At 61.4% G+C, this 113,405-nt stretch carries 111 protein-coding genes, 4 tRNA genes, 1 pseudogene and 1 riboswitch (1 of these 117 running past the window's edge); of the genes and pseudogenes, 52 read left to right on the forward strand and 64 right to left on the reverse strand.

Annotated features, from left to right (window positions below):
• Positions 1-83: 83 nt before the first annotated feature.
• On the forward strand, positions 84-275 hold the full coding sequence (locus NRB16_RS10430) for a hypothetical protein (protein WP_144403173.1): 192 nt from the start codon (positions 84-86) through the stop codon (positions 273-275).
• On the opposite strand, the gene rplS is transcribed toward NRB16_RS10430, so the two are convergent.
• The 5 genes from rplS to ffh form a co-directional block, all read right to left on the reverse strand.
• The gene (rplS, locus tag NRB16_RS10435) at positions 256-606 is read right to left on the reverse strand and encodes a 50S ribosomal protein L19 (protein ID WP_045481342.1); all 351 of its coding nucleotides are present in this window, start codon (positions 604-606) and stop codon (positions 256-258) included. The two genes, NRB16_RS10430 and rplS, sit on opposite strands and share 20 nt — an antisense overlap.
• Before the next feature lie 30 nt (positions 607-636).
• Entirely contained in the window at positions 637-1,404 is a 768-nt protein-coding gene (trmD, locus tag NRB16_RS10440; protein WP_045481346.1) for a tRNA (guanosine(37)-N1)-methyltransferase TrmD, read from the reverse strand.
• Positions 1,405-1,409: 5 nt separating this feature from the next.
• A complete protein-coding gene (gene rimM, locus NRB16_RS10445) occupies positions 1,410-1,949 on the reverse strand; it encodes a ribosome maturation factor RimM (RefSeq protein ID WP_045481349.1) in 540 nt (179 codons plus the stop codon).
• Positions 1,950-1,954: 5 nt separating this feature from the next.
• On the reverse strand, positions 1,955-2,212 hold the full coding sequence (rpsP, locus tag NRB16_RS10450; protein WP_045481354.1) for a 30S ribosomal protein S16: 258 nt from the start codon (positions 2,210-2,212) through the stop codon (positions 1,955-1,957).
• 256 nt (positions 2,213-2,468) lie between these two features.
• Positions 2,469-3,848 (reverse strand): signal recognition particle protein, encoded by a 1,380-nt coding sequence (gene ffh, locus NRB16_RS10455; RefSeq protein WP_045481357.1) that lies wholly within the window; start codon positions 3,846-3,848, stop codon positions 2,469-2,471.
• A gap of 248 nt (positions 3,849-4,096) precedes the next feature.
• Here ffh and NRB16_RS10460 point away from each other — a divergent pair, with 248 nt between their 5' ends.
• From NRB16_RS10460 to NRB16_RS10470, 3 genes and pseudogenes are all read left to right on the forward strand, one after another.
• On the forward strand, positions 4,097-4,909 hold the full coding sequence (locus NRB16_RS10460) for an inner membrane protein YpjD (RefSeq protein WP_045481361.1): 813 nt from the start codon (positions 4,097-4,099) through the stop codon (positions 4,907-4,909).
• Between the two features lie 26 nt (positions 4,910-4,935).
• Positions 4,936-6,137: pseudogene (locus NRB16_RS10465) on the forward strand (transporter associated domain-containing protein).
• Positions 6,138-6,424: 287 nt separating this feature from the next.
• Positions 6,425-7,732 (forward strand): MFS transporter, encoded by a 1,308-nt coding sequence (locus tag NRB16_RS10470; protein ID WP_045481368.1) that lies wholly within the window; start codon positions 6,425-6,427, stop codon positions 7,730-7,732.
• 74 nt (positions 7,733-7,806) lie between these two features.
• Here the strand turns inward: NRB16_RS10470 and purT are convergent, their stop codons facing one another.
• The 8 genes from purT to ppc form a co-directional block, all read right to left on the reverse strand.
• The gene (gene purT, locus NRB16_RS10475; protein ID WP_257106119.1) at positions 7,807-8,988 is read right to left on the reverse strand and encodes a formate-dependent phosphoribosylglycinamide formyltransferase; all 1,182 of its coding nucleotides are present in this window, start codon (positions 8,986-8,988) and stop codon (positions 7,807-7,809) included.
• 104 nt (positions 8,989-9,092) lie between these two features.
• Positions 9,093-9,560, reverse strand: coding sequence for a VUT family protein (locus NRB16_RS10480; RefSeq protein WP_045481376.1), 468 nt, complete (start codon positions 9,558-9,560; stop codon positions 9,093-9,095).
• 97 nt (positions 9,561-9,657) lie between these two features.
• Positions 9,658-10,347: an extensin family protein gene (locus NRB16_RS10485; RefSeq protein WP_045481379.1), complete on the reverse strand. Its 690-nt coding sequence runs from the start codon at positions 10,345-10,347 to the stop codon at positions 9,658-9,660.
• A gap of 39 nt (positions 10,348-10,386) precedes the next feature.
• A complete protein-coding gene (locus NRB16_RS10490) occupies positions 10,387-11,250 on the reverse strand; it encodes a DUF72 domain-containing protein (protein ID WP_257106120.1) in 864 nt (287 codons plus the stop codon).
• A gap of 2 nt (positions 11,251-11,252) precedes the next feature.
• Positions 11,253-11,564: a hypothetical protein gene (locus tag NRB16_RS10495; RefSeq protein ID WP_045481385.1), complete on the reverse strand. Its 312-nt coding sequence runs from the start codon at positions 11,562-11,564 to the stop codon at positions 11,253-11,255.
• 406 nt (positions 11,565-11,970) lie between these two features.
• Entirely contained in the window at positions 11,971-12,645 is a 675-nt protein-coding gene (gene tsaB / locus NRB16_RS10500) for a tRNA (adenosine(37)-N6)-threonylcarbamoyltransferase complex dimerization subunit type 1 TsaB (protein ID WP_253142750.1), read from the reverse strand.
• A gap of 88 nt (positions 12,646-12,733) precedes the next feature.
• Positions 12,734-13,381 carry an adenylate kinase gene (gene adk, locus NRB16_RS10505; protein WP_045481392.1) on the reverse strand — a complete coding sequence of 216 codons (648 nt, stop codon included), beginning with the start codon at positions 13,379-13,381 and terminating at the stop codon, positions 12,734-12,736.
• A 241-nt stretch (positions 13,382-13,622) separates the two neighbouring features.
• Positions 13,623-16,259, reverse strand: coding sequence for a phosphoenolpyruvate carboxylase (gene ppc, locus NRB16_RS10510; RefSeq protein WP_257106122.1), 2,637 nt, complete (start codon positions 16,257-16,259; stop codon positions 13,623-13,625).
• A gap of 130 nt (positions 16,260-16,389) precedes the next feature.
• On the opposite strand from ppc, the gene NRB16_RS10515 reads away from it, so the two are divergent.
• The 4 genes from NRB16_RS10515 to NRB16_RS10530 all read left to right on the forward strand — a co-directional run bounded on the left by NRB16_RS10515 (position 16,390) and on the right by NRB16_RS10530 (position 20,356).
• Complete coding sequence (locus NRB16_RS10515) at positions 16,390-16,698, forward strand: hypothetical protein (RefSeq protein ID WP_045481399.1); 309 nt, start codon at positions 16,390-16,392, stop codon at positions 16,696-16,698.
• 249 nt (positions 16,699-16,947) lie between these two features.
• Positions 16,948-17,361 carry a DUF4398 domain-containing protein gene (locus NRB16_RS10520; protein ID WP_045481402.1) on the forward strand — a complete coding sequence of 138 codons (414 nt, stop codon included), beginning with the start codon at positions 16,948-16,950 and terminating at the stop codon, positions 17,359-17,361.
• 55 nt (positions 17,362-17,416) lie between these two features.
• A complete protein-coding gene (locus NRB16_RS10525) occupies positions 17,417-18,199 on the forward strand; it encodes an OmpA family protein (protein ID WP_045481406.1) in 783 nt (260 codons plus the stop codon).
• 186 nt (positions 18,200-18,385) lie between these two features.
• Complete coding sequence (locus NRB16_RS10530) at positions 18,386-20,356, forward strand: choline BCCT transporter BetT (protein ID WP_045481409.1); 1,971 nt, start codon at positions 18,386-18,388, stop codon at positions 20,354-20,356.
• Between the two features lie 41 nt (positions 20,357-20,397).
• On the opposite strand, the gene NRB16_RS10535 is transcribed toward NRB16_RS10530, so the two are convergent.
• Positions 20,398-21,303, reverse strand: coding sequence for a LysR family transcriptional regulator (locus NRB16_RS10535; RefSeq protein ID WP_045481413.1), 906 nt, complete (start codon positions 21,301-21,303; stop codon positions 20,398-20,400).
• 136 nt (positions 21,304-21,439) lie between these two features.
• Here NRB16_RS10535 and NRB16_RS10540 point away from each other — a divergent pair, with 136 nt between their 5' ends.
• The 3 genes from NRB16_RS10540 to NRB16_RS10550 all read left to right on the forward strand — a co-directional run bounded on the left by NRB16_RS10540 (position 21,440) and on the right by NRB16_RS10550 (position 24,652).
• Positions 21,440-22,114 (forward strand): RraA family protein, encoded by a 675-nt coding sequence (locus NRB16_RS10540; protein WP_045481417.1) that lies wholly within the window; start codon positions 21,440-21,442, stop codon positions 22,112-22,114.
• Positions 22,111-23,319 carry an aminotransferase class I/II-fold pyridoxal phosphate-dependent enzyme gene (locus NRB16_RS10545; RefSeq protein ID WP_257106123.1) on the forward strand — a complete coding sequence of 403 codons (1,209 nt, stop codon included), beginning with the start codon at positions 22,111-22,113 and terminating at the stop codon, positions 23,317-23,319. The genes NRB16_RS10540 and NRB16_RS10545 overlap by 4 nt, the downstream gene beginning before the upstream one ends.
• 67 nt (positions 23,320-23,386) lie before the next feature.
• Positions 23,387-24,652 (forward strand): cation:dicarboxylate symporter family transporter, encoded by a 1,266-nt coding sequence (locus tag NRB16_RS10550; RefSeq protein ID WP_253116847.1) that lies wholly within the window; start codon positions 23,387-23,389, stop codon positions 24,650-24,652.
• Between the two features lie 62 nt (positions 24,653-24,714).
• Here the strand turns inward: NRB16_RS10550 and NRB16_RS10555 are convergent, their stop codons facing one another.
• From NRB16_RS10555 to NRB16_RS10565, 3 genes are all read right to left on the reverse strand, one after another.
• The gene (locus tag NRB16_RS10555; RefSeq protein WP_257106190.1) at positions 24,715-27,168 is read right to left on the reverse strand and encodes an alpha/beta hydrolase; all 2,454 of its coding nucleotides are present in this window, start codon (positions 27,166-27,168) and stop codon (positions 24,715-24,717) included.
• Between the two features lie 11 nt (positions 27,169-27,179).
• A complete protein-coding gene (locus tag NRB16_RS10560; RefSeq protein WP_257106124.1) occupies positions 27,180-27,629 on the reverse strand; it encodes a cell division protein in 450 nt (149 codons plus the stop codon).
• 119 nt (positions 27,630-27,748) lie between these two features.
• On the reverse strand, positions 27,749-28,696 hold the full coding sequence (locus tag NRB16_RS10565; RefSeq protein ID WP_253116843.1) for an aldo/keto reductase: 948 nt from the start codon (positions 28,694-28,696) through the stop codon (positions 27,749-27,751).
• Positions 28,697-28,873: 177 nt separating this feature from the next.
• Here NRB16_RS10565 and NRB16_RS10570 point away from each other — a divergent pair, with 177 nt between their 5' ends.
• Complete coding sequence (locus tag NRB16_RS10570; protein ID WP_373568450.1) at positions 28,874-31,318, forward strand: TonB-dependent siderophore receptor; 2,445 nt, start codon at positions 28,874-28,876, stop codon at positions 31,316-31,318.
• Between the two features lie 125 nt (positions 31,319-31,443).
• Here NRB16_RS10570 and NRB16_RS10575 read toward each other — a convergent pair whose 3' ends face one another.
• Both NRB16_RS10575 and NRB16_RS10580 read right to left on the reverse strand, forming a co-directional pair.
• On the reverse strand, positions 31,444-32,619 hold the full coding sequence (locus NRB16_RS10575) for a patatin-like phospholipase family protein (RefSeq protein WP_253142757.1): 1,176 nt from the start codon (positions 32,617-32,619) through the stop codon (positions 31,444-31,446).
• A 26-nt stretch (positions 32,620-32,645) separates the two neighbouring features.
• Positions 32,646-33,575, reverse strand: a complete 930-nt coding sequence (locus tag NRB16_RS10580) for a lipid A biosynthesis lauroyl acyltransferase (RefSeq protein ID WP_253116839.1) — start codon at positions 33,573-33,575, stop codon at positions 32,646-32,648.
• Positions 33,576-33,696: 121 nt separating this feature from the next.
• On the opposite strand from NRB16_RS10580, the gene minC reads away from it, so the two are divergent.
• From minC to NRB16_RS10605, 5 genes are all read left to right on the forward strand, one after another.
• Positions 33,697-34,440 (forward strand): septum site-determining protein MinC, encoded by a 744-nt coding sequence (gene minC / locus NRB16_RS10585; protein ID WP_045493656.1) that lies wholly within the window; start codon positions 33,697-33,699, stop codon positions 34,438-34,440.
• 221 nt (positions 34,441-34,661) lie between these two features.
• Positions 34,662-35,471 (forward strand): septum site-determining protein MinD, encoded by an 810-nt coding sequence (gene minD / locus NRB16_RS10590; RefSeq protein ID WP_045481444.1) that lies wholly within the window; start codon positions 34,662-34,664, stop codon positions 35,469-35,471.
• Between the two features lie 3 nt (positions 35,472-35,474).
• Positions 35,475-35,735, forward strand: coding sequence for a cell division topological specificity factor MinE (gene minE, locus NRB16_RS10595; RefSeq protein ID WP_045481448.1), 261 nt, complete (start codon positions 35,475-35,477; stop codon positions 35,733-35,735).
• A 100-nt stretch (positions 35,736-35,835) separates the two neighbouring features.
• Complete coding sequence (locus tag NRB16_RS10600) at positions 35,836-36,471, forward strand: RluA family pseudouridine synthase (protein ID WP_045481451.1); 636 nt, start codon at positions 35,836-35,838, stop codon at positions 36,469-36,471.
• Between the two features lie 131 nt (positions 36,472-36,602).
• Entirely contained in the window at positions 36,603-37,892 is a 1,290-nt protein-coding gene (locus NRB16_RS10605) for a M18 family aminopeptidase (protein ID WP_045481454.1), read from the forward strand.
• Between the two features lie 268 nt (positions 37,893-38,160).
• Here NRB16_RS10605 and NRB16_RS10610 read toward each other — a convergent pair whose 3' ends face one another.
• A complete protein-coding gene (locus NRB16_RS10610) occupies positions 38,161-38,880 on the reverse strand; it encodes a UTRA domain-containing protein (protein WP_257106125.1) in 720 nt (239 codons plus the stop codon).
• A 332-nt stretch (positions 38,881-39,212) separates the two neighbouring features.
• On the opposite strand from NRB16_RS10610, the gene NRB16_RS10615 reads away from it, so the two are divergent.
• From NRB16_RS10615 to NRB16_RS10635, 5 genes are all read left to right on the forward strand, one after another.
• The gene (locus tag NRB16_RS10615) at positions 39,213-40,277 is read left to right on the forward strand and encodes an ABC transporter substrate-binding protein (RefSeq protein WP_045481458.1); all 1,065 of its coding nucleotides are present in this window, start codon (positions 39,213-39,215) and stop codon (positions 40,275-40,277) included.
• A 143-nt stretch (positions 40,278-40,420) separates the two neighbouring features.
• Positions 40,421-41,263, forward strand: coding sequence for an ABC transporter permease subunit (locus tag NRB16_RS10620; RefSeq protein ID WP_045481460.1), 843 nt, complete (start codon positions 40,421-40,423; stop codon positions 41,261-41,263).
• Positions 41,250-42,059, forward strand: coding sequence for an ABC transporter permease (locus tag NRB16_RS10625; RefSeq protein WP_253142760.1), 810 nt, complete (start codon positions 41,250-41,252; stop codon positions 42,057-42,059). Before NRB16_RS10620 ends, NRB16_RS10625 begins: the two co-directional genes overlap by 14 nt.
• A 1-nt stretch (position 42,060) precedes the next feature.
• On the forward strand, positions 42,061-43,050 hold the full coding sequence (locus NRB16_RS10630) for an ABC transporter ATP-binding protein (protein WP_257106126.1): 990 nt from the start codon (positions 42,061-42,063) through the stop codon (positions 43,048-43,050).
• 128 nt (positions 43,051-43,178) lie between these two features.
• Positions 43,179-43,832, forward strand: a complete 654-nt coding sequence (locus tag NRB16_RS10635; RefSeq protein ID WP_045481470.1) for an HAD family phosphatase — start codon at positions 43,179-43,181, stop codon at positions 43,830-43,832.
• Between the two features lie 17 nt (positions 43,833-43,849).
• Here the strand turns inward: NRB16_RS10635 and NRB16_RS10640 are convergent, their stop codons facing one another.
• Positions 43,850-44,815 (reverse strand): NAD(P)H-quinone oxidoreductase, encoded by a 966-nt coding sequence (locus NRB16_RS10640; protein WP_045481473.1) that lies wholly within the window; start codon positions 44,813-44,815, stop codon positions 43,850-43,852.
• A 103-nt stretch (positions 44,816-44,918) separates the two neighbouring features.
• Between NRB16_RS10640 and NRB16_RS10645 the strand changes: the two genes are divergently transcribed.
• Both NRB16_RS10645 and NRB16_RS10650 read left to right on the forward strand, forming a co-directional pair.
• Positions 44,919-47,048 carry a carboxy terminal-processing peptidase gene (locus NRB16_RS10645; protein WP_373568451.1) on the forward strand — a complete coding sequence of 710 codons (2,130 nt, stop codon included), beginning with the start codon at positions 44,919-44,921 and terminating at the stop codon, positions 47,046-47,048.
• A 128-nt stretch (positions 47,049-47,176) separates the two neighbouring features.
• The gene (locus NRB16_RS10650) at positions 47,177-48,949 is read left to right on the forward strand and encodes a bifunctional diguanylate cyclase/phosphodiesterase (RefSeq protein WP_045481479.1); all 1,773 of its coding nucleotides are present in this window, start codon (positions 47,177-47,179) and stop codon (positions 48,947-48,949) included.
• Positions 48,950-49,081: 132 nt separating this feature from the next.
• Here NRB16_RS10650 and NRB16_RS10655 read toward each other — a convergent pair whose 3' ends face one another.
• Complete coding sequence (locus NRB16_RS10655; RefSeq protein ID WP_045481482.1) at positions 49,082-50,002, reverse strand: LysR substrate-binding domain-containing protein; 921 nt, start codon at positions 50,000-50,002, stop codon at positions 49,082-49,084.
• A 122-nt stretch (positions 50,003-50,124) separates the two neighbouring features.
• On the opposite strand from NRB16_RS10655, the gene NRB16_RS10660 reads away from it, so the two are divergent.
• The gene (locus NRB16_RS10660; protein ID WP_253116820.1) at positions 50,125-51,501 is read left to right on the forward strand and encodes an L-serine ammonia-lyase; all 1,377 of its coding nucleotides are present in this window, start codon (positions 50,125-50,127) and stop codon (positions 51,499-51,501) included.
• 144 nt (positions 51,502-51,645) lie between these two features.
• On the opposite strand, the gene NRB16_RS10665 is transcribed toward NRB16_RS10660, so the two are convergent.
• From NRB16_RS10665 to NRB16_RS10700, 7 genes are all read right to left on the reverse strand, one after another.
• A complete protein-coding gene (locus tag NRB16_RS10665; protein WP_257106128.1) occupies positions 51,646-51,906 on the reverse strand; it encodes a DUF1652 domain-containing protein in 261 nt (86 codons plus the stop codon).
• 119 nt (positions 51,907-52,025) lie between these two features.
• Positions 52,026-52,721 (reverse strand): tRNA (adenine(22)-N(1))-methyltransferase TrmK, encoded by a 696-nt coding sequence (locus tag NRB16_RS10670; RefSeq protein WP_373568452.1) that lies wholly within the window; start codon positions 52,719-52,721, stop codon positions 52,026-52,028.
• 114 nt (positions 52,722-52,835) lie between these two features.
• Positions 52,836-53,096: a DUF1652 domain-containing protein gene (locus NRB16_RS10675; RefSeq protein WP_045481494.1), complete on the reverse strand. Its 261-nt coding sequence runs from the start codon at positions 53,094-53,096 to the stop codon at positions 52,836-52,838.
• A gap of 155 nt (positions 53,097-53,251) precedes the next feature.
• Positions 53,252-54,259, reverse strand: coding sequence for a transposase (locus NRB16_RS10680; RefSeq protein WP_257106129.1), 1,008 nt, complete (start codon positions 54,257-54,259; stop codon positions 53,252-53,254).
• A 258-nt stretch (positions 54,260-54,517) separates the two neighbouring features.
• Positions 54,518-54,958: a hypothetical protein gene (locus tag NRB16_RS10690; protein WP_257106130.1), complete on the reverse strand. Its 441-nt coding sequence runs from the start codon at positions 54,956-54,958 to the stop codon at positions 54,518-54,520.
• Positions 54,959-55,342: 384 nt separating this feature from the next.
• Entirely contained in the window at positions 55,343-55,954 is a 612-nt protein-coding gene (locus NRB16_RS10695; protein WP_257106131.1) for a hypothetical protein, read from the reverse strand.
• A 223-nt stretch (positions 55,955-56,177) separates the two neighbouring features.
• Positions 56,178-56,249 (reverse strand) — tRNA-Arg (locus tag NRB16_RS10700).
• Positions 56,250-56,608: 359 nt separating this feature from the next.
• On the opposite strand from NRB16_RS10700, the gene NRB16_RS10705 reads away from it, so the two are divergent.
• The 3 genes from NRB16_RS10705 to NRB16_RS10715 all read left to right on the forward strand — a co-directional run bounded on the left by NRB16_RS10705 (position 56,609) and on the right by NRB16_RS10715 (position 57,888).
• Entirely contained in the window at positions 56,609-56,845 is a 237-nt protein-coding gene (locus tag NRB16_RS10705) for a hypothetical protein (RefSeq protein ID WP_257106132.1), read from the forward strand.
• A 52-nt stretch (positions 56,846-56,897) separates the two neighbouring features.
• Entirely contained in the window at positions 56,898-57,083 is a 186-nt protein-coding gene (locus NRB16_RS10710) for a PA3371 family protein (protein WP_045481506.1), read from the forward strand.
• 478 nt (positions 57,084-57,561) lie between these two features.
• Positions 57,562-57,888, forward strand: coding sequence for an Arc family DNA-binding protein (locus tag NRB16_RS10715; protein WP_045481509.1), 327 nt, complete (start codon positions 57,562-57,564; stop codon positions 57,886-57,888).
• 134 nt (positions 57,889-58,022) lie between these two features.
• On the opposite strand, the gene mgtE is transcribed toward NRB16_RS10715, so the two are convergent.
• Positions 58,023-59,465, reverse strand: a complete 1,443-nt coding sequence (gene mgtE / locus NRB16_RS10720; RefSeq protein WP_257106133.1) for a magnesium transporter — start codon at positions 59,463-59,465, stop codon at positions 58,023-58,025.
• Positions 59,466-59,789: 324 nt separating this feature from the next.
• On the opposite strand from mgtE, the gene NRB16_RS10725 reads away from it, so the two are divergent.
• Positions 59,790-60,275: a DUF4124 domain-containing protein gene (locus tag NRB16_RS10725; protein WP_257106134.1), complete on the forward strand. Its 486-nt coding sequence runs from the start codon at positions 59,790-59,792 to the stop codon at positions 60,273-60,275.
• A 64-nt stretch (positions 60,276-60,339) separates the two neighbouring features.
• On the opposite strand, the gene NRB16_RS10730 is transcribed toward NRB16_RS10725, so the two are convergent.
• From NRB16_RS10730 to alaS, 6 genes are all read right to left on the reverse strand, one after another.
• A tRNA-Arg gene (locus NRB16_RS10730) sits at positions 60,340-60,416 on the reverse strand.
• A 94-nt stretch (positions 60,417-60,510) separates the two neighbouring features.
• A tRNA-Arg gene (locus tag NRB16_RS10735) sits at positions 60,511-60,587 on the reverse strand.
• An 88-nt stretch (positions 60,588-60,675) separates the two neighbouring features.
• Positions 60,676-60,766, reverse strand: a tRNA-Ser gene (locus tag NRB16_RS10740).
• 61 nt (positions 60,767-60,827) lie between these two features.
• Positions 60,828-61,016, reverse strand: coding sequence for a carbon storage regulator CsrA (gene csrA / locus NRB16_RS10745; protein WP_045481518.1), 189 nt, complete (start codon positions 61,014-61,016; stop codon positions 60,828-60,830).
• A 177-nt stretch (positions 61,017-61,193) separates the two neighbouring features.
• Positions 61,194-62,426, reverse strand: coding sequence for an aspartate kinase (locus tag NRB16_RS10750; RefSeq protein WP_045481521.1), 1,233 nt, complete (start codon positions 62,424-62,426; stop codon positions 61,194-61,196).
• A 90-nt stretch (positions 62,427-62,516) separates the two neighbouring features.
• Complete coding sequence (gene alaS, locus NRB16_RS10755; RefSeq protein ID WP_253116808.1) at positions 62,517-65,141, reverse strand: alanine--tRNA ligase; 2,625 nt, start codon at positions 65,139-65,141, stop codon at positions 62,517-62,519.
• A 437-nt stretch (positions 65,142-65,578) separates the two neighbouring features.
• Positions 65,579-65,727, forward strand: a riboswitch (FMN riboswitch).
• 122 nt (positions 65,728-65,849) lie between these two features.
• Here alaS and NRB16_RS10760 point away from each other — a divergent pair.
• A complete protein-coding gene (locus tag NRB16_RS10760; protein WP_045481526.1) occupies positions 65,850-66,356 on the forward strand; it encodes a 6,7-dimethyl-8-ribityllumazine synthase in 507 nt (168 codons plus the stop codon).
• 382 nt (positions 66,357-66,738) lie between these two features.
• Here NRB16_RS10760 and astE read toward each other — a convergent pair whose 3' ends face one another.
• The 14 genes from astE to acs all read right to left on the reverse strand — a co-directional run bounded on the left by astE (position 66,739) and on the right by acs (position 82,399).
• Entirely contained in the window at positions 66,739-67,749 is a 1,011-nt protein-coding gene (gene astE, locus NRB16_RS10765; protein WP_045481529.1) for a succinylglutamate desuccinylase, read from the reverse strand.
• 15 nt (positions 67,750-67,764) lie between these two features.
• Positions 67,765-68,049 carry a topoisomerase II gene (locus NRB16_RS10770; RefSeq protein ID WP_045481533.1) on the reverse strand — a complete coding sequence of 95 codons (285 nt, stop codon included), beginning with the start codon at positions 68,047-68,049 and terminating at the stop codon, positions 67,765-67,767.
• 34 nt (positions 68,050-68,083) lie between these two features.
• Positions 68,084-69,430 carry an N-succinylarginine dihydrolase gene (gene astB / locus NRB16_RS10775; RefSeq protein ID WP_045481535.1) on the reverse strand — a complete coding sequence of 449 codons (1,347 nt, stop codon included), beginning with the start codon at positions 69,428-69,430 and terminating at the stop codon, positions 68,084-68,086.
• A gap of 46 nt (positions 69,431-69,476) precedes the next feature.
• Positions 69,477-70,946 carry a succinylglutamate-semialdehyde dehydrogenase gene (gene astD / locus NRB16_RS10780; protein ID WP_257106192.1) on the reverse strand — a complete coding sequence of 490 codons (1,470 nt, stop codon included), beginning with the start codon at positions 70,944-70,946 and terminating at the stop codon, positions 69,477-69,479.
• Positions 70,943-71,959: an arginine N-succinyltransferase gene (astA, locus tag NRB16_RS10785; protein WP_045481541.1), complete on the reverse strand. Its 1,017-nt coding sequence runs from the start codon at positions 71,957-71,959 to the stop codon at positions 70,943-70,945. Before astA ends, astD begins: the two co-directional genes overlap by 4 nt.
• A 52-nt stretch (positions 71,960-72,011) precedes the next feature.
• A complete protein-coding gene (aruF, locus tag NRB16_RS10790) occupies positions 72,012-73,043 on the reverse strand; it encodes an arginine/ornithine succinyltransferase subunit alpha (RefSeq protein ID WP_045481544.1) in 1,032 nt (343 codons plus the stop codon).
• A gap of 103 nt (positions 73,044-73,146) precedes the next feature.
• Entirely contained in the window at positions 73,147-74,364 is a 1,218-nt protein-coding gene (locus NRB16_RS10795) for an aspartate aminotransferase family protein (protein ID WP_253116799.1), read from the reverse strand.
• A gap of 362 nt (positions 74,365-74,726) precedes the next feature.
• Positions 74,727-75,734, reverse strand: coding sequence for a GlxA family transcriptional regulator (locus NRB16_RS10800; RefSeq protein ID WP_257106135.1), 1,008 nt, complete (start codon positions 75,732-75,734; stop codon positions 74,727-74,729).
• Between the two features lie 140 nt (positions 75,735-75,874).
• Complete coding sequence (locus tag NRB16_RS10805) at positions 75,875-76,639, reverse strand: ABC transporter ATP-binding protein (RefSeq protein ID WP_045481554.1); 765 nt, start codon at positions 76,637-76,639, stop codon at positions 75,875-75,877.
• Positions 76,640-76,663: 24 nt separating this feature from the next.
• Positions 76,664-77,776 carry a M14 family metallopeptidase gene (locus NRB16_RS10810; RefSeq protein ID WP_257106136.1) on the reverse strand — a complete coding sequence of 371 codons (1,113 nt, stop codon included), beginning with the start codon at positions 77,774-77,776 and terminating at the stop codon, positions 76,664-76,666.
• A 1-nt stretch (position 77,777) separates the two neighbouring features.
• Positions 77,778-78,476, reverse strand: coding sequence for an ABC transporter permease (locus tag NRB16_RS10815; protein ID WP_257106137.1), 699 nt, complete (start codon positions 78,474-78,476; stop codon positions 77,778-77,780).
• Positions 78,473-79,162, reverse strand: coding sequence for an ABC transporter permease (locus NRB16_RS10820; RefSeq protein WP_045481566.1), 690 nt, complete (start codon positions 79,160-79,162; stop codon positions 78,473-78,475). The genes NRB16_RS10815 and NRB16_RS10820 overlap by 4 nt, the downstream gene beginning before the upstream one ends.
• A 75-nt stretch (positions 79,163-79,237) precedes the next feature.
• On the reverse strand, positions 79,238-80,014 hold the full coding sequence (locus NRB16_RS10825) for an ABC transporter substrate-binding protein (RefSeq protein WP_257106138.1): 777 nt from the start codon (positions 80,012-80,014) through the stop codon (positions 79,238-79,240).
• Between the two features lie 429 nt (positions 80,015-80,443).
• Positions 80,444-82,399, reverse strand: a complete 1,956-nt coding sequence (acs, locus tag NRB16_RS10830) for an acetate--CoA ligase (RefSeq protein ID WP_045481573.1) — start codon at positions 82,397-82,399, stop codon at positions 80,444-80,446.
• Positions 82,400-82,722: 323 nt separating this feature from the next.
• Between acs and NRB16_RS10835 the strand changes: the two genes are divergently transcribed.
• The 5 genes from NRB16_RS10835 (at position 82,723) to NRB16_RS10855 (ending at position 85,434) form a co-directional block, all read left to right on the forward strand.
• Positions 82,723-83,001, forward strand: a complete 279-nt coding sequence (locus tag NRB16_RS10835; protein ID WP_253141208.1) for a DUF2790 domain-containing protein — start codon at positions 82,723-82,725, stop codon at positions 82,999-83,001.
• 162 nt (positions 83,002-83,163) lie between these two features.
• Positions 83,164-83,520 (forward strand): 4a-hydroxytetrahydrobiopterin dehydratase, encoded by a 357-nt coding sequence (locus NRB16_RS10840; protein ID WP_257106139.1) that lies wholly within the window; start codon positions 83,164-83,166, stop codon positions 83,518-83,520.
• A 153-nt stretch (positions 83,521-83,673) separates the two neighbouring features.
• Positions 83,674-83,811, forward strand: a complete 138-nt coding sequence (locus tag NRB16_RS10845) for a hypothetical protein (protein WP_158497578.1) — start codon at positions 83,674-83,676, stop codon at positions 83,809-83,811.
• A gap of 88 nt (positions 83,812-83,899) precedes the next feature.
• The gene (locus NRB16_RS10850; protein ID WP_045481581.1) at positions 83,900-84,079 is read left to right on the forward strand and encodes a hypothetical protein; all 180 of its coding nucleotides are present in this window, start codon (positions 83,900-83,902) and stop codon (positions 84,077-84,079) included.
• Positions 84,080-84,240: 161 nt separating this feature from the next.
• Positions 84,241-85,434, forward strand: coding sequence for an MFS transporter (locus NRB16_RS10855; RefSeq protein WP_253141206.1), 1,194 nt, complete (start codon positions 84,241-84,243; stop codon positions 85,432-85,434).
• Here NRB16_RS10855 and arfB read toward each other — a convergent pair.
• The 8 genes from arfB to NRB16_RS10895 all read right to left on the reverse strand — a co-directional run bounded on the left by arfB (position 85,428) and on the right by NRB16_RS10895 (position 92,115).
• Positions 85,428-85,841, reverse strand: coding sequence for an alternative ribosome rescue aminoacyl-tRNA hydrolase ArfB (gene arfB, locus NRB16_RS10860; protein WP_257106140.1), 414 nt, complete (start codon positions 85,839-85,841; stop codon positions 85,428-85,430). The two genes, NRB16_RS10855 and arfB, sit on opposite strands and share 7 nt — an antisense overlap.
• 43 nt (positions 85,842-85,884) lie before the next feature.
• Positions 85,885-87,279, reverse strand: a complete 1,395-nt coding sequence (locus NRB16_RS10865) for an amino acid permease (RefSeq protein ID WP_257106141.1) — start codon at positions 87,277-87,279, stop codon at positions 85,885-85,887.
• Positions 87,280-87,358: 79 nt separating this feature from the next.
• Entirely contained in the window at positions 87,359-88,489 is a 1,131-nt protein-coding gene (rluB, locus tag NRB16_RS10870; RefSeq protein WP_045481592.1) for a 23S rRNA pseudouridine(2605) synthase RluB, read from the reverse strand.
• A gap of 197 nt (positions 88,490-88,686) precedes the next feature.
• Complete coding sequence (locus NRB16_RS10875; protein WP_045481595.1) at positions 88,687-88,878, reverse strand: DUF1289 domain-containing protein; 192 nt, start codon at positions 88,876-88,878, stop codon at positions 88,687-88,689.
• A 116-nt stretch (positions 88,879-88,994) separates the two neighbouring features.
• Complete coding sequence (gene scpB / locus NRB16_RS10880; RefSeq protein ID WP_045481598.1) at positions 88,995-89,792, reverse strand: SMC-Scp complex subunit ScpB; 798 nt, start codon at positions 89,790-89,792, stop codon at positions 88,995-88,997.
• Between the two features lie 12 nt (positions 89,793-89,804).
• Positions 89,805-90,503 (reverse strand): ScpA family protein, encoded by a 699-nt coding sequence (locus tag NRB16_RS10885; RefSeq protein WP_162484340.1) that lies wholly within the window; start codon positions 90,501-90,503, stop codon positions 89,805-89,807.
• Positions 90,504-90,607: 104 nt separating this feature from the next.
• Complete coding sequence (locus NRB16_RS10890; RefSeq protein ID WP_253116773.1) at positions 90,608-91,237, reverse strand: L-threonylcarbamoyladenylate synthase; 630 nt, start codon at positions 91,235-91,237, stop codon at positions 90,608-90,610.
• Between the two features lie 14 nt (positions 91,238-91,251).
• On the reverse strand, positions 91,252-92,115 hold the full coding sequence (locus NRB16_RS10895) for a PHP domain-containing protein (RefSeq protein WP_045481605.1): 864 nt from the start codon (positions 92,113-92,115) through the stop codon (positions 91,252-91,254).
• Positions 92,116-92,180: 65 nt separating this feature from the next.
• Between NRB16_RS10895 and NRB16_RS10900 the strand changes: the two genes are divergently transcribed.
• The 5 genes from NRB16_RS10900 (at position 92,181) to NRB16_RS10920 (ending at position 95,863) form a co-directional block, all read left to right on the forward strand.
• Positions 92,181-92,780, forward strand: coding sequence for a septation protein A (locus NRB16_RS10900; protein WP_045481607.1), 600 nt, complete (start codon positions 92,181-92,183; stop codon positions 92,778-92,780).
• A gap of 1 nt (position 92,781) precedes the next feature.
• Positions 92,782-93,081: a YciI family protein gene (locus NRB16_RS10905; RefSeq protein WP_045481609.1), complete on the forward strand. Its 300-nt coding sequence runs from the start codon at positions 92,782-92,784 to the stop codon at positions 93,079-93,081.
• 35 nt (positions 93,082-93,116) lie between these two features.
• Positions 93,117-93,794, forward strand: a complete 678-nt coding sequence (locus NRB16_RS10910) for a response regulator transcription factor (protein ID WP_045481611.1) — start codon at positions 93,117-93,119, stop codon at positions 93,792-93,794.
• A 206-nt stretch (positions 93,795-94,000) separates the two neighbouring features.
• Positions 94,001-94,447 carry a Spy/CpxP family protein refolding chaperone gene (locus NRB16_RS10915; RefSeq protein WP_045481613.1) on the forward strand — a complete coding sequence of 149 codons (447 nt, stop codon included), beginning with the start codon at positions 94,001-94,003 and terminating at the stop codon, positions 94,445-94,447.
• A 75-nt stretch (positions 94,448-94,522) separates the two neighbouring features.
• On the forward strand, positions 94,523-95,863 hold the full coding sequence (locus NRB16_RS10920; protein ID WP_045481616.1) for a HAMP domain-containing sensor histidine kinase: 1,341 nt from the start codon (positions 94,523-94,525) through the stop codon (positions 95,861-95,863).
• 229 nt (positions 95,864-96,092) lie between these two features.
• Here the strand turns inward: NRB16_RS10920 and NRB16_RS10925 are convergent, their stop codons facing one another.
• Entirely contained in the window at positions 96,093-96,653 is a 561-nt protein-coding gene (locus NRB16_RS10925) for a nitroreductase family protein (RefSeq protein ID WP_253116766.1), read from the reverse strand.
• 157 nt (positions 96,654-96,810) lie between these two features.
• Here NRB16_RS10925 and NRB16_RS10930 point away from each other — a divergent pair, with 157 nt between their 5' ends.
• Together NRB16_RS10930 and NRB16_RS10935 are read left to right on the forward strand one after the other, a co-directional pair.
• Positions 96,811-98,265, forward strand: a complete 1,455-nt coding sequence (locus NRB16_RS10930) for a TrkH family potassium uptake protein (RefSeq protein WP_045481621.1) — start codon at positions 96,811-96,813, stop codon at positions 98,263-98,265.
• A 58-nt stretch (positions 98,266-98,323) separates the two neighbouring features.
• On the forward strand, positions 98,324-98,635 hold the full coding sequence (locus tag NRB16_RS10935) for a DUF962 domain-containing protein (protein WP_045481624.1): 312 nt from the start codon (positions 98,324-98,326) through the stop codon (positions 98,633-98,635).
• 144 nt (positions 98,636-98,779) lie between these two features.
• Here the strand turns inward: NRB16_RS10935 and NRB16_RS10940 are convergent, their stop codons facing one another.
• Both NRB16_RS10940 and NRB16_RS10945 read right to left on the reverse strand, forming a co-directional pair.
• Entirely contained in the window at positions 98,780-99,592 is an 813-nt protein-coding gene (locus NRB16_RS10940) for a UDP-2,3-diacylglucosamine diphosphatase (RefSeq protein WP_253116762.1), read from the reverse strand.
• Between the two features lie 105 nt (positions 99,593-99,697).
• Positions 99,698-99,988, reverse strand: a complete 291-nt coding sequence (locus tag NRB16_RS10945; protein WP_045481630.1) for a SelT/SelW/SelH family protein — start codon at positions 99,986-99,988, stop codon at positions 99,698-99,700.
• Positions 99,989-100,148: 160 nt separating this feature from the next.
• Between NRB16_RS10945 and NRB16_RS10950 the strand changes: the two genes are divergently transcribed.
• The 3 genes from NRB16_RS10950 to NRB16_RS10960 are packed head-to-tail and all read left to right on the forward strand — an operon-like array spanning position 100,149 to position 103,230.
• Positions 100,149-100,292, forward strand: coding sequence for a hypothetical protein (locus tag NRB16_RS10950; RefSeq protein ID WP_257106142.1), 144 nt, complete (start codon positions 100,149-100,151; stop codon positions 100,290-100,292).
• Between the two features lie 53 nt (positions 100,293-100,345).
• On the forward strand, positions 100,346-102,373 hold the full coding sequence (tssI, locus tag NRB16_RS10955) for a type VI secretion system tip protein TssI/VgrG (protein ID WP_253116760.1): 2,028 nt from the start codon (positions 100,346-100,348) through the stop codon (positions 102,371-102,373).
• The gene (locus NRB16_RS10960; protein ID WP_257106143.1) at positions 102,370-103,230 is read left to right on the forward strand and encodes a DUF4123 domain-containing protein; all 861 of its coding nucleotides are present in this window, start codon (positions 102,370-102,372) and stop codon (positions 103,228-103,230) included. Before tssI ends, NRB16_RS10960 begins: the two co-directional genes overlap by 4 nt.
• Here the strand turns inward: NRB16_RS10960 and NRB16_RS10965 are convergent.
• The 3 genes from NRB16_RS10965 to NRB16_RS10975 form a co-directional block, all read right to left on the reverse strand.
• Positions 103,217-104,032, reverse strand: coding sequence for an ABC transporter ATP-binding protein (locus tag NRB16_RS10965; protein WP_253116756.1), 816 nt, complete (start codon positions 104,030-104,032; stop codon positions 103,217-103,219). The genes NRB16_RS10960 and NRB16_RS10965 overlap by 14 nt on opposite strands.
• 2 nt (positions 104,033-104,034) lie before the next feature.
• Positions 104,035-104,895, reverse strand: a complete 861-nt coding sequence (locus NRB16_RS10970) for an ABC transporter permease (RefSeq protein WP_045481641.1) — start codon at positions 104,893-104,895, stop codon at positions 104,035-104,037.
• Positions 104,896-105,060: 165 nt separating this feature from the next.
• A complete protein-coding gene (locus NRB16_RS10975) occupies positions 105,061-105,966 on the reverse strand; it encodes a LysR family transcriptional regulator (RefSeq protein WP_045481645.1) in 906 nt (301 codons plus the stop codon).
• Between the two features lie 252 nt (positions 105,967-106,218).
• Here NRB16_RS10975 and NRB16_RS10980 point away from each other — a divergent pair, with 252 nt between their 5' ends.
• The 7 genes from NRB16_RS10980 to NRB16_RS11010 all read left to right on the forward strand — a co-directional run.
• Positions 106,219-106,830, forward strand: coding sequence for a cysteine dioxygenase (locus NRB16_RS10980; RefSeq protein ID WP_045481648.1), 612 nt, complete (start codon positions 106,219-106,221; stop codon positions 106,828-106,830).
• Positions 106,827-108,410, forward strand: coding sequence for a rhodanese homology domain-containing protein (locus NRB16_RS10985; protein ID WP_257106144.1), 1,584 nt, complete (start codon positions 106,827-106,829; stop codon positions 108,408-108,410). Before NRB16_RS10980 ends, NRB16_RS10985 begins: the two co-directional genes overlap by 4 nt.
• A gap of 79 nt (positions 108,411-108,489) precedes the next feature.
• On the forward strand, positions 108,490-109,845 hold the full coding sequence (locus NRB16_RS10990) for an LLM class flavin-dependent oxidoreductase (protein WP_257106145.1): 1,356 nt from the start codon (positions 108,490-108,492) through the stop codon (positions 109,843-109,845).
• Positions 109,842-110,513 (forward strand): peroxiredoxin-like family protein, encoded by a 672-nt coding sequence (locus tag NRB16_RS10995; RefSeq protein WP_257106146.1) that lies wholly within the window; start codon positions 109,842-109,844, stop codon positions 110,511-110,513. Before NRB16_RS10990 ends, NRB16_RS10995 begins: the two co-directional genes overlap by 4 nt.
• A gap of 42 nt (positions 110,514-110,555) precedes the next feature.
• Entirely contained in the window at positions 110,556-111,734 is a 1,179-nt protein-coding gene (locus NRB16_RS11000) for an acyl-CoA dehydrogenase family protein (protein ID WP_253141197.1), read from the forward strand.
• An 832-nt stretch (positions 111,735-112,566) separates the two neighbouring features.
• Positions 112,567-113,250 (forward strand): methyl-accepting chemotaxis protein, encoded by a 684-nt coding sequence (locus NRB16_RS29645; RefSeq protein ID WP_373568456.1) that lies wholly within the window; start codon positions 112,567-112,569, stop codon positions 113,248-113,250.
• A gap of 73 nt (positions 113,251-113,323) precedes the next feature.
• Positions 113,324-113,405 carry the start of a response regulator gene (locus tag NRB16_RS11010; protein ID WP_045481668.1) on the forward strand. The gene runs 284 nt beyond the window's last position, so 82 of the gene's 366 nt are visible here — the first part of the coding sequence; the start codon lies at positions 113,324-113,326; its stop codon lies off the right edge, out of view.

Consider the following 113,405-nt stretch of genomic DNA (forward strand, 5'->3'; position numbering starts at 1 on the left):
CACGCCCGGTTAGCCTGTGAAGTGAGCGCAGAGGTCATGGCGCCAGCAGCAGGAACCCACCGAAGCGACTCAGGGGCAGCTCGATGCCGCGCCTGAGCGCCGCAGGAATCTCCGGCCTTCAGGCCGGGGAGGATGTCAACGAACTCGCAGACTCCAGCTCAGAAAAAAGCTTCGCGACCCAGGTCGCTGCCACCGTACAGCAGACGAAAAAAAAGCAGCCCGAAGGCTGCTTTTTTCATGCATCGAAAAACTGTATCAGGACAGTTTTTCCTTGATGCGTGCTGCTTTACCGGACAGGTCGCGCAGGTAGTACAGCTTGGCCTTGCGAACGTCGCCGCGACGCTTGACAGCCAGGCTGTCGATTTGCGGGCTGTAGGTCTGGAAAGTACGCTCAACGCCAACGCCGCTGGAGATCTTGCGAACAGTGAAAGCACTGTTCACGCCGCGGTTACGCTTGGCGATGACAACGCCTTCGAACGCCTGCAGACGGCTACGATCGCCTTCCTTCACTTTCACCTGAACGACAACAGTGTCGCCCGGGGCGAAGGCCGGGATTTCTTTCTGCATCTGCTCGGCTTCGAGGGCCAGAATGATTTTGTTGGTCATGCTTGTGCTCCTAAGGGTGATCCTCCCGGATCAGCCATCGATACGTTTACTATCGTCCCGCTCACGGATGTATTCCGTCAGCAGCTTCTGCTCTTCTCCAGAAAGTGAGCGACTTTCCAGAAGATCAGCGCGTCGCTCAAAGGTCCGCCCAAGGGACTGCTTCAAACGCCAACGCCGGATATGTGCATGATTGCCACTTAGCAATACGTCGGGAACACGCTGATCCGCATACACCTCAGGTCGGGTGTAGTGCGGGCAATCAAGCAGACCGTCCGTGAAGGAGTCTTCCTCCGCGGAGTCTACATGCCCTAAAGCTCCAGGCAGCAGTCGTGTAACCGCATCGATCAGTACCATCGCCGGCAGCTCACCGCCAGACAGGACATAGTCGCCAATCGACCACTCTTCATCCACGTGCGCTTCAATGAAACGCTCATCGATGCCTTCATAACGACCGGCGATGAGAATGAGAGCACTCTCTTGCGCCAGTTCGCGCACCGCTGGCTGACTCAGCCTGCGGCCTTGCGGCGAAAGGTAAATCACCTTTGCCTTGTCTCCGGCTGCCAGCCTGGCCTCGGCCAGCGCATCTTCCAGAGGCTTGATCTTCATCACCATGCCGGGGCCGCCTCCGAAGGGGCGATCGTCCACAGTGTGATGGCGATCCGTGGTGTAGTCCCGCGGATTCCAACAGGTCAGCTGCAACAGCTCCTGTTTCACCGCACGGCTGGTTATGCCGTATTCGCTGATGGCGGAAAACATCTCGGGAAACAGCGTGATAACGTCTATGCGCAGGCTAGCCATGGCACTTAGAAATCCGCATCCCAATCCACCTTCATCTCGCCGGCTTCCAGGTCGACAGCCAACACGCAATGCTCCGTATAGGGCAACAGGCGTTCGCGATCATCCAGGCTACCCGCGCAGGGCTTTACCACCATTACATCGTTCGAGCCGGTTTCAAGCAGGTGATCGATCTTGCCGAGCAATTGCCCGAGCGTGTCGATAACCTTGAGTCCTTCCAGTTGATACCAGTAGTACTCGCCATCATCCAGATCAGGGAACAGGCTACGCGGCACACAGACTTCGCAACCGGCCAGAAGCTGGGCTTCATCACGATCATCGAGGCCTTTGAGCTTTGTGACCAGAAACTTGCTCTGCAAGCGTCCACTGACCAGCTCGACCTGTTTTTCCACACGGCCTTCGCGCCGCAGCGTCCAGGTCTTGTAGTCCAGCAGGTTGTCAATCGGATCCGTGAAGGAGTACACCTTCACTTCGCCGCGAACGCCATGAACCGAGAAAATCTTGCCAATGACGATCAGATCGTCGGCAGATGCAGGCGTCGCGTTCATAAGACTCAGGCCGCAGCCTTGGTCTTGTTGCTCTCTTTGATCAACTGGGCAACGCGCTCGGAAGTCTGAGCGCCAACGCTCAGCCAGTAGTTCAGGCGTTCTTCGTTGATGGACAGGCGAACTTCCTGACCACGAGCGATCGGGTTGAAGAAACCGATCTGCTCTTTGTGAGAGCCGTCACGGGCGTTGCGGCTGTCAGTGACAGTCACGTGGTAGAACGGGCGCTTTTTGGAGCCGCCAAGGGCAAGACGAATGGTTAGCATTGAACATCGTTCCTGTTTAGTCGGTGCTGCAAATCTTTGTTGCACAAATGGGCACGGGTGCCCAAAAGGCCGCATATTCTCAAGGAATATACGGACATTTGCAAACGACTTTTTCCGACGACTGAGCGCCTGCCGTAAAGACCTGCATGGGTCGGCCACCGCGGCGACCGGGTAAATCCCCTCCTTATTGAGGGGCGCACAGGGTCAGCCCCTGTACGACGAGCGGGCACGGCCTGGGCCGCACCCGGTTGTCTGGTTACATCTTGGGCATGCCGCCACCGCCCGGGAACATACCGCCCAGACCGCGCATCATTTTCGACATGCCACCTTTGGTGGAGAACTTCTTCATCATCTTCTGCATCTGCTTGTGCTGCTTGATCAGCCGCCCGATGTCCTGCACCTGGGTACCGGAACCCAGCGCGATGCGGCGCTTGCGCGAGCCGCTGATCAGGTCAGGGTCGCGGCGCTCGGCCGGCGTCATCGAGTTGATGATCGCTTCCATCTGCTTGAACTGCTTCTCGGCCGCGCCCTGGGCGTTGCCCATCTGCGACAGGTTCATGCCGCCGATGCTCGGCAGCTTGTCCATCAGCCCGCCCAGGCCGCCCATGTTTTTCATTTGTTGCAATTGGTCGCGGAAATCTTCGAGGTCGAAGCCCTTGCCCTTCTTGAGCTTTTTGGTGAGCTTCTCGGCCTTCTCGCGGTCCAGCGTCTGCTCGGCCTGCTCGATGAGGCTGAGCACGTCACCCATGCCCAGGATCCGCGAAGCGATACGATCCGGATGGAATGGCTCAAGGGCGTCGCTTTTCTCGCCCATACCGATGAACTTGATCGGCTTGCCGGTGATCGAGCGCACCGACAGTGCAGCACCACCACGTGCGTCGCCGTCGACCTTGGTCAGGATCACACCGGTCAACGGCAGCGCATCACCAAAGGCCTTGGCGGTGTTGGCCGCGTCCTGACCGGTCATGGCGTCGACCACGAACAGGGTTTCGACCGGCTTGACCGCTGCATGCAGCGCCTGGATCTCGGCCATCATCTCGGAATCGATATGCAGACGGCCGGCGGTGTCGACGATCACCACATCGATGAATTTGAGCTTTGCTTCGCGGATCGCCGCCTGGGCAATGTCCACCGGCTTCTGGCTGGTATCGGACGGGAAGAAGGTGACCCCCAGATCATTGGCCAGGGTTTCGAGCTGCTTGATCGCTGCCGGACGGTAGATGTCGGCCGACACCACCATCACGCTCTTCTTCTTGCGCTCTTTGAGGAACTTGGCCAGCTTGCCGGCGGTGGTGGTCTTGCCCGCACCCTGCAGACCGGCCATCAGCACCACGGCAGGTGGCGCAGCATTGAGCGCCAGGTCTTCGTTGGCCGCCCCCATGATGCTTTCGAGTTCGGCCTGGACGATCTTCACGAACGCCTGGCCCGGCGTCAGGCTGCGCGACACCTCAGTGCCGACCGCCCGCTCTTTGATATTGTTGACGAAGTCCTTGACCACTGGCAGCGCGACGTCAGCTTCGAGCAACGCCATGCGCACTTCGCGCAAGGTGTCCTTGATGTTCTCTTCGGTCAGCTTGGCCTTGCCGGTGACATGGCGCAGCGTCTGGGAAAGGCGTTCCGTTAGATTTTCAAACATGCGCGTTCCTAGTAAGGCTCCGGTCGCCCCTGATGGGTGCGGCACGGCCCGCAATGGAGATAAATGGCGCGCGGCGAGTCGGCGGCCTGAACAGGGCGCAGATTATAGCCGAGAGTCCGGCACACGGACAGAGAGCGTCCAGCCACACGACATGCATCAAGGCCAATGGCGTTCACAACGCCTCGCACTTTCTTGCAGAGCCGGGGTATGCCAAACTCAGCCCCTTTCAGGGCCCGCCCGTCAGGATCATGTTCCCTTTGCCAGCCAGCCTGTTCCCCAGCCTCATCGCCGCCAGCCTGTATGCCGCCGCGACCGTCTATCAAGGCATCCGCCTGCGCCGCGCCACCAGACCCGACAAGCGTCTGCTGTGGCTGCTCGGCTCCCTGGCGATCATCGCCCATGCCATCGGCCTGTGCTCGCAACTGATTCGCCCGGCAGGCCTGGGCCTGGATTTTTTCAACGCCGCCAGCCTCATCGCCCTCGCGGTCATCTTCCTGATTCTGCTCGGGACCGTGCGCATTCCAGTGGAAAACCTGCTGGCGCTGCTGTTTCCGCTCGGCATGATAACCGTCTTGCTCGCGCAGTTCGTGCCCAGCGGGACGGCGCAACCGATCGTCGAGTCGCCAGGCATCCTCAGCCATGTACTGCTGTCGATATTGTCGTACGGCATGTTCACGATCGCCGTGTTCCAGGCGCTGCTCCTGCTCTTGCAGGACTACCAGCTCAAGCACAAACACCCGTCCGGGCTGATTCGCAATTTTCCGCCACTGCAAACCATGGAAAGCCTGCTGTTCGGCTTCTTGTGGGCTGGCTGGACCCTGTTGTCGCTGTCGCTGATCTCAGGCTGGATCTTCGTCGAGAATCTGTTCGCCCAGCATCTGGTCCACAAGACCCTGCTGTCTTGCCTGGCCTGGGTGGTGTTCGGGGTCCTGCTCTGGGGTCGCACGCGGCTGGGCTGGCGTGGCCACAAGGCAATCCGCTGGACACTGGGCGGCTTCTGCCTGCTGATGCTGGCCTACTTCGGCAGCAAGCTGGTACGCGAATTCATCCTGCATATCTGACTACACCCATCTAAAGAGCCGCACTCATGAATAGTCTGCCCATCGCTCCCCTGCTCGGTGTGCTGGCCCTGCTGACGCTCTGGTCAGGACTGTTTACGGCGGCCGAAGCGGTGTATTACCTGGCAGGCCCGCGGGCCAGAAACGAGGCCGATCTGCACAGCCTGATACTGGGCAATACCCTGCTCAAGACCCTGCTGGTGGTCATCACGCTGCTGGTCTGCTTGCGTTACTGGGTTTATCAGGGGCCATTACTGGCCTGGCTGGGCAGCTCAGCCGCGCTGCTACTACTCACCGAATACCTGCCGCGGCGTCTGGCCAGTCGCTATCCACAGCCCACCCTGAAACTGGTCAACAGCCTGCTGCGCGGGCCTTTACGCCTGCTGCAGCCACTGGCCTGGCTGCTTGAGCGTACCGCGGGCCTGCTGCTACAGCCGCTTGCCCGGCGCCCAGGCCCCGGCGGCGAGCTGCAGCATGACCAGGTGCAGCCATACCACGCGCACCAAGCGCAAGCCGACAGCAGCCCAAGCAGCGTACTGGCCGGCATTCGCGCCCTGGACCGCATGACGGTCAACGACATCCTGATTCCGCGCAGCGAAGTGGACGGATCAATCTGGATGAACCGATCGGCCAGATCATCGAGAACCTGATCATCTCGCGCCACACCCGCCTGCCGGTCTATCACAACGACATCAATCAGGTGCAGGGGGTTCTCAACACCCGCCAGATCAGCCATCTGCTGCCCAAGGCCGAACTGACCAAGGACCACCTCCTGAGCGCCTGCTACGAGCCTTACTTCGTCCCGGAAAGCACGCCATTGCAGCTGCAGTTGCTGAATTTTCACAAGCAGCAACGCCGCCTGGGCGTGGTGGTTGATGAGTACGGCGAGGTGCTGGGCATCATCAGCCTGGAAGATATTCTCGAAGAGATTGTCGGCGAGTTCGAAAACGAGCACCTGGATAACCCGCACATCACTCAACTGCCTGACGGCCAGATGGCAGTCGACGGCGCGGCGTCGATTCGCGAACTGAACAAGAGCCTGGGCTGGCATCTGCCTGCCGATGGCCCCAAGACCCTTAACGGCCTGGTCACCGAAGCGCTGGAAACCATTCCCGAAGGCCCGGTTTGCCTGAAGGTTGGTCCCTACCGGCTGGAAATCCTCGAAACCGAGGATAACCGCGTGACCCGGGTACTGATGTGGCGGCATGCACCGTTGCGCCCCCGTCTCTGACCGAGCGCGCCCGCGCCTGTTACCACTTGTTTCAAAAGCCGCAGCATTCCTATAATCGGTCAGCTTATCCAGCCCGGCCGATCGACGTGCTACCCGCACGCGGTACGATCCGCCCAACAACAGCCTGAACGACCCGCATACCCTCAGGCCTGGCTCACCATCCCTCGGGCCATTCCCCTGCCTTGCCGCCCAACCGGGCCGACCAGCTCAGCGCTGCCCGCACCTATAACAAATGAATGCCTGCCGCCACTTTGGTCGCCGCAGCTGACATGACAGGGATAATCCGCATGACCACAACGACCCTCGCTGATACCGAGAGCACCCAACCGCCGCCGGCCAACTCTGCCACGCGGGTGGCCACCGCCAGCTTTATCGGCACCGCCATTGAGTTCTACGATTTTTATGTATACGCCACCGCTGCTGCGCTGGTGATCGGCCCGGTGTTCTTCCCGCAAACCTCAGGCACCGCGCAGATGCTCGGCGCTTTTCTGAGCTTCGGCATTGCGTTTCTCGCCCGCCCACTGGGCTCGGCGCTGTTCGGCCACTTTGGTGACCGGATCGGCCGCAAATCGACACTGGTCGCTTCGCTGCTGCTGATGGGCGTCTGCACCACCCTGATTGGCGTGCTGCCCGGTTATGCCAGTATCGGCGTTTGGGCACCGATCCTGCTGTGCCTGCTGCGCTTTGGCCAGGGCCTTGGACTGGGTGGTGAATGGGGCGGCGCTGCGCTGCTGGCCACCGAAAACGCACCCAAAGGCAAACGTGCCTGGTTCGGCATGTTTCCGCAACTGGGCCCCTCCATTGGCTTTCTGGCCGCCAACGGCCTGTTTCTGACCCTGGCCGTGGTCCTTGATGACCAGCAGTTTCGCGAATGGGGCTGGCGCATTCCGTTTCTGCTCAGCGCAGCGCTGGTGATTGTCGGCCTGTATGTGCGCCTGAAACTGGAAGAAACCCCGGCGTTCGCCAAGGTCGTGGCCAAGCACGAACAACTGCGCCTGCCGATCGTCGAAACCTTCAGCAAACACTGGCAGCCCATGCTGCTCGGGGCTGCAGCGATGGTGGTGTGCTACGCACTGTTCTACATCTCGACTGTATTTTCGCTGAGCTACGGCGTCTCGACCCTGGGCTACACCCGTGAGACCTTTCTGGGCCTGCTGTGTTTTGCCGTGCTGTTCATGGCCCTGGCAACGCCGATATCAGCCTGGGCCAGCGACCGGTTTGGCCGTAAACCGGTGCTGTTGACCGGTGGCGTGCTGGCGATTGCTTCGGGCTTTGCCATGGAGCCGCTACTGACTCACGGTTCGACCTGGAGCGTGGCGCTGTTTTTGAGCATCGAGTTGTTTTTGATGGGCGTGACCTTCGCGCCGATGGGCGCGCTGCTGCCCGAGCTGTTTCCGACCAAGGTGCGTTACACCGGAGCCTCGGCGGCCTACAACCTGGGTGGCATCGTCGGCGCCTCGATGGCACCGTTCTTTGCCCAGAAGCTGGTGACCATGGGCGGTTTGAGCTGGGTCGGCGGCTATGTATCGGCCGCCGCCCTGCTCAGTGTCCTGGCCGTACTGGCCCTTAAAGAGACCCGCGATACAGAACTGTAGGACATGTCGCAGGAGCCGCTTTAGCGGCGAAGACCATTCGCCGCTAAAGCGGCTCCTACGGCTTGCATCTGCCGTTACAGCTTGACGTCAACCGCCTGCGAGGCGCGGTTGGCCTTGGCGCGGGCGGCTTCGATCGACTCGTCACGCGCCAGGGCCACGCCCAAGCGGCGCTGGCCGTTGACCTCTGGCTTGCCGAACAGGCGCAGGGCGGTGTCAGGCTCAGCCAGTGCTGCGCCGAGGTTGGCGAACGCAGTCTGAGTCGACTGGCCTTCAACCAGAATCACCGACGATGCCGACGGACCGAACTGACGAATCAGTGGCACTGGCAGGCCGAGAATGGCCCGGGCGTGCAGGGCGAACTGCGACAGGTCCTGGGAAATCAGGGTCACCAGACCGGTGTCGTGCGGGCGCGGCGACACTTCGCTGAACCACACCTGATCCCCCTTGATGAACAGCTCCACGCCGAACATGCCACGACCGCCCAACGCCTCGGTAACCGCCTTGGCCACACGCTCGGACTCGGCCAGCGCCACCGGACTCATTGCCTGCGGCTGCCAGGATTCCTGGTAATCGCCCTTCTCCTGACGATGGCCAACCGGCGCACAGAACGTGGTACCGCCAGCATGGCGCACGGTCAGCAGGGTGATTTCATAATCGAAGTCGATAAAGCCTTCAATGATCACCCGGCCCTTGCCAGCGCGACCGCCCTCCTGAGCGTAGTCCCAGGCTTTCTGGATGTCGGCAGTGCTCTTGAGCAGGCTCTGGCCTTTGCCCGAAGAACTCATCACCGGCTTGACCACACACGGGAAGCCCAGGCTTTCGACAGCCTTGCTGTAGTCTTCGAACGTGTCGGCAAAAAAGTACGGCGAAGTCGGCAGGCCCAGCTCTTCAGCGGCCAGACGGCGGATGCCTTCGCGGTTCATGGTCAACTGCGCAGCGCGAGCGGTCGGCACCACGGTAAAGCCTTCGGCCTCCAGCTCCACCAGGGTCGCGGTGGCGATGGCTTCGATTTCCGGCACGATGTAGTGCGGCTTCTCGGCCTCGATCACGGCGCGCAGGGCGGCGCCGTCGAGCATGTTGATCACGTGGCTGCGATGGGCAACTTGCATGGCCGGAGCGTTGGCGTAGCGATCGACAGCGATCACTTCGACACCCAGGCGTTGCAGTTCGATGACCACTTCTTTACCCAGTTCGCCGCTGCCGCACAGCAAAACACGGGTCGCGGTGGGCGACAGTGGAGTTCCGATTTGAGTCATCTCAGGTCCTCGAAGAGCAGATGTCGAGGGCAGCCCGCCAGTAAACGGGCAACCACGGTGGAGAAAGGCGCGCAATTTACCATGAAGCCCTGTGCGATGCAGGGTTATCCCGGACAGGCGTGTCGACGCTGCCGCCAGGCCATGATCAGCCACACCGCCGTGACCCCGGCGAATTTCGAGGCCAGGGCAGTAATCAGTACCGGTGCGCTGAGTGCGTCGATCATGCCGAAGAAGATAAAGGTGTCCAGCGGAATACTCAGCGCCGAGCTGATCCACAGGCGATCATGCAGCGGGCGTTTGGTAATGGTGAACACCAGCCAGTCGATCAGTTCAGAGACGGCAAAGGCCGTGGCGCTGGCCAGGGCAATGGTCGGATCGCTGGTGATGTAAGACAACAGCAGCGCGGCCAGCATGGCGATAATCGCGCCATGACCAAAGCGGGTCTGGACCATGTCGCGCAGTACAAACACCAGGCCGCCCCAGCATGACCAGATGATGTCCAGATGCGGAGCCGCCGAAAAAGCGAAGTTGATCAATACGACGCTGGCGATGTAGGCGATAAGAAAGAGCATGGCAACTGGCGGGTAAACAAGGACAGGCGCGCATGGTAGCAGATTCACTTTTTACCCGAGTGCCTTTGTATGGCATTGCCCGCAGGCAAACCCGGGCTTATCGGCAGACCCGCCACATACCCATATCCAGGTGAAAGTGATTGCGATGCGCGGCGTTGTAGTCAGGCCCCAGCACCGTGTTGAAGTGCTCACAGGCCGCTTGCTGGACGCTGCGCAGAAACTGCCCCTTGGCGCCGCTGTCGTTCCAGTCACGCAGCAGGTCGATGCGCTCGCCGTTGGCCAGGCGAAACCCGGCAATGTCCAGCGCGTTGGCGCTGGCGTGCTGGCTGAGCCGGCCTTCGCTGCGGTTGTAGATGTTGCGGCAGGCAAAGCTGCCCAAGTGGTCGATACGCGCAACCCGCTGGCCCAATGTGGCTTGAGCAACAGGCTGCAGGCTGTGGTGCTCGAACAGCGCATAAGCCACCGCCAGCGGGCAACTGGCCAGAAAGCTGCTACTGAGCGCCACCTCGCCGCCCTGAATCCGCAGGGTATTGCTCAACGGGCAATTGGCCGAAGGCGGGCTGTCAGCCTGGCGGCTGAAGCGCAGGGTCGATGATGCCAATGCCTGATCGCACAACTGCGCATTATCCTGCAAGCGCCAGAGCTTGAATGAAGTCAGCAGATTGGGTTCGGCACGAATGTCCAGCGGTGCCCAAGGGTTCCAGCGCGGCGGCACCTCAACCCAGCTACGCCACACCGCCAGTGAGGCCAGGGCACACAACAGCAATACCACGATAACCAAGCGCATGGTGGGACTCTTAAACCAATGGGTTCACCCTCATGGACCTCAAAGAAGCCCCAACTGCTCCACCTCGGGCCCACGATCAATCTGCACCAGCGGCGCCAGGCCCGGCAAACGCGCCATCAATTGCTCATGAAAGCGCTGCGCCAAGGCGGGTGCACGATGGTTGTCGGGGGTATGCAGGTACACGTAAGGCGTGCGCCCTTCTTCGATCCAGGCGGCGACTTTCTCGACCCAGGGCGCCATGTATGGATCATTGGCAGCCAGTTCCGGGCGACCGATAAACCGCACCTGCGGTGCCTGGGTCAGCGCGGCAGGCCGCACGGGGACCTTGGGCTTTTTCGACTGGGCGTGCAGAACGGCCGGATCGCTGGAGATGCAGCTGAACAGTGCCCGCGAATCCAGGCATATCCGCTCGATGCCGTTATCGAGCAGCAGCCGGTTGAGCGCACGCTCTTCGTCGCCCTTGAGAAAAAATGCCTGGTTACGGACTTCAACGGCCAACGGCACCTTGATCTCGGCGATGAACATTGCCAGTTCAGCGAGACGTTGTGGGCCGAAGCTGGCCGGCAACTGCAGCCAGAACGGCGTGACCCGCTCACCCAACGGCGCCAGCATGTCAACAAATGCCTGGGCCGCGTCGAGCTGCAGGCGCAGATCGCCCTCATGGCTGATGTCGCGATGAAACTTGGCGGTAAAGCGAAAGTGCGCCGGCATGGTCTGCGCCCAGCGCTGCACCGTAGCGGCGTTAGGCCGGGCGTAAAGCGTGGTGTTGCCTTCAACGGTGTTGAAGACCTGGCAGTAAAGGCCGAGAAAATCTGTGCTGCGGGCATCTTCCGGGTAGAAAAATTCGCGCCAGGTGTTATCAGCCCAGGACGGGCAACCGAGAAAATAAGGCAGATTGTTCACAGTCAGACGTGCAGGTCGAGCTCCGCCACTTCCATTTCCCAATCGCCGAAGCTGGCGGTGGTCAGGTAGCTGGCCAGGGCGGTGGCCACTCGCGAACTCATGGAGCGCGGGAAGATCATGTCTTGCGGACGTGCCGGAACGTTGGGGGTGGGGACGTGTACGTCAGCAGACTCACGACGCGCACTGCGGGCTGGCTGCGCAGGTTGTTCGATATCGCTGTCGACTTCCTCGAAGGCACCCTCAATCGTCGCAGGGCCTTTGCGGGGCTTGCGCTTGATGGGGTACGAGCGTTGTGAGGGACCGTCTATGCGCATCGATGATTACTCGGCGTCTGTAGTGGCAATTTAACGTCACGGATAGGCGCTTTGGCAAACATCCGAATGATAACTAGACCACACAAATTGCACGTTATTCGGGCCGCAGGGCATTTCCATAGACTGAGGCGATGAGCGGTAGATGGCCGATTGATGCCATTCATGATGAATGGCGGTGTCTGCCAATATCGTTTTCAGTCGTAATGGGTATCGTCTGGGACGGGGTTTTCTTGAGAGGCTCGGGGTCTTGCGCGGGGCGATGACTCCTACTTTCGGCGTAGGAGCGGCTTTAGCCGCGAAGGCTTTGCCATTGTCCAAAGGTCATTGCCGCGGTTGCCTGAACTGCCGGTTCTGCTCCGATGGGCGGGTTCCTTTGAAACACCAAAGGAACCAAAGCGCCTGTTCTTCAAGCGCCTTTTGGCGTCGCCACCTTGTCGCGCAGGTAGACCGGTTGGGCTTGATCGGCTGGCATGGCGGCACCGCGCTGCCAGGCGAAGGTGGCGAGGCTGAGCAGGTCTTCGGCATGGGGCAGCATGCCGGCGTCGCAGCCACTCAGTTGCACGGGCAGGCGTGGGGCGTAGCCCCAGCCGGTGCCGGCGCCAAACCAGTCGCCGCTGGCGTCGGCTGGCAGGCTGACCTGTTCGGGCGGCAGCACGGCTTCCTCACCGATCAGGCACATTTCACCGGCGCTGGCGCGGTAGCAGCCCCAGTAGACTTCATCCATGCGCGCATCGATGGCCGCCGCGACCTGGCTGGCGCCATGTTCGCGCAAGGCGCGCTGGGCCAGCACCGCGAGGTTCGAAACGGGTAATACCGGGCGATCCAGGGCAAAAGCCAGGCCCTGAACCACGCCAATGGCAATCCGCACGCCGGTGAAGGCACCCGGGCCACGGCCAAAGGCGATGGCGTCCACCGCCGACTTGGGCAAGCCCGCCTGGGCAAGCAGGTCCTGAATCATCGGCAACAGCTTCTGGGCATGCAGACGTGGCGCCACCTCATAGTGGCTCAGCACCTTGCCATCGTGCAGCAAGGCGACCGAGCAGGCTTCAGTGGCAGTGTCCAGGGCCAGCAGGGTGGTCATCGAGGTATCCGTCGCAAATGAAAAGTGGCGCAGTATAAATGACAAATGGCCCGCAAGCGGGCCATTTGTCATTGTCGGGTGGTGCGGATCAGCTCAGCGCTGCCAACACCTTGGCAGTGATCTGCTCGACACTGCCAACACCCGGGATGTGGCTGCACTTGGGCGTGCCCTTCTCGGCGCCCAGCTTGCTGTAGAACTCAACCAGCGGCTTGGTCTGCGAATGATAGACCGACAGGCGATGACGCACGGTCTCTTCAGTGTCGTCCTTGCGCTGTACCAGCGGCTCGCCGGTCACATCGTCCTGACCCTCGACCTTCGGCGGGTTGTGCTCAACGTGGTAAACACGGCCAGAGGCCTCGTGTACGCGGCGCCCGGCAATACGCTTGACGATTTCTTCGTCGTCCACGGCGATTTCAACCACATGGTCGATGCCTACGTTAGCCTCGACCAGGGCTTCGGCCTGGGCGATGGTACGTGGGAAACCGTCGAACAGCACGCCATTGGCGCAGTCTGGCTGAGCCAGACGATCTTTGATCAAGCCGATGATCAGGTCATCGGATACCAGGCCGCCGGCGTCCATGACGCTCTTGGCTTTAAGGCCCAGCTCGGTGCCAGCCTTGACTGCAGCGCGCAGCATGTCACCGGTCGAAACCTGGGGAATGCCGAACTTTTCAGTGATGAACTTTGCCTGAGTACCTTTTCCGGCGCCCGGAGCTCCCAGCAGAATCACGCGCATCGTCATGCTCCTCAAAATTTTTATATGCAATCGTCGGATTCGCCTCTTGGGCCAATCGAAAAACTCAAATACGGCCAAAGGCCAAAAGGTTGATCAAGATACACAGCCGACTCTGGCCGCACAAGCCGCCCAAGGTCGCAGCCACAGCCGCATCGCCAGGCCTTACAGTAGTCGGCTAAATAGCCTGGCGGTGCCAGCGGCGCACGCCGCGCCACTGACCTGCCAAGCCCGGGTCAATCCGTTAACCGGTGTTGCGCAGCCCGGCCGCAATACCCGCCACTGAAACCAGCAGGGCCAGCTCCAGCGGGCTGTCCAGACGCGCTTCGCGGTTGCGCGAGCGGGCCAGCAGTTCGGCCTGCAACAGGTGCAACGGGTCCAGATAGGTATTGCGCAGGCTGATGAATTCCAGCGTCTCGGGGCTGTGCGCCAGCAGCCGCTGCTGGCCGGTCAGGCCCAGCACCACCGCGCACGCCTGCGACAATAGGTCGCGTAAATGCGCCCCAAGGTGCTGCAGTGGCGCAGCGACCAGACGCTCATCGTAGAGCTGGGCGATATCACTGTCGGCCTTGGCCAGGACCATTTCCAGCATGTCGATCCGGGTACGGAAGAACGGCCAGTGCTCGCGCATCTGCGCCAGCAGCTCGCCTTCACCGCGCTGCAGTGCATTGCCCAGCGCCGCCTCCCAGCCCAGCCAGGCCGGCAGCATCAGGCGGGTCTGGGTCCAGGCGAAGATCCATGGGATCGCCCGCAAGCTCTCCACCCCGCCTTCACGTCGCTTGGCCGGACGGCTGCCCAATGGCAGGCGCCCCAACTCCTGCTCCGGCGTAGCCTGACGGAAATACTCGACAAATTCAGGATGCTCCCGCACCACCGCGCGGTAGGCCTTAACGCCGTCATCGGCCAGGCGATCCATCAGGGCCCGCCAACCAGGCTCGGGCAGTGGTGGCGGCAACAACGTCGCCTCCAGCACCGCTGCCAGATACAGATTGAGGTTCTGCTCGGCGATGCCCGGCAGGCCAAACTTGAAGCGGATCATTTCGCCCTGTTCGGTGGTCCGGAACCGCCCCGCCACCGAGCCCGGCGGTTGCGACAGGATCGCCGCATGAGCCGGACCGCCGCCACGTCCGACCGTACCGCCGCGGCCATGGAACAACAGCAACTCGACCTGTTGTTCGCGGCAGATATTCACCAGGGTTTCCTGGGCCCGGTACTGCGCCCAGGCCGCCGCTGTGGTGCCGGCGTCCTTGGCCGAATCGGAATAGCCGATCATCACTTCCTGCGGGCCGTGCAAGCGTGCGCGGTAACCCGGCAGCCCCAGCAGCCGCTCGAGCACAGGTCCTGCGTTATCCAGGTCGGCCAGGGTCTCGAACAACGGCACCACGCGCATTGGCCGCAGCACGCCGGCCTCTTTGAGTAGCAGTTGTACCGCCAGCACGTCCGAAGCCGCACCGGCCATGGAGATCACATAGGAGCCCAGCGATGCAGCCGGCGCTGCCGCCACTTCCCGGCAGGTGGCCAACACCTCGGCGGTCTCGGCAGCCGGCTTGAAATGGGCGGGCAACAACGGACGCCGGCTGCTCAATTCCTGAGTGAGAAATTCAATGCGGGCGTCTTCGCTCCAGTCTTCATAACGGCCCAGCCCCAGGTAATCAGTGATCTCACTCATCGCCGCGCTATGCCGGCTGGAGTCCTGGCGCACGTCGAGCCTGACCAGGAACAAGCCGAAGGTCACCGCCCGACGCAGGCAATCAAGCAGCGGGCCATCGGCAATCACGCCCATGCCGCAGTCATGCAGCGACTGATAACACCGTTGCAGGGGTTCGAGCAGGTCGCGGTTGTCATGCAGCACCGCCTCTGGCGCGGGCTGGGGGACACTCAAGCAAGCATGCGCCCAATTGCGCGTGGCCCGCAGTCGCTCACGCAAGTGTTTGAGTTCGGCGCGGTAGGGTTCGGCGCTGTCGCCGACTCTGGCGCGCAGTTCGGCGCTGGCCTCTTGCATCGACAGGTCGGCGGCCAGGCTGTCGACGTCGCGCAGGTACAGATCGGCCGCCATCCAGCGCGCCAGCAGCAACACCTCCCGGGTCACACTGGCGGTGACGTTGGGGTTACCGTCACGGTCGCCGCCCATCCACGACGCAAAGCGGATCGGCGCGGCGTCCAGCGGCAGCCGAAACCCGGTGGCGGCGTGCAGCGCCTGATCAGCCTTGCGCAGGTAACTGGGGATGGCTTGCCACAACGAATGCTCGATGACTGCGAAGCCCCATTTGGCTTCATCCACTGGCGTGGGCCGGGTACGGCGGATTTCTTCGGTGTGCCAGGCCTCAGCGATCAGCCGCTGCAGGCGGGTGACAATCTGTTCGTATTCCTGACTATTAAGGTCGCGGTGATCGAGCGCGGCCAGTTGATCGGCAATCGCATCGTACTTCTGGATCAGGGTGCGCCGCGCCACCTCTGTAGGGTGGGCGGTGAGGACCAGTTCGATGTCCAGCTTGCCCAACTGGCGGGCCAGCGCCTCGCTACTGTGCCCGGCCTGGGTGAGGCGTTCGAGCAATTCAGGCAATACCGTGCTTTCGAACGGCGCAGCCTGGCTGTCGTCGCGGCGGCGCAACAACTGGTACTGCTCGGCGATATTGGCCAGGTTGAGAAACTGGTTGAAAGCCCTCGCCATCGGCAGCAGCTCATCTTCCTCCAGACTGGCGACACTGGCAGTGAGCTGTTCGGCACCCTGTGCTGAACCACGGCGGCCGGCCTTGGCGGCCTTGCGAATGCGCTCGATGGTGTCGAGAAAGTCGGCACCGCGCTGCTCGCGGATCGTGTTGCCCAACAGTTCGCCCAGCAAGTGGACGTCTTCGCGCAAACGGGCATCTATATCGGCCATCCTCAGTCCTCCTTACTGTTGTTGTGAGACCGACAGTGCCGCAAAAAACCGCTGCTGCCAAACCCTTTGCGAACCCCCGGCACATCGCAAGGGTCCAAAGGCAGTACCCGACACTCGTGGAGGCATCTTGATGAACAGTTTTCAGACCCTGCTCAGCGAATGGGAAGCCAAGGCCCGGCAACAGCACGAACGCAGTGAAGTGACCCTGAGCCTGTACCGTCACGACCTGGTGAAAATCAAGGCGCTGGCCGAAGCCTACGGCCTGGATGAAGCGACCATCACCGAAGGCCTGCTGCATGCGGCGCTTCAAGAAGCCGAAGCGGCCATTCCTTACGTGCAAGGTTCAGAGGTGATCCGCGTCGAAGAAGGCGAGCCGGTGTACGCCGATGCCGGCAAAACCCCGGCGTTCGTAGCCGCCGAGCAACGAATTCTCAGGTAACCCCCCGCGTCTTTCCCGAGCCCTCTGCCTGGAGGGCTTTTGGCGTTCACGGCACGCCACACCGGTGGTTTCCTGCCCCGAAAAAGCTGACCGGGCAGCCTGGAAAAATCTCTGAACTATTTAAAAAAGCCACAGGTCCGACCCATTAGCCATTACAGGAACAGACCGCAGGTAACAGGCGCCCAAGCGTCGCTTGCCTCACTTCCCGGCCGCCACTGTCATGGATAACCAAGCACTTGGAGTTAAACAATGGAGTTGATGACCATGAACAACCTCACTGCCAAAACCCCGTTCGCACGTCTGCGTGGGCTGAAACTGGCTGCGTTGGCACTGGGTAGCTCTCTGGTACTGGCCGGCTGTGCCGGCAACCCGCCGTCGGAACAGTACGCAGTCACCCAGTCTGCGGTGAACAGCGCAGTCAGCGCCGGTGGCACCGAGTTCGCTGCAGTGGAAATGAAATCCGCGCAAGACAAGCTGCGCCAGGCCGATGTGGCCATGCAGGATCACAAGTATGACGAAGCACGCCGTCTGGCCGAGCAGGCCGAGTGGGACGCGCGCGTTGCCGAACGCAAAGCCCAGGCCGCCAAGGCCCAGAAAGCCGTGCAGGACGCTCGCCAAGGTGTGAACGAACTGCGTGAAGAAAGCCAGCGTCAGATCCAGTAAGCCGCTCCCTTTCGCATTTTCACGTATTCGCCATTGATTTAAGGACGACCAAACCATGCGCAAACAACTGATGATCCCTGCCCTGCTGGCCGTGAGCGTTGCCCTGGGGGCCTGCGCTACCAAGCCGAACCCAAGCCTGGAGCAAGCGCGTACCAACTTCTCTGCGCTGCAAAGCAACCCTGAAGCGACCAAGGTTGCGGCCCTGGAAACCAAGGACGCCAACGACTGGCTGACCAAGGCCGACAAAGCCTTCCGTGACGGCGAAGACGCCAAGAAGGTCGATCAGCTCTCGTACCTGACCATTCAGCGTATCGAAGTGGCCAAGCAGACCATCGCCTTGCGTACCGCTGAAGCCGATCTGCAGAAAGCCGGCGCCGAACGCGCCAAGGCTCGTCTGGATGCGCGCGACGCGCAGATCGCCAAACTCAAGGAAAGCCTCAACGCCAAGCAGACCGAGCGCGGTACGCTGGTGACCTTCGGTGACGTGTTGTTCGACTACAACAAGGCCGAACTCAAGCCGGGCGCACAGGGTAACATTGCCAAGCTGGCCGGCTTCCTGCAGGAAAACCCTGACCGCAAAGTGATCGTCGAAGGCTACACCGACAGCACCGGCTCCGCTGGCTACAACCAGGAACTGTCCGAGCGCCGTGCCAATTCGGTGCGCGCAGCACTGGTGCGTGCCGGTGTAGACCCGCTGCGCATCGTCGCTCAGGGCTATGGCAAGGAATATCCGGTGGCCGACAACACCAGCAATTCCGGCCGCGCCATGAACCGTCGTGTGGAAGTCACCATCTCCAACGACAACCAGCCAGTCGCGCCACGTTCGACCCTGCGCTGATCGTTTGAGGTGAGTTAACCAAAGCCCCGCCAGCCCTGGCTTGCGGGGCTTTTTTGTGGATGTCATGTCGAGCACAGGTACGCGACGGTCGCAATCGCGCTGGACTTCATGGCCCCTGCTTAAGCACCGTGTTTCAACCCGCGCCACGGCGTGTGCAATTCGCTTGATCGGAGATCGCAATCAGCTATGGCCCAGAAGAACGAGCCAACCCCAAAATCCGCCCTCAACCCACCGGTGTTCTGGATTTCGGCAGTCCTGCTTCTGCTGCTGGTGCTGTTCACCAGCGCCTTTCAGAGCACCGCGCAGACCATGTTCAGCCTGATCCAGAACTGGATCATCACCAATGTCAGCTGGTTCTACATCCTCGCGGTCGCAATCATCCTCTGCACCGTGGTGTTTCTCGGCATCAGCCGCTATGGCGATATCAAGCTCGGTCCGGACCACAGCACCCCCGACTACAGCAGCACCACCTGGTTTGCCATGCTGTTCTCGGCCGGCATGGGCATCGGTCTGATGTTTTTCGGCGTCGCCGAGCCGGTGATGCACTTCATCAACCCACCCTACGGTGACGGCTACAGCGTGGCGGCGGCGCGCGAGTCGATGGAGATCACGTTCTTCCACTGGGGTCTGCACGCCTGGGCGATCTACGCCATCGTGGCGCTGATTCTGGCCTACTTCAGTTACCGTCATGGCCTGCCGTTGACCCTGCGCTCAGCGCTCTACCCGCTGATCGGCGAACGCATCAACGGCCCGATCGGCCATGCCGTGGATATCTTCGCGATCATCGGTACGGTGCTGGGGGTGGCCACTTCGCTGGGCTTCGGCGTCGCGCAGATCAATACCGGCCTGAACGCCATGTTCGGCTTACCGGTGAGTACCGGCGTGCAGATTGTGCTGATCATCGGTACGACGGCACTGGCCACCCTGTCGGTGGTTTCAGGCCTGGACAAGGGCATCCGCCGCCTCTCGGAACTGAACCTGGGGCTGGCCGTGTTGCTGTTGCTGATGGTGGTGCTGCTAGGCCCCACGGTGTTGATCCTGCAAACCTTCGTACAGAACACCGGCGGTTACCTCAGCGACATCGTCAGCCGCACCCTGAACCTGTATGCCTATGAGCCGTCCGACTGGATCGGCGGCTGGACCCTGTTCTACTGGGGCTGGTGGCTGGCCTGGTCGCCGTTTGTGGGCCTGTTCATCGCGCGCATTTCCCGCGGCCGGACGATCCGCGAGTTCGTCACCGGCGTGCTGCTGGTGCCGACCGCCTTCACCCTGTTGTGGATGACCGTGTTTGGCAACACCGCGATTCACCTGATCCTCGATGAGGGCATGGCCGACCTGGCCGCTGCCATCGACAAAGACACCGCGCTGGCGTTGTTTGCCTTCTTGCAGCACTTCCCGTTCGCCAGCTTCATTTCGGTATTGGCGATCATCATGGTGGTGGTGTTCTTCGTCACCTCGGCTGACTCCGGGGCCATGGTGGTCGATATGCTGGCCTCGGGCGGCAATGACCACACCCCGGTGTGGCAACGGATCTTCTGGGCGGCGAGCATGGGCCTGGTGGCCATCGCCCTGTTGCTGGCCGATGGCTTGAAGGCGTTGCAGACAGCGACTATCGCCAGTGCCTTGCCTTTCACCATTGCCCTGCTGTTCAGCATGCGCGGCCTGCTCAAAGCGCTGAAGCTCGACGCGACCAAACGCGGCCTGCGCCACTACAGTATCTCGGCGTCCACCGCCCGTACCCCCGGCAGTTGGCAGCGGCGCTTGCGCAACATGGCGATGTTCCCGCGTCGCGCCCACGTGGTGCGCTTTATCAGCGAAGTGGCCAAACCGGCCTGTGTATCGGTGGCCGAAGAGTGGCGTCGCCAGGGCTATGCCTGCCAGGTGGACGACGGTGAGGATGGCAGTGTAAGGCTGACCGTCGGCCCGCTGGACAACCCTGAATACCTGTATGCGGTGATTCCCAAAGCCTATGCGATGCCCAGTTTCGTGATGGGTGATACCCAGAGCGAAGAGCGCAAGTACTTCCGCGCCGAAGTGCACCTGCGCGAAGGCGGCCAGGACCATGATGTGATGGGCTGGTCACGCGAAGACGTGATCGGCGACATCCTCGACCAGTACGAGCGGCACATGCACTTCTTGCATCTGGTCGGTGACTGAACCGAATCAGGGCGCGGCCTGGGCCTGGTAAATAACCTCGCTCAGCCCATCGCCATCAACAACCGCGCAAAATCACAATGCTGGCTGGCCAGTTCGACGATGTGCGGGTTGATGCCATGGCGGCGATCTGCACGGTAGATCGCGGCGTATTGAATGGGGGGCAGTTCAGGCAGGGTGCGCACCACTTGCAGCACCCCGCGTCCGGTCAGGTGTGACAAGCAGTTCTGCGGCAGATAACTCACACCGATACCAGAGATGGTCAGGCCGACCTGCACCAGCAGATTGTGGCTGGTCAGCGTACGTGGCAACTGAATGTCGTGCAGGGCCAGCCAGCGCTCATAGATCAGCCCGGTGCCGGAGCTTGCCCCCTGGGTCAGCACGGTCACCTGCGCCAGTTCGGTCAGGTCCACCGTGCGGTCAGCCGGCAGCATGCCCGGTGCGCACATCCAGGTGTTGTCGACGCTCTGCAGCGGGACCGAGACAAAGCGTACATCGTCGAGCACATCTGGCATCACGATCACGTCCAGTTGATCGCCCTCCAGCTTGCGCAACAGCTCGCTGCTCAGTTCGACAGTAGGCTCGATCTGCACCTTGGGATAAGCCTGGCGAATCGCGTCGATGAACGCCGGCAGCCAGGTCAATGCAGTCAGCTCGGTCACCCCCAGGCGCAGGCGGCGCACCAGCACGTTCTGCGAGCTGATGCGCTCAAGCAGCACGTCGCGGCGCTCCAGCAACTCGCGGGTACAGTCGAGCAGTTCGGCACCCTTTTCTGTCAGCCGGGCGTTGCGTTTGCTGCGGTCGAACAGTTGAACCTCAAAGGTGTCTTCCAGCTCCTGAATGCGTTTGGAAATGGCTGACTGCGACATGTTCAGATGATTGGCGGCAGCTTCGAAACTGCCGGTTTCGGCAATCCAGAACAGCGCTTCCATCTGCTTGAAAGTGACCACCCGGTGCGCTCCTGGACGTCTTTACATTCATTTTAGTGATGGTTAATCAGCGAAAAATATCGCTAAAAGTATTTATACGCCAGCCCTACCATCCGGACCACAGCCTTGATCGGCGCTCACCCAACCGGAGGTTCTCATGTCATTACCCGGCACCCGCATCCTGCCTTCGCCACCGCTGGCCTCCAGCGCGGTGGTTCAAGCCCTGCACAATGTGGTCACCCCGCACATCAGCGACAATCTGGGCCGGCACATTGGTGCCCGTGGCCTGACCCGCTACAACCGCTCCGGCAAGCTGGTGGGTACCGCACTGACGGTCAAGACCCGCCCCGGCGACAACCTGTACATCTACAAGGCGCTGACCCTGCTGCAGCCCGGCCATGTGCTGGTGGTGGACGGCCAGGCCGATACCACCAACGCCATGATCGGCGAGCTGATCAAGCTGTATGCGCTGCAGCGCGGCTGCGTGGGCTTCGTTATCGACGGTGCGATCCGCGATGTCGCCAGCTTCGAAGACGTGCCCTGCTATGCCCGTGACGTGGTGCACTGCGGCCCGTACAAGACCGGCCCTGGCGAAATCAACGTACCGGTGTCGATTGGCGGCATGATCATCGAACCGGGCGACCTGATCGTCGGCGACGAAGACGGCCTGGTGGCCTTCCCGCAGGCACTGGCCGACGACGTCCTGCGCGCAGCGGCCCGGCATGCCGAGTTCGAAGAAGCAGTTAAAGCCGAGATCGCCACCGGCAACCCCAGTCAATCGTGGATCGAAGCCCCACTGAAGAAATTCGGCCTGCTGGAGAACGACCTGTGAGCCACGCTTTTCTCTCCCAGCGCCTGCTGGACATCCAGCCCTCGCCGAGCATCGCCGCCAACGCGCTGGTCAGCCAGTTGCGCGCCGAAGGTCGCGATATCGTCAATTTAACCGTAGGCGAACCAGACCTCGACACCCCGGAGCACATCCTCATAGCGGCCGAAGCGGCCCTGCGCGGCGGAGACACTCACTACACCGCCACCACCGGCACCCTGGCGCTGCGCCAGGCCATCGTCACCAAACTGGCACGCGACAACGACCTGCCTTATACGGTTGATGAAGTGGTCGCCGGCTGCGGCGGCAAGCACATCATCTACCACGCCCTGGCCGCGACCCTGAACCCCGGCGATGAAGTGATCGTGCACACGCCGTATTGGGTCTCATACCCGGACATTGCCCGCCTTAACAGCGCCAACCCGGTGATCATCCCCGGCAGCGAGGCCCAGGGCTTCAAGCTCAGCCCGCAGGAGCTGGCACAAGCCATCACTCCACACACCAAGTGGGTGATCCTCAACAGCCCCAACAACCCCAGCGGTGCGGTGTACAGCGAGGCCGAGCTGTCGGGGCTGGCCAACGTCTTGCGTCGCCACCCACAGGTGCTGGTGATGTCCGACGAAATCTACGAGCACTTCGTGTTCGGCGAGGCGCGGCATGTATCACTGCTCAATGTCGCCCCAGACCTGAAGCAGCGCACCCTGATCATCAACGGTGCGTCCAAGGGCTACGCCATGACTGGCTGGCGCCTGGGGTTCGGTGCCGGCCCCGCGTTTCTGATCGCGGCGGTTGCCAAGCTGCTGTCGCAGACCACCACCTGCCCCAGCTCGATCAGCCAGGCCGCAGCCGTCGCAGCATTTGCCGGTGACCAGCAGCCCATCGCGGCGATGCGCGAGATCTACCAGCAGCGTCGGGCACGGATGCTGGATCTGCTGGCAGAGATTCCCGGCCTGAGCTGCACGCCGCCGGCGGGTGCGTTCTATGCCTTCGTCAATGTCTCGGGCCTGCTCGGCAAACGTACGCCGGAAGGTGCCGTGCTGCACAGCGACACCGACGTGGTGACCTGGTTGCTCAACGAGGCCGGTGTGGCCACGGTAGGCGGCGCGGCTTACGGCATGTCGCCGTATATTCGCCTGTCGTTTGCCAGCGCCATTGAGGTCATCGAACAAGGATGCCGCCGCTTCAAGGACGCCGCAGAGCGCCTGAGCTGATTAATGGATACTGCGGCCAGGGATGGCCAGACGCTGCCTATAACAACAACGCATTTAGGGTGTCTCTATGCAACCTCGTATCCCCCTGGTCTGGCAAATCCTCATCGGTCTGGTGGCCGGCATCGCCCTTGGCGCGCTGCTGCATGAATTCCCGGACTCGAAACAATGGCTGGTGGCCAACGTCCTGCAACCGGCCGGCGACATCTTCATCAAGCTGATGAAAATGATCGTGGTGCCCATCGTCTTCTCGTGCATGGTGGTCGGCATCGCCGGTCATGGTGACGGCAAGGCACTGGGGCGCATCGGCGTGCGGGCGCTGCTGTATTTCTTCGCAGTGACCACTACGGCGATCATCATCGGCCTGCTGATCGGCAACCTGCTGCAACCTGGTGCGGGCACTGAACTGGGCAGTCTCAAAGCCGCTGCCATCACAGTACCGGGCGCCGATGCCCATCGCGGCCTGGGCCAGATCATCGTCGGCATCATCCCGGACAACATCATCAACGCCATGGCCCAGGGCAGCCTGCTGTCGGTGCTGTTTTTCGCGGTGATGTTCGGTCTGGCAGTCGGGCAACTCGATGAAGCCCGCAAGGCACCGCTGATCGACACCCTGCGCGCAGTCTCGGATGCGATGTTTCGGGTGACCTCAATGATCATGGCCTACTCACCAATCGGGGTGTTTGGCATGATCGCCGTCACGGTATCGAACTTCGGCTTCAGCTCCTTGCTGCCGCTGGGCAAGCTGATTCTGGTCAGTTACGTGGCGATCCTGTTCTTTACACTGGTAGTGCTGGGCAGTATTGCGCGTTACAACGGCATCAGCCTGTTCGGACTGATGCGCCACATCAAGGATGAACTGTTGCTGGCCTTCTCCAGCGCCAGCTCCGCCGCGGTGATGCCACAACTGATGAAGAAGCTGGAGAGCTACGGCGCGCCACGTTCGCTGGTGAGCTTCGTGGTGCCGGTGGGCTATTCGTTCAACCTGGACGGTGCTTCGCTGTTTCTCGGTATCGGCACCCTGTTTGTCGCGCAGCTATACGGTATCGAACTGTCGCTCACCCAGCAGGCACTGCTGGTGGTGACCATGGTGCTGACCTCCAAGGGCGCAGCAGGCGTGCCGGGGTTCATGTTTGTGATCCTGTCCGCCACCCTGGCCAGTGCCGGTCTGCCGCTCGAAGGCGTGGCTTTCATCGCCGGCGTCTACCGCCTGATGGAGATGCCCACCACCGCCCTCAATGTGCTGGGCAATGCTCTTGCGCCGCTGGTGATAGCACGATGGGAACAGCGCGATGGTGTACAACTACAGCAAGCAGAAGATCTGAACGCACGCTAAGACAGGGTTGTCGGCAGAACTGCCTCGGTAAACGTGAAGGCAGTTCTGCTGGCGCCAATCTTTCAAGACCGCGGCTGTTCTGGACCCGGCGGATTTTGCTCCGCCCGCCGCAAGACCCCATCGCAGTAAATCACTTCCTGACCCAGCCAGGCCGGGTCAACCTGCGGCAGCACGGCCGATGGCTTGCGCAGTTCACGCAACAGCGTCGAGCCGTGCGACAACCGTCCGCCCATTCGCGCAATCACCGCTTTGGCGGCCTGGTAATGCGCATGACGGCCAGGATCGAGGGTGTCTTCCAGCAAAATGTCCTGGCCCAGAATGCCGCGCACCTGCCCCGGATAAATCATGAACCCGGCCGCCTGCTCGCGACCTTCACGGCCGTCCTGCCAGAAGCTGCCATCGCGGTTGCGCACGTCAGGATGCGGCGCGAACCAATGCCCGCGCTCGGCCTCGGGCATGGCGTGATGCAGACGAAAGAAAATGCGCATCAGGTTGTCGCGATACCACTCGCGCACTTGCAGGTAGTAGCCACGCAGTCCTGGCAAGCCGACTTTGTGCGCCAGGCCGATTGCCAGCGGCCATTGCGGGAAAGCCTGTAGCGGCAAGGCGGTCAGTGCCGGTCGTGGCGTGCCAGGGTCAGTTTCCCAGGGCAGCCGGTGCGGGCAGTTTTGCAGGTTGTCGTATGCCGTCGGTGGCCGGCCCAGCGCCGCCCCACCACTGCTGGCCAACGCAGTGGCAATGCACAGGTTGCCCTGCACCACGAACACGTAGAAGCGGCTGAACCAGTCGGCCAGTTGCTGGCCGTTGGCGCCCTGCTCGACCTGTTGCGCAAGTTCGGCGTCGAAGCGCTGCAACTGTTGCTCAAGGGTCAACAGGTGCCTACGCGCAATACGCTGCATGCGCAGCAACACCGGCAATGAGCGCAATAGCCGCCAGGGTCGCATCGGCAGGTGAGGCGTGGCGCCGCCGACTTCACCGGCATAGTGGCTGGAGGGAATGCCCCAATCGGCCAGACGCGCCAGGAACAGGTCATTGTTGATATACGACGCGCCGCCAAACACGGCGGTGAAGGGTTCGTTATCCTGCAACACCCGCGCATCCCAACCCGCCATGATCGCCGGAATACTCGCAGCAGCACGGCGCTGGCCATACTCGACAAACCGGCTCGGCTGCGGCGGCAGGATCTCGGCGATGTTCGCTGCCGTCAAATGCCGACGCCAGCCGTAATCGCTGATCGGCCGGTACTGCAACAGCCATAACTGCTGGCCGTCCCAGGCCCATTCCACATCGCCAGGCACGTAGTGAAAAACCCGCAATACGCCTTGCAGAAAGTCCCAGAGCATCGTTTGGGTCAACCCGTGACAAGGCTTGAATGATCCGCTGCTCCACGCCTCGCCCAATCGGGAAATCGTCGCCCGCTGTGGGCTGACCTGGCCGTCGGCCAGCGACTCCAGGTGCCCCTCGACCCACTCCAGCTCGACCGCCAGATGGCGCACGAAACCAATACCGGAAATCACTGGTTTGATGAAGCGCTGCACCACCACTTGCTCGACACCCGCACCAAGCAGCTCATCAACCCGTGCGCTCAGCTCTTGGGGCGTAACACGCAGGAAGGTGGTGCTCAACCCGGCATTGGCAGCATCGGCCTGATCCTCGCTAAAACTGGATGAGCGCACCGCCCAAAGCGTATCGGCCGCCGCGCCCAGTAACTCTGGCAGGCGCGAGTCGCTGCTGCTCTGCACAACCAGCGCCGCCGGCACCGGTTGCCCGGCCATTTGCGCCAGCTGCAGGCGGCCGCCCTTGGTGTGGGCGACAAAGCCCTGCTCGCCCGACTCCAGCCAGCCAACGAAACCGGCCGGATCATCGATCCATGGGTAATGCCCCCAGCCCGCTTTGAGGCTGATGCGCAAATCGGCCCGCGCCAGAATCGCCGACCAGGCCGCCGCCTGTTCGATGCCGAGCACGCCATCCTGATCGCCCCATACCAGCTCGACCGGGTCCTGGACCCATTCCAGCAATGGCAGCGCGGTGCTGGCGCGCAGCAGATCCCAATACGGCACAAACGCCCGGCAGCGCGCATACCCCTCGCCCATGCGCTGGTACTGCGCCGGGGTCCAGCTGCGACGGGAAAACTTGCTGGCGAACAAGGTCGGCCGATTGGCCAGCAGCCAATGGATGGTCTTGCGAATCGGCAGCGGCGACATCAGCGCCGGAAGCCGCCGCTGCCAAAGAAAGGCGCCCACCGGCGCCAGCAATACACTGCGAGAAAAGTGCCCCGGCTGACGCTGCAAGGCATGCAACACCAGCAAGGCATTGACACCCACGGCCATGATCGCATTGCCGGGCCGGGTGGCGGCGATCAGCGCACTGACGTAACCATCAAGGTCACTGCAGGGTGGCTCGGGGTTGTTCCCAAAGCCCGGCAACTCCAGCGCCTGAACCCGGTAGTGGTGAAAGTGTGGCAGCGCATCATCCCACCAGCGGGCGGTGCTGCCGTTGCCGGCCAACAGGTACATCAAGGGCTTGCTCACGCTGCACTCCGGTCATGACGGTACAGCCACAGCAACGGCGGTACCAGCGCGAGCAGCGCCAGGCTGTCGATCAGCAGATGCGACCAGACGCCGGCCTGCAAGGAAATCACAATATCCTGCGGCGCCCACAGCAGCAGCCCGGCCATCAGCCAGCCCCAGACCATCGGCTGGCGCACGCGGCTGCCGATATGAATCAACGCCAGCATGTACAGCGAATAACTCTGCAAGGTCGCACCAAACAGCGCCAGCCACCAGGTCTGCTGCTCACGCGCCGCGAGCGGTGCAACGGCTCCCCAGAACGCCTGTTCCAGCGACGCCAGATACTGATCGAACAGCCCGCTGGGCGCCGCCCAACTGAGCAGCAACCCGCCCAGCAGGTGCCCACCGGCAACCAGATAAAGCCAGCGGATCAGGTGTTTGCGCTGCTGCGAGGATGAAGGTGGCATTCCAGGTCCCGGGAAAATCCTTGAAAGCTGGCGAGTGTAGCGAGTTGTGCACAAGCGGGTAAGCATCCCGCTATACCCTTCGACTTGACGCTCGGGTCGACCTATTCAGTAGCGATCAATCAAAGCCTGCTCAAGCGCAGCACCTCTTCATCACTCAATTGCAAGGTCGCCGCACGGGCCAGGCTTTCGACCTGGGCCACGCTGGTTGCGCTGACAATCGGCGCCGTGACGCCGGGCTGGCGTAGCAGCCAGGCCAGTGCCACTTCCGAGGGGCTGGCACTGTGGGTCATCGCCACGTCGTCCAGCGCATCGAGAATCGCCAGGCCACGGCGATTGAGGTATTTGCCGATGCTGCCGCCGCGCTGGCTCTTGTGCAGGTCAGCCTCGGAGCGGTATTTGCCGGACAGAAAGCCCGACGCCAGGCTGTAGTAGGTCACCACACCGATATCGGCATGGATGCACAGTTGCTGCAGGTCGCCGGCAAAGCCTTCACGGTCGTACAGGTTGAACTCCGGTTGCAGCACCTGATAGGACGGCAGGCCCGGTTGCTGGGCGACAGTCAGGGCCTCGACCAGTTGCTCATAATTGAGATTGGACGCGCCGATGCTGCGGATCTTGCCTTCTCCGAGCAGCTTGCCGTAAGCCGCCAGGGTTTCCTGATAAGCGACCTCAGGATCGGGCCAGTGAGAGAAGTACAGGTCGATGTAATCGGTCTGCAGCCGCGCCAGTGACGCTTCCACGGCCTGATCGATCCAGCGCTGCGACAAGCCTTTGCACTCTTCGCTGCCCATCTGCGAACCGACCTTGGTAAACAACCGGATCTTGTCGCGCAGCCCCGGCCGGGCCTGCAGCCAGTTGCCGATGATGGTTTCCGACTCTCCGCCCTGATTGCCTTCAGCCCAGGCCGAGTAGACGTCAGCGGTGTCGATGGCATCGAAACCGTGGTCGATAAAGGCGTCCAGCACCGCAAAGCTGGTTTTCTCATCGATGGTCCAGCCCAATACATTGCCGCCGAATACCAGCGGCGAAATGTCGAAACCGGTCGCGCCCAGAGTGCGTCGTTGCATGATGGTCTCCCCCCTCGATTGCATTAAATAGCTGAGTATCGGAACCCCGCAGAGCCCCGTCGGTTCGATGACATCGGGATTAAATCGCTCTGCGGGCAGATTTTTTTGGCCGGCCTGTCCCCTTTTCCTGTCTCGCGTGTCATGAGTGTTATCAGTACTCAAAAAGAGAGCACCTCAATGCCCGCACTGCCACGCCGCCGTTCGCTTCTGGCGTCCTCGATTTCCCGCTCAACGTTGTGCCTGAATCTGGGCATGGGCCTGGCTTTGGGCGTACCCGCGCTGCTGCCGCAAATGGCCGTTGCGCAGACCCAGCAGCAAAGCTATGACATCCCGGCCGGCGATCTCGGCTCGGCGCTGACCCGTTTCGCCGGGCTGGCCGGGGTCAGCCTGTCGGTAGAACCAGGACTGGTCCAGGGTCGGCAAAGCACCGGCCTGTCGGGCAGCTACAGTGTCGAAGACGGCTTTGCCCGACTGCTGCAAGGCAGCGGCCTGCAACTGCAAAGCGTGGGCAGCAGCAGCTACACCCTGGTTCCGGCCCCTCAGGCGTCCGGCGCAGGCACGCTGGAACTGGGCAGCACCGCGATCGTCAGCACCAGTATTCTGTCGTTCAACGGTGACGGTGAGCGCTACGCCGGTAATCAGGTGGCGCGGCGCGGTTCGCTGGGCCTGCTCGGCTCGCGGGACTTCATGGACACGCCGCTGAGCAGTACCACCTATACCAGCGAAACCGCCAAGAACCTGCAGGCCCGGACCCTCAGCGACCTGGTGGCCAGTGACCCGTCGGTGCGCGCCACCAACCCGGCCGGCGGGCGCTTCGAGCAGTTCACCATTCGTGGCTTCAGCCTGTTCAACACCGATGTGTCGTACAACGGCCTGTACGGCGTGTTGCCGACCTACTCCATCGACATGGAAATGGCCGACCGGGTTGACGTGTTCAAAGGCACCAACCAATTGCTCAACGGTATTTCGCCACGCGGCAGCATCGGCGGCGGCGTCAACGTGGTCGCCAAGCGCGCCACCGATAAACCCATTACCGAGTTCACCGGCAGCGTCGCCTCCGACAGCCAGGTTGGCGGTGCCGTGGATCTGGGCCGGCGTTTTGGTGACAACAATGAATACGGCATCCGCTTCAACAGCGTGAAGCAGTCCGGTGATACTGAGTGGGATCACCAGCACGTTGACCGCGAACTGTCGGTGCTGGGCCTGGATTTCCGTGGCGAGCGGCTGCGCGTCTCGGCGGATATCGGCCGCACCGAACGCGATACCGATGCGCCACAGGAGCGTATCCAGGTCGGCGCCAACGCCCGGGTCCCCAGTGCCGGCGCCATCGACAAGAACTACGCCCAGGCCTGGAGCTGGGCCAGTACCAACGACACCTTCGGCGATCTGAACGCCGAATACGACATCAGCGACTCGTTCATGGTCTACGGCGCGGTCGGCGCCCGCGAGAGCAACCACGAGTTCATGCGTCATGCAGTGTCGGTCAGCAACAACGCCGGCGACTTCACTGTCTCGCCACGCTTCTTCACCCGTGACGAGAGCGTACGCACCGCCACCGTGGGGGCGCGCAAATGGCTGCAGACCGGCCCGGTCAGCCACGAGCTGAACATCTCGGCCACGCATTTTTACATGGACTTCACCAACGGCGGCGCGCGTTATGCCACCGCAGCGGGCAATATCTACAACCCGGTGCAACGCGCTCTGCCGAACACCCCGACCCGCCTGGACTCAAAGGACTACACCGAGAACCGCTTCGACAGTATCGGCCTGGCCGACACCCTGGGGTTCTTTGATGACCGTCTGCTGGTCACCCTGGGCGGACGCTTCCAGCGGGTGCAGGTCGAAGACTGGAGCGATGGTGTGCGTGGCGAGACGGCCTACGACGAGAAGAAGTTCTCGCCCTCCGGCGGCGTGGTGTACAAGGTCACCGATCAGTGGTCGCTGTACGCCAACTACATGGAAGGCCTGAGTCTGGGCAAAATCGCCCCGTCGACCTCGATCAACGAAAACCAGATCTTCGCGCCGTTCATCAGCCGTCAGGTCGAGATCGGCAGCAAATACGACCTGGGGTCGATGGCCTTCACCGCCAGCGTGTTCCGGGTCAAGCAGCCGGCCTACGAGACCAACGCCACCACACGGGTATTCGGCCCCAGCGGCAAGCGTGAAAACACCGGCCTGGAGTTGAACGTGTTCGGTGAACCGCTGCAAGGCGTGCGCCTGCTGGGCGGGGTGATGTACATCCACAGCGAACTGACCGACACGGTCAATGGTGTCTATGACGGCAACCGCGCACCGGCCACGCCCAAGTACAACGTCAATCTCGGCGCCGAATGGGATGTGCCAGGCGTACAGGGCGTGACCCTGACCGCCCGCGGCATCCACTCCAGCTCGCAATATCTGGACCAGGCCAACAGCAAGTCCATCGATAGCTGGCAACGGGTGGACCTCGGCGCGCGCTACGCCTTCAAGGTCAACAGCACCGACGTCACCCTGCGCGCCAATGTCGAGAACGTTCTGGACAAAGCCTACTGGGCCTCGGCCGGTGCCTCCGACGACAGCGAACCAGGCCTGACCCTGTCGACCCCGCGTACCTACCTGCTGTCGGCGACTGTCGGGTTCTGATATCGGCGCTATGACCCGCCGTAGGAGCGGCTTCAGCCGCGAAGGCTCCGCCGCTAGCCTTCGCCGCTGAAGCGGCTCCTACGGCGGGTCATGTGTTTGCTGCGCGATAGGCCCCACAGGTTCAATCAGGCAATACGCAGAAACCGCTTGAGCTCTTCGCCCTGCACCTTGGCGTCGTGCCGGCCCAGTTCGATCAGTTCGCTGCAATAGCCTGCTTCGAACAACAGGTAGCTCAAAACACTGGCGCCGCTGGTCTTGGTCGCGCCCGGGCCGCGCAGAAAGGTGCGCAAGGCTGGCGGCAGCTCGTGGCGATGGCGTGCGGCGATTTCGTCCAGCGGGCGACTCGGCGAGATCACCAGCACCTCGACTGGCGCCATGCCCGGCTGACGGCGCGCCTGTTCGTCGGGCAGCAGTGCACTGAGCGTATTGAGCCGCTCCAGCAACTCGATGTCGCCTTCCAGACTGTCAATAAACGTACTGTTGAGCAGGTGACCGCTGATCTGCGCCATGCTCGGCTGATTACCCGTGGTAACCCGGTGCACCTGAGGCTGGGCTTGCACCCCGCGCGGGTTGCCGCTGACCCCGATGACCAACACCCGGTTGGCCCCCAAATGCAGCGCCGGGCTGATCGGCGCCGACTGACGCACCGCGCCGTCACCGAAATATTCCTGCTCGACCTTGACCGGCGCAAACAACAACGGGATCGCCGAGCTGGCCAGCAGGTGATCCACGGTCAAGCGCGAAGGCAGGCCCACACGTCGATGACGCAACCAGGGTTCGATACTGCCTTTGCCCTGGTAAAAGGTCACCGCCTGCCCAGACTCATAACCAAACGCCGTCACCGCCACCGCGCGCAAGTGTTGCGCCTCGATGGCCTGCTCGATGCCTGACAGGTCCATGCGTTCGGTGAGCAGATCACGTAGTGGCGAGCTGTTGAGCAGCGCCACGGGGGCTTGGGAACCAAGGCCCAGCAGGCTCTTGCCGACGAAGCGGCTGGCCTGGTGAATCACCCCCGGCCAGTCGCTGCGCAGCACTTGATGGCTGCGAAAGTTTTGCCAGAACAGGGTCAGTTGATGGACCGCCACGCGAAAGCGCATGGCGTCGCTGGCCAGTTTCACCGCATTGATCGCGCCGGCCGAGGTACCGACGATCACCGGAAACGGATTCATTGCGCCATACGGCAGCAGGTCGGCGATACCGGCCAGAACCCCGACCTGATAGGCGGCACGCGCACCGCCACCGGAAAGAATCAGGCCTGTCACGGCCTGATCTGAAGATCCAACTACTGCGGGTTCAACCATCAAAACGAACCTCAGTCATCCATTTTTTATTTTTTTGCGTACAGCCTCGGCTCACCTTCTGGCCGACTTTTGAAGCGCCGGTGCGCCCACAGGTATTGCGTAGGGCACTCGGTAATGGCCTTTTCTACCCATTGATTGATACGCAGGCAATCGGCTTCGTCGTTTTCACCGGGAAAGTGCTCCAGCGGCGGATGAATCACCAGCCGATAACCACGGCCATCGGCCAGACGCTGCTGGGTAAACGGCACCACGCGAGCCTTGCCCAGCTTGGCAAATTTGCTGGTTGCGGTCACGGTCGCGGCCTGGATGCCGAACAGCGGCACAAAGACACTCTGTTTGGCGCCATAGTCCTGATCCGGGGCATACCAGATAGCCCGGCCCTTGCGCAGCAGTTTAAGCATGCCACGCACGTCCTCGCGCTCGACCGCCAGCGAGTCGAGGTTGTGCCGCTCACGGCCCCGGCGCTGGATGAAGTCAAACAGCGGGTTCTTGTGCTCGCGGTACATGCCATCGATGGTGTGTTGCTGGCCGAGCAGCGCCGCGCCGACCTCCAGGGTGGTGAAATGCAGGGCCATGAGGATCACGCCCTCGCCAGCCTGCTGCGCCTCACGCAGGTGTTGCAAACCCTCGATGTGCGCCAGTCTGGCCAGCCGCTGTCGTGGCCACCACCAGCTCATGGCCATTTCGAAGAAGGCAATGCCGGTGGAGGCGAAGTTTTCCTTGAGCAGGCGTTTGCGCTCGGCCGCCGACAACTGAGGGAAACACAGCTCCAGGTTGCGTGCGGCAATGTATTTTCGATCAGCGGCAAACCCGTACATCACCAGCCCCAGCCAGCGGCCAAGCACCAGCAGCAGCCGGTACGGCAACTGCACGATCAGCCACAGCAGCCCCAGGCCCAGCCACAGGGCCCAGAAACGCGGGTGCAAAAAATACGGTCGAAAATGCGGGCGGTCCATTTAGGCTTCCGTCAGGACAATGGCCGCGCATTCTACATCGGTTCGCCATGGCTTGCGGCTGACGGATGTTCTCGTTATAAGTCTCGGCACTTTTAGCGACAAGCTGTTGTCTATGCCGACCATGAGTCAGACCGAATCGCAAAACCTCGACCCCGTGTTTCAGCTCAAGGGCAGCATGCTGGCCATCACCGTTATGGAACTGGCACGCACTGACCTTGAGGCTCTGGACAGACAACTGGCAGCCAAGGTCGCCCTGGCCCCGAATTTCTTCAGCAATACGCCGCTGATTCTGGCTCTGGACAAGATTGCGCCCCAGCAAGGCACGGTCGACCTGCCGGGTCTGGTGCGTATCTGCCGTCAGCATGGCCTGCGGACCCTGGCGATCCGCGCCAGCCGCATCGAAGACATCGCCGCAGCGATTGCCATCGACTTGCCGGTGCTGCCGCCCTCCGGTGCCCGCGAGCGGCCGCTGGAGCCGATAGAAGCCGCGCCGCCAGCGCCGAAAGCCCCGGAAAAGCCACCCGAGCCGACCGTCCGGCCAACCCGCGTCATTACCTCGCCGGTGCGCGGTGGGCAACAGATCTATGCTCAGGGCGGCGACCTGGTCGTGGTAGCGCCAGTGAGCCCCGGTGCGGAACTTCTGGCCGATGGCAACATCCATGTGTATGGCCCGTTGCGCGGCAGGGCACTGGCCGGCATCAAAGGAGACACCAAGGCCCGGATTTTTTGCCAGCAGATGGGCGCCGAACTGGTCTCGATCGCCGGTCAGTACAAGGTTTCGGAAGACCTGCGCAGGGACCCGTTATGGGGCACCGGCGTGCAGGTCAGCCTGTCCGGGGACGTGTTGAACATCATTCGGCTTTAACGGATACTGCCGCTATTTACCTAAGCATCTCTGACTCGTCGCGAAAACGTAGCAAAGGTTGTAGGAAATTCAGAAACACGTGTGTTTTATCCAGCGCCACCCGACGGGACGCTATAAAAGGCCGATGATTTGATGATTTCCGGCATTGCTCTACTGACGCCGCTTCAAGGGACGCTCTTCAGGGACTTTCAATAGTCCGTATCCTCTAGGGGTGAAACACCTTGGCCAAGATTCTCGTAGTTACATCCGGCAAGGGTGGTGTGGGCAAGACCACCACCAGCGCCGCCATCGGTACCGGCCTCGCACTGCGCGGCCACAAGACCGTGATCGTCGACTTCGACGTCGGTCTGCGTAACCTCGACCTGATCATGGGCTGCGAACGCCGCGTGGTTTACGACTTCGTCAACGTCGTCAACAACGAAGCCAACCTGCAGCAGGCGCTGATCAAGGACAAGAAGATCGAAAACCTGTACGTGCTGGCAGCCAGCCAGACCCGCGACAAGGAAGCCCTGACCAAAGACGGCGTCGAACGCGTGCTCAACGAGTTGCGCCAGTCCTTCGAATACATCGTCTGCGACTCGCCGGCCGGCATCGAAACCGGTGCCCACCTGGCCATGTACTTCGCCGACGAAGCCATTGTGGTCACCAACCCTGAAGTGTCTTCGGTCCGTGACTCCGACCGCATGCTGGGGCTGCTGGCCAGCAAATCGCGCCGCGCCGAAAACGGCGAAGACCCGATCAAGGAACACCTGCTGCTGACCCGCTACAATCCGGAGCGCGTCAGCAAGGGCGAAATGCTCGGCGTGGATGACGTCAAGGAAATTCTGGCAGTGACCCTGCTGGGCGTGATTCCTGAATCCCAGGCCGTGCTCAAAGCGTCCAACCAGGGTGTTCCCGTGATCCTCGATGAACAGAGCGACGCCGGCCAGGCTTACAGTGATGCCGTCGACCGCCTGCTTGGCAAGGACCGGGAACATCGCTTCCTGGATGAGAAAAAGAAAGGATTCTTTGAACGTCTGTTCGGGGGTTAACGCATGAATATTTTTGACTTCTTTCGTGACCGCAAGAAAGCCAGCAGCGCTTCGGTTGCGAAGGAGCGTCTGCAGATCATCGTGGCGCACGAGCGCGGCCAACGCGGTAACAGCACCCCCGACTACCTGCCTGCGTTGCAGAAGGAACTCGTGGAAGTGATCCGCAAATACGTCAACATCGAGTCCGATCAAGTGCAGGTCGCTCTGGAAAACCAGGGTAGCTGCTCGATTCTGGAACTCAACGTCACCCTGCCCGATCGCTGATCCGGCAGTCGCCAGCGGCGCAACCGGCAACCCTCATCCGTCGAGGGTCGCTGCTTGCGCCGCTGGCGTTTTTCATAGCGTACCGAGGCCGTCTACCCGCATGCCGTTGTCGAATATCCGCATCCTCCATCAGGACAGTGCCGTCCTGGTAATCGATAAGCCCACGCTTCTGTTGTCGGTTCCTGGCCGCGCCGAAGACAACAAGGACTGCCTGATTACCCGCCTGCAGGAAAACGGTTACCCCGAGGCGCGCATCGTGCATCGCCTGGACTGGGAAACCTCCGGCATCATCCTGCTGGCCCGTGATGCCGACAGCCACCGCGAACTGTCGCGGCAGTTTCACGACCGCGAAACCGAGAAAGCCTACACCGCGCTGTGCTGGGGCCAGCCGACGCTGGACAGCGGCAGCATTGACCTGCCGCTGCGCTACGACCCGCCGACCAAACCGCGCCATGTGGTGGACCACGAGCATGGCAAACACGCCCTGACGTTCTGGAAAGTCCTCGAACGGGCCGCTGACCATTGCCGCGTCGAACTGACCCCGATCACCGGACGCTCGCACCAGTTGCGTGTGCACATGCTGTCGATCGGTCATCCACTGCTCGGTGACGGCCTGTATGCCCACCCGCAAGCACTGGCGGCGTATCCGCGCCTGTGCCTGCATGCCAGCATGCTGAGCTTCACCCACCCGGTCAGCGGCGAGCGGTTACGCTTCGAGTGCCCGGCACCGTTCTGAGATTTTGTCACGTACCCGCAGGAGCCGCTTTAGCGGCGAAGGCTACCGCCTTCGCGAGCACACTCGTTCCTACAAGCGCCATATTGCCAGCCAATGCGTTAAACTCGCGCCATTGCTGTCTGGAGTGACTTATGCGTGAAGAGTTGAACAAGGGCCTGATCGACTTCCTCAAGGCCTCGCCTACCCCGTTCCATGCCACCGCGACCCTGGTGCAACATCTGGAGGCCGGTGGCTTCCAGCGCCTGGACGAGCGTGACACCTGGGCCGTCGAGGCTGGCGGCCGCTATTACGTGACCCGCAATGACTCATCCGTCGTCGCCTGGCGCATGGGCCGCCACTCACCGCTGATCAGCGGCATCCGCATGGTCGGCGCGCACACCGACAGCCCGTGCCTGCGGGTCAAGCCACAGCCGGAGCTGCAACGTCAGGGCTTCTGGCAACTGGGTGTGGAAGTCTACGGCGGCGCGTTGCTTGCCCCCTGGTTCGACCGCGACCTGTCGCTGGCCGGGCGTGTGACCTTCCGCCGTGACGGCAAGGTCGAGAGTCAGCTGGTCAATTTCAAACAGCCGATTGCGGTGATCCCCAACCTGGCGATTCACCTCAACCGTACCGCCAACGAAGGCTGGCAGATCAACCCGCAGATCGAGCTGCCACCGATTCTCGCCCAGGTGGCCGGTGATGAACGCCCGGACTTCCGCGCCTTGCTCACCGATCAACTGGCCCGTGAGCACGATCTCAATGCCGACGTGGTGCTCGACTACGAGCTGAGCTTCTACGACACCCAGAGCGCCGCGGTGATTGGCCTCAATGGCGACTTCATCGCCGGTGCGCGGCTGGACAACCTGCTGTCGTGCTACGCCGGCCTGCAGGCGCTGCTGGGCAGCGACAGCGAGGAAACCTGCCTGTTGGTCTGTACCGATCACGAGGAAATCGGTTCGGCTTCAGCCTGTGGCGCCGACGGGCCGATGCTGGAGCAGATCGTTCAGCGGCTGGTCAGTGATCATGAAGATTACGTGCGCACGATCCAGCGCTCGCTGTTGATCTCTGCCGACAATGCCCATGGCGTGCACCCTAACTATGCCGACAAGCATGATGGCAATCATGGTCCCAAGCTCAATGCCGGCCCGGTAATCAAGGTCAACAATAACCAGCGCTACGCGACCAATAGTGAAACAGCCGGTTTTTTCCGTCATCTGTGCATGGCGGTGGAAGTGCCGGTGCAGAGTTTCGTGGTACGCAGTGATATGGGCTGTGGTTCGACCATCGGGCCGATCACTGCCAGTCATCTGGGTATTCGCACGGTAGATATTGGCTTGCCGACCTTTGCGATGCATTCGATTCGCGAGCTGGCGGGCAGTCATGATCTGGCGCACCTGGTCAAAGTCCTGGGCGCGTTCTACACCAGTAACGAATTGCCTTGACCATTGACGGCCTTCGCCCGCAGGAGCGGGCTAGCCGCGAAAAGGCGTGATCTGCGCAGCGATGGAAAATCCTTTTTCGCGGTTTCTGGACTGCAGGTTTCGCCCTGCTGGGCGAGTTACTTTGGGGGTCAGTTCAGCGCTTGCCACGGCTAGTCCCGCTTCAAGCGGGATTCCCTCACTCCGGCGCCGACTTGGCGGTCGGCGTCGTCTATGCCATCCCGGTTCGAAGAGCAAAAGCAGAAGCTTAACGCCAGTGGCAGCAGTTCCTTCAGCCCCCACCCATCACGGCACTGACCCGTATCGCATCATGCCGCCAGTATTCCAGGTCGCAGTCGATCAGTCGTCCGTTGCGGTCATGATTGACTCTGGCGATGCACAGCCCAGGCGTGCCGATCGAGACTTTCAGTGCAGCGGCGGCTTCAGCGTGCAGGGCGGTGGGTGACAGTTCGAAGTTGACCCGCCCGTATTGCAACCCATAGCGCTCGGTATAAAGCTCGGTCAGTGATTGGCTCAGGTCACAGTCGAGGATGCCGGGGAAGCACTCGGGGCGCAGGTAGTGCTCCACATACAGCACCAGACGTTGATCGATGCGCCGGGCGCGGCAGATCTGAATCACACTGGACAACGCCGGCAGTTGCAGCCGCTGGCAGATGACAGCCGAAGCCGGTTGCAGGCGGGCCAAGAGCAGTTGGGTATGCGCCTGCCGTCCCTGGGCGCTGACCATGGCATGAAAGTGGCTGCGGCTGTTGAGGTCATAGGCCAGGCGTGGCGGCGAGATGAACCAGCCGCGGCGTTCTTCCCGGTAGATCAATCCTTGAGCTTCCAGCTGCAACAAGGCCTCGCGCAGGGTAATGCGCGTGGTGGCGAATACTTCGCTGAGTCGTCGCTCTGCCGGCAGCTTGCTGCCCGGCGGCAGCAGGCCGCTCTCAATCTGCTCCTGCAAGGCTTTGCCGATAGTGACAACGGCTCGTGGTTCATCGTCGCGCATTGAGCGTCCTGAATGGTCTAGTCCAGCGCCATAAGTGAGCACCAGAGCCTTCTGGCATCTGGCTCGATAGCCTAGTTCGCACAGATGACTGTCCTGTGACAATTGCTCGTCGAGGTCAGCCAAGACTAGATCACAATCTGTTGCAACACCTTGCCGATCAAGGGTTCAAGCTTGGTCTACGCTGTACACCCAGAGCGACCTGAGCAACGGATTTTTCCATTGCACACCCCATGCCGACACGAAAATGTCATGCAAGGCGCCTAATTTGGCTCAGGTATTGCTGATCTAGACCAAGACCACCCTCTTGCCGCATGTGCATCAAGGAGCTTCGAATGAAACACCTTTTGTTGGCATCACTGCTGGGTTCGGCCATTGCCCTGAGCAACACGGCCTTCGCGAACACTGATCTGAAATCCCTGGAAGACGCCGCCCGTGCCGAAGGCGCGGTCAACAGCGTCGGCATGCCTGATGACTGGGCCAACTGGAAAGGCACCTGGGCTGACCTGACCGCCAAGTACGGCCTCAAGCACAGCGATACCGACATGAGTTCGGCCCAGGAAGTGGCCAAGTTCGATGCCGAGAAAGACAACGCCAGCGCCGACATCGGTGACGTGGGCGCCGCCTTCGGCCCGATCGCCACGGCCAAGGGCGTGACCCAGCCTTACAAGCCGAGCACCTGGGAGCAGGTACCGGACTGGGCCAAGGACAAGGACGGCCACTGGGCGCTGGCCTACACCGGCACCATCGCGTTTATCGTCAACAAGAACCTGCTGCACGGATCGGAAATTCCAAAAAGCTGGGCCGATCTGAAAACCGGCAAGTACAAGGTGTCCATCGGTGACGTCAGCACCGCCGCGCAAGCCGCCAATGGTGTGCTGGCCGCCTCGTTTGCCTTCAAGGGCGACGAAACCAACATCGAGCCGGGCCTGCAACTGTTCACCGAACTGGCGAAGCAGAAGCGCCTGTCGCTGGCCAACCCGACCATCCAGACCATCGAGAAAGGTGAAATCGAAGTCGGAGTGGTCTGGGACTTCAACGGCCTGAGCTACAAAGCCAAGATGGCCAAACCCGATGACTACGTGGTGCTGATTCCGTCCGATGGCTCGGTGATTTCCGGTTACACCACGATCATCAACAAATACGCCAAGCACCCCAATGCAGCCAAGCTGACCCGTGAGTACATCTTCAGTGATGCCGGGCAGATCAACCTGGCCAAGGGCAACGCCCGGCCAATCCGCGCCGAGCACATCACCCTGCCGGACGAGGTCAAGGCCAAGCTGCTGCCCAACGAGCAGTACAAGCACGTGACACCGATCAAGAACCCCGATGCCTGGGAAAAAACCTCCAAGGCCTTGCCGCAAAAGTGGAACGAGCAAGTCATCATCGAGATGAATTGACCGACCCACGGTAGGAGCGGCCGGGCGGCGATCCGCTTTAGCCGCGAATGGGCCGAGACAGACGCTGCATCTTAAGCGCCTGGAATATTGCCTTCGCGAGCAAGCTCGCTCCTACCCTATTTCACCCTCTGGGAGCGTCTGACTTGAAGTCTCTTTCCCGCGGGCAATGGCTGGCGCTGTTATGCCTGCTACCCTTCGCCCTGTTTTTCATCGTGTTCCAGATCGCGCCGCTGGCCTGGGTTGCGATCCATAGCCTGCAGTCGGACAACGGCTGGGGGCTGGATAATTTCGCCAAGGTGTTCAACTCACGGTTTTACCGTCAGGCGATCCAGTTCAGCCTGGAGATCAGCTTCTGGTCGAGCCTGTTCGGCATCGTCATTGCGCTGATTGGCGCCTGGTCGCTGCGTCAGGTCGACTCAAGGCTGCGCGACTTCGTCAGCGCCTTTGCCAACATGACCAGCAATTTCACCGGCGTGCCGCTGGCCTTCGCGTTCATTATCCTGCTGGGTTTCAACGGTGCCGTGACCCTGATGCTCAAACAGGCCGGGATCATCGATGACTTCAGCCTGTACTCCAAGACCGGGCTGATCATTGTCTACACCTATTTCCAGATTCCTCTGGGCGTGCTGCTGCTCTACCCGGCCTTCGATGCGCTGCGCGAAGACTGGGCCGAGTCGGCGGCGCTGCTCGGTGCCAGCCCCTGGCAGTTCTGGCGGCATATCGGCCTGCCGGTGCTGACCCCGGCGCTGCTGGGCACCTTCGTGATTCTGCTGGCCAACGCGCTGGGCGCCTACGCCACGGTGTATGCCCTGACCACGGGCAACTTCAACGTGCTGCCGATCCGCATCGCCGCGCTGGTGGCCGGTGACATCACCCTCGACCCCAATACCGCCAGCGCCCTGGCGATGATCCTGGTCGGGCTCATGACCCTGGTGACCGTAGTGCATCAATGGCTGCTGAGAAGGAGCTACCATGTCGCTCGCTGAGAAAGGCTCTTCACAACAACAGGCCAGCCTGTATCACCGTGCGGTGGTGTGGTTGCTGTTTTTGATCCTGCTGCTGCCGCTGGCCGGCACGTTCCTGTACTCCATCTCAACCAGCTGGTCGGCCACCGTGCTGCCCAGCGGCCTGACCTTCAAGTGGTACCTGGCCTTGTGGAGCGACGCGCGGTTTCTGACCGCCTTCGCCCAGTCGCTGCTGGTCTGCGTCGGCGCCCTGCTGCTGTCGGTGCTGTTGATTCTGCCGCTGCTGTTCGTGGTGCATTACCACTTCCCGCGGCTGGACGGGCTGATGAACATCCTGATCCTGCTGCCCTTTGCCGTGCCACCGGTGGTGTCGTCGGTGGGGCTGCTACAGCTGTATGGCTCCGGGCCAATGGCTATGGTCGGTACGCCGTGGATTCTGATCGGTTGTTACTTCACCATCGCCCTGCCGTTCATGTACCGGGCCATCACCAACAACCTGCAGGCGATCAACCTCATCGACCTGATGGACGCCGCCCGGCTGTTGGGCGCCAATACCTGGCAGGCGGCGTTTCTGGTGGTGTTGCCCAACCTGCGCAAGGGCCTGATGGTCGCCCTGCTGCTGTCGTTCTCTTTTCTGTTCGGCGAATTCGTGTTTGCCAACCTGCTGGTCGGCACCCGCTATGAAACCTTGCAGGTGTACCTGAACAACATGCGCAACAGCAGCGGCCACTTCAACAGTGCCTTGGTGGTTTCCTATTTTGTCTTCGTGCTGGCACTGACCTGGGTCGCCAACCGACTGAACAAGGACAAGAGCTGACATGAGTTTTATCAGTATCGAAAAGCTGCAAAAGAGCTACACCGGCACGCCTGTGTTCAGCGACATCAACCTGCACATCGACCAAGGGGAGTTCATTACCCTGCTCGGCCCGTCCGGGTGTGGCAAGTCGACGCTGCTGCGCTGCATTGCCGGGCTGACACCGGTGGACAGCGGGCGCATCCTGCTCGACGGCCAGGACCTGGTGCCGCAAACCCCGCAAAAGCGCAACATCGGCATGGTGTTCCAGAGCTACGCGCTGTTCCCCAACATGAGCGTGGAGCAGAACGTCGCCTTCGGCCTGCGCATGCAGAAGGTCAGCGCTGACGACAGCCAACGCCGGGTCAGTGAAATTTTGCAGTTGGTCGAACTGCAGGATTTTGCCAAACGCTACCCACACCAGTTGTCCGGCGGCCAATGCCAGCGGGTGGCCCTGGCCCGTTCGCTGGTGACCCGCCCGCGCCTGCTGCTGCTCGATGAGCCGCTGTCGGCACTGGATGCGCGGATTCGCAAACACCTGCGTGAACAGATCCGCGCCATCCAGCGTGAGCTGGGCCTGACCACGATCTTCGTCACCCATGACCAGGAAGAAGCCCTGACCATGTCGGACCGCATCGTGCTGATGAATCAGGGCCAGATCGTCCAGAGCGGCGACGCCGAAACGCTCTACACCGCGCCGGTGGATGCCTTCGCTGCGGGCTTTATCGGCAACTACAACCTGCTCGACGCCCAGACCGCCAGCCGCCTGCTGCAACGCCCGGTCGACAGCCGCATCGCCATCCGCCCGGAGGCCATCGAACTGAGCAGCAGCGGCGAGCTGGCCGGCGAAATCGTCAGCCACAGCCTGCTGGGCAACGTGATCCGTTACCGCGTGCAGGTCAACAGCGTGGCGCTGGTAGTCGACGTGCTCAACCGCTCGGCAGCGGACCTGCAGCCCGACGGACAGGCAGTGGGGCTGAACATCGAACCCGCCGCGATTCGCCATCTGCAGTAGGAGCGAGGTTGCTGGCGAAAAAAATCAGCCCTGACGCAACATCTCTGGCGTCTGGACGACAGCTTTCGCGACCAAGGTCGCTCCCACAAGGTACAGTGTCGCCATCACGCTCATAAAGGACCCTATCAATGCCCGTAGCGATTTTCGATCTGGACGAAACCCTCATCGATGGTGACTGCTCCACCTTATGGTGCGAGCAGATGGGCCGCCTGGGCTGGGTCGACCCGGCCTCGTTCATGCGCCGCAACGACGAGATGATGGAGGCCTACAAAGCCGGTGAACTGGCCATGGAGGACTACATGGCGTTCAGCCTGGAGCCAATGGCTGGCCGTACTCCTGAAGAGATCGAGCATTTGGTCGGCCCCTGGGTCGAGGACTTCATTGAGCCGATCATCTTTTCCGATGCCTGCAAGGCCATCGCCGAACACCGCGCAAAAGGCGACCGGATTCTGGTGATCTCTGCCTCTGGCGTGCATCTGGTGGCGCCGATCGCCGAGCGCCTGGGTATCGATGAAGTACTGGCCATTGATCTGGACATACAGCATGGTCATTACAGCGGCGCCACAACCGGCGTGCTGACCTACCAGCAAGGCAAGGTCACCCGCCTGCTGGAATGGCTCGACGCCGAAGGCGAGAACCTTGAAGGCGCCAGTTTCTATTCCGATTCACGCAACGACCTGCCCTTGCTGCAGACCGTTGACCACCCGCATGCGGTCAATCCTGACCCGCTGCTGCTGGCCCACGCGCAACAGGCCGGCTGGCCGGTGCATGCCTGGAAATAGACTGGCGCCTGGGCGGGTCAGCTCAGGCTGCCATCAATGATCAGCACCAGCTTGCCCGACACCTGGTTGCTGGCAAGCTCTTCGAAAGCCGCCTGGGCCTGTTCGATCGGGTAAGTCCGCGCCAGCTGCGGGCTGAGCCGGCCTTCGGCGAACAGCGGCCAGACCTGCTGGCCGAGGTCGCTGAGCAAGTCGGCCTTGAACTGATCATCGCGGCTGCGCAGGGTCGAGCCCAGCAACTGAATACGCTTGCCCAGCACGTGGGCCAGGTCGAGCTGGGCATGGCGCCCGCCCATCATGCCGATCAGCACCCAACGACCGTCCTGGGCCAGCAGTTTGAGGTTGGCATTGGAATAATCTTCGCCACCGACCGGATCGAGGATCGCGTCAAACGGGCCAAGCGCTTTCAGCCCATCCAGACCTTCGCTGCGTAGCACACCGCCCTGGGCACCGAGCTGAACACAATAGTCCAGCCGCTCAGCGGAGCCGACACTGACCCAGACCGGGCTGCCAAAAGCCTTGCAGAGCTGAATCGCGGCTGAACCAACGCCACTTGCACCGGCGTGCAGCAAGACCTTTTCGCCAGGCTTGATGGCTGCCAGCTGGAACAGGTTCAGCCAGGCCGTGGCGTACACCTCCGGCAACGCTGCCGCTTCGGCCAGGCCCAGGTTTTCCGGGACCGGCAGAACATGGCGGGCATCGACCACCACCTCTTCAGCCATGCCGCCCCCGGCCAGCAGGGCGCAGACCCGGTCACCGACCTGCCAACTGCTGCCCGGCCCTACCTCGGCGATCACCCCGGCGCACTCCAGACCAAGTATTTCGCTGGCTCCAGGCGGTGGCGGGTACTTGCCTTCGCACTGCAGCAGGTCGGCGCGGTTGAGACCGGCAGCCGCCACCTTGATTCGTACTTGTCCTACATCGAGGGCTGGACTTGTGCTGTCAGCCCATTCCACATGTCCGTTAACGCCTTGCAATGCCTTCACAGTGCCTCCATAGTGAGTCAGGACTGAGCCCGCGGCCTATGCCGGGGGCTTTTGCATTATGCGACCGGGTCCATGGAACCGGCGATCTCTAAGACGGCCTAATATGCGTTATCAATTGTCTCCGCGTCGAATCAGCATGAAGCATTTTATTCCCAGTACGTTTCTATCAAGAAGCGCCCTCGCCCTGCTCATCGGCCTGGCCACCCTGCCGATGTCAGCCAGCACCTTTGCCGCCAACAGCTGGGACAAGCTTCAGCCTGATCGCGACGAAGTGATTGCCAGCCTGAATGTCGTGGAGCTGCTCAAGCGCCACCACTACAGCAAGCCGCCACTGGACGACAAGCGTTCGGTCATCATCTACAACAGCTACCTCAAGCTGCTCGACCCCTCGCGCAGCTACTTTCTGGCCAGCGACGTCGCCGAGTTCGACAAGTGGCAGACCCAGTTCGACGATTTTCTCAAAAGCGGCGACCTGAACGCCGGCTTCACCATCTACAAGCGCTACCTCGACCGCAGCAAGTCGCGCATGGACTTTGCCCTGGCTGAACTGAACAAGGGCGTCGACAAGCTCGACTTCAACGCCAAGGAAACCCTGCTGGTCGACCGCAAGGACGCGCCATGGCCGAAAACCGCCGCCGAGATGGACGACTTGTGGCGCAAGCGCCTCAAGGATGAAGTCCTGCGCCTGAAGATCGCGGGCAAAGAACCGGCCAAGATCCAGGAGACCCTGACCAAGCGCTACAAGAACCAGCTGTCGCGCCTGAACCAGACCCGCGCCGAGGACATCTTCCAGGCGTACCTGAACTCCTTCGCGATGTCTTACGACCCGCACACCAACTACCTGTCACCTGACAGCGCAGAGAACTTCGACATCAACATGAGCCTGTCGCTCGAAGGCATCGGTGCGGTGCTGCAGAGCGACAGCGACAACGTCAAGATCGTGCGTCTGGTGCCGGCCGGTCCTGCGGCCAAGACCAAGCAGGTCTCGACCGCCGACAAGATCATCGGCGTCGCTCAGGGCGACAAGGAAATGGTCGACGTGATCGGCTGGCGTCTCGATGAGGTGGTCAAACTGATTCGCGGCCCGAAAGGCTCGGTGGTGCGCCTGGAAATCATCCCGGCCAGCAATGCGCCGAACGACCAGACCAGCAAGGTGGTGTCGATCACCCGCGAAGCGGTCAAGCTTGAAGAGCAGGCGGCCAAGAAGTCGATCCTCAACCTCAAGCAGGACGGTCGCGACTACAAGCTTGGCGTCATCGAAATCCCGGCCTTCTACCTGGACTTCAAGGCCTACCGCGCTGGCGATCCGGAGTACAAGAGCACCACCCGTGACGTGAAGAAACTGCTCACCGAGCTGCAGGCCGAGAAGGTCGACGGTCTGGTACTGGACCTGCGCAACAACGGCGGTGGCTCGCTGCAGGAAGCCACTGAGCTGACCAGCCTGTTTATCGAGAAAGGCCCGACCGTGCTGGTGCGTAACGCCGACGGCAAGGTCGATGTGCTCGAAGACGAAGCCAAAGGCGCCTTCTATAAAGGCCCGATGGCGGTACTGGTCAACCGGCTCTCGGCTTCGGCTTCGGAGATCTTCGCCGGCGCCATGCAGGACTATCATCGCGCACTGATCATCGGTGGCCAGACCTTCGGCAAAGGCACCGTGCAGACCATCCAGCCGCTCAACCACGGCGAACTGAAGCTGACCCTAGCCAAGTTCTACCGGGTGTCCGGGCAAAGCACCCAGCATCAGGGTGTGGTGCCGGACATCACCTACCCGTCGTTGATCGACACCAAGGAAATCGGTGAAAGCGCTCTGCCTGAAGCCATGCCATGGGACAGCATCCCGCCGCGCATCCGCCCGGCAAGCGACCCGTTCAAGCCGTTCCTGGCGCAGTTGCAGGCGCGCCATGACCAGCGCAAGGTCAAGGACGCCGAGTTCGTGTTCATCGAAGACCGTCTGGCCCTGGCCCGCAAGCTGATGAGCGAGAAGAGCGTCAGCCTCAACGAGATCGATCGTCGCGCCGAACACACCGCCATCGAGAATCAGCAACTGGCGCTGGAAAACACCCGGCGCAAGGCCAAAGGCGAAGAACCGCTCAAGGAGCTGAAAAAGGAAGACGAAGAGGCGCTGCCAGTGGAAGACGAGAAGACCAAACCCGAGGATGACGCCTACCTGGCCGAAACCGGGCGCATCCTTATCGACTACCTGGGCCTGAGTGCCACGGTGGCGAAAAAGTGATAGAGGTCAGATGGCGATAGCATAGTGCCAATCTGTCATCATACAGTCATGAAACTGTCGTGAAATAAGGGTCTGCTGACAACGTCAAGCAGACCCTTATTTTTTGCAGTCTTGCAGTAGAGATCGCCATGACCGTGACTGAACAACTGAGCGCCCTGGGTTCCATCCTGGCACAGGGTGATTTGCACAGCTTGTTCCAGCCCATCGTCATGCTTTCAGAGCGTCGCGTGCTGGGCTATGAAGCCCTGACCCGCGGCCCGTCCAACAGCCCCTTGCACTCGCCCATCAGCCTGTTCGCCGTGGCTCGCCAGGCCGGCCGTCTGAGCGAACTGGAACTGGCCTGCCGCGAGAGCGCATGCCGGCGCTTCAGCCAGCAACAACTGCCGGGCAAACTGTTTCTCAACGTCTCCCCCGAGTCGCTGCTCGAAGCCTCGCATCCGCCGGGACGCACCCTGAAGATGCTGCAGCGCTACAACATCGAGCCGCAGAACGTGGTCATCGAGCTGACCGAGCAGACCCCCACTGACGACTTCGACCTGCTCTACAAGGCTTTACACCACTACCGCGACATGGGCTTTTCGATTGCCCTGGACGATTTGGGCGCCGGCTATTCCAGCCTGCGGCTGTGGTCGGAGTTGCGCCCGGACTACGTGAAGATCGACAGGCACTTTATCGACGGCATTCATCAGGATGCCGTGAAGCGCGAATTCGTCGGTTCCATGCTGCAGATGGCCAAGGCCTCGCGGGCGACGGTGATCGCCGAAGGCATCGAACTGGCGGATGAACTGGCGGTACTCACCGAAATGGGCATCGATCTGGTTCAAGGTTATCTGCTGGCCCGTCCTCAGGAATGCCCGCCGCGTGATGCCGGGCGCATGCTGCCCAAGGCCGAAGCCGCGCTGGTGCCGCTCAACGAAGACAACGCCGACCTCAGCGTGCTGCTGATCGCCCAGGCGGCGGTCAGCAGTGACACGCCCACGGCAAAAGTGCTCGATGCCTTCCGCCAGCAAGCCAATCTCAACTCGGTGGCGGTGCTGGATGCCAATTCCCGGCCTTGCGGCATCGTGCATCGACACTCGCTTTCAGAAGCCCTGCTCAAGCCCTTTGCCACCGAGCTGTTCGCCCGCAAGCCGATCAGCCGGTTGATGAGCGATGATTTTCTTGCCGTCGAGCTGAGCCAGTCGCTGCAACAGGTCAGCCGCCTGCTGACCAGCCGCGCCCGCCAGCGCATCGAAGAAGACTTTATCATCACCAGCAACGGTGCCTATCTGGGGCTGGGCCGGCTGATCGACGTGCTCAAACTGATCACCGAGCAGAAGATCCAGCAAGCCCGTTACGCCAACCCTCTGACCTTGCTGCCCGGCAACGTGCCGATCCAGCAATGCCTGACGCGGGTGCTGCAACAACAGCGCGAGGCGGTGATCTGCTACGTCGATATCGACAGTTTCAAGCCGTTCAATGATATCTACGGCTACGCGCGCGGTGACGAAGTGTTGCTCTGCCTGGCGCACTGCCTGAACGAACGTATCGACCCCAGCCGCGACTTCGTCGGGCATATCGGCGGTGACGACTTTCTGATGGTGCTGGGGGTGGAAGACTGGGAGAAACGCCTGCAGGTGCTGCTGGAGGACTTCCAGAATCAGTGCCGGCGCTTTTACCGCGCCGAGCACCTGCAAGCCGGCTGCTTCAACGCCTTGAACCGCCAGGGCGTGCGCCAGGAGTTTGCCCTGCTGTCGCTGTCGATCGGGGTGGTGTACCTGCGCGTGGAGGCCTGCGCGCAGATCGATGCCAGCCAGTTGGCGGACCTGGCGTCACAGGCCAAGCACTACGCCAAGGATGTGATCGGCGCCAGTATTCATTGCATTGACACCGCGCGGGTTGAGGAGTTGAGTGGCATCTGAGCCGGATAATCGCTTAACTGATCGGCATTACCCAACAGGAGTGGCTTTAGCCGCGAAGGCTTCGCCGCTGAAGCGGCTCCTACAGGGCCCTACGCGATGGCAAGACGGCGGCCTGGCCAAACAACCTCAAGCCTACGGCAGATGCTGCCCGGCCTCATGCACCAGCCAGTCATGCACCGCGCGCCGTGATGGCGTGCTCAATGCGCCTTCGCGGTACACCAGCACGTACTTTTTACGCGCCTTGATCGGCTGGCCAAACGGCACGATCAGCGAGCCTTCCACCAGTTCGTTGGTGATCAGGGTCTTGCGCGCGATGGCCACGCCCATGCCCATGCGCGCCGCCTCGATGGTCAGGTGGTTGCGGTTGAACGTGTGGCCACGGCGCACATCCACCCCCTCGGCGCCAATCGCCGTCAGGTAAAACTCCCACTCGGCGTATTCGTAGCTGCCGCGCCAGGCGGTGATGTCGTGCAGCAGCGGGTAATGCACCAACTGGCTGGGGCCGTCCAGCGGCGGCCGGCCTTCCAGCAGTTTCGGCGAGCACACCGGGTACAACTCTTCTTCCAGCAACGGCGTGGTCTGCAACCCTGGGTAGCTGCCGTCGTTAAGGTCAATGGCCAGATCGAAATCATCGTCGCGCAGCGAGCCGCTGCTGTCCTCGGCGATCACCCGCAACTGGATGTCGGGAAACGCCTGTTGCAGACGCGGCAGGCGCGGCATCAGCCACTTGTGCAAAAAGGACGGGATCGAGCGCAGCTTGAACACCCCGCCGATCTGCCCGGAATACAACAGGCGCAACTCATCGCTGATGCGCCCCTGCACCTCGTTGGCGACCAGCGCCAGGCGCTGGCCTTCGGCGGTCAGTTCCAGACCACGCCCGACCCGGTGAAACAGGGCAAAGCCCAGGCGCTCTTCGAGCTGGCGCATCTGCTGGCTGATCGCGCCAGGGGTGACGTGCAGCTCATCGGCGCAGCGGGTAAAGGACAGATGTCGTGCGGCACAGGCAAACACCTGTAGCCAGGCATGCATCTGGGCATTGACGATTCGGCTCATTGAACAGTTCCGCTAAAGCGTTGCATAGGAACAATCGTTTGTCGTTTCAGGACCGCCAGCCAAAGATAAAGCCATCAGATGGGGCCTGTTGCCTCAGGCTATTTATCCGAGGGTTACACGACATGGCTATCAGCGTCTTCGACATGTTCAAAATCGGCATCGGGCCGTCCAGTTCGCATACCGTCGGGCCGATGCGTGCCGGTGCAACCTTCGTGACCGACCTGCGCAAGCACAATCTGCTGCCGAGCGTGGAACGAATTGAAGTGCGATTGTACGGGTCTCTGTCGGCCACGGGTATCGGCCATGCCAGCGACCGCGCCACCGTGATGGGGCTGATGGGCGAATGGCCCGACCGCGTCGACATCGTCGATGTCAATCAGCGCGTCGAAAACCTGCTCAAGGACCAGCGCCTGAACGTCGCAGGCGAGCAGGACATCGAGTTTATCTGGGCACGCGACATGCTGCTGCTCGACGAAAGCCTGCCCTTCCACCCCAACGGCATGACGATTTGCGCCTATGGCGCGACCGGCGAGTTGTACGAGCAAACCTACTACTCGATCGGCGGCGGCTTCATCATCAATGCCGAGCAGGCCGCCAGCGGTCAGCTGGACGGTGACAGTACCGAACTGCCTTATGACTTCTCCAGTGCCAAGGAGCTGCTGCGCCTGTGCAAGACGCACAACCTGAGCATTTCGGCGTTGATGATGGAGAACGAAAAGTGCTGGCGCAGTGAAGCAGAAATCCGCGCCAAGATTCTCGATATCTGGGCTGCCATGCAGGCTTGCGTCAACAAAGGCCTGAGCGAACAAGGCATTCTGCCCGGCGGCCTGAATGTGCGTCGTCGCGCCTGGCGCTTGCACCAGAGCCTGCTGGAGGTGGGCAAGGCCAACGTGATCGGCTCGACCCTCAGCGCCATGGAGTGGGTCAACCTGTTCGCCCTGGCGGTCAACGAAGAAAACGCCGCCGGCGGGCGCATGGTCACCGCGCCCACCAACGGTGCGGCGGGTATTGTCCCGGCGGTACTGCATTACTTCATGAAATTCAACCCGGCGGCCAATGACGACGATGTGGTGCGGTTTTTCCTCAGTGCCTCGGCAGTGGGCATCCTGTGCAAGAAAAACGCTTCGATCTCCGGCGCCGAAGTGGGCTGTCAGGGTGAAGTCGGCTCGGCCTGCGCCATGGCGGCGGCCGGCATCGCAGAGATTCTCGGCGCCACCCCACAGCAGGTGGAAAACGCCGCAGAAATCGGCCTGGAACACAATCTGGGTCTGACCTGCGACCCGGTCGGCGGGCTGGTGCAAGTGCCATGCATCGAGCGCAACGCGATTGCCGCAGTGAAAGCCATCAACGCAGCACAAATGGCCTTGCGCGGCGACGGTGAGCACTTCATCTCCCTCGACCAGGCGATCCGCACCATGCGCGACACCGGCGCGGACATGCACGATAAATACAAGGAAACCTCGCGCGGTGGCCTGGCGGTCAGCCTGGTAGAGTGCTGAGGCCGGGCGTCTCGTGGTTGTTGTAGGAGCAGCTTTAGCTGCGAAGGCGTTTCGTAGATTGCCTTTCCCGGCTAATCTTCCCTGCTAAAGCAGGTCCTACAAACTAAAGCAGGTCCTACAAACTAACGCCGAGCAAGCGATCGATTACCCCTGACGTTTGACCGGATCGGCTGCGGCGACATGCCGGCGGCTGGCGCGCTCTTTGACATCACGCACCAGCGCGGCAAGATCCCGGCCGCCGGTCAGGCTGGCGACCGGAATCCCAGGCACGAGCAGTTCGCGGGCGTGGCTCTCGGGGTTGAGCAACTCCAGAGTGATAGTGCCTTCTTGGGAAATCGTGCAGCGGCAAGGCGTGGGGGCAAACGCTTTTTCCAGAATATGGCGCAACTCGTTGTGCGAAAACATCAGAACATCCCTTCATCCGTATCGTTGGTTAGCGAGTGAGTCAGGTTCAAAACCTTAGTCTAGACCGCTCAGTGCAACGTTCAGTGATTTCGCCCGGAATACGACCAACGTCTCAAAGCTCAGCCCAGCATGTCGCTGATCCAGCGCACCTGCTGACTGATGTCCTGAACCTTGTCCTGCGCCACCGCCTGACGGGCCTTGGCGAAGCCTTTGAGGGTCTGCTGCTTCTGCCGCAGGACCCGTTGCCACTTGTTCAAAAATGCCGGGCTGCGAACCTGCAATTGCACCGGGCCGAAGTACAGCTGTTCGGCGCTGTAGCTCACCGGCCCGCTACGTTCGGCGACAATGATTTCATAATCAAAGCGGTTCTCCCGCAACGCCTCCTCAGCCAGGATGCAATAGCCGTTATCCATCAGCCACTGGCGCAGTTCCCGCTCGCCGCCATTGGGCTGCATGATCAGCCGTTCGGCGCCGCTCAATCGCGCCCTGCCCGCCTGAAGAATGTCACGGATGGTTTCGCCGCCCATACCACACAGGCTGATCGCGGTGATTGCATCATGAGCTTCGATTGCCGCCAGACCATCAGCCAGACGCACGCTGATCTGCGCCTGCAGGCCATGTTCACGTACCGTGCGGGTTGCTGCATGAAAGGGCGTCAGGGCCACCTCGCCGGCCACCGCTGAAGCAATCACCCCGCGCTGCACCAAGGCGACCGGCAGGTAGCCGTGGTCCGAGCCGATATCGATAAACCGGGCACCTGCGGGCACGTGAGCGGCAACGCGCTCCAGGCGCATGGACAAAGTCTGTTGGTTCACCGGCAGCCCCTTCAAGCACGCGCATCTGGCCCGGATGGCCAGAACGGGGCGCGACTTTATCGGGCAATGCCGGGGTTTTCAAATCGGCGTTCAGGATAAACAACCTGCCGGTCATCACGCCCGGCGCTGCTCCTGCTCGCGGGTGATTTGCTCCTGGCGGGAAAACGCCTGGCGCACCTGCTGGACCAGACCGGAAATCGCTCGGGCCGAGTTCAGTTCTCTGGCATTGAGATTATTGGCGACAAACGCCGGATGGCCGTATTCGGGACGATAGAGGCTGATGGTCATCAAGTGATCGGGGCTGATCGTGCACAGGCATTTGGTTGGCAGAAAGCCGGATTCGATAATCTGACGTAATTCGAGGGACGACATCATGCTTGATCTCCACGGCCAGACAGTGGCCTATGGCTAATGGATGAAGCACGAGAGAAATCGTTCCGGGAATTAGCTGAGCGGTTGCTTGTGCCTGGCCTACAACCGCCCAGCGTTGACATCCTCCCCGGCCTGAAGGCCGGAGATTCCTACGGCGCTCAGGCGCGGCATCGAGCCGCCCCCGAGTCGCTTCGGTGGGTTCCTGCTGCTGGCGCCATGACCTCTGCGCTCACTTCACAGGCTAACCGGGCGTGTCCCGCCCTTAGTACATTGATCGCCCCGACCACATCGGCGTTGCCTTCGAAACCACATCCCACGCACCTGAACAGCGCCTGCGTCTGGCGGTTGGCCGCCGACACATGGCCGCAACACGGGCACGTGCGGCTGGTATTTTGCGGCGGCACGGCAATCAGCCAGCCGCCGCGCCACGCCAGCTTGTAGTCCAGTTGGCGGCGGAACTCGAACCAGCCCTGATCGAGGATGGCCCTGTTCAGGCCAGATTTGGCCCGAACGTTTCTTCCCGGTGCCTCTGCCGTGCCTGCCGCCGACCTGGACATATTCCGTACCTGCAAGTCCTCGATACACACCATCGCGTGGTTTTGGCTGATCGTGGTGGAGCACTTGTGCAGGTAGTCGCGGCGGGCATTGCCGATTCGGGAATGAATGCGCTGGACGCGGGCTTTCGCCTTCTTCCAGTTGCGGCTGAATCTGACCTTGCGGCTCATCGCCTGCTGCGCTTTGCACAGCGCGGTTTCATGGCGTTTGAAGCTGTTCAGGGGTGCGTAGAACGAGCCATCCGAAAGCGTGGCGAACCGGGCAATGCCCATGTCGATGCCGACTGCCGCACCCTGTGCCGTGGGCTGCTCATCGACCTCGCGTTCGGTCTGGATACTCACGAACCACTTGCCACACGACTGGCTCACGGTGATGTTCTTCACCGTGCCAGGCACCTCGCGGCTGTTGCGGTAGCGCAGCCAGCCCAGTTTTGGCAGAAACAGGCGGCTGTTGGTCTGGTCGAGCTTGTTCTCGCCTTGCTCGTGGCGCTCCTTCTGCAACGCCAGCGCCTTGTTGAAGACGAAGCGACAGGAACCCGCAAAGCGGCGCATTTGCCGCTCCTGCTGGCCGTCTGGCATGAGTTCGTACTTGAAGGCTTGAAGTCGTTGCATGCTGCTCTTGAGCCATGAGCAATGAAGACGCCATTAGGCGCGGACGGCACGGTGTTTTCAAGATGCATGCCCATGGGGTCTTTGTAACGAAATACCGCCGTAGAAGGGCATCTGTGTCGCCGTGTTACTGCGAATCATCCTGTGGCGGTGAGTACACCGAACAGCAGCAGACACCCCACGGCAACCAGGGACGGCTACGCCGTCCGCGCTATCCTTCCCCGCCCTGAACGGCGGGGCTTGTCGCGCCCCGATGGTCAGCTAGATGCCGATGCGGGCCAATTGCTCGCGGATCTGCTCAAGCGTCTTGCCTCGGGTGTCCACGTTCGCACCGGTGGCACGAATCTGGCCGATTTCCTCATCGCTCAAGCCCAGGCAGCGAAGCTTGTCTGTCCATTGTTGCAAGCGTGCCGGGGCGGTATCACTGGCATTAGGCCCCTGCGCATTGCGCTGGCACACCTGGCACTGGTCATCAGGAAACCGCTTGGTCCCCCAGGTCCCCGGTCGGCGGTACTCATACAGGCCACAGTCGCAGCGGCACAGCCATAGCGTGCCCTTGCCCGAACGGCTGGCGCGATACCAGGCAATAGCCGTCATCGCGCCGCGCCGTTTGCCGGTATGGTCGGCGGCGTTCAGTGGCCGGGGTGAGAGGTTGGGTAAAGCGTCGGTACAAAAGGTGCGGTGGCGTATGGGGCTATGCATAGGTCTGGCTCCAACTTGAATTATGGAGCTGCCACCAATCGCCGCGACGCAATTGTGGGTGGCAGCCGTGCGCGGGTTCGCGGACCGGGCAAGTTGGCACCCGGCAGACCCGAAGGTCTCCCACGCACGACCACCATGAATCGACATTGCAGCCATAAAAATCTGCAAAGGACATGGGGCGCTTGTGCGCCAACTTGTATTGCGGGCCGCGACGCCCGTTGTCAGCAATGTGACGGGGCGCAAGATACGCGCCGAGGCGCGAGGGTGCAAGCCTCGCACAGCACCACAGCCTTGACGCGAACCTGGCCCATCCAGGTACAAACCCAGGGGCGGCAATGGCTGGCGAAGACGGCGGCACATCCGCGCATGCCAGCACTCGCGTGCTTATTCCACAATCGTAGGTGTATCCCCGTCACCCAAACAGACCGTCAACTGCTGGCCTTGCTTGTTGAAGGCGCAATGGGGCATTGCTTGCTGCTTCAAGGCGGCCAGTGGTACGGCTACAAAAAATCCACTCAGCGCTGTCGCTACCACTATTTTTCCGAATATTTTTAACCCGGAAAGTGAGGCTCTTTTGGTCGCCGTTTTTGCCCTTCGATAGGCATAAAAACCACTGACGAGAATCGCTGCACCGATCAGCATGGCAACCGTGATGTCTGACCGTCCGGGGCTGTACAGCAGATTACCGTTGGCATCGTCCGGGTAATTCAGTTGCCACCAGCCGCCGATGCACAGTGGCAAAAGCCCGGCAGCGATCCAGGCCAGGATCGCCCCCGGTAGCCGCAGCAGGATGACCACTGTCAAGCCGAGTGTGGCAACGCCCAGGCCACCAAGGTACAGCTGGGTGCCCATGGCGCCGCCGAACAGAGTGCCGCTGACGTCCTTGGGTGTGAGAAGGGCCCAACTGAAGAACGTGATGTGCACAAGCACAGCACATACGGTAATCCAGCTCACTGGGAAGTAAAGCCATAGCCATCGGCTGTTGGAGTGAAGCATGTTCATGCTCGCGCAGTGACAGGAAAGCACGTCAAAAAAATAGGCGTGAAACGGGCGGGTGTCAGCTGAACATGCCGAGCGCCTGATTCGGCTGCCAGTGTGCAATGTGCTTTTTTGGATTGCATGGTTTTTTCGGCGAGGTGCTTGCCACTCAATTTCAGTGAGGCTCGCCTCGAGCGACGGGGCAGGAAGCGCTACCAAGAGTGTGCGATACAGCGGGATGTGTCCCCTGCAGGAATCGAACCTGCATCTAGCCCTTAGGAGGGGCTCGTTCTATCCGTTGAACTAAGAGGACCCGATAGATGATCTGACGGGCGTTGCCTGAGCGCCCTGTATCAGTGCTGGGCATTTTACGCAAAAACAAGGATTTAGCAAAAAATTCAGCCCGCTTCAGCGCGCAGGGTCATTCACCGGCCGATGCAGACCGCCAGGACGCGCTGACTCGTGCATCCGGATTTGGTTCCCGTGGCCGTCGTGCATTTTGCAACCCTGCAAATAGCCATCATTGCAAAACGCAACGCAAAAGCCGTTACATACAAATATAACTATTTGATTTAAAAGGGTTTTTTATTGAATTGCGCTTGGCATGCAGACTGCAATATTACCCGTGGCAGGCAGAACCTCTCTTCCATCTCCGGGCACAGGTACACGACTATGAACATGATCCTCACCGCGTTGAACGCAGTCGCTTTGGTAGCGCTGGTGACCTTTCATTTTCAAGGCACTGCCACCCCTGTCGAGCAGGTGAATATCGAGATTCAGAGTGGCCTGCAAAAACCTGCGCAACTGGCAGTGATGACTGACAAACGTGCCAACCCGGCTATGCTGACCAATGACACACAACAGATGCCCCGCGCCACCGGCAGTGCGACACAGCGCTGGGTGTTCTGAAACATTGCCTAGAACCGTGCCTCACACGCTTAAAGAGAAAGAGAGAGCCGCCATGTCCAAGTCCGCACTGTCGTTTCTGATCCTTACGTTGATGAGTGTTGCTGTAGACCTGTTGCTGCCCGAGCAAGCGCTGGCCTTGAATCTGGCTGCCAGGATCGCTGGCGGTGTGTTTGTCAGCCTGTTCCTCGGCGCGCTGGTCGTCGGTCGCCGCTTCAAGTTTGATCCCGTTCTGCGCTGAGCCCTTCGCACCTCTGCTACTGCTGATGGTTGTACTGGTCATCTGGCCTGCTGGCTGCGACCGGATCATCAGCTCGGGTCACGTACCCGCCCCGCCTGCAACGTCTTTTTACGCCTTATTCACCTCCCGTTCAGCACGTTGGTCGGAGCGCATTCGTATTCGCGGCCAGAAACAACTACGCTCTGAGTACAGATAGCCATGATGGCAAAAAGCAGTCAGGCGATCAGGGAGATCGTTGGAAGGGTGAACGGGGACACGCTATGCAAATTCGTTCGCAATTCTGATAATCGGTGCTGGCCATACGCCTTTATCTGAGTCAATATTTGTCACAGAATTGACGCCAAGGTTCCGACGTAATGGGGCATGATGCTGACCCCTTGATAGCGCGGTTGAACATTTAGCCAAAAGTGCTGTCACACAAGGACAAACTTGCGGCCACTTGCTAGAACCGCTTCCCCTGAACTAACCGGTTAAATATATGAGCCCTATGAAACAGGCTACTTATTCCAGCCGTACGGCTGACAAGTTCGTCGTCCGCTTACCCGATGGCATGCGTAATCGTGTGCAAGAGGTAGCTAAAAACCACCACCGCAGCATGAACTCGGAAATCATCGCACGGCTCGAGCAGAGCCTCATTCAGGAAGGCGCTTTTGGCGACGAGCCAGCTGTGCGCCTTGATAGCCCTGAGCTGACGCTGAGCGAGCGTGAACTGCTGCAACGTTTCCGCCAGCTCTCTCATCGGCAACAGAACGCCCTGGTGTCTCTGATTGCCCATGACACTGAACTGGCGGCTGAAGAGTCGTAAGTATCAAGTAAAACCTCAAGCCAGCTCACCAAGCTGGCTTTTTTTCACTGTAGTACCGCTCCCGTTTAGTTGTAGGAAGCTTCTTCAAAGTACAAAAAAACCGCCACTAAGGGCGGTTTTTTTGTGAGCCTGATTCAGAGCAGGAATATCGTCGCCAACCCCAGAAAGATGAAGAAACCACCACTGTCGGTCATGGCCGTAATCATCACACTGGCGCCCATGGCCGGATCCTTGCCGACCTTGACCAGGGTCATGGGAATGATCACCCCCATGAACGCCGCCAGCAGCAGGTTGAGGGTCATGGCCGCGGTCATCACCACGCCTAGCGACCAACTGTCGTATAGCACGTAGGCCACCACGCCGATCACTCCACCCCAGATCAGGCCATTGATCAGCGACACGGCCAGCTCTTTACGCAGTAAACGGGCAGTGTTGCCGGTGCTGACCTGGTCGAGCGCCATGGCCCTTACGATCATGGTGATGGTCTGGTTGCCCGAGTTACCGCCAATGCCCGCCACGATCGGCATCAGCGCAGCCAGTGCCACAAGTTTCTCGATCGAGCCTTCGAACAGGCCGATCACTCGCGACGCCAGGAACGCGGTGATCAGGTTGATCGCCAGCCACGACCAGCGGTTGCGCAGCGAGCGCCAGACCGAAGCGAAGATGTCTTCGTCTTCACGCAGACCCGCCATGCTACGGACTTCACTTTCACTCTCTTCACGAATCAGATCGACCATTTCGTCGATAGTCAGACGACCGATCAGCTTGCCGCCCTTGTCCACCACCGGTGACGAAATCAGGTCATAACGCTCAAACGCCTGAGCCGCCTCATAGGCATCGCCGTCCGGGTGGAAGGTCACCGGGTCGTCAGCCATGACCTCGGCGACCTGTTTGTCCGGGTCATTGACCAGCAGGCGCTTGATCGGCAGCACCCCTTTGAGCACCCCGTCGTAATCGACCACGAACAGTTTGTCAGTGTGGCTGGGCAACTCCTTGAGACGACGCAGGTAGCGCAGCACCACCTCCAGGCTGACATCCTCGCGGATGGTCACCATCTGGAAGTCCATCAACGCCCCGACCTGCTCTTCTTCGTAGGACAGCGCCGAACGCACACGCTCACGCTGCTGGACGTCCAGCGCTTCCATCAACTCATGGACAACATCACGCGGCAGTTCCGGCGCCAGGTCGGCCAGTTCGTCGGCGTCCATTTCCTTGGCAGCGGCAAGCAACTCATGATCGTCCATGTCGGCGATCAGGGTTTCCCGAACGGCGTCGGACACCTCAAGAAGGATGTCACCGTCACGCTCGGCCTTGACCAGCTGCCATACGGTCAGACGGTCTTCCAGCGGCAGGGCTTCAAGGATGTAGGCGACGTCGGCAGAGTGCAGGTCATCGAGCTTGCGCTGCAATTCGACGAGATTCTGCCGGTGGACGAGGTTCTCGACCCGGTCCTGGTGCTGACCTTCCTGGCGGTGGGTCAGGTCTTCAACAATACGCTGGCGCTGCAACAGATCGATAACCTGAGCCAGGCGATCCTGCAGACTTTCCTGCGTTTTCTTTACTTCTCTTTCAGTCATAGGCGTACTCCACTCCCAGCAGGGAGCACGCCGGGAGATCAATCAGGTAGAGCTTGATTGTCAAAATCTGAGGTCAAATAACTACTGGGTAAGTCCATGGAGGTATTCCACAAGCCCCGGCGGGGCTGACGGGCGCAATCATACACCGCTTTGACCGTTTGGCACGCGTGAAAATTCGGGCAAGAACAAATGCTTGCGTCACAAACTTAACAATCTTGAGAGTCAGTATTACTACGACGTCACATTCAGCCAACAAAACACGCTCGTCAGCACATTCAGCCATCGCTACGCTGAGCGGCATTGTCTGTCATGGAGGACTCGACGATGCGCAACATCGCGCTTTGCGTCGCCTTAGGCGCCCTGCTCCACCCCGTGCTCAATGTCCAGGCCAAAAGCATTCAGCGCTGCGAAGACGCTCAGGGCCAGGTCACCTTCACCCACCAAGGCTGTACAACCGAGCAACACGGCCAACAGGTTGAAGCCTATAACCGGCCGCCCGGCAGCGTACTGCCGGCGATACTGCCAAGCCTGCGCAATGATCGTCCCAAACCGCCGGCCAAAGAGATCGTGGTGGTCGGGCAACGCGATGATGGTTGCGGCAACAGCCTGAGCCCCGAGCAACGGCGCAGTGCAATCATCAACCAGCGCACACCGCCGGGAATGACCCTCAGGGATGTAGAGAGCCTGCTGGGCCGACCAGACCGGGTTTCACAGCGCAATGGCGAGCTGCGTTACCACTACACGAGCAAAGAGGGCCGCACCCATCAGGTGAGCTTCGATCAGCATGGCTGCGTGAAGGGCAAGCGTTGAGACCGACATGATTTGCGAGCACAAACAAAAAGCCCGTATCTTTCGATACGGGCTTTTTGATGTATGGTGCACTCGACAGGATTCGAACCTGTGACCGCTCGGTTCGTAGCCGAGTACTCTATCCAGCTGAGCTACGAGTGCATGTGGTGGTTTTATACCAGACCGCCGCTGGTTGAAGCAGATTATCTGTCTAATCGAGCGGCTTAACCACCCCAACTGACAAACAACCTTTAAATGGTGCACTCGACAGGATTCGAACCTGTGACCGCTCGGTTCGTAGCCGAGTACTCTATCCAGCTGAGCTACGAGTGCATATTTGGGTGCTGCGCATTTTAGGTTGCTGAACTCTTTGGTAAAGCGCTTTCTTGCTTCGAAAGCCAGGTTCAACACACTGAAATAATGGCGGAGAACGGGGGATTCGAACCCCCGACACCCTTTTGAGGTGTACTCCCTTAGCAGGGGAGCGCCTTCGGCCACTCGGCCAGCTCTCCGCAACACGGGGCGTATATTAACTACGCATTTCCCCGTTTGCAAACAAAAAATTCAAATAAATTAATGGGTTGGTTCCTGATCCTTCTCTTTCTTGATCCGCAGGTAGATTTCTTCACGATGGACCGCAACTTCCTTGGGGGCATTGACGCCGATGCGCACTTGATTACCTTTGACGCCAAGCACGGTCACGGTGATTTCTCCATCACCAATGATCAGGCTCTCTGCGCACCGACGAGTCAGAATCAGCATACCTTTCTCCTCACGCAATACATTCAGGAACAACAGTCTGAAAAACCACGAGGCAAGCCTGCGACCGCAAAGCCACGAGCCTAGCCTGAGTATTGACTAACGCAACGAAAAGAACAGTCTTTGTGCGCAGATCAAAAAACGAAAGGCGCGGGTCTACCGCGCCTTTCGCTTCAACGATCACTCACCCTGGCGGGGAGCGTCCAGTTCGAAGGCCGTGTGCAGAGCACGTACGGCCAGCTCGAGGTACTTCTCTTCGATCACCACCGAAACCTTGATTTCCGAGGTCGAGATCATCTGGATATTGATGCTCTCTTTGGCCAGCGCTTCGAACATGCGGCTGGCTACACCGGCGTGCGAACGCATGCCAACGCCAACGATGGAAACCTTGGCGATCTTGGTGTCGCCACCGGCTTCACGGGCACCGATTTCACGCGCAGTGCTTTCCAGGATCTGCAGCGCAGCCTGGTAGTCGTTGCGGTGCACGGTGAAGGTGAAATCCGTGGTGTTATCGTGCGAAACATTTTGCACGATCATGTCGACTTCGATGTTCGCGGCACTGATCGGGCCGAGAATCTTGAACGCCACGCCCGGGGTGTCTGGCACACCACGGATGGTCAGCTTGGCTTCGTCGCGGTTGAAGGCGATGCCGGAAATGATCGGCTGTTCCATGGATTCCTCTTCATCAATGGTAATGAGGGTACCCGGACCCTCCTTGAAGCTGTGCAGGACGCGCAGCGGGACGTTGTATTTGCCGGCGAATTCGACCGAACGGATCTGCAACACCTTGGAGCCGAGGCTGGCCATTTCCAGCATCTCTTCGAAAGTGATCTTCTCCAGGCGCTGTGCCTGGGCCACCACCCGCGGGTCGGTGGTGTAAACACCGTCGACGTCGGTATAGATCTGGCACTCGTCAGCCTTCAAGGCTGCGGCCAGGGCCACACCGGTGGTGTCCGAACCGCCACGCCCCAAGGTCGTGATATTGCCGCTTTCGTCGACCCCCTGGAAACCTGCAACCACTACCACGCGACCGGCCTTGAGGTCGGTGCGGATCTTCTGGTCGTCGATATCCAGGATGCGCGCCTTGGTGTGCGCGCTGTCGGTCAGAATACGAACCTGGTTGCCGGTGTAGGACACTGCTGGCACACCGCGCTTGATCAGCGCCATGGTCAGCAGGCCGATGGTCACCTGCTCGCCGGTGGAAACGATCACGTCCAGCTCACGCGGCGTCGGCTGATCGGTGATCTGTTTGGCCAGATCGATCAGACGGTTGGTTTCACCACTCATGGCCGACAGGACGACCACCAGGTCATCACCGGACTCGCGGAATTTTTTTACCTTTTCGGCCACCTGCTCGATACGCTCGATGGAACCGACGGAGGTGCCGCCAAATTTCTGTACGATCAAAGCCATGTCAAAGCCGCCTCAGAACCCTTTAAAGGGCACCCGTTAAACATTCAGACCGGTTCTGGCCTGCCGGACTTCCGGCAGGCCAGAGCCCGATCAGACACCCTGCTCCACGAACGGAACGGTCAGCGCCAGCGCCGCATCCAGGGCGCTTGCATCGACACCGCCACCCTGGGCCATGTCGGGACGACCACCACCTTTACCACCCACGGCGGCAGCCGCCTGTTTCATCAGATCACCGGCTTTGAGTTGGCCAGTCAGGTCCTTGGTCACGCCGGCAACCAGCACGACCTTGTCATCCTGCACCCCGCCGAGCAGGATCACTGCGCGGCCGAGCTTGTTCTTCAACTGATCGACCAGCGCCAGCAGCGCTTTGCCGTCCTGACCATCCAGACGTGCGGTCAGAACCTTCACACCCTTGACGTCCTGCGCCTGGGCCGACAGATCGTCGCCCGCTGCGCTGGCCGCCTTGGCCTGCAATTGTTCCAGTTGTTTTTCCAGTTGACGGTTGCGCTCAAGCACCGCCGTCAGCTTGTCCAGCAGGTTGTCGCGATTACCCTTGATCAGGCTCGCGGCTTCCTTGAGTTGATCTTCGGCCGAGTTGACCCAGTTCAGCGCCGCCGCACCGGTCACCGCTTCGATACGGCGCACGCCAGCAGCCACGCCGCCTTCACTGATGATCTTGAACAGCGCGATGTCGCCGGTGCGCTTGGCGTGGATACCGCCACACAGCTCGACGGAGAAATCGCCACCCATGCTCAGCACGCGCACGGTGTCGCCGTATTTTTCGCCGAACAGCGCCATGGCGCCTTTGGCCTTGGCGGTCTCGATGTCGGTGATCTCGGTCAGCACCTCGGTGTTCTTGCGCACTTCGGCGTTGACGATGTCTTCAAGCTCACGCAATTGCTCAGGCTTGATCGACTCGAAATGGCTGAAGTCAAAACGCAGGCGCTGACTGTCGACCAGCGAGCCTTTCTGCTGCACGTGCTCACCCAGCACGCGGCGCAGGGCTTCATGCAGCAAGTGCGTGGCCGAGTGGTTGAGCGAGGTGGCCTGGCGCACTTCACCCGCAACCTGAGCCTGTACGTCGGCGCCGACGGTCAAACTGCCGCTGGCAATCACACCGTGGTGCAGGAACGCGCCGCCGGTCTTGGTGGTGTCACGCACGTCAAAACGCACGTCGCCGGCCTGCAGGTAACCGCTGTCACCGATCTGGCCACCGGATTCGGCGTAAAACGGCGTGGTGTCGAGGACCACAACGCCCTCTTCGCCTTCGTTGAGCTGACCGATCGACTGACCATCCTTGTAGATGGCCACAACCTTGGCAGCGCCTGCGGTTTCGGCATAGCCGGTGAACTCGGTCGCGGTGTCGACCTTGACCAGGCTGTTGTAGTCCAGGCCAAAGGCGCTGGCCGAACGGGCGCGCTCGCGCTGGGCGTCCATCTCACGCTCGAAACCGGCCTCGTCGAGGGTCAGCTCGCGCTCACGGGCGATGTCACCGGTCAGGTCCATCGGGAAGCCGTAGGTGTCGTACAGCTTGAAGATGACTTCGCCAGGCACCACAGAGCCCTTGAGCTCGGCCAGGTCCTGCTCAAGAATCTTCAGCCCCTGCTCCAGGGTCTTGGCGAACTGCTCTTCTTCAGCCTTGAGCACGCGCTCGATGTGCGCCTGCTGGGCGACCAGCTCTGGGTAAGCTGCGCCCATCTCGGCCACCAGGGCCGCGACGATCTTGTGGAAGAAGCTGCCCTTGGCGCCGAGCTTGTTGCCATGACGGCAGGCGCGGCGAATGATGCGTCGCAGCACGTAGCCACGGCCTTCGTTGGACGGCAGTACGCCGTCGGCAATCAGGAAGCCGCAAGAACGGATGTGGTCAGCCACGACTTTCAGCGAGGCCTGTGCATCATTGCTGCAACCGATGGCCTGTGCGCAAGCGGCCAGCAGGCTCTGGAACAGGTCGATCTCGTAGTTCGAATGCACGTGCTGCAACACCGCACTGACCCGCTCCAGGCCCATGCCGGTGTCTACCGACGGCGCTGGCAGCGGGTGCAGCACGCCATCAGCGGTGCGGTTGAACTGCATGAACACGTTGTTCCAGATCTCGATGTAGCGGTCACCGTCTTCTTCCGGCGAGCCGGGCGGGCCGCCCCAGATGTCTGCGCCGTGGTCAAAGAAGATCTCGGTGCACGGACCGCACGGGCCGGTATCGCCCATGGTCCAGAAGTTGTCCGAAGCGTAAGGCGCGCCCTTGTTGTCGCCAATGCGCACCATGCGCTCGGCCGGCACGCCGACTTCCTTGGTCCAGATGTCGTAGGCTTCGTCGTCGGTGGCGTAGACGGTGACCCAGAGTTTTTCCTTGGGCAGGTTCAGCCACTTCTCGGAAGTCAGGAAGGTCCAGGCAAAGGTGATCGCGTCGCGCTTGAAATAGTCACCGAAGCTGAAGTTACCCAGCATTTCGAAGAACGTGTGGTGACGGGCGGTATAGCCGACGTTTTCCAGGTCATTGTGCTTGCCGCCGGCACGCACGCATTTCTGGCTGGTCACGGCACGCGTGTAGGCGCGCTTTTCCTGCCCCAGAAAGCAGTCCTTGAACTGGTTCATGCCTGCGTTGGTGAACAGCAGGGTCGGGTCGTTGCCCGGAATCAGGGAGCTGGAGGCTACACGAGTGTGACCCTGTTCTTCGAAGAAGCTCAGGAAGGCTTCACGGATTTCTGCGCTTTTCATTAGGTTCTTCCACGGAGACTGCTGCCAGGCCCGTACACAACGCCACACTGGACGTAACGACGGCAAAGGGCCGCATTATATAGGCGTTGCGGCCACGGTACAGTGTGTTTGTATGATAGAGACGCTCAATTGGATTATCGGTCGCCTTCAGAGGCTACCGTAACACGACTGGTTGCAACGCCACGGGCGGCGACCCATGCCAGCAAACCGAGGTTCTCTCATCGAGTTTATTGTGCGATCGCGCTGACAGGTCTGGACCTTTCTCTTAATGGACGAACGAGCCGGATCAATATTCTCACCTGAACGTAAACCGGCATCGGCACAGATGCACGCGGGCCAGTGCTTATAAGCAAATGGCAGGGTCACTCGACTAAAGTGTCCAAGCATATTGATGGCAACTGTGTTACAAATCTTTCGCCGTCACCTTAAGGGTGTCGGCACGTTCTCAGGGCGGGGTGCAAGTCCCCACCGGCGGTAATGGCGTACAACGCCTAGCCCGCGAGCGCTTCAGGCCCTTCCTGAAGGTCAGCAGACCCGGTGTGATTCCGGGGCCGACGGTCATAGTCCGGATGAAGAGAGAACGGGATGAGTGTCGATCGTATACGGAAAACCTCGTCGAGACCGTGCCGGTGTCGATGTTTTCATACGCTGCCAGTATCCCCTTCGATCCAAACGCCCTGTTTTTTTCATAAACAGGAGTCAGAACACGTGCAACCTACCGCAATTAACAGCAAAGCCCACGCTAACGAGCGTATTGCGTTCATTCAGGCCTGCTGGCACAAGGACATTGTCGATCAGAGCCGCAAGGGTTTTGTCGAAACGCTGATTGAGCTGGGTTACAGCGAGAGTGATATCGACTTTTACGAGGTGGGTGGGGCTTTCGAGATTCCGCTGCATGCCAAGCTATTGGCTGAAAGTGGCCGTTATGCCGGGATTGTGGCGGCCGGGCTGGTGGTCGATGGCGGCATCTATCGCCATGAGTTCGTGGCGCAGTCGGTGATCAGTGGCTTGATGCAGGTGCAACTGGAGACCCGTGTGCCGGTGTTCTCGGTGGTGCTGACACCGCATCATTTCCATGCCGGTGAAGAGCATCAGAAGTTTTTCTTCGAGCACTTCGTGCATAAAGGTCAGGAAGCGGCGCGCACCTGTGCTGATACGCTGGCCAAGGTTCGGCAGTTGCAGCATCCGGCGGCGCCGCAGAAGGTCGCTAGCTAAACCGATGGCGCTGTAGGAGCGGTTTTAACCGCGAACGGCTCAACACGGTGCAAAAATCATTGCCGTGGTTGTCTGGGCTGCGGGTTTCGCCCCGACGGGCGACACCATTTTGAAAGCCGCAAAATGGGGGAAAACGGCTTGCTCCCGGTTTGGGTCCGCCCTCTGGGCGGACTTCCCTCCTTCCGGCGCCGATTCGGGGCCGGCGCGATGGGCGTCCTGCCCAGCGCACCTGCTCCTAATATGAAGAGCAGCGGCTTCCCTGCCGGTTTCTCCCCCGAATCGACACCTACACTCGGCCGGCACCCAAGTCGCGTTCAGCGGCGTCTGTACCATCTCGACTCGAAAAGCAGAAGCAAAGACAAGATCAAGGTCCGCGACTGCCTTACCCCTGCAGCGCCTCCTCGCCCACCGGTACGATCAATATCCCTGCCCTGAGTCCATTGGCCACTTTGGGGTTGGGGAAGATGATTCGGGTGCCTGGCTGCTCTATGACCCAGCGAGTATTGCCGTCCTGAGCCAGCAGGTAGCCTTTGTCGAGTTCGGTGAAGTTTTCGACTTCGCAGGCCAGGTGCAGGATGAAGGCGTCGCTGTGTTTGATGATTTCCTGCGCCACGCTGAACAGTTGCAGGCCGTCAAGATGGTCTTCTTCGGTTTGCGGCTCGTTACCTTCGATGATCTGGATCAGTCGCTGGCGCAACGCTGCCAGGTCGACGTGCTGGTTGTGGCCGAACGGGCGCGCCTTGCCCAGCTCCAGGGTGAAGGCCTGTGCATCGAGTTTGTCGCGGGTGTAGGCACTGAACACGTTGGAGGGTTTGTGCTGCAGCAGCGCCGCGCGAATGCCGGCGGCGCGCAGGCAGGCCAGTTCGTGGCGCGAAACAGGGCGGTCTTGTTTCCATGGGCACAGGGCAAACTGTTCGATTGCCGAGCCACGGATCGCGGTGTGCAGGTCGTAGTGCAGACGGTAGCGATCGGCCAGGCTGAAGAAACTGCTGGCCAGTCGTTCAAGCTCACAGGCGCGCAGCGCTTCGAGGCCGCCGCTATGTTCGTGCTGGCCGTTGAACAGCCGGTTGAGGTCATGCTCGATATAACGCACCCCACGGCGCATGGCCTCAGGGTTGCCGAGCAGAAACAGAATACGTGCCCGTGGCACAAGCTGGCCTCGGGCAATACCGCGAATCAGCTCGTCGAGCAGCTCGATCGGCGCGGTTTCGTTGCCATGGATACCCGCCGACAGCAGCAGGTCCAGACCATTGTCGCGGCTCTGGGCGGGCCGCACTTCAAGCGCGCCCTCGCCCAGCCAGCGCATGCGCACGCCGCCGACGGTCAGTTGAGTCTTCTCCGCCGGTTCACGGCCGGCCAGGGTCAGGTCAAGCAGTTTACCGAGGGCGAGCATAGACGACTCCCTGTCTTAGTGGTTGCAGTCCGGACCGTGGACGTGACCGTCTTGCTCATCCAGATCGGCCGGCTCCATTTCCAGTTGCAGGCTGACCAGGTTGGTCGCCAATGGACGCAGCAACAGGTTGGCATATTCAGTATCGCCCTCTTCCACATCGACACCGATCAGCAACTGGCCACGGCCGTCATGCTGGATCCATATTTCCTTGCCTTGCCAGACCACCGCCAGGCGGGTGCTGGACACGCTGCTGGTATTGCCATCGGCATCTTCAAGGATCAACTGCAGGGCGTCGCTCATGTTCGGGTGCTCCAGGCTTGAGTTAAAAAGCGCGTCAGATTTGTTGAAACGGATAAACGGCGCCCAGTTTAAGGATTTGCGTCAGCTCATCCAATGCCGTGCGACATTCAATCAGCAATTGCGGGTCGGCCAGATCGCGTTCGTGCATTCGGTCGCGGTAGTGCTTCGCGACCCAGTCGGTCAGCACGCTATACAAGCTGTCACTGAGGATAACCGCTGGATTGATCGCCGCCAGTTCCTGCGCGGTCAACACCACCCGCAGGCGCAGGCAGGCCGGCCCACCACCATTGCGCATGCTCTGCTTGAGGTCGAAGGCGCGCACCTGGCGGATCGGGCCACCCTGGCTCAACAGCGCCTGCAAGTAATTCCACACCCGTGGGTTGGCCTGGCACTCCTGGGGGACGATCAGCAACATGCTGCCGTCGTCACACGTGAGCAACTGGCTGTTGAACAGGTAAGAGCGTACCGCATCCTCGACACCGACTTCAGCACGCGGCACGCAGATCGCCTGCAGGTGACCGCCGACCCGAGCGAGCTTGTCCTGCAACTCGCGCAGCACGGTCTTGCTGTGTAAAAAGGCATCTTCATGGTGGAACAGGACTTCGCCATTGCCCACCGCAATCACGTCGTTATGAAACACGCCCTGATCGATCACCGCCGGGTTCTGTTGGCCAAAAACCACCTGGCTGGCGTTCAGGCCATGCAGGCGCGCCACGGCGCTGGAGGCTTCGAGGGTCTGGCGGGCCGGGTACTTTTGCGGTGCCGGGTAGCGGGTGTCGAAGGCGCTGCGGCCATACACGAAAAACTCGATGCCAGGCTGGCCATGGTCACGGCACAGGCGAGTATGGTTGGCCGCGCCTTCATCGCCGAACTGCGCCACCGCTGGCAATGCCGCATGGTGGGCGAAATACCGGGGGTCAGCGAACATCGCTTGCAGCACCCGGCTGGTGGTCGGGTGTTCAATGCTGCGATGGTATTTGCAGTTGAGGTTGGCAACGGTGAAATGCACCCGGCCATCATGGGTGTCGGCACTGGGGCTGACGGTGGCGGCGTTGGCCACCCACATGCTCGACGCCGAACAGCTGGCCGCCAGCAGCGGCATGTCCTGGCGCGCCGCCTTCTCGATCACCTGCGCATCGCTGCCGCTAAACCCCAGCCGTCGCAGGCTGTCGACGTCCGGGCGCTCCTGGGGCGCAATCAGGCCCTGGGTGAAGCCCAGATCCATCAGCGCTTTCATTTTGGCCAGGCCCTGCAAGGCCGCTTCACGAGGGTTGGAGTTGAGTTGGCTGTTGCTCTGGGAGGCCACGTTGCCGTAGGACAGCCCCCCGTAATTGTGGGTCGGGCCCACCAGACCGTCGAAATTGACTTCACGGGTTTTCATCAGGACGGCTCCATGGATCTATTTTTTATGCTGCAGCGCGCAAGGCTCAGTCGAAGCGAATACCCGGCGTGAGGCTGGCCGGCAGACTCAAGGCCTGGGCCTCAAGGGACGCTACCGGGTATGCACAGTAATCTGCCGCGTAATAAGCACTGGCGCGATGATTGCCCGAGGCACCGACCCCACCGAACGGCGCGGTGCTGGCGGCACCGGTCAATGGTTTGTTCCAGTTGACGATACCGGCGCGGCTTTGCAGCCAGAAGTCACGGTAACGCGCTTCGCTGTCGGACAATAGCCCGGCGGCCAGACCATAACGGGTGGCATTGGCCTCATTGATGGCCGCCGCAAAGTCGCTGTAGCGGATCACTTGCAGCAATGGGCCGAACAGTTCCTCGTCAGGGCGCTGCGCCACATCGGTTACATCGACAATACCGGGGCTGAGCAGCGCGCTGCCCGCTTGTAGACGGGTCATTTCCAGCAACGCCTGAGCGCCATTGGCCAGCAACCGGCTCTGTGCCCGCAACAGTGCATCGGCGGCCCGCAGTGAAATCACCGCGCCCATGAACGGCGCCGGCTGGCTGTCGAACGCACCGACCTGCAAGGTGCGGCTCACCGCCACCAGGCGCTGCAAGAAGGCATCGCCCCAGCCGCCTTGCGGCACCAGCAGGCGCCGGGCGCAGGTGCAGCGCTGGCCGGCAGAGATGAATGCCGACTGAATCACGGTGTATACCGCCGCATCGACATCCTGCACCTGATCGACCAGCAACGGGTTATTGCCGCCCATTTCCAGGGCAAGAATCTTGTGCGGCTGCCCGGCGAACTGGCGATGCAGCGCTTGCCCGGTCTGGCTGGAACCGGTGAAGAACAAGCCGTCGATATCGGCATGCGCGGCCAGCGCGACACCGGTGTCTCGGCCACCTTGCAACAGGTTGAGCACCCCGGCTGGCAAGCCCGCTTCGATCCAGCACTGCAGGGTCAGCTCAGCCACCCCCGGAGTCAGTTCGCTGGGCTTGAACACCACGCAATTGCCGGCCAGCAGCGCCGGTACGATATGCCCGTTGGGCAAGTGGCCGGGAAAGTTGTAAGGTCCGAACACCGCCACCACGCCATGCGGTTTGTGACGCAATACGGCATTGGCATCGCCCAGCGGGCCGCCCTTCTCGCCGGTACGCTCACGGTAACTCTGGATCGAGATGGCAACCTTGTTGGCCATGCTGGTGACTTCCGTGGCGGCCTCCCAGAGCGGCTTGCCGGTCTCTTGACCGATGCGTCGGGCCAGCTCATCAGCACGGGCCTTCAAGCGCGCCGCAAAGGCTTCGAGCAGGTCGATGCGCTCGTGCAACGGTCGCAATGCCCAGCCGCTGAACGCCTGGCGCGCGGCCTGCACGGCCTGATCGACCTGGGCGGCGCTGGCCGCCTGGCCAGACCAGACCCGCTGCTGGCTGACCGGGTTGTGCGCAGCGAAGGCCTCGCCCTGCCCCGCCTGCCACTGGCCCGCGATGAACAGGCTGCTCATCAGCCACCCGCCGACAGCGGCACGGCGCGGACATTATCACCAGGGCTCATGCGCAGGCGCCGCGCCGTGGCCGGATCGACCACCAGGGTGCCGGCCACCGAACGCGCACGGCCGACGGTGATACGGCAGTCCTCACGCTTGCGGTTGTGGATCAGGAACAGCGGCGCCTCATCACCGGCGGTGCCGATCGACAACACCAGGGTCTGGCTGTCGCGCACTGCACGGATCTTGCCGGTCTCGCACTCGATGGCGGGGCCGGCATCGAAGATATCGACGTAGCCCTGATAGGTGAAGCCTTCACTCTTGAGCATGGTCAGCGCCGGTTCGGTTTCGGCATGCACGCGGCCGATCACGCTGCGAGCGTCATCAGACAGGAAGCAGGTGTACAGCGGAAACTTGGGCATCAGTTCAGCGATAAACGCCTTGTTACCGACCCCGGTCAGGTAGTCAGCCTGGCTGAACTCCATTTTGAAGAAGTGCCGGCCCAGGCTTTCCCAGAACGGCGCCCGGCCCTGACCATCCGAGATACCGCGCATCTCGGCGATGATCTTGGGGCCGAACAGTTCGGGAAACTCGGCAATGAACAGCATGCGCGCCTTGGACAGCAAGCGGCCATTGAGCCCGTTGCGCGAGTTGGCGTGCAGGAACAGCGAGCACAGCTCCGAGTTGCCGGTCAGGTCATTGGCCAGGAACAGGGTCGGAATCTCGCGATAGATGTTCAACTCTTGCGAGGCGTTGACCGTCAGGCCGACCCGGTAGTTGTACCAGGGCTCGCGCAACCCCACCGCACCGGCAATGGCCGAGATGCCGATGACCTGGCCGTTCTCGTCTTCAAGCACGAACAGGTAGTCGGAGTCGGCGCGCTCGGCTTCACCGCGAAAGCTTTTTTCCGCCCAGCCCACGCGGTGGGTCAGGCGCTGCTCGTTGGCAGGCAGGGTGGTCAGACCGGCACCGGTGCTGCGCGCCAGGTCGATCAGCGCGGGCAGATCACTGCTGCGGACGGAACGAACGATCATGTCTTCTCCTCAAGGCCCCGTGCGGGGCCGCGAACCGGTCAGGCTTGCGCCGTCAGACCGAAACAATACGCACACTGGCGCCTTCACCGACGCCCAGTGCCTCGGCGGCCTGGCGATTCAGGGTCACCGGGCGGCCTGGCGCCCAGTCCAGCTCCAGCAACACGGCGCGGTAGTCCTGCAGCAGATCGTTGGCCACCAGATACGGACGCCCCCCACGGACGACATCGGCATCGGCATCGCCCTGAACCCTGACCGGCACCAGGCGGCTCTGGGCAATCGAACGAATACTGGACACCCGCGCATGCAAGGTCGGGCCGCCATCGAAAATGTCGATGTAGTGGTCGGTCTCGAAGCCTTCGCGCATCAGGATATCGAAGGTGATCTGCGCCCGTGGATGCACCTGGCCCATGGCCTCCTGGGCATCATCGGACAACAGCGGCACGTAGATCGGGTAATGCGGCATCAGCTCGGCCAGAAAGGTCCGGCTCTTGAGTCCGCAAAGACGCTCGGCATCGGCGTAGTTGAGGTTGAAGAAATGCCGGCCGATCGAGTCCCAGAACGGTGAGTCGCCGTTCTCATCACTGTAACCGACGATCTCGGTCACCACTGATTCGGCAAAGCGCTCAGGATGGCTGGCAATGAACAGCAGCCGGGCACGGGAGTTGAGTTCCGACCAGGCGCTGCCGACCAGCTCCGGGATCACATAAAAGCTGGTCAGCAAGCTGTTGCCTGTAAGGTCGTGACACAGCGACAACACGTGAGTCTTGTTGTGAATCTTCAACTCGCGGGAGGCGTGGACGAAGGTCTCGTTACGAAAGCTGTAGAACGGCTCAGAATAACCCGCCGATGCGACGATCCCGGAGCAGCCGACCAGACGCCCGGTCTGACTGTCTTCGAGCACAAAGAAATAGGTCTCTTCACCGTTGAAACTGACCTCGGCGGCGAACGAAGACTCGGACGCAGCGATCTTGTCACCCAACCGGCCGGCATCGTCGGGCAGAGAGGTGACACCGATCGGGCTATCGGCAGCGAGGCGCTGGACCTCGGCCAGGTCGGCCATTTGCGCGGGGCGCATCACCAGCATGGCGTCACTCCTTAGCGTGTGTGATCAATCACTGAGGCGCGCAGGCGTTACCTGCGCGCCACGAATTCTGGCCGCTGCCGCACCCGGCGACAGCAGCGCGACATCAGGCCGTAAGCTTGGCCACGGCACGTTCGAAGCGGTTCAGGCCCTCTTCGATATCAGCATCGAGGATCACCAGGCTGGGCGCAAAACGAACCACGTCAGGGCCGGCCTGCAGGATCATCAGGTCTTCGGTCTCGGCAGCGGCGAAGAAGTCCTTGGCCTTACCCTTCCAGGCATCGCTGAGCACCGCACCGATCAGCAGGCCCTGACCACGCACCTCGCTGAACACGCCGTATTTCTGGCCGATGTCCAGCAGACGGGTCTTGAACAGTTCATGCTTGGCTTGCACACCTTCAAGCACCTGCGGGGTGTTGACGATGTCGATCACCGCTTCGCCCACGGCACAGGCCAACGGGTTGCCGCCGTAAGTGGTGCCGTGAACGCCAACCGAGAAGTGGCTGGCCAGTTTCTCGGTGGTCAGCATCGCCGCCAGCGGGAAGCCGCCACCAATGCTCTTGGCGCTGGACAGGATGTCTGGGGTCACGCCGTAGTGCTGATAAGCGAACAGCTTGCCGGTCCGGCCCATGCCGCTCTGCACTTCGTCGAAGATCAGCAGCGCGTTGTGCTGGTCGCACAGCTCACGGGCGCCTTGCAGATAAGCCAGATCAGCCGGCAGCACGCCGCCCTCGCCCTGGATCGGCTCCAGGACCACGGCGCAAGTCTTGTCGCTGATCGCGGCCTTGAGCGCATCCAGGTCGTTGTACGGCACATGGCTGATGCCAGTGATCTTCGGCCCGAAACCGTCGGAATACTTCGGCTGACCGCCGACGCTGACGGTAAACAGGGTGCGGCCGTGGAAGCTGTTCAGCGCCGCGATGATCTCGTGTTTTTCCGGGCCGTGCAGGTCATGAGCGACACGCCGGGCCAGCTTGAAAGCCGCTTCGTTGGCTTCAGCGCCGGAGTTGCAGAAGAACACCCGCTCGGCAAAGGTGGCGTCCACCAGTTTGTGCGCCAGACGCAGGGTCGGCTCGTTGGTGAATACGTTGGACACGTGCCACAGGCTGTTGGCCTGGGCCGTCAGTGCGCCCACCAGCGCCGGGTGGCAATGACCCAGCACGTTGACCGCGATGCCGCCGGAGAAATCCACCAGCTCACGGCCCGCCTGGTCCCAGACTCGGGAGCCCGCGCCACGCACGGGAATGAACCCGGCCGGTGCGTAGTTGGGGACCATCACCTGGTCGAAATCGGCGCGTTGCACCGCAGCATGCTCAACGGACATCAGAATCTCCTGGAGAGAAACGCCTGCCTGGAACTGGCGAGCGATAGATAAAGGATTGTAAGGACTGCATTTTGTCTGGCCTTGCTAGCAGGCGACAAGTTATTACAGCCCAAGAGCGGACATGGACGTCAAGTTTCAACCAAGCGACACATTAAGTCACCCATGCACCTTGCGAATGATCGCAACCGTCGTAGGAACCGCTTCAGCGGTGAATGGCTTTCGACCGTCGAAACCGCCTTCCCGGCTAAAGCCGGTCCTACAGCGGTGAATGGCTTTCGACCGTCGAAACCGTCTTCCCGGCTAAAGCCGGTCCTACAACGGTGAATGGCCTTCCCGGCTAAAACGGATCGCCGCCCCCGGTCCTACCCCCGCTCTGCCGGCACCGAGGACAGTTCGAACGGGCTGTTGCTGCGGCGCTGGTTGCGGTCTTCGCGCGGGGTGGCGCCGAAAAAGTTGCGGTAGGCGCTGGAGAAATGCGGCCCTGACGAGAAGCCGCACGACAGACCGATCTGAATGATCGACTTGCTGGTCTGCATCAGCATCTGGCGGGCCTTGTTCAGGCGCAGTTCCAGGTAGTACTGGCTGGGTACGCGGTTGAGGTATTGCTTGAAGATCCGCTCCAGTTGCCGGCGTGAAACACAGACATGCTGGGCGATTTCGTCGGTGGTCAGCGGCTCTTCGATATTGGCTTCCATCAGCAAGACCGCCTGGGTCAGCTTGGGGTGGCTGGAGCCAAGACGGTTCTGCAATGGAATGCGCTGGCGCTCGCCGCCTTCACGAATGCGCTCGACCACCAGTTCTTCGGACACCGCACCGGCCAGTTCAGCGCCATGATCGCGGGCCAGCACCGCCAGCAGCAGGTCGAGCACCGACAGGCCGCCACAAGCCGTCATCCGGTCACGGTCCCAGTCGAACAGATGGCTGGTGGCGATGGCTTTGGGAAATCGCTCGCTGAAGTCGTCCTGCCAGCGCCAGTGCACCGCTGCGCGGTAGCCATCGAGCAGACCCAATTGGGCCAGCGGGTAAACCCCGGCCGACAGGCCGCCGATCATGCAGCCGCTGCGCACCAGTTGCTTGAGCGCACTGCCCAAGCCTGCCGAGATCGGCCCCGGCGGCTCGTCCGCCAGCAGAAACAGCTTGTGCAGGCCCTCAAGCCCGGCAGCCGACCACGGCTCGCCCGGCAAACGCCAGTCACCCGCGCCGGCCGGCGTATCCGCTGCGGCGTCGGCCGTTTCGGCATGCAACACCACCCGTTCGTAGCTCACCTCGGGGTGAACCTGCCGGGCAACGCTCAAGGCTTCCTCAGCCAGTGCCAGGGTCAAGGCCTTGGTACCGGGCCAGACTAGAAAACCTATTCGATGAGCAGTCATTAGACATCCACTACATGTCGCCGTTAGGCGGAACCACACCGCTGGCCATCAGGCTGTCGGTGCTTGCACAGCCTCTATCGGGCGCATGCGCCGACGCAGGATGCCTTGTTCCACATCAGAAAGCACCAACTTGGTGCAAGTCACTTCAAGCTTCCCGCCAGGAACTGCTGCAAACGCTCCGATTGCGGATTGCTCAACACCTCGCGAGGATCGCCCCGCTCCTGAACCAGCCCCTGATGGAGAAACACCAATTGGTTGGACACTTCTCGGGCAAAGCCCATCTCGTGGGTCACCACTACCATGGTCCGGCCTTCCTGAGCCAGGCTTTGCATGACCTTGAGCACATCGCCGACCAGTTCCGGGTCCAGCGCCGAGGTTGGCTCGTCGAACAGCATCACTTCAGGCTCCATGGCCAGCGCCCGGGCAATCGCCACGCGCTGCTGCTCGCCACCGGACATATGGCCGGGATAAGCGTCCTTACGGTGCGCCACCCCGACTCGCGCCAGATAGTGCTCAGCCTTTTCCAGCGCCTCCTGGCGTGGCACGCCAAGCACCTGCACCGGCGCTTCGATGACATTTTCCAGCGCGGTCATGTGCGCCCACAGGTTGAAATGCTGGAACACCATCGACAGCCGCGAGCGCAGGCGCTGCAACTGCCTGGGGTCAGCGGCGCGCAGGCTGCCGTCCTTGCCCGGCACCAGGCGCAGCTCTTCGCCATTAAGGATGATCTTGCCGGCATGGGGCTGTTCAAGCAGGTTAATGCAACGCAGGAAGGTACTCTTGCCCGAGCCGCTGGAGCCGATGATGCTGATGACATCGCCGGCCTGGGCGGTCAGTGACACACCCTTGAGCACCTCGTGGGTGCCGTAGCGCTTGTGCAGATCCTGGACTTGCAGTTTGTTCATCGTAGAAGGTTCTCGAAAAATCGGTCAGTCACTGAGTAACCGTCCGTGACGTCGCGCGGTGCGCCCCGCCACTTTGGCCAGCCAGAAACCAGGTTGAGCGTAACGCAGCCGCTCGACGGCAAACAGCACGCCGGCGCTGGATGAACACAAGGTGCTGACCTGATCGGACAGCGGATCGATGACTTCGAACAACGGCTCGCCGGCCTCGACCCAGGCACCAGGCTCACGCAGGAACGTCACCACACCGGGGTGTGGCGCATACAGCAATTCAGTGCCTTCGAAAGGCATGCCTTCGCAGGCCTCAAATGCGGCCTGCGGCCATTCACCCTCGATAAAGCCCTGCTCGGCGAGAAACGCAAGGATACCGGCCGCATGCGCCTGTGCTGCGGCAGCGCCGGTGTCGGCCTGGCCGCCCAGCTCCAGCGTGGTGGCCAGGCAGGCCAGCGGGATCTGCGCGTCGGGGAAGATCCGCGACAGGCGCAACCAAGGCAACGAGCAGGCTTCGTCGAACGAGCTGCCGCCGGAGTCTTCGGCCAGCAGCGCGACCTTCATGCCCATGTGCGCGGCCAGCGAACGCCATTGCGGCCAGTGCTGCGGCAAAGCGTACATATGCAGCGCTGCTTCGGCATCGCAGTGCAGGTCAAGCACCACATCGGCATCACAGGCATGGCTGAGCAACAAGCGCTGCAAGCCGTCCAGCTCGCTGCTCGCCGGTGGCAGACCGGCCAGCGCATCGCGCATGGCCTGACGCACCAATTGCACGTTGGCACGCTGATCATCGCCCAGGCGACCCTCAAGGCTGGCCGCCACCGGCTCGCTCAGCTCGAAGAAATCCCGATTGAAATTGCGCCCGCTGCCGAACTCGAAGCGGCCCTGATGCGCGCCCTGGAACAATTGCCCCAGGCCCAGCGGATTGGCCACCGGCACCAGTTCGACAGTGCCTTTGAGCGCGCCTTGGACCTCAAGCTCGGCCAGGCGCTTTTTCAGCTCCCAGGCGGTGCGCATGCCGGGTAGCTCATCGGCATGCAAACTGGCCTGGATATAGGCCTTGCGCTCGCCGACACCGAAGCGAAAGACACTGAGTTGGCGACTGCTGCCGAGGCTGCTCCACGGCAATGGGTGATCGATTCGTTGCATGTCAGACCTTCCTTGGGGCCAGGTAACCCAGCCAGCGACGCTCGGCGATCCGGAACAGCCGCACGAGAACGAAAGTCAGGCACAGATAGAAAACGCCTGCGGTGATATATGCCTCGAAAGGCAGGTAATACTGGGCATTGACGGTACGCGCCGCACCGGTCAGATCAATCAGGGTGACAATCGACGCCAGACTGGTGGTCTGCAGCATCATGATCACTTCGTTGCTGTACTGCGGCAATGCACGGCGCATTGCCGAGGGTAGCAGGATACGCCGGTACAGGGTCACCTCGGACATGCCCATCGCCCGCGCCGCTTCGATTTCTCCCGCCGGGGTGGCCTTGAGGCTGCCAGCGATGATCTCGGCGGTGTAGGCGCTGGTGTTGATGGCAAACGCCAGGCAGGCGCAGAAGGTCGCGCTCGACAGCCACGGCCACAGCAAGCTTTGACGCACCGCCTCGAACTGCGCCAGCCCGTAGTAGATCAGAAACAGCTGCACCAGCATCGGCGTGCCGCGAATCACATAGGTGTACAGCCACGCAGGAAAGTTGACCCAGCGTTTTTTCGAAACCCGCATGATGCCCAGCGGCAACGCCGCCAAAAGGCCGAAAAACAGCGAAATGAGCAGCAACTTGATGGTGGTCAGCATCCCGTCCAGATACAGCGGCAGGCTGTCCCAGACCACGTTGTAGTCGAACATCATAGGTCCACCGCCTTCACGCCTACGGTGTAGCGTTTTTCCAGGTAGCGCAGCGCCAGCAGCGAAACGCTGGTGATCAGCAGATACAACGCCGCCACGGCCAGAAAGAACGTGAACGGCTCGCGGGTGGCATCGGCTGCCTGCTTGGCCTTGAACATCATGTCCTGCAAGCCGACCACGGAGATCAGCGCGGTGGCTTTGACCAGCACCAGCCAGTTATTGGTGAAACCGGGGATCGCCAGGCGGATCATCTGCGGCACCTGAATGCGCCAGAACACCTTGAAAGCACTCATGCCGTAAGCCATGCCGGCCTCGGTCTGGCCCTTGGGGATGCCCAGAAAGGCACCGCGAAAGGTTTCCGACAGGTAGGCGCCGAAGATGACACCCAGCGTGAAGATGCCCGACACGAAAGGATCGAGGTCGATGTACTCATCGAAGCCGAGCAGCGGCGCGACACGGTTGAGCAGGTCCTGACCGCCGTAGAAGATCAGCAGGATCAGCACCAGATCGGGAATGCCGCGCATCACCGTGCTGTACAGGTCGCCCAGCCGCGCCAGCCAGCGCACCGGCGACAGACGAATCGCCACGCCGAGCAACCCCAGGACGATTGCCAGGGCCATCGAGGACAGGGCCAACTGCAAGGTCAGCCAAGTGCCTTCGAGGATAACGGCCCCGTAGCCATTCAACATGTTATGTGGTCCTCAAGCCTGAAAATAAAAATGGCGCAACACGCGTGCGCCATTTTGACAGCGGTTGCCCCGCCTTTACTTGCCGTAGATATCAAAATCGAAATACTTATCCTGAATGGCCTTGTATTTGCCATTGGCGCGGATGGCCGCGATGGCAGCGTTCAGACGCTCCAGGTTCTGCTTGTCGCCCTTGCGCACCGCAATGCCGATGCCTTCACCGAAGTATTTCGGGTCAGTGAAAGACGGACCGGTGAACGCATAGCCTTTGCCTGCGTCGGTTTTCAGGAAGCCGTCCTGCAGCAGGGTTGCGTCAGCCACGGTGCCGTCCAGCCGACCGGCGCCGATGTCCAGATAGATTTCGTTCTGCGAGCTGTACGGGGTCACGGCCACGCCTTTGGGCGCCAGCACTTCACGGGCGAAACGCTCGTGGATCGAGCCGCGCTGCACACCAATGCGCTTGCCTTTGAGCTCTTCGAGGCTGTCGCTGACAACAGTGCCGTCTTTCATGACCAGACGCGCAGGCGAGTTGTAGTACTTGCCGGTGAAGTCCACCGACTTCTTGCGGTCGTCAGTGATCGACATCGACGACAGGATGGCGTCGATCTTGCGCACTTTCAGCGCCGGGATCAGGCCGTCGAACTCTTGCTCGACCCAGGTGCACTTGACCTTCATCTCTTCGCACAGGGCGTTGCCGATGTCGTAGTCGAAGCCAACGATGTTGCCGTCGGCGGCCTTGGAGGCGAACGGAGGGTAAGCCGCTTCAATACCGATTTTCAGTGGTTTCTCATCGGCCAGAACCGGCTGGGCAAGCATGGACAACGCCAATGCGCCGAAAAGCACAAGCTTTTTCATTCCTGAAACTCCATCGGTAAAACAATTAGGTGGCAGATTGAGCATAGAACCCAATGCACTGAGAAGCAGCAAATCTGCGACGCGCAGGCTTGAGGCCGAACAGCCGGCCTGGGCGAATGGCCGGGCATTTTAACGGCAGGTGAAAAGTCGATATTTCTCTGAGGCGACAACTAATTACAGAATCTTCAAAGGCGCAGAATGAGTGCATTGACAAAGCGCAGGATGATTGATCCAGATGATTTTCTGTGACTCACAGAAGTCTCGACCTAACCATAGGAGGGGCTTGAGCCCCGAAGCTCTCTATCCCCGAAGATTTAGCACAAGGCCTTCGCGGCTGAAGCCGCTCCTACGGGGTAATGCCGATCAGTGACTCGCAAAAAAACGCCCCGCCCGGTAATTCCGGGCGGGGCGTCTTTTATATCGCGCGAATCAGGCGGCGCTCATGGTCTTGTGGGTGTCGACCAGATGCTGCACCACGCCCGGATCGGCCAGGGTGGAGATATCGCCCAGCGAGTCATATTCGCCGGTCGCAATCTTGCGCAGGATACGGCGCATGATCTTGCCCGAGCGGGTTTTCGGCAGGCCCGGCGCCCACTGGATCACATCCGGCGAAGCAATCGGGCCGATTTCCTTGCGCACCCAGTTGCGCAACTCCAGACGCAGCGCCTCATCCGGCACTTCGCCCGAGTTGAGGGTCACGTAGACATAAATGCCCTGGCCCTTGAGGTCATGCGGCACACCAACCACTGCCGCTTCGGCGACTTTCGGGTGGGCCACCATGGCGCTCTCGATCTCGGCGGTGCCCATGCGGTGGCCGGAAACGTTGAGCACGTCATCGACCCGGCCAGTGATCCAGTAGTAGCCATCTTCGTCGCGACGCGCACCGTCGCCGGTGAAGTACATGCCGCGGAAGGTCTTGAAGTAGGTGTCGACGAAGCGGTCGTGGTCGCCGTACAGCGAACGCGACTGGCCCGGCCAGGAATCGAGGATCACCAGGTTGCCCTCGGCCGCACCTTCGATCAGGTTACCGAGGTTATCCACCAGCGCCGGGATCACACCAAAGAACGGACGGGTTGCCGAACCTGGCTTGAGCGCCGTGGCCCCTGGCAACGGGCTGATCAGGATGCCGCCGGTCTCGGTCTGCCACCAGGTATCAACGATCGGGCAGTTCTGCTTGCCCACCGTGTTGTAGTACCAGCCCCAGGCTTCAGGGTTGATCGGTTCGCCCACAGACCCCAGCAGGCGCAGGCTGGAACCGTCGGCACCTTCTACCGACTTGGTACCTTCGGCCATCATGGCGCGGATCGCGGTCGGGGCGGTATAGAGGATATTGACCTTGTGCTTGTCGACGATTTTCGACACCCGGGTGATGTCCGGATAGTTAGGCACGCCTTCGAACAACAGGGTGGTTGCGCCATTGGCCAGCGGGCCGTAGACAATGTAGCTGTGGCCGGTGACCCAGCCCACGTCGGCGGTGCACCAGTAGACCTCGCCCGGACGGTAGTCGAACACCCGCTCGTGGGTCAGCGAGGCGTACAGCAGGTAACCGGCGGTGGTGTGCAGCACGCCTTTAGGCTTGCCGGTGGAGCCGGAGGTGTAGAGGATGAACAGCGACTCTTCGGCGCCCATTTCTTTCGGCGCGCAGGTGCTCGATGCCACTTCCAGCAACGCGTGATACCAGATGTCACGATGGCGGTTCCACTCGATGTCGCCACCGGTGCGCTTGCAGACGATAACCTTCTGCACGCTGCTGGTTTCCGGGTTGGTCAGGGCGCGGTCGACGTTGGCCTTGAGCGGAGTTTTCTTGCCGCCACGCAGGCCTTCGTCGGCGGTGATCACCACCTTGGAACTGCAGTCGATGATGCGCCCGGCCAGGGCTTCGGGAGAGAAGCCGCCGAACACCACCGAGTGGATGGCGCCGATCCGCGCACAAGCCAGCATGGCGACCACCGCCTCCGGGATCATCGGCATGTAGATGGTGACCACATCACCGCGGTGCACGTCCTGGCCGCGCAGGGCGTTGGCGAACTTGCAGACTTCAGCGTGCAGTTCACGATAGGTGATTTCACGGTGCTCGGACGGGTCGTCGCCTTCCCAGATGATCGCGATGCTGTCGCCGCGCTCTTCAAGGTGACGATCCAGGCAGTTGTAAGCCACGTTGAGGGTGCCGTCAGCGAACCACTTGATGTCGACCCGATGGTCGTCGAAGGACGTCTGCTTGACGTGGGTAAAGGGTTTGATCCAGTCGAGGCGCTTGGCCTGTTCACGCCAGAAGCCGTCGGGGTTGACCACCGACTGCTGGTACATGGCCTTGTAGGTCGCCTCATCGGTCAACGTATTGGCCGCAACTTCTGGGCGCACGGGGTACAGGGAAGCTGCACTCATCTTGGTTACCTCGGTGGATAGTTGTTGTTGTATGGAACTGTTTTATCCCGCCACCGATTGTAGGGCCATTCGACGATGGTCTTACCGAAGCGGCCACCCCCGCCAAGACGCCCGGCCCTGAGGGCGACCCGCTGATTGTTGCAGTTTTGCCAAAAATGCTTAGCCGCCTGGCGCGTTTATTCCGGCGCACAGCACTTCTAGAATGGCCCCCGCCAACCGGCAAACAGCAGACAAATCCACACGCAGACGGCTTGCCCATCGACCTGAAAACGGTCGATGCGCCCTCTCTCGCACTGGATTTCATTCTTACAGAAGGTTCACCAATGAAACGCTCAATCTGGATTCTGGCACTTTGCGGTCTCAGCACACTCGCCCTGGCTGATGATTCCGGAGCCCGAACAGCCAGCCAGACCGATTCGGCCACACCGGTGGTTGAAACCTACACCTACGACATGCATCCGGATATCGCCCGGGTGATCTCGATCAGCCCGATGCCCAACGTTTGCGGTGTAGTGCCGGTGCGCATGACTTACCAAGACTCCCATGGCCAGCAGCACATCATGCGCTACCAAGTGCTGGCCTCCGGTTGCGGCAACAGCTGACCCGGTTGCTTCGGACAACAACAACAACAACAACAACAACAACAACAACAACAACAACAAGCGCCTTGCGCAACTGCCCGGCAAGGCGCGCTCGACCGCGCTGCAGGCAAGACCCGCCGAGGGCTATGCTATGGTTCTGGTTTGCACAACAGGAGCACCTCTATGACCGCCCTGCACGAACGCTCATGCCAGCCCTGTCACGGCAATGCCAGCCCGGTCAGTGATGACGACCTGAAAATCCTGCTGCCACAGCTGCCCGGCTGGCGCCTGGAAACCCGCGACGGGGTCCGCCAGCTGGAAAAAGCTTACGACTTCAAGAATTTCGCCAGTGCCCTGGCCTTTACCAACGCCATCGGTGCGCTGGCCGAAGCCGAGGATCATCACCCGGCATTGCTGACTGAATGGGGCAAGGTCACCGTCACCTGGTGGACCCATGCAATTGGCGGCCTGCACGCCAATGATTTCATTCTGGCGGCCCGCACCGAAGGCGCGGCGCAGCAGGCGGAAGGGCGCAAATAGCGGCTGTCTGCCAGCTTTTTTACCGACAGTGAAATCGGCTATTTGTTTCCAGGAGTAAACAAAAAAGTCTGTTTGTCATCTTCACTGCGCTATCCTGTCAGCGCTTTGTTAAGCACGGTTCTATCTGCAAACCCCTTGCGAGGAGCAATGACTATGCATGAAATCCCGAACTTCCCCTTCACAAGCACTCAGGAATCGGCTCAGTCGATCCTGGCCCAGCAGGAACTTGGCGTCATCGTCGAGCTGCCAACCACCCAGTCTGAAGACAGCCAACAGCCTGTCGAAGACTGAAAGGTGACCACAGGCGTATCGAAAACAGCGTTTGTTGTTTTCCATACGCCTGTCATGATTTCCCTCCCGCTGCTCAAAAGAAGTTCCCATGACTGAATTCTCGCCAGCCCAGGCCGACGCACTGATCGGCACCGCCGAAAAAATGATCGAAATCTGGACGCGCCTGAGTCCGGAAAAGCAAAGCGCGTTGCTCAGCCGCTTCGGCACCAAAGAAAATGCCCTGGCCGCACTGGTCACCACTCGTTTGCTGTCGCCTGCCAATAGCTGACCTCTCTTTTCATCAGAACGGTGTCATCACTGCGCGCCCGTCGTTATGATGGAGGCCGATTGTAAGCTTGCTAAGGTTTTGCCCGGTTTTCTCAATCGGGCGCCATAACAACACCGGCTGGCGACAATCTTCATATTTCGTCCCCAGCCTTGCGACCTCTGATGACCACGCTCAAGCAAACACCCCCACCAACACAACTGCAGGTCACCCGGCAGGTTGTGTCAATCGTGATGTTCACCTTCATCGGCTACCTGTACATCGGCATCCCGCTGGCCGTGCTGCCCGGCTTTGTACATAACGACCTGGGCTTTGGCACGGTGACTGCCGGGCTGGTGATCAGTGTGCAGTATCTGGCCACCCTGCTCAGCCGCCCCTGGGCCGGGCGGGTCATTGATAACCTGGGCTGCAAAAAGGCCGTGCAGTATGGCCTGCTTGGCTGCGGCGTCAGCGGGGTGTTCATGCTGCTGGCGGTTGGCCTGCAAGACTGGCCATGGCTGAGCCTGGTCTGCCTGTTGGTGGGCCGGCTGATTCTAGGCAGCGCAGAGAGCCTGGTCGGCTCGGGGGCAATCGGCTGGGGAATTGGCCGGGTCGGTGCACAGCATACGGCCAAGGTGATTTCCTGGAACGGCATCGCCAGTTACGGCTCGCTGGCCATCGGCGCCCCGCTGGGGGTATGGATGGTCAACAGCTACGGGCTGGCCAGCATGGGCCTGAGCCTGATTGTGCTGGGGTTCGTCAGCCAGCTGTTGGCCTGGAAAAAGCCTCCGGTGCCGATCGTCAGCGGCGAGCGCCTGCCGTTCATCCATGTCCTGGGCCGGGTATTTCCGCACGGTATGGGCCTGGCACTGGGGTCGATCGGTTTTGGCACCATCGCCACCTTCATCACCTTGTATTACGCCAGCAACCAGTGGCCCAACGCAGCGTTGTGCCTGAGCCTGTTCGGCGCCTGCTTTATCATCGCGCGGCTGATCTTCGGCAACCTCATCAACCGCCTGGGCGGCTTTCGTGTGGCCATCGTCTGCCTGAGCGTCGAGACCTGCGGATTGCTACTGCTATGGCTGGCCCAATCGCCGGAACTGGCCCTGACAGGCGCGGCGTTGACCGGTTTTGGCTTCTCGCTGGTATTCCCGGCGCTGGGCGTCGAAGCGGTGAATCTGGTACCGGCCTCCAGCCGCGGCGCAGCGGTGGGTGCCTATTCGCTGTTCATCGACCTGTCGCTGGGCATCACCGGGCCGCTGGCCGGCGCCATTGCCGCCGGGTTCGGCTTTGTATCAATCTTTCTGTTCGCCGCCCTGGCTGCACTGGCGGGGTTGTTGCTCAGTATCTGGCTGTATAGACGCAGCCGGGTTCAATAGTCGACCTTGCCCCGCCCCGACTTGATCGAACTGCGCTTGGTCTTGGACTCCAGGCGGCGCTTTTGCGAACCGAGGGTCGGCTTGGTGGGGCGGCGTTTCTTCTCGACCTTGCTGGCGCTGACGATCAGCTCAGTCAGGCGCAACAGCGCGTCGTTACGGTTCTGCTCCTGAGTGCGATACTGCTGGGCCTTGATGATGATCACTCCGTCAGCCGTGATGCGGCTGTCGCGCAGGGCCAGCAGGCGCTCCTTATAGAACTCGGGCAGTGACGAAGCCTTGATATCGAAGCGCAGGTGGATCGCGCTGGAGACCTTGTTGACGTTCTGCCCACCGGCGCCCTGGGCGCGAATCGCCGACCATTCGATTTCGCAATCAGGCAGGTGAACGTTGCTGGAGATAATCAACATAGCGCCTCCGTGGGCCTGCCATGAGCCAGGCCCGAATCGCCGCTCAGGCCTTGATAGCCGCCTTGAGCGACTTGAGCAAGTAGAACAGCCACATCGCCGCCAGCCACAACGGAATGGCGAACACCGAATTACGGATGCCGGGAATCAACAGCATGATGCCCAGGATCAGCACCACGAAACCCAGGCACAGGTAGTTGCCCAGCGGATACCAGAGCGCCTTGAATGCCGGAACCTGGCCGGTGCGTTGCAGATGCTGGCGGAATTTCAGGTGCGAGTAACTGATCATCGCCCAGTTGATCACCAGGGTCGCGACCACCAGTGACATCAACAGCTCCAGCGCCTCGCCGGGCATGAAATAGTTGATCAATACCGCCATGACCGTCACCGCTGCCGAGAGCAGGATGGCCCGTACCGGCACACCGCGGCGGTCGACCTGCGCCAGGCTGCGCGGCGCGTCACCCTGCTCAGCCATGCCCACCAACATTCGGCTGTTGCAGTAGGTGCCACTGTTGTACACCGACAGCGCTGCCGTCAGGACCACGAAGTTGAGCAGGTGCGCGGCGGTGTCGCTGCCGAGCATGGAGAACACCTGAACGAACGGGCTGCCACTGTAGGAATCGCCCGAAGCATTGAGGCTGCCTAGCAGGGTGTCCCACGGGGTCAGCGACAACAGCACTACCAACGCACCGATATAGAAAATCAGGATGCGGTAGATGACTTGGTTGATGGCCTTGGGAATCACGGTTTTCGGCTGGTCCGCCTCGGCGGCGGTGAAACCGAGCATTTCCAGCCCGCCAAAGGAAAACATAATGAACGCCAGGGCCATCACCAGACCGCCCAGCCCGTTGGGGAAGAGGCCGCCATGCTCCCACAGGTTGCTGACCGAGGCCTGCGGGCCGCCCTTGCCGCTGACCAACAGGTAGCTGCCCAGCGCAATCATGGCGATGATCGCCAGCACCTTGATGATCGCGAACCAGAACTCGGTTTCGCCGAACACTTTGACGTTGGTCAGATTGATGGCGTTGATCAGCACAAAGAACACTGCGGCCGTGACCCAGCTCGGGATCTCCGGCCACCAGTAATGCACGTACTTGCCGACCGCGGTCAGCTCCGACATGCCGACCAGGATATACAGCAACCAGCAGTTCCAGCCCGACAGAAAGCCGGCAAAACCGCCCCAGTAGTTATGCGCAAAATGGCTGAACGAGCCGGCCACCGGCTCCTCGACAATCATCTCGCCCAATTGGCGCATGATCAGAAAGGCAATGAACCCACACAGGGCGTAGCCGAGAATCATCGACGGACCGGCGGACTTCAATACCCCGGCCGAACCCAGGAACAAGCCGGTGCCCACCGCACCGCCCAGGGCGATCAACTGGATATGCCGATTCTTGAGCTTGCGTTGCAGCCCGCTCGGCTGTACGTCAGTTGCACTCATTGAAAACTACCCGATCTTTATCTTTGACTGAAATGACAAACGCCGGTCGAAACCGGCGTTTGCTTGAGGCTCAAGAGCCTTACTGGGGCTTGCGGCCCGGACCACGACGCGGCGCATCGTCACCCGACGGGCGCTTGCCGGCCGGCTTGCCCGGACGCTGACGCACGTCCGATGGCCGCTCGGCCACCGGCGTGGCACGACCACGACCGCCGCTGCGCGAATCGCCCGGCTTGCCGGACAGGTTCGGCCGCGCACGCTCTTCGGTCTTCGGCGCACGTGGCGCACGCTCGCTGCTGGCCGGGGCATCAGCCGCAGCCGCCGGACGCAGGTTGCGCACCCGCTCGCCCTTGCCCAATGGACGCGAAGACTGGCGCTGCAGGCGCTCCATTTTCTCGCGGCTCTTGCCACTCATCACCGGCATGGCGACCGGTTTGAGGCCGACTTCTGCCGCCAGGATGTCGACTTCCTGCTGGCTCATTTCGCGCCAGCGGCCCATCGGCAGGTCGGAATTGAGGAACACCGGTCCGTAACGCACCCGCTTCAGACGGCTGACCACCAGACCTTGGGATTCCCACAGACGACGCACTTCACGGTTACGACCTTCCATCACCACGCAGTGATACCAGTGGTTGAAGCCTTCGCCGCCCGGAGCTTTCTGCACGTCGGTGAAACGCGCCGGGCCGTCTTCGAGGATCACCCCGTTCTTCAGGCGCAGCAGCATGTCATCGTCCACTTCGCCACGTACACGTACCGCGTATTCGCGGTCCATCTCGTAGGAGGGGTGCATCAGCCGGTTGGCCAGCTCACCGTCAGTGGTGAACATCAGCAGCCCGGTGGTATTGATGTCGAGACGGCCGATGTTGACCCAGCGGCCTTCTTTGGGACGCGGCAGGCGGTCGAATACGGTCGGCCGGCCTTCAGGGTCGTCGCGGGTGCAGATTTCACCGTCCGGCTTGTTGTACATGATGACCCGGCGCACGTTCTCGCGGGACTCTTCGCGCTTGACCAGTTGCCCGTCGACACTGATCGCATCATGCAGGTCAACACGCTGGCCGAGGCTGGCGACAACGCCATTGACCTTGATCCGGCCCTGGCCGATCCAGGCTTCGACGTCGCGGCGCGAGCCCACGCCAATACGCGCCAGAACCTTCTGCAGTTTTTCGCCTGCGGGTTTTTCGGCCTGTTCGTCTTGCAGTTCTTTTTCACTCATCTGGGCACCTCCCGGTGTGTCGAATCAGGGTTCACCGAGGACCGGCAAAGCCTGTTGCCCGGCGGGCAGTGTGTGCCGCGCCCTGGCGAAATTCAAGAATCGTCTGGCCCCGGGTCGGTTGCCATCGGGCAATCACCGCGTTGCCGGGTCAGAGGGGCGCGAATCATACGCGCTTGTGGCTGGTTACGCACCCATGGTTATTTCTTTTTCCGCCGACCGGCGCCTTTGAGGGTACTCATGCGCTTTTTGGCCAGGCTCAGAATCTCGCTGCGCTGATCCTTGTCGAGCTTCTTCCAGGCCTTGATTTCTTTCTTGCTGCGGCCACAGCCGAGGCAGATATCAGCATCGAACTTGCACAGGCTGATGCACGGATTCTTGCTTGAACTCATTAATACCTCGGCTAGGGGAATGTCTGTAGCAGGGGCCGGGCGGCGATCCGCTTCAGCCCGAAGCCAAGCCACCTTTCGCAACTAAAGCGGCTTCTACAAGCGATCGCGGTGGGGTATCAAGCCGGTTTTTCCAGCTCGGCCTCGTCGTCTTCCTGGTCCTCGATCGCCGCCTGGGGTTGCTCGCGCAGCAGGTCATCGAAGTCGGTTTTGAGCCCCTGCTCCATATCGTCGAGTTCCAGCAGCAGGGTGCGAAAGCTGGTTTCCTCTTTCGGCGCGGTGTCGCCGTCGCCGACCTCTTCGCCTTCAAAGCTGGCATCGGCCAATGCCTGAAGGTGCGCCGGCACCGGTGCGTCGTCGATGTCCAGCAGCGGCTCGGGCTCCATTTCGCGCAAGTCGGCCAGCGGTGGCAGGTCTTCCAGGCTTTTAAGGTTGAAGTAATCGAGAAACGCTTTGGTGGTGGCCAGCATCGCCGGGCGACCCGGTACGTCGCGGTAGCCGACGATGCGTATCCACTCGCGCTCCAGCAAGGTTTTGATGATCTGGCTGTTGACCGTCACGCCGCGTACATCTTCGATCTCGCCACGGGTGATCGGCTGGCGATAGGCAATCAGCGCCAGGGTTTCCAGCATCGCCCGCGAGTAACGCTGAGGGCGCTCCTCCCACAGCCGACCGACCCACGGCGCATAGCGCTCGCGGATCTGCAAGCGGTAACCGGAGGCCACTTCTTTAAGTTCGAAAGCACGGCCTTCGCACGACTTGCCCAGCAGTTGCAGGGCCTTCTTGAAGACCGGCGGCTCCGGGCGCTCAGCCTCTTCGAACAGCTCGTACAGACGCTCCAGAGGCTGCGGCTTGCCAGAGGCCAGCAGAAAAGCTTCCAGCAAGGGCGCCAGGTCGCGGGGTTCATTGAGGTTCATGGCAGGTTTGCTCTATTCGGCTCGGGCGCGCACGTGGATGGCGGTAAAGGGTTCATTCTGCACCAGTTCGACCAGCGACTCCTTGACCAGCTCCAGCACGGCCATGAAGGTCACCACCACGCCCAACCGCCCTTCTTCGGCGCTGAACAGCTCGATAAAGGGCACAAACCCGCCGCCTTTAAGGCGTTCAAGCACGTCGCTCATGCGCTCGCGGGTCGACAGGGTTTCGCGACTGATCTGGTGGCTTTCGAACATGTCGGCACGGCGCAGCACCTCGGCCATCGACATCAGCACCTCTTCGATACTGACCTCCGCCAGCAGCTTGCGCGCCCGGGCCTCGGGTGCCTCAAGGCGCGGCACAATGATGTCGCGACCGACCCGGCTCAATTGATCGATGCCCTCGGCGGCATTTTTAAAGCGTTCATACTCTTGCAGACGACGGATCAGTTCGGCACGCGGGTCGTCTTCTTCGGCCTCGACGGCCTCGGAACGCGGCAGCAGCATGCGCGACTTGATCTCGGCAAGCATGGCGGCCATGACCAGATACTCGGCGGCAAGCTCCAGGCGCACGCTTTTCATCAACTCGACATAGCCCATGTACTGCTTGGTGATTTCCGCCACCGGGATATCGAGAATGTCGACGTTCTGCTTGCGGATCAGGTACAGCAACAGGTCGAGCGGCCCTTCGAACGCTTCGAGGAAAACCTCCAGCGCATCCGGCGGAATGTACAGGTCCAGCGGCAACTGGGTGAACGGCTGGCCATAGACCCGCGCCAGTTGTTGATCAAGTTGCGCCGGGCCGTCGAGTTCGATCATCAGGCGGGCTCGGCAAACGGCGTCGGGTCACCACAGCCAACCCGTACGATCTGCGGCTCGCCATCGGACAGGTTGATTACCGTGGAGGCCGAGACGCCGCCGATACCGCCGTCGATAATCAGGTCGACGTGGTGTTCAAGGCGGTCGCGCATATCCTCAGGGTCGCTCAGCGGCAAGCTGTCGCCGGGCAGGATCAGGCTGACGCTCATCATCGCCTCGCCCAGTTGCGCCAGCAACGCCTGGGCAATCGGATGCCCCGGCACCCGCAGGCCGATGGTGCGGCGCTTGGGATGCAGCACCAGACGCGGCACTTCACGGGTGGCGTTGAGGATGAAGGTATAAGGGCCGGGGGTATGGGCCTTGAGGGCGCGGAAAGCCCCGGTGTCGACCTTGGCAAACAGCCCCAGCTGCGACAGGTCGCAGCACATCAGGGTGAAATTGTGCTTGTCGTCCAGTTGGCGCAGGCGGCGGATACGCTCGATGGCGCTCTTGTCGCCGATCTGGCAGCCCAGGGCATAGGACGAGTCGGTCGGGTACACCACCAGCCCGCCGGCCTTGATGATCTCCACCGCCTGTTTGATCAGGCGTGGTTGCGGGTTCTCCGGGTGGACCTGAAAGAATTGGCTCACGGTAACTTCCTGTGTCATACAGCAGCAATCACGGGTTCTTGTTTGAAACGGTTCCATAGCGGCGGCAGATCTTCGGGCAGCGGCCGGTAAATACCGATTTCCGACCAGTGTCCCGGCCCGTGGAAATCGCTGCCGGCACTGACCAGCATGCCAAACTCCCGGGCCAGGATGGCCAGCGTACCGACCTGCTCGGCGGGCTGCATGCCGTTGACCGCTTCGATGGCATGGCCACCGGCCTGGAGAAAGTCGCCGACCAGGCGGCGTCGCTTGCTACGGGTGAAATCATAGTGCATCGGGTGTGCCAGGCTGACCCACGCGCCGGAAGCACGCAGGGTCGCGACCGTTTCTTCAAGGGTCGGCCAGTGTTGCTTGACGTCCCCAAGCTTGCCGGCGCCCAGCCACTTGCGAAACGCCTCGCCACGATCCTTGACGTATCCGGCATTGACCAGATAGTCGGCAAAGTGCGGCCTGGCCGGGGCATTGCCACTGTCGCCCAACGCCTGTTGCACGGCCCTTGCTCCCTGAAGAGCGCCGGGCATGCCCTTTAGTTCAAGTTTTCGGCTGATTTCCTCGGCGCGCAGCCAGCGCCCGTGGTGCAGGCGGTCGATGGCCTCTTTGAGCGCTGGGGCGTCGAGGGCAAAACCGTAACCCAATATATGGATGGTCGCCCCGCCCCAGGTGCACGACAACTCGACGCCGTTGATCAGTTGCATGCCCAGCTCGCGGGCCGCCGTGTGGGCTTCAGGCAGCCCTTCAATGGTGTCGTGGTCGGTCAGCGCCAGCACCCGCACGCCATTTTCATGAGCCCGGGCAACCACCCGCGCAGGGGCAAGGGCGCCATCGGAGGCCGTACTGTGGCAGTGCAGATCAACAATCATGGGAGAGCTTTCGCGGTCTTGGATGTTTGTTATTATGCCGCCACATCCCGCTTCTGGCTGCCATTGTGAAACAATTCATCGATTTCATCCCGCTGCTGCTGTTCTTCATCGTTTATAAAACCGACCCGCGTACTGTCGAGCTGCTCGGCCATCAAGTGTCGGTCGGCGGCATCTTCAGCGCCACCGCGGTGCTGATCATCAGCTCCGTGGTGGTCTACGGCGTGCTGTATTTCAAGCAGCGCATGCTCGAAAAAAGCCAGTGGCTGACCCTGGGGGCGTGCCTGGTGTTCGGTAGCCTGACCCTGGCGTTCCACAGCGAAACCTTCCTCAAATGGAAAGCCCCGGTGGTCAACTGGCTGTTCGCCCTGGCTTTTCTCGGCAGCCATTTCATTGGTGACAAGCCGCTGGTCCAGCGGGTCATGGGCCACGCGCTGACCCTGCCGCAAGCGGTCTGGGTACGCCTGAACATCGCCTGGATCATCTTCTTCGTATTCAGCGGCGCCGCCAACTTGTACGTAGCCTTTACCTATCAAGACTTCTGGGTCGACTTCAAGGTCTTCGGCAGCCTGGCCATGACCCTGGTATTCCTGGTCGGCCAGGGCCTGTACCTGGCCCGCTACCTGAGCGACTCCGCACCTGATTCTGCGACCAAACCCAAGGACTGACATGCTCTACGCCATCATTGCCACTGATACTGCGGACTCCCTGGAAAAACGCCTGAGCGTGCGCCCCGCTCACCTGGAGCGCCTCAACGCTCTGAAAGACGCCGGTCGTCTGGTGCTGGCTGGCCCTCACCCGGCCATCGACAGCAACGACCCAGGCCCGGCCGGCTTCAGCGGCAGCCTGATCGTCGCCGAATTCGAGTCGCTGGCTGCCGCGCAGAGCTGGGCCGAGGCCGACCCGTTCGTCGCCGCCGGTGTCTATGCCCAGGTTGTGGTCAAGCCGTTCCGTCAGGTTCTGCCCTGAGCCGCGCACCTGTCATTGGCCCGATAGAGTAAGTCATGAGCGAACTGTTATTGATTGACGATGACCAGGAGCTGTGTGAGCTGCTGGGCAGCTGGTTGTCCCAGGAAGGCTTTCAGGTGCGGGCCTGTCACGACGGTCAAAGTGCGCGCAAGGCCTTGAACGAGGCCGCCCCGGCGGCCGTGGTGCTGGATGTGATGCTGCCCGATGGCAGCGGCCTGGAGTTGCTCAAGCAATTGCGCAATGAACACCCCGACCTGCCGGTGCTGATGCTCTCGGCCCGTGGCGAGCCGCTGGACCGCATTCTGGGTCTGGAACTGGGCGCTGACGATTACCTGGCCAAGCCTTGCGACCCGCGTGAACTGACCGCACGGCTGCGCGCCGTGTTGCGCCGCAGCCACCCGGTCAGCACTTCAAGCCAGCTTGAGTTGGGTGACCTGAGCTTCAGCCCGCTACGTGGCGTGGTCAGCATCGACGAAAAAGAGATGACCCTGACCGTCTCGGAAAGTCGCCTGCTTGAAGCGCTGCTCAGCCAGCCCGGCGAGCCACTGGACAAACAGGAACTGGCGCAACTGGCGCTGGGCCGCAAGCTGACATTGTATGACCGCAGCCTGGACATGCATGTCAGCAACCTGCGCAAGAAGATCGGCCCGCACCCGGATGGCCGGCCACGCATCGTGGCGTTGCGCAGTCGTGGCTATTACTACAGCGTGTAGAGGCGGCCGGGCGGCAATCCGTCTCGCTCGCGAAGGGGGTGAGACATTCGCAGCAGATACTGTGGTTTCAACGGCCTCTTCGCGAGCAAGCTCGCTCCTACAATCTCTTTACCCAAGCTTTACGCAGGGTTGACCGCGCTTGACCTTGATCTCCCTAAACTGGGCTCCAACGGCAACGAGCCGGACTGGAAATCAGGAGACACACCATGCGCAAGACCCTTACCGCTCTGATGTTTGCCGCTGCCCTGCCAACCGTGGCCATGGCTGCACCCGTAGCCCCGGCAGACGGCCACGACGGCGGCCCGCGCTTTCACCAGGACCACGGCCCAGGCAAACACCGTGGCGGCCCATTCGGTGACCTGGACCTGAGCCGCGAGCAGCGCCAGCAGATCGGCAAACTGATGGGTGAACAGGCCCACGCCCGCAAGGAAATCAACGAGCGCTTCCTGGCCAAGCTGCCCGCGGCAGACCAGAAGGCCATGAAGGATGAGCTTGAAGCCAGCCGCACCAAGACTGACACCGCGATCCGTGGCTTGCTGACCCCTGAGCAGCAGAAGGAATTCGACGCCGACAAGAAAAAGCGCGAGGAACGTCGCGCCGAGTGGGCTGAATTCCAGGCCTGGAAAGCTGAAAAGGCCAAAAAGGCGCAATAATCCCCCTCGTGATGTCATCATCGCGACCCGGCATGCCCCGCATGCCGGGTTTTCCCGTTGCAGAGAGGTTGCTCCGTGCGTTCATTGTTCTGGCGAATCCTGGCCAGTTTCTGGCTGGCCATAGCCCTGGTGGCAGGGCTGTCGATTCTGGTCGGGCACATGCTCAACCAGGATGCCTGGGTGCTCAACCGCCACCCGGTGCTCAACGAGCTGCCGCAGAAGTGGACCAAGCGCTTTGAGGAACAGGGGCCCGATGCCGCCCAGGATTACCTGGAAAAACTCAAGCATCGCCACCGCATTGATGTGCAGGTGCTCAACAGCAACGGTGAAGCGGTAATCCCCGGTACTTTCCCGCCCCGCGCCGCAGCCTTCGAAGCCCGCCAGAAAAACGATCCCAAGCAATTGCCGTGGCGGCGGCTGACCACCGAATACACCAGCGAGACCAGCGGCGAAACCTACCTGCTGATTTATCGCATTCCGCACCCTGAGCTTGAGCAGTGGCATCGCCAGAGCCTGGTCTGGCCGCTCAGCGCGCTGTTCATTGCCCTGGTGGTGCTGACCCTGTTCAGCCTGATGGTGACCCTGTCGATCACCCGCCCGCTGAGCCGCTTGCGCAGCGCGGTCTATGACCTCGGCCAGACCAGCTATCAACAGCACAGCCTGGCGCAACTGGCCAACCGGCGTGACGAATTCGGCGTGCTGGCCAATGACTTCAACCGCATGGGCGCACGTCTGCAAAGCCTGATCGGCAGCCAGCGTCAGTTACTGCGCGATGTGTCCCACGAATTGCGCTCGCCGCTGGCCCGGCTGCGTATCGCCCTGGCCCTGGCCGGCCGGGCCACCCCGCAAGAGCGGGAAAAACTCTGGCCACGCCTGGATCGCGAGTGCGACCGCCTCGAAGCGCTGATCAGCGAGATTCTGGCGTTGGCGCGGCTGGATGCTGACCTGGCCAAGGCCGAACCGGTGGACCTCAATGAACTGCTGCACCGGTTGCGCAACGATGCGTTGCTCGATGGCCTGCCACCGGACATCGAGCTGCAGGTCGCCAACCCGCTGAGCGTTGAAGGCTGGCCGGACATGATCGAACGCGCCGTCGACAACCTGCTGCGCAACGCCCGACGCTTCAGCCCGCCGGAGCGCCCCGTACAACTGAGCGCCCAGCGCAGCGGCGAGCAGATCCGCATCAGCGTACGCGATCACGGCCCCGGCGCACCGGCAGAGCATCTGGCACAGCTGGGCGAGCCGTTCTTTCGTGCACCGGGTCAAACGGCTGCCGGTCATGGTTTGGGCCTGGCGATTGCCAAACGCGCCGCCGAACGGCACGGCGGCAGCCTGAGCCTGAGCAACCATCCCGACGGAGGCTTTGTGGCAATACTCGAACTGCCGCTGGTGCCAGTGAGCGGGCCTCCCGCTTAGCCGCTCATGCCCGCACAGCAAACACGGCCCCTCTGTGGGAGCGACCTTGGTCGCGAAAGGGCCAGTAAAATCGGCACATCTGCTGTGAATGTAAAGTCGTCTTCACGAGCAAGCTCGTTCCCACAGAGAACCGCGCCGACCTTAACCGATCGGCATTAGTCCTACATTGCGGCTCGCGGCTAAAGCAGATCGCCGGCCGACGGATCGCCGCCCGGCCGCTCCTACCGCTTCAGCCCTGCCAGGCGCTGACGAACGCGGCAGGATCTTCCTTGGCGGCCACACGGGGCGGGTTCTGCGGGGTGCCAAGGTATAGAAAACCCAGCACTTCTTCGTCATCACTCAGGCCAAAACCCTTGGCTACATGGGCCGAAAACGACAGCTCGCCGGTGCGCCAGACGCCGCCCAGGCCCAGCGCATAAGCCGCCAGCAACACCCCGTGGGCGGCGCAGCCGGCGGTCAGACGCTGTTCGCTGCGGGGCACCTTGGGGTGATCCTGCAAACGGGCGACCACCACCACGACCAACGGCGCACGCAACGGCCCCAGGCGCGCCTTGTCCAGTTGTTGCGCGCTGGCCTCGGGGTCTTGCAGCAGCAGTGCTTCGGCCAGCAGGTCACCCATGCGCTCACGGGCCGGGCCTTCGACGCTCAGGAAACGGTACGGCTTGAGCAGACCATGATCAGGCGCACGCAACGCCGCGCCGAACAGGATTTCACGCTGCGCAGCATCCGGGGCCGGCTCGACCAGACGCGGGACCGAAACACGGTTGAGCAATACATCGAGCGCCTGCATGGGCGAATCTCCTTGAAAGGTGGTCGGGCATTCTAGGCCACAGTGGCTATCAATAACGAGTGCAAACGCGATAAACAGCTACTCTTGGGCTAGCGGTTTACATGGCCTCAAGCGCAGGTAGAATGGCGCCTCCTTCCCCACCCGTCCGAGCAGTTTCATGGCGTTGCCGACCCTTCGCATCATCGGTTTTATCATCGGCATCTTCCTGATCACCCTGGCGATCTCGATGATCGTGCCGATGCTGACCCTGGTGATCTACGACCGTTTCGAAGACCTGCGCTCGTTCCTGTGGGCCAGCGCCATCACCTTTATCGCAGGTCTTGCGCTGGTGATGCCCGGGCGCCCGGAACATGTGCACCTGCGCCCGCGGGACATGTACATGCTGACCGTGTCGAGCTGGATCGTGGTGTGCATCTTCGCCGCCCTGCCGTTCTTGCTGACCACCCACATCAGCTATACCGACTCGTTCTTCGAGAGCATGTCGGGTATCACGGCCACCGGTTCGACCGTGCTTAACCACCTGGACAGCATGTCGCCGGGCATCCTGATCTGGCGCTCGATGCTGCACTGGCTGGGCGGTATCGGCTTTATCGGCATGGCGGTAGCGATCCTGCCGTTGCTGCGCATTGGCGGCATGCGGCTGTTCCAGACCGAGTCCTCGGACCGCTCGGAAAAGGTCATGCCCCGTTCGCACATGGTGGCCAAGTACATCATCCTCGCCTATGTCGGCTTTACCGTGTTCGGCAGCCTGGCGTTCTGGTGGGCGGGCATGGGCATTTTCGATGCGATCAACCATGCGATGTCGGCGATCTCCACCGGCGGCTTCTCCACCTCGGACCTGTCGCTGGCCAAATGGCCGCAACCGGCGGTGCATTGGGTCGCAGTGGTGGTGATGATCCTCGGCAGCCTGCCGTTCACCCTGTATGTGGCGACCCTGCGCGGCAACCGCAAGGCGCTGTTCAGGGATGAACAGGTGCAGGGGCTGCTGGGCCTGCTGCTGGTCACCTGGGCGCTGATGACCCTGTGGTACGGCCTGACCACCGACCTGCCATGGCTTGATGCCCTGCGCCACGTCGCGCTGAACGTCACCTCAGTGATCACCACCACCGGCTTTGCCCTGGGCGACTACAGCCTGTGGGGCAATTTCTCGCTGATGCTGTTTTTCTACCTGGGCTTTATCGGCGGTTGCTCCGGCTCGACGGCCGGCGGCGTGAAGGTGTTCCGCTTCCAGGTCGCCTACATCCTGCTCAAGGCCAACCTTAACCAGTTGATTCACCCGCGGGCGGTGATCAAGCAGAAGTACAACGGCCACCGCCTGGACGACGAGATCGTGCGCTCGATCCTGACCTTTTCGTTCTTCTTCACCATCACCATCTGCGTGATCGCCCTGCTGCTGTCGCTGCTCGGCCTGGACTGGATGACCGCCCTGACCGGCGCGGCCAGCACCGTGTCCGGGGTCGGTCCGGGGCTGGGTGAAGTGATCGGCCCGGCCGGCAACTTCGCCAGCCTGCCGGATGCCGCCAAATGGATTCTGTCGGCCGGCATGCTGCTGGGCCGGCTGGAGATCATCACCATCCTGGTGCTGTGCGTACCCGCATTCTGGCGTCACTGATGACGCGGCTTGTCGATCAGGGCTAGACTCAGACCTGATCGACAAGAGGACGTCATGCATGGAAAACGTCAGATCTTTCGCCAGTTTCGCGCAGTTCTATCCGTTCTATTTGCAGGAACACCGCAACAGCACCTGCCGGCGCCTGCACTTTGTCGGCACCAGCCTGGTGATCTTCCTGCTGGCGTTCGGTATCGGCAGTGGCCGCTGGTGGTTGCTGTGGTGGGTGCCATTGGCCGGTTATGGTTTCGCCTGGCTCGGGCACTACGTGTTCGAGAAAAACCGCCCGGCGACCTTCAAGCATCCGTTCTATAGCCTGCTGGCGGATTTCGTGATGTTCCGCGACATGCTGCTGGGCAAGGTGCCGTTCTGAAATGGCTTGCCGTGGACCGGCCGAGCGGCGATCCGTCGGGCGGCGATGCGCTGTAGGACCGGCCGGGCGGCGATCCGCTTCAGCCGGGAAAACATTCGCCGCTGAGCGGCTACGCGGAAACCCCGTTCGCGGCTGAAGCCGCTCCTACGAGGCCGTCACCGCCTGTTCTTCGCGCTGTTTCGCCGTGCCCTGCGCATCGGCCAGTCGATACAGTTCGATGGTGCCGTCCAAGTGTTCGATCAGCGCCGTGCAGGACTCGACCCAGTCACCGCAGTTGAGGTACTGCACATCCCCCACGTCGCGAATTTCCGCATGGTGGATATGCCCGCAGACCACGCCATCCAGTCCTCGGCGCACGCATTCGTGGGCGATGGCCTGCTCGAAGTCGCTGATGAAGCTCACTGCGGTCTTGACCTTATGCTTGAGGTACGCCGACAGCGACCAGTAGCCATAACCGTAGCGAGCGCGCCAGTGGTTGAGCCAGCGGTTGAGGGTCAGGGTGAATTCGTAGGCCGAGTCGCCCAGAAAAGCCAGCCAGCGGTGGTAGCGGGTAATCACGTCGAACTGGTCGCCATGGATCACCAGCAGGCGACGGCCATCGACGGTGACGTGCTCGGCCTCATCCACCAACTGGATATTGCCAAGGATCAGCTTCGAGTAACGGCGCAGGAACTCGTCGTGGTTGCCGGTGATGTAGATCACCTCGGTGCCACGCTTGCTCATGGTCAGCAGGCGGCGGATCACGTTGGTGTGCGCCTGGGGCCAGTACATGCCGCCGCGCATCTTCCAGCCATCGATGATGTCACCGACCAGGTAGATCGTGTCGGCCTGATAGCCTTTGAGGAAGGTCGACAGATGCTCGGCCTGGCAATCACGAGTGCCCAGGTGCACGTCGGAGATCCACAGGGTCCGTACCCGTTGCTTGCGGCTGGGTTTGGCGAATTCGGCGCTGGTCATACTGAACCTCCGGCAGGTTTTGGCGTAGCGTGCGCCTGACCGGTGAATTGAATATGACGTCAAGATGGCGTTAACGTGACAGCCGCCGGATTGCCGACCTGTCTGTTACTCAGCCACGCGGTCGTTGTGCCCCAGGTCGCGTTGCGGATCGATCTGGTCACGCACCCGTTGCTTGAGTACCTTGGCTTCCGGGAAGCCTCCATCGGCCTTGCGCTCCCAGATTTGTACATCGGCGCAGGTGATGCGAAATATCCCGCCCGTACCCGGTTCCAGACAGACCCGGCCAAGATCATCGCCAAAGGTACTGAGCAACTCCTGCGCCAGCCAGGCTGCACGCAACAGCCATTGGCACTGACTGCAATAGGTGATGACGATTTCGGCTTTAACGGTGCTCATCGAGGCAAGTCCCTGGCGATGGATTGGAGAGCATCATGATACGCCGTCTGGTTGTTTGTAACCGGCCCAACAACCTTCAACTGCGCAATCAATGACCCGGGATTTGCGCCCCACAGCCCATTGCTGTGCTCCACACCCTTTAACTTCGAGGCTTTCAGTGATGCGCAACACCCTGCGCAGCAAGATGCAATGGCTTGCCCGAAGCTTGTTCATTTTCTGTCCAGCCACTCACCACGAAAAACCACAACCCATTGATAAAAAACAAAATTCTGTATTCGGCACAGTTCTTGGTTTGTCCGCCTGACGCCGCCGAACCGGCGCACATCTGCGACCCCGGTCAGCGCAAGGAGATCTGCCATGTCCGCCGCCCCCCAACAGCACGTTTTTACCCTCACCCTGCCCGGCCAGCATGATTTTCAGGTGCTGGCCTTTCAGGGCCGCGAAGCGCTGAACGAGCCGTTTCGCTTCGATATCCAGCTGGTCAGCGAACGCCAGGATCTGGATCTGCAAGCCTTTCTGCATCGCCCGGCGTTCCTGCAACTGAGCGCCGAGGGCGGTGGTATTCATGGTCAGGTCGAGCGCATCGCCCAGGGTGATCGCGGTCAGCGGCTCAGCCACTACCAATTGAGCCTGCGCCCGCGCCTGGCCAATCTCGCTTACCGCAGCAACCAGCGAATATTCCAGAACAAGAGCGTGCAGGAGATCATCATCCTGCTGCTCAAGGAGCACGGCATCCTTGCCGATGCCTGGCGCTTTCATGTGCACAAGCCGTACCCGCCCCGCGAGTACTGCGTGCAGTATCAGGAGTCGGACCTGCAGTTCATCCAGCGCCTGTGCGAAGAAGAAGGCTTGCACTATCACTTTGAACATAGCCGGCAAGGCCACGTGCTGGTGTTTGGCGACGACCAGACGTTCTTCCCGCGGCTGGCGCCCCAGCGCTACAACCCCAACACCTCGATGGTCGCCACGACGCCGGTGGTCAAGCGCTTCAAACTGCGCCTGGAAACCCGCAGCAACCGTACCGCCCGGCGTGACTGGAGTTTCACAATCCCACGGGTGCATTTGCACAGCGAGGCCAGCAGTGACGCCCCGCTCGACCTTGAAGACTATGTCTACCCGGCACGCTTCAGCCACCGCGAGCACGGCCAGTTGCTTGCTACCCGCGCTCTGGAACGCCATCGCCATGACCATCAGCTGGCCGAGGGTCACAGTGACCAGCCGCAACTGGTCAGCGGCCATTTTCTGCCCCTGACCGAACACCCGCGTGAGGTCTGGAATGAGTTGTGGTTGCTGACCGAGATCCAGCACGAAGGCCATCAGCCGCAAGTGCTTGAAGAAGCCGGTGAACCGGCGGCGCTGTCCCATGGCGAATTCAGCCAGGGCTACCGCAACCGCTTTCTGGCCACCCCGTCGCAGGCGCTGTACCGTCCGCCGTTGCGCCATCGCAAACCACGGGTACTGGGCAGCCAGACCGCTATTGTCACCGGGCCCGCCGGGCAGGAGATTCACTGTGACCCGCATGGCCGGGTCAAGGTGCGCTTTCATTGGGACCGCGAGCGTCAAAACGACGAGCACTCCAGTTGCTGGATGCGCGTGGCCAGTGGCTGGGCCGGCAGCCACTACGGTGCGGTCAGTTTGCCCAGGGTCGGTACCGAAGTGCTGGTGACCTTTATTGAAGGCGACCCGGACCAACCCTTGGTCAGCGGCTGTCTGTACCACACCGACCAGCCACATCCCTATCCACTGCCCGAACACAAGACCCGCAGTGTGTTCAAGAGCATGAGCAGCCCAGGCGGTGGCGGCTTCAATGAAGTGCGCATCGACGACCGCCAGGGTCAGGAGCAGATCTTCGTCCATGCCCAACGTGACTGGGACCAGCGCATCGGCCACGACCAGAGAGTTCATGTTGGCAACGAACGCCACGAGCGGGTCGAAGCCACCAGCTACTCACACCTGTTGGCCGATGAGCACACCACTATCGATGCCGACCGACGCACGCAGGTCCAGGCCAATGATCACTTGAGCGTCGGCATGACCCAGCATGTGCGGCTGGGCGTCGCGCAGTTGGTCGAGGCCGGTCGGGAAATTCATCTCAAGGCCGGCAGCAGGCTGGTTCTCGACGGCGGTCAGCAAATCACCCTCAAGGCCGGCGGACACTTCATCAGCATCAATGCCGCTGGCATCACCATGAGCACCCTGCCCCTGCCTGACCCGCTGGGGATGGCCGCCGACGGCAGCCCCGCCCAACCTCTGCTGCCAGGCCCTCTGGACGCTGCCGCGAGCAGTGAACCACCGCCGTTGCGGGTAGCAGCCCAGCAGTTGACGTTCAAGCGCAGCGCCCGTTGCGAGCCATGCGAGCAAGCCGCGCGCAAGGCCAAGCCATGAACCTGACGCACTACCTGCTGGTCGACGGCCTGCTCATGCCTGACGCGCTCAGGCAGCTACACGGCCGCCAGGAAAACCTCGACATCGAACCGCTGTACCTCGGCACCCGCTGGGCCGACTTCCAGGCCCAAGGCCCGATCCTGGTACAGGCCAGTGCATCACTCAGGGACGCATGGCCGAGCGATCCACACTGGCAGTCCTGTGCGAGCCTGCTGGCCAGTGGCGCAGCACTGCTGGAGATTGCCAACCACCTGCGCCACTTCATCTGCCCGCCGGACGCGTTGGGCAATGCCAGCTTGCTGCGCTTCTCTGATCCGGTGGTGATGCATCACTGGCTGAGCAGTTTCGCTGCCGGGCAACTGGACCTTACGCTGGGTCCGATTGATGAGCTGCGGGTCGCAGAGCCCCGGCAACCCTGGCAGGCCGCCAAAGGTATCGCCGCATTCCGTGTAACCGGCGAGCGCCAGCCCTGGGCAGTCGGTTTCGCCCTGCAAGGTGCGCAGCAGCTCGAAGCCTTCGAACAGGCAACCGTGTTTGTCTTTCAACAACGCCTGTACAACTGGCTGCTTGGCGAGTATCCCACCGCCTTTGCCGGGCAAAGCCCCAACCAGATCGATCACTGGCTGGAGCAGTCACTGAGCAGTGGCCGTGAATGGGGGCTGATCACCGAGTTTGGTTTTGCGACCTGGGCCAGATACCGCCTGGCGCTGGGTGAAGACTTCGTAACCGCGCCCGATGGCGTCTGGCAGCAGTGGCTCCGGCAACAGACCGCACCCCGTTGTACCTCACCTGAACAACAGCTGGACGACTTCGATCTGCATCACAACAGCCTGACAGCCAGCCTCAGCGGGCATTAGCCACCCGCCGCAACGCGGTCAAGGTCTGATCTACTGCGGCACCGTGCTCGCCGGCCTTGACTCCCAGCAAACCCAGCAACCGGGCCCGGATTGCCTGGAAGCCAGGCTGACCGCTGTCACGCTGGCGCGGCAGGTCGATATGGATCTGGTCGGCGATTTTGCCGTGAGCCAGCACAATGACCCGGTCGGCCAGCAAGATGGCTTCATCCACGTCATGCGTCACCAGCAGCACCGCCGGGGTGTGTTTGCGCCATAGATCAATGATCAATTGGTGCATGCGGATGCGGGTCAGTGCATCAAGGGCGGCGAAGGGTTCATCGAGCAATAGCAGTTGCGGTTCGCGCACCAGGGCACGGGCCAGAGCAACCCGCTGGGCTTCACCACCGGACAGCGTCGCCGGAAAGGCATTGATGCGATGCGCCAGGCCAACCTCGGTCAGCGCTGCCTCGGCGCGGGCCTTGGCATCAATGCTGCGCAGGCCAAGGGTGACGTTTTTCCAGGCGCGTTTCCAAGGCATCAGCCGCGGTTCCTGAAACACCGCAGCGCGGGCCTTGGGCACCCGCAACTCGCCACCTTCGATACTGTCGAGCCCGGCCAGGCTGCGCAGCAAGGTGGTCTTGCCCGAACCACTGGCACCCAGCAAGGCGACGAATTCGCCGGGGGCAATGTCCAGTTGCAGATTGTCGATCACCCGCTGTTCGCCGAACTGGCGCACTACCTTACGCAGTTGGACGGCGGCAGGCGGCTGGTGCTCGGCACTGGAGCGGGCAGCGACGGGTTCCTGCAGGTCGAGAGCGTTCATGTTCAGGTCCTCAAGAAGGTCGGACGCCAGGCCAGTGCATAGCGTTCCAGAGTGCGGATGATGCCGTCGATCAACAGGCCCAGAACGCTGTAGATCAACAGGCAGATGACAATCACATCAGTGCGCATGAAATCGCGGGCATCACTGGCCAGGTACCCGATGCCGGCGGTGGTGTTGATCTGCTCGACAAACACCAGGGCCAACCACGAGATGCCCAGCGAGTATCGCAGGCCGACAAAGAACGAAGGCAGCGCGCCCGGCAGAATCACATGCCAGATCAGTTCGCGGCGGCTCAGGCCCAGGGTATTGGCCGCCTCGATCAGTTTGGGGTCGATATTGCGGATACCGGAAAACAGATTCAGATACACCGGAAACGTGGTGCCGGTGACGATCAGCGCCACCTTGGTGAATTCGCCAATCCCGAACCAGAGAATGAACAACGGCACCAGCGCCAGGGATGGAATGGTGCGCAGCATCTGCATGGGTGAGTCGAGAATCACTTCACCCTGTTTCGACAACCCGGTGAACAGCGCCGCCGCCACGCCAATTGCCACACCGATGCCCAAGCCGAGCAAGGCACGTTGCAAAGATACCCATAAGTGCCCGGCCAGTTCGCCGGAACTGATCATCTCCCACAGCGTGCCACCTATCTGCGAAGGCGCAGCGATTACCCGGCCAGGCAACAGGCCCGTCTGGGAGGCCAGTTCCCAGAGCAGCAATAACGCCAGCGGGCTGAGCAGGCGCACCACGAATGCCGGAACCGTCCAACGGCGCGCATCCGGTTTGCCAGCCGTGTGGGCCGGGTCAGGCTTGCTGATGGTTAGATAGCCGGCGGCGGCAGGCTCAAAGGCTTTTTCAGGCATGGGCAGCTTCCTTGGTAGTCACTCGGACGACACACATCCGAGTGGAGCAAGGCCCATGCTAGGCGCATAAGAAACGTCGGTGAAATTCTATTTAGCGATAACCTAATGTTTAAATTTTCTGATTATCGCCATTTATATAATGCAGATTTTTTATACAAAGCCGGTTCAGGCTGCGGCTGACACCTGCTTGAGCGAATGGGCTACCAGATTGCCAAACGCGTCGACCGGCGCTTGCAGATTGCCCAGAAAGCGCGGGTAAACCAGCCACAGGTCCATCACCGGCTTGAAGTCCTTGAGGTTGACCACCGCCAGTTGCTCACGGTGGGCACTGCGCTCCAGCAACGGCCGTGGCACCAGACCCAGCCCCATGCCATCGGCAACCAGCCCCAGTTGCAACTCAGTGCCGAAGGTTTCCAGGTTGACCTTCAGGCCCAGCCCCTGGTCAGACAAGGTGCGTTGCAAGCCGGCACGAAAACCGCAGCCGTCAGGGTTGAGCACCCAGCCCTGCTGGTAACAGTCAGCCAGTTTGACGGTCTTTTTCGGCGCCGATTCGCGAGCGCAGACCACCACCAGCTCGACCTTGCCGATCGACTGGCCAAGGATGTTGTCCGGAAAAATCTTGCCGGCCGGAAACAGTGCAGCTGCGGCATCCAGCTCGCCGTTCTCGATCTTGCCGATCAGGTGGCTGCCCCAACCGGTCACCACTTGGGCACGCAGCTCGGGAAACTCGCCGCGCAATTGCTTGAGAGCGTCGAGCAACACCACATCGCCGATGGTCTGCGGCACGCCGAGACGCAACTGGCCGCTGGGCGGTGTATCGCTGGCCACCAGCTCGCGCAGGGCGTCCATCTCACGCAGGATCGCCAGGCACTTCTGATAGACCTGATGCCCCATGGGGGTGGGTTTGAGCGGTTTGGTATTGCGGTCGAACAGCTCGACCCCAAGCGCCTGCTCGAAATTCTGCACGCGCCGGGTAATGGCCGGCTGGGTCAGTTGCAAGGACTCAGCCGCGTGGCTGATCGACTGACAGCGGATCACTGCAACGAAAGCATCGATATCATCAATTTTCATTCGAACCGCACATAAAGGCATAAAAGGAACATAGGCAAAAAGCATAGTGCCATTCGCGCTTTCTGGAAAGTCCGATAACGTGCCGAACACGCGGCGTGGCGGGTCCCGGACGAACCGATGCATATGCAAGGTCGCAACGACAAAACAGCTTATAAAGAGCTTTTGGTTATATTCTAATCATAAAAAAATAGCATATTAAGTACAGCTATTATGTTTATATCCAGCCATGCCTCACCACCGCCTGGAATGGATATGTCACACACGCCTCATCCCGAAAGACTCCGTGCCTTTATCGGTGCGCTGGCCGAACTGATCGACGGCAATCCGCACGAGAGCGACCTGCTGCATCGCGGTGGCCAGTTGTTGTCGCAACTGGTCAGCTTCGATGACTGGCTGCCCGACGAATTTGCCATCCCGGACCCCACCCGCTACCAGCAGTTTCTGCTGCACGCCGATTCAAGGCAGCGCTTTTCCATCGTCAGTTTTGTCTGGGGACCGGGCCAGAGCACACCGATCCACGACCACCGGGTCTGGGGTCTGATCGGCATGTTGCGCGGCGCCGAGTACTCACAAGGCTTCGTGCGCAGCGCCGATGGCCGGCTGGAACGTGAAGGCCCGGCCATCCGCCTGGAGCCTGGTCAGGTCGAAGCCCTTTCGCCACGCAGCAACGATGTGCATCAGGTCAGCAATGCCTTTGCTGACCAGGTGTCGATCAGCATTCACGTTTACGGCGCCAACATCGGTGCGGTGCGGCGTGCGGTGTACCTCGACGACGGCACCGAGAAGCCGTTCATTTCCGGGTATTCAAACGCCTTTCTACCCAACATCTGGGATCTGTCAAAAGAAGCGAGCCAAGCACGATGACTACACAAGCAACCCGTTCCTATACCGATATTCGCCAGGCGCTGCTGGACCGGCAAGAACTGGCCCTGGTCGACGTGCGTGAAGAAGCTCCGTTCGCCGAGTCGCATCCGCTGTTCGCGGTCAACATCCCGCTGTCCAAGCTGGAGCTGGAAGTGCTGGCGCGGATTCCGCGCAAGGACACCCCGGTGACCGTCTACGACAACGGCGAAGGCCTGGCGCAGCGTGCCGTGCAGCGCTTTGTCGAGCTGGGCTACAGTGACGTGAAACTGCTCGAAGGCGGCCTGGCCGGCTGGGGCGCGGCGGGCGGTGAGTTGTTCATCGACGTCAACGTGCCAAGCAAGGCGTTTGGCGAACTGGTCGAGCACCATCGCGGCACACCGTCGCTGGCCGCCGAAGAGGTCAAGGCGCTGCTCGATGCCAAGGCCGACGTGGTGGTACTCGATGCCCGCCGCTTCGACGAATACCAGACCATGAGCATCCCGACCGGGATCAGTGTGCCCGGCGCCGAGCTGGTGCTGCGCGCCCGCGAACTGGCACCCGACCCGAGCACCCGGATCATCGTCAACTGCGCCGGTCGCACCCGCAGCATCATCGGCACCCAGTCGCTGGTCAACGCCGGCCTGCCCAACCCGATCAGCGCCCTGCGCAACGGCACCATCGGCTGGCTGCTGGCCGGCCAGACCCTGGACCATGGTCAGGCCCGGCGCTTTGCCCAGGTCAGTGAACAAACCCGCCAGAGCGCCAGCGCCGACGCCCGCCAGGTCGCCGACAAGGCCCGGGTCCAGCGGGCCAGCCTGGCTGACCTGCAGCGTTTCCAGGCAGAGGCCGCGCGCACCACTTACCTGTTCGACGTGCGCACCCCGGAAGAATTTGCCAAGGGCCACGTGCCCGGCGCACGCTCGACACCGGGCGGGCAACTGGTGCAGGAAACCGATCACTTCGCCAGCGTACGCGGCGCGCGCATTGTGCTGGCCGATGACGACGGCGTGCGCGCCAACATGTCAGCTTCATGGCTCGCGCAACTGGGCTGGGAAGTCTACGTGCTGGACGACTTGCAGCCGGCTGATTTCAGTGCCAGCGGCGAGTGGGACGCCCCCTCCCCGCCAACCCCGCAGGTCGAGCAGATCAGCCCCGAGACCCTGGCCCAGTGGCAGGCTCAGGGCAACGTCGCGGTCCTGGATTTCACCGCCAGCGCCAACTATGTCAAACAGCATATCCCCGGCGCCTGGTGGACATTGCGCGCCGATCTGGCCAACGCCCTGGCAAAGATCCCGAGTGCCGAACGCTATGTGCTGACCTGTGGCAGCAGCAAGCTGGCGCGCCTGGCCGTGGCCCAGGTCGAGGCGCTGACCGGCAAGCCGGTGTTCCTGCTTGAGGGCGGCACCGCCAGCTGGATCAAGGCCGGCCAGCCGCTGGAACACGGCGAAACCCGGCTGGCTTCAGCGCGCACCGACCGCTATCGCCGCCCGTATGAAGGCACCGACGCCCCCCGTGAGGCGATGCAGGCCTACCTGGACTGGGAATATGGCCTGGTGGAGCAACTGGGTCGTGACGGCACCCATGGGTTTTATGTGATCTGAACCGCAGACAGCCGCTCCTACGGCGCCCGGCCGGTCCATGCAGGTCCAGCCGGCCCTCTCATTTTCAGGAGAATTTTTCATGAGCAAGCAAGGTCATCTCAAGCAGCGTCATCTGAAACTGGGCGCCATGGTTCATGGTGTCGGTCATGGTTGGGGCGAGTGGCGCCATCCGGACGCGCTGGCTGATGCCAGCGTCAACTTCGGTTTTTACAAGCAGCAGACCCGCCTGGCTGAAGCCGCCAAATTCGACTTCGTGTTCATCGCCGACAGCCTGCACATTCACGAAAAATCCAGCCCGCATTACCTCAACCGTTTCGAGCCGTTGACCGTCTTGTCGGCACTGGCGGCCACCACCGAACATATCGGTCTGGTGGCGACGGTGACAGTGAGCTACACCGAGCCCTTCCAGGTCGCCCGGCAATTTGCTTCTCTGGATCACATCAGCGGCGGTCGCGCCGGCTGGAACATCGTGACCTCCTGGCTGAGCGGCACCGCCGATAACTTCGGCAAAAGCGAACACCCGCCGCATGCCGTGCGCTATCGCATCGCCAAGGAGCACGTTTCGGTGGTGCGTGGCCTGTGGGACTCCTGGGAAGACGACGCCTTTATCCGCAACAAACAGAGCGGCGAATTCTTTGCCCCCGACAAGCTGCATGCACTCAATCACCAGGGCGAGTTCTTCAAGGTCAAAGGTCCGCTGAACATTGCCCGTTCGCGTCAAGGCCAGCCGGTACTGTTCCAGGCCGGCACCAGCGAAGACGGGCGTAACTTCGCCGCCGAGTATTCCGACGCGATCTTCGTCCATGTCGAGTCGCTGCAGGACGGCATTGCCTATTCGGCAGACCTGAAAAAGCGCGCTGCCAGCTTTGGCCGTGACCCGCAGACACTGTCGATTTTGCCGGGCATCCGCCCGATCGTCGGCCGTGACGAGGCCGAAGTGGAGGCGCGTTTCCAGCAGGCCGTAGAACTGGTCAGCATCGAGGATGCCATCGTGGCTTTGGGCCGCCCGTTCAACGACCACGACTTTACTCAGTACCCCCTCGACGAGCCGTTCCCGGAACTCGGCGACCTGGGCGCCAACAGCCAGAAAGGCGGTTCCGACCGGATCAAGCGACTGGCCAGAGAACAGCAGTTGAGCCTGCGCGAAGTGGCGTTGTGGTTCTCCCGGCCGAACCGGGATTTCGTCGGCACCCCGGAGCACGTCGCCGACGCCCTGCAGACCTGGTTCGAACAGGGCGCGGCCGACGGTTTCATCATCAATTCGCTGCTGCCCGATGGCCTGCAGTATTTCACTGAACTGGTGGTGCCGATCCTGCAACAGCGTGGCCTGTTGCGCACCGAGTACAGCGGCGCCACCCTGCGCGAGCATTTCGGCCTGGCCAAACCGGCCAACCGTTACAGCGCAGCAACCCGCCCCGAGGACGCCGTCGCATGAGCCAGTCACTCAACCAACAACTGGCCGACCTGCACGCCGAGCGGGTCGCCAGCTGGGCGCCTGAAGCCCTGCAAATCAACATCAACCAGCGCCAGTTGCTGGTCGATACCGCCGACACCGAACGCTTCGTCAAAGCCGGTGATCACATCGGGCCGTTCGAACTGCTCAAGGTCGAAGGCGGTGTCCTGAGCCGCGACCAGTTGCTGGCCGAAGGCCCGGCGGTACTGGTGTTCTTCCGCTTTGCCGGCTGCCCGGCCTGCAATCTGGCCATCCCGCATTACGATCGCCAACTGGCGGCGGCGCTCAAGGCCAGGGGCGTACCGTTGGTGGCGGTCAGCCCACAGGTGCCTGAGCGTCTGATCGAGATCAAGCACCGACATAACCTGACCCTGCAAGTCGCCAGCGACAAGGACAACGTCCTGGCCAGGCGGCTGGGGATTCTCTACAGCTTCGACGAGGCTTCGCGCCAGGCGGCATTAAGCAAGGGCACCTCGATTGGCGAGGTCACCGGCACCGGCACCTGGGAGCTGCCACAGCCCACCGTGGTGGTGCTCGACCGCGAAGCGCGGGTGGTGTTTGCCCAGGTCAGCCCCGACTGGCTGGTGCGTGCCGAAGCCGAACCCATCCTGCAAGCCGTCGAGCTGGCCCTGACCGCAGCGACGGTCTGAGCGGCCTGATAGCCGGCGGCCGCCACTGAAAAGGAATCACACATGAGCCTCACAAGTCTTCGTCAGCCTGTTGACGAACCAGAGTCGGCGGCAGCGTTCAGCGCCAGGCTGGCCGATATCAGCGCCCTGCTGGCCAGCACCGCCGAGCACTATGACCAAAGCGGCGAGTTTCCGCACGAGAACTTCCGCGTGCTGCACGAGCACGACCTGCTGGGTCTGACCGTGCCTGTTGAATTGGGCGGCGGCGGTGCCGACCTGCCCAAGGCGCTGGAGGTGATCAAGGCGGTGGCCAAAGGCGAGCCGTCCACGGCGCTGATTCTGGTCATGCAGTACATCCAGCACGCACGCCTGCAAGACAGCCTGCAGTGGCCGGAACACCTGCGCAAAAAAGTCGCCCTGGACGCCGTGCACAACGGTGCGTTGATCAACGCCCTGCGCGTCGAGCCCGACCTTGGCACGCCGGCGCGTGGCGGCCTGCCGGCAACCATCGCCCGGCGTACGGCGCAAGGCTGGCGCATCAGCGGGCGCAAGATCTATTCCACCGGCAGCCACGGCCTGACCTGGTTCGGCGTCTGGGGCCGCAGTGACGATCAAGACCCGCTGGTCGGTACTTATCTGGTGCACAAGGACACCCCGGGCATTCGCATCGTCGAAGACTGGGACCACTTGGGCATGCGCGCCACCAGCAGCCATGAGGTGATCTTTGAAGATGTGCTGATTCCGCTGGAACAAGCGGTCAGCGTCAGCCCCTGGAGCAACATCCGCGCCGAACTGGACCCGGCCGGGATGCTGTGGATGTCGGTGCTGCTCTCGGCGGTCTACGACGGTGTCGCGCACGCTGCGCGTGACTGGCTGGTGGCGTGGCTGGAGCAGCGCAAGCCATCCAACCTCGGCGCCTCACTGGCCACCCTGCCGCGCTTTCAGGAGGCGGTCGGGCACATCGATACGCTGCTGTTCGCCAACCACAATCTGCTGCATTCGGCCGCCCACGGCCAGGTGCCCAGCCAGCATGCCGCACAGATCAAATACCTGGTCACCAACAATGCCCAGCGTGCTGTGGAAATCGCCCTGGAGGCCAGCGGCAATCCTGGGCTGTCACGCAGTAACCCATTGCAACGCCACTACCGTAACGTGCTGTGCGCCAGGGTCCACACGCCGCAAAACGACACCGTGCTGCAAGGCATCGGCAAGGCCGTGTTCAGTGCCCGCAGCGCCCCTTAAGGGCAGCTCTGAGCGCCTGCAAGCCCTTAATAGAACCTCTGATAGCAACGGGGCATCTGCCATGAAGCAGGTGCTCCGTTTTCGCATATGGCACCTTGAAATCATGCACCGAATCACCTGTCAACCGGGGCAGAAGTACTCCAATGCAACACTTTCTTTCCAAATAGCGCCACCTGACCAGAGTCCCGGACCACGACCCTTAAGCCAATTTCCTAGACACAGCCACTGCAAATGACTAAACGCGGATTCGACCGTCCCTGCCAAGTCGTTGCGGCAGAAGGCATTAGGCTGACTGCTCAGTCAAGTCTTCCGGTGACCGAGGCTAATAAGTCCCCCCATGACCCGCTGGTCGGATTAGGGGTTGCCCCGATATTGACGTCAAATTGCCATCGCTATGATCCCCGGACTTTCAGGTAATCGAATGGATGCGAGGATGTTGATTTATCTTGCTTTCTGGGTAGGCCTCGCACTCAGTGCCACTGGACTCGCATTGAGCCAGAACCTGGTCATCATCGCCGGCCTGCTGATCATTGCCTGCGCCACCGTGGTGGTGCAACTGCGCAAACCCGCCCCGGTTGCAGATCCGGTTGTCCCCACAGAACCCGGCACCCCCTCGCCAGCGCCTGACGTGCCGGCCCTGCTGCACACCGTGGTGCCCAGCTGGAGCGACAGCATCGCCCAGAGCCGCGACCTGCTGCAAAGCAACATCGGCGACCTGTTCGAGCGCTTCAGCAACATTGCCAGCCGCCTTGAAAGCAGCCTGGGTAATTCGGAAAACATCCTGGCCAACGGCGGCGTCGGCACCAGCCTGCGCGATGCCAACCAGCGCCTGATGGAAGTCACCCACGCCTTCGAAGCCAGCAGCAAGCGTCAACAGGCGCTGATCGACACCATCAGCCAGCTCGACAGCTATGCCAGCCAGTTGCAGCAGATGGCCAAGCGGGTGCAGGAAATCGCCAGCCAGACCAACCTGCTGGCCCTCAATGCCGCCATCGAGGCTGCTCGTGCCGGTGAACATGGCCGGGGCTTTTCGGTGGTTGCCGACGAAGTGCGCAAGCTTTCTTCACTGTCGGCCGAGACCGGCCAGGGCATGGACATCAAGGTCGAAGAGATCAACCACGCGATCCAGTCGACCATCAGCGCCGCCGCCGAGCTGGGTGAAAGCGAACGCAGCAACCTGGCGTTCCTGGATGCGTCGGTCAAGACCGTGATGAGCCACCTTGAAGACAACCTCAATGAGCTGTCCGGCGCCTCTCACACCCTGCAGCGTGATGCCCGCGATACCCAGCAGGACATTCAGGCGATCATGATCAGCCTGCAATTCCAGGACCGCGCCGACCAGATGCTCGACCACGTCCAGAGCGACCAGCAGCAGTTGCTCGACGCCTTGCAGCAACAGGACGCCAGCCTGCACGACCCGCGTGCCTGGCTCGACCGCCTGCGCCAGCGCTTCACCACCGAAGAGGAACGCCACGGGCGAACCCAGACCACTGCCAGTGAAGTCACGTTCTTCTAGAACCCTGGCGAGCGAATTCGTTGTAGCTGTTTTTTCTGTGTTTATTGCCTTTTCCTTTGCGAGGAACTCCAACATGGCCAAGACCGTAATGATCGTTGATGACTCTTCTTCGATGCGCCAACTGGTGAAGATGAGCCTGACCAGCGCCGGCCATC

Source organism: Pseudomonas sp. LJDD11 (assembly GCF_024584215.1).
GTDB lineage: Bacteria > Pseudomonadota > Gammaproteobacteria > Pseudomonadales > Pseudomonadaceae > Aquipseudomonas.

Coding starts and splice junctions, on each gene's coding strand:
- NRB16_RS10430 (WP_144403173.1), top strand. CDS start 84: ATGCCGCGCCTGAGCGCCGCAGGAATCTCCGGCCTTCAGGCCGGGGAG.
- rplS (WP_045481342.1), bottom strand. CDS start 606: ATGACCAACAAAATCATTCTGGCCCTCGAAGCCGAGCAGATGCAGAAA.
- trmD (WP_045481346.1), bottom strand. CDS start 1,404: ATGGCTAGCCTGCGCATAGACGTTATCACGCTGTTTCCCGAGATGTTT.
- rimM (WP_045481349.1), bottom strand. CDS start 1,949: ATGAACGCGACGCCTGCATCTGCCGACGATCTGATCGTCATTGGCAAG.
- rpsP (WP_045481354.1), bottom strand. CDS start 2,212: ATGCTAACCATTCGTCTTGCCCTTGGCGGCTCCAAAAAGCGCCCGTTC.
- ffh (WP_045481357.1), bottom strand. CDS start 3,848: ATGTTTGAAAATCTAACGGAACGCCTTTCCCAGACGCTGCGCCATGTC.
- NRB16_RS10460 (WP_045481361.1), top strand. CDS start 4,097: ATGTTCCCTTTGCCAGCCAGCCTGTTCCCCAGCCTCATCGCCGCCAGC.
- NRB16_RS10470 (WP_045481368.1), top strand. CDS start 6,425: ATGACCACAACGACCCTCGCTGATACCGAGAGCACCCAACCGCCGCCG.
- purT (WP_257106119.1), bottom strand. CDS start 8,988: ATGACTCAAATCGGAACTCCACTGTCGCCCACCGCGACCCGTGTTTTG.
- NRB16_RS10480 (WP_045481376.1), bottom strand. CDS start 9,560: ATGCTCTTTCTTATCGCCTACATCGCCAGCGTCGTATTGATCAACTTC.
- NRB16_RS10485 (WP_045481379.1), bottom strand. CDS start 10,347: ATGCGCTTGGTTATCGTGGTATTGCTGTTGTGTGCCCTGGCCTCACTG.
- NRB16_RS10495 (WP_045481385.1), bottom strand. CDS start 11,564: ATGCGCATAGACGGTCCCTCACAACGCTCGTACCCCATCAAGCGCAAG.
- tsaB (WP_253142750.1), bottom strand. CDS start 12,645: ATGACCACCCTGCTGGCCCTGGACACTGCCACTGAAGCCTGCTCGGTC.
- adk (WP_045481392.1), bottom strand. CDS start 13,381: ATGCGCGTGATTCTGCTGGGAGCTCCGGGCGCCGGAAAAGGTACTCAG.
- ppc (WP_257106122.1), bottom strand. CDS start 16,259: ATGGCCGATATAGATGCCCGTTTGCGCGAAGACGTCCACTTGCTGGGC.
- NRB16_RS10515 (WP_045481399.1), top strand. CDS start 16,390: ATGAACAGTTTTCAGACCCTGCTCAGCGAATGGGAAGCCAAGGCCCGG.
- NRB16_RS10520 (WP_045481402.1), top strand. CDS start 16,948: ATGGAGTTGATGACCATGAACAACCTCACTGCCAAAACCCCGTTCGCA.
- NRB16_RS10525 (WP_045481406.1), top strand. CDS start 17,417: ATGCGCAAACAACTGATGATCCCTGCCCTGCTGGCCGTGAGCGTTGCC.
- NRB16_RS10530 (WP_045481409.1), top strand. CDS start 18,386: ATGGCCCAGAAGAACGAGCCAACCCCAAAATCCGCCCTCAACCCACCG.
- NRB16_RS10540 (WP_045481417.1), top strand. CDS start 21,440: ATGTCATTACCCGGCACCCGCATCCTGCCTTCGCCACCGCTGGCCTCC.
- NRB16_RS10550 (WP_253116847.1), top strand. CDS start 23,387: ATGCAACCTCGTATCCCCCTGGTCTGGCAAATCCTCATCGGTCTGGTG.
- NRB16_RS10555 (WP_257106190.1), bottom strand. CDS start 27,168: ATGTACCTGTTGGCCGGCAACGGCAGCACCGCCCGCTGGTGGGATGAT.
- NRB16_RS10560 (WP_257106124.1), bottom strand. CDS start 27,629: ATGCCACCTTCATCCTCGCAGCAGCGCAAACACCTGATCCGCTGGCTT.
- NRB16_RS10565 (WP_253116843.1), bottom strand. CDS start 28,696: ATGCAACGACGCACTCTGGGCGCGACCGGTTTCGACATTTCGCCGCTG.
- NRB16_RS10570 (WP_373568450.1), top strand. CDS start 28,874: ATGCCCGCACTGCCACGCCGCCGTTCGCTTCTGGCGTCCTCGATTTCC.
- NRB16_RS10575 (WP_253142757.1), bottom strand. CDS start 32,619: ATGGTTGAACCCGCAGTAGTTGGATCTTCAGATCAGGCCGTGACAGGC.
- NRB16_RS10580 (WP_253116839.1), bottom strand. CDS start 33,575: ATGGACCGCCCGCATTTTCGACCGTATTTTTTGCACCCGCGTTTCTGG.
- minC (WP_045493656.1), top strand. CDS start 33,697: ATGAGTCAGACCGAATCGCAAAACCTCGACCCCGTGTTTCAGCTCAAG.
- minE (WP_045481448.1), top strand. CDS start 35,475: ATGAATATTTTTGACTTCTTTCGTGACCGCAAGAAAGCCAGCAGCGCT.
- NRB16_RS10600 (WP_045481451.1), top strand. CDS start 35,836: ATGCCGTTGTCGAATATCCGCATCCTCCATCAGGACAGTGCCGTCCTG.
- NRB16_RS10605 (WP_045481454.1), top strand. CDS start 36,603: ATGCGTGAAGAGTTGAACAAGGGCCTGATCGACTTCCTCAAGGCCTCG.
- NRB16_RS10610 (WP_257106125.1), bottom strand. CDS start 38,880: ATGCGCGACGATGAACCACGAGCCGTTGTCACTATCGGCAAAGCCTTG.
- NRB16_RS10615 (WP_045481458.1), top strand. CDS start 39,213: ATGAAACACCTTTTGTTGGCATCACTGCTGGGTTCGGCCATTGCCCTG.
- NRB16_RS10625 (WP_253142760.1), top strand. CDS start 41,250: ATGTCGCTCGCTGAGAAAGGCTCTTCACAACAACAGGCCAGCCTGTAT.
- NRB16_RS10630 (WP_257106126.1), top strand. CDS start 42,061: ATGAGTTTTATCAGTATCGAAAAGCTGCAAAAGAGCTACACCGGCACG.
- NRB16_RS10635 (WP_045481470.1), top strand. CDS start 43,179: ATGCCCGTAGCGATTTTCGATCTGGACGAAACCCTCATCGATGGTGAC.
- NRB16_RS10645 (WP_373568451.1), top strand. CDS start 44,919: ATGCGTTATCAATTGTCTCCGCGTCGAATCAGCATGAAGCATTTTATT.
- NRB16_RS10650 (WP_045481479.1), top strand. CDS start 47,177: ATGACCGTGACTGAACAACTGAGCGCCCTGGGTTCCATCCTGGCACAG.
- NRB16_RS10655 (WP_045481482.1), bottom strand. CDS start 50,002: ATGAGCCGAATCGTCAATGCCCAGATGCATGCCTGGCTACAGGTGTTT.
- NRB16_RS10660 (WP_253116820.1), top strand. CDS start 50,125: ATGGCTATCAGCGTCTTCGACATGTTCAAAATCGGCATCGGGCCGTCC.
- NRB16_RS10665 (WP_257106128.1), bottom strand. CDS start 51,906: ATGTTTTCGCACAACGAGTTGCGCCATATTCTGGAAAAAGCGTTTGCC.
- NRB16_RS10675 (WP_045481494.1), bottom strand. CDS start 53,096: ATGATGTCGTCCCTCGAATTACGTCAGATTATCGAATCCGGCTTTCTG.
- NRB16_RS10680 (WP_257106129.1), bottom strand. CDS start 54,259: ATGCAACGACTTCAAGCCTTCAAGTACGAACTCATGCCAGACGGCCAG.
- NRB16_RS10690 (WP_257106130.1), bottom strand. CDS start 54,958: ATGCATAGCCCCATACGCCACCGCACCTTTTGTACCGACGCTTTACCC.
- NRB16_RS10695 (WP_257106131.1), bottom strand. CDS start 55,954: ATGCTTCACTCCAACAGCCGATGGCTATGGCTTTACTTCCCAGTGAGC.
- NRB16_RS10705 (WP_257106132.1), top strand. CDS start 56,609: ATGAACATGATCCTCACCGCGTTGAACGCAGTCGCTTTGGTAGCGCTG.
- NRB16_RS10710 (WP_045481506.1), top strand. CDS start 56,898: ATGTCCAAGTCCGCACTGTCGTTTCTGATCCTTACGTTGATGAGTGTT.
- NRB16_RS10715 (WP_045481509.1), top strand. CDS start 57,562: ATGAGCCCTATGAAACAGGCTACTTATTCCAGCCGTACGGCTGACAAG.
- mgtE (WP_257106133.1), bottom strand. CDS start 59,465: ATGACTGAAAGAGAAGTAAAGAAAACGCAGGAAAGTCTGCAGGATCGC.
- NRB16_RS10725 (WP_257106134.1), top strand. CDS start 59,790: ATGCGCAACATCGCGCTTTGCGTCGCCTTAGGCGCCCTGCTCCACCCC.
- csrA (WP_045481518.1), bottom strand. CDS start 61,016: ATGCTGATTCTGACTCGTCGGTGCGCAGAGAGCCTGATCATTGGTGAT.
- NRB16_RS10750 (WP_045481521.1), bottom strand. CDS start 62,426: ATGGCTTTGATCGTACAGAAATTTGGCGGCACCTCCGTCGGTTCCATC.
- alaS (WP_253116808.1), bottom strand. CDS start 65,141: ATGAAAAGCGCAGAAATCCGTGAAGCCTTCCTGAGCTTCTTCGAAGAA.
- astE (WP_045481529.1), bottom strand. CDS start 67,749: ATGCTCGCCCTCGGTAAACTGCTTGACCTGACCCTGGCCGGCCGTGAA.
- NRB16_RS10770 (WP_045481533.1), bottom strand. CDS start 68,049: ATGAGCGACGCCCTGCAGTTGATCCTTGAAGATGCCGATGGCAATACC.
- astB (WP_045481535.1), bottom strand. CDS start 69,430: ATGAAAACCCGTGAAGTCAATTTCGACGGTCTGGTGGGCCCGACCCAC.
- astA (WP_045481541.1), bottom strand. CDS start 71,959: ATGATCGTTCGTTCCGTCCGCAGCAGTGATCTGCCCGCGCTGATCGAC.
- aruF (WP_045481544.1), bottom strand. CDS start 73,043: ATGCTGGTGATGCGCCCCGCGCAAATGGCCGACCTGGCCGAGGTCCAG.
- NRB16_RS10795 (WP_253116799.1), bottom strand. CDS start 74,364: ATGTCCGTTGAGCATGCTGCGGTGCAACGCGCCGATTTCGACCAGGTG.
- NRB16_RS10800 (WP_257106135.1), bottom strand. CDS start 75,734: ATGACTGCTCATCGAATAGGTTTTCTAGTCTGGCCCGGTACCAAGGCC.
- NRB16_RS10805 (WP_045481554.1), bottom strand. CDS start 76,639: ATGAACAAACTGCAAGTCCAGGATCTGCACAAGCGCTACGGCACCCAC.
- NRB16_RS10810 (WP_257106136.1), bottom strand. CDS start 77,776: ATGCAACGAATCGATCACCCATTGCCGTGGAGCAGCCTCGGCAGCAGT.
- NRB16_RS10815 (WP_257106137.1), bottom strand. CDS start 78,476: ATGATGTTCGACTACAACGTGGTCTGGGACAGCCTGCCGCTGTATCTG.
- NRB16_RS10820 (WP_045481566.1), bottom strand. CDS start 79,162: ATGTTGAATGGCTACGGGGCCGTTATCCTCGAAGGCACTTGGCTGACC.
- NRB16_RS10825 (WP_257106138.1), bottom strand. CDS start 80,014: ATGAAAAAGCTTGTGCTTTTCGGCGCATTGGCGTTGTCCATGCTTGCC.
- acs (WP_045481573.1), bottom strand. CDS start 82,399: ATGAGTGCAGCTTCCCTGTACCCCGTGCGCCCAGAAGTTGCGGCCAAT.
- NRB16_RS10835 (WP_253141208.1), top strand. CDS start 82,723: ATGAAACGCTCAATCTGGATTCTGGCACTTTGCGGTCTCAGCACACTC.
- NRB16_RS10840 (WP_257106139.1), top strand. CDS start 83,164: ATGACCGCCCTGCACGAACGCTCATGCCAGCCCTGTCACGGCAATGCC.
- NRB16_RS10845 (WP_158497578.1), top strand. CDS start 83,674: ATGCATGAAATCCCGAACTTCCCCTTCACAAGCACTCAGGAATCGGCT.
- NRB16_RS10850 (WP_045481581.1), top strand. CDS start 83,900: ATGACTGAATTCTCGCCAGCCCAGGCCGACGCACTGATCGGCACCGCC.
- NRB16_RS10855 (WP_253141206.1), top strand. CDS start 84,241: ATGACCACGCTCAAGCAAACACCCCCACCAACACAACTGCAGGTCACC.
- arfB (WP_257106140.1), bottom strand. CDS start 85,841: ATGTTGATTATCTCCAGCAACGTTCACCTGCCTGATTGCGAAATCGAA.
- NRB16_RS10865 (WP_257106141.1), bottom strand. CDS start 87,279: ATGAGTGCAACTGACGTACAGCCGAGCGGGCTGCAACGCAAGCTCAAG.
- rluB (WP_045481592.1), bottom strand. CDS start 88,489: ATGAGTGAAAAAGAACTGCAAGACGAACAGGCCGAAAAACCCGCAGGC.
- NRB16_RS10875 (WP_045481595.1), bottom strand. CDS start 88,878: ATGAGTTCAAGCAAGAATCCGTGCATCAGCCTGTGCAAGTTCGATGCT.
- scpB (WP_045481598.1), bottom strand. CDS start 89,792: ATGAACCTCAATGAACCCCGCGACCTGGCGCCCTTGCTGGAAGCTTTT.
- NRB16_RS10895 (WP_045481605.1), bottom strand. CDS start 92,115: ATGATTGTTGATCTGCACTGCCACAGTACGGCCTCCGATGGCGCCCTT.
- NRB16_RS10905 (WP_045481609.1), top strand. CDS start 92,782: ATGCTCTACGCCATCATTGCCACTGATACTGCGGACTCCCTGGAAAAA.
- NRB16_RS10910 (WP_045481611.1), top strand. CDS start 93,117: ATGAGCGAACTGTTATTGATTGACGATGACCAGGAGCTGTGTGAGCTG.
- NRB16_RS10915 (WP_045481613.1), top strand. CDS start 94,001: ATGCGCAAGACCCTTACCGCTCTGATGTTTGCCGCTGCCCTGCCAACC.
- NRB16_RS10925 (WP_253116766.1), bottom strand. CDS start 96,653: ATGCAGGCGCTCGATGTATTGCTCAACCGTGTTTCGGTCCCGCGTCTG.
- NRB16_RS10930 (WP_045481621.1), top strand. CDS start 96,811: ATGGCGTTGCCGACCCTTCGCATCATCGGTTTTATCATCGGCATCTTC.
- NRB16_RS10935 (WP_045481624.1), top strand. CDS start 98,324: ATGGAAAACGTCAGATCTTTCGCCAGTTTCGCGCAGTTCTATCCGTTC.
- NRB16_RS10940 (WP_253116762.1), bottom strand. CDS start 99,592: ATGACCAGCGCCGAATTCGCCAAACCCAGCCGCAAGCAACGGGTACGG.
- NRB16_RS10945 (WP_045481630.1), bottom strand. CDS start 99,988: ATGAGCACCGTTAAAGCCGAAATCGTCATCACCTATTGCAGTCAGTGC.
- NRB16_RS10950 (WP_257106142.1), top strand. CDS start 100,149: ATGCGCAACACCCTGCGCAGCAAGATGCAATGGCTTGCCCGAAGCTTG.
- tssI (WP_253116760.1), top strand. CDS start 100,346: ATGTCCGCCGCCCCCCAACAGCACGTTTTTACCCTCACCCTGCCCGGC.
- NRB16_RS10960 (WP_257106143.1), top strand. CDS start 102,370: ATGAACCTGACGCACTACCTGCTGGTCGACGGCCTGCTCATGCCTGAC.
- NRB16_RS10965 (WP_253116756.1), bottom strand. CDS start 104,032: ATGAACGCTCTCGACCTGCAGGAACCCGTCGCTGCCCGCTCCAGTGCC.
- NRB16_RS10970 (WP_045481641.1), bottom strand. CDS start 104,895: ATGCCTGAAAAAGCCTTTGAGCCTGCCGCCGCCGGCTATCTAACCATC.
- NRB16_RS10975 (WP_045481645.1), bottom strand. CDS start 105,966: ATGAAAATTGATGATATCGATGCTTTCGTTGCAGTGATCCGCTGTCAG.
- NRB16_RS10980 (WP_045481648.1), top strand. CDS start 106,219: ATGTCACACACGCCTCATCCCGAAAGACTCCGTGCCTTTATCGGTGCG.
- NRB16_RS10985 (WP_257106144.1), top strand. CDS start 106,827: ATGACTACACAAGCAACCCGTTCCTATACCGATATTCGCCAGGCGCTG.
- NRB16_RS10990 (WP_257106145.1), top strand. CDS start 108,490: ATGAGCAAGCAAGGTCATCTCAAGCAGCGTCATCTGAAACTGGGCGCC.
- NRB16_RS10995 (WP_257106146.1), top strand. CDS start 109,842: ATGAGCCAGTCACTCAACCAACAACTGGCCGACCTGCACGCCGAGCGG.
- NRB16_RS11000 (WP_253141197.1), top strand. CDS start 110,556: ATGAGCCTCACAAGTCTTCGTCAGCCTGTTGACGAACCAGAGTCGGCG.
- NRB16_RS29645 (WP_373568456.1), top strand. CDS start 112,567: ATGGAAGTCACCCACGCCTTCGAAGCCAGCAGCAAGCGTCAACAGGCG.